The organism is Ensifer sp., from assembly GCF_035999185.1.
In the GTDB taxonomy this organism is placed as follows: domain Bacteria; phylum Pseudomonadota; class Alphaproteobacteria; order Rhizobiales; family Rhizobiaceae; genus Ensifer.
The window spans coordinates 1-114692 of record NZ_DASYHB010000170.1 but is presented as its reverse complement, the minus strand read 5'-3'; the positions used below and the strand labels follow the sequence as shown (position 1 = coordinate 114692).

The window sequence follows — 114692 nt, the reverse complement described above, 5'->3', positions numbered from 1 at the left end:
CGCGTTCTACCGCCCCTACCGTGGGCTGTTCATCCTCGACTTTTCCTGCGCCGTTCTGTCAGGCCTGCTCGAGCTCGGCTTCCCTATCGCGGTCAAGCTGTTCGTCGACCAGTTGCTGCCGAGCCAGGAATGGACGCTGATCCTGCTGTCGTCCGTCGGGCTGCTCTTCGTCTACCTGCTCAACACCGGTCTGATGGCGACGGTTACCTATTGGGGCCACATGCTCGGCATCAACATCGAGACGGACATGCGGCGCATGGCCTTCGACCACATGCAGAAGCTCTCGTTCTCATTCTTCGACAACCAGAAGACCGGCCATCTCGTGGGGCGTCTGACCAAGGATCTCGAAGAGATCGGCGAGGTCGCGCATCACGGGCCGGAAGACCTGTTTATCGCCGTCATGACCTTCATTGGCGCGCTGGCGCTGATGCTGATGGTGCATTGGCAACTGGCGCTGATCACGGCCGCCGTCGTGCCGCTGACCGCCTGGGTCACCAGCCGCTATGGCGGACGGATGACGAGGAACTTCCGCAACCTCTATGGCCGGGTCGGCGACTTCAACGCCCGGATCGAGGAGAATGTCGGCGGCATGCGCGTCGTCCAGGCCTTTGCCAACGAAGAGCACGAGCGCAGCCTGTTTGAAACCGACAACCAGAACTATCGCCGCACCAAGCTCGAGGCCTACCGCATCATGGCCGCCAGCACGTCGCTCAGCTACATGAGCATGCGGCTGACCCAGCTGATCGTGATGATCACCGGATGCTATTTCGTCCTCACCGGCGAGCTCACCAACGGCGGCTTCGTCGGCTTCCTGCTTTTGGTCGGCGTCTTCTTCCGGCCGGTCGAGAAGATCAACTCGGTCATCGAGACCTATCCGAAGGGAATTGCCGGCTTCAAACGCTTCCTGGAGCTGATGGAAACCGAGCCCGACATCGAGGATCGCCCCGGTGCAACCGCCGTCGCCGGGCTCAAGGGCGATATCACCTACAGCAACGTCTCTTTCGGCTACAGCGCCGAAAAGCCGATCATCCAGAACATCGATCTGACGATCCACGCCGGCGAGACGATCGCCTTCGTCGGCCCGTCGGGGGCCGGCAAGACGACGATCTGCTCGCTGCTACCGCGCTTCTACGAGGTGAGCGCGGGGTCGATCACCGTCGACGGCACCGATATCCGCGACATCACGCTGTCGTCGCTGCGTGGCCAGATCGGCATCGTGCAGCAGGACGTGTTCCTCTTTGCCGGCACCATTCGCGACAACATCGCCTATGGACGCCTCGGCGCAAGTGAAGCCGACATTCTGGATGCGGCCCGGCGCGCCAAGCTCGACGGCATGATCGCCGCCCTGCCCGAGGGCATGGACACCGTGATCGGCGAACGCGGCGTCAAGCTTTCCGGTGGGCAGAAGCAGAGGCTGGCGATCGCCCGCATGTTCCTGAAGAACCCGGCGATCCTCATCCTCGACGAGGCGACCTCAGCACTCGATACGGAAACCGAACGGGCTATTCAGCAATCGCTTGCCGAACTGTCCAAGGGACGCACGACGCTGATCATCGCGCACCGGCTGGCAACGATCCGCGACGCCGACCGCATCGTCGTCGTCGATGGCAGCGGCATTCGTGAGCAGGGGCCGCATGCAACGCTGCTGGCCGCCAAAGGCGCCTACAGCCGGCTTTACCACGCGCAGGCCGCCGCCGTCTGATCCGGGCCCAAGTTGCGGCATTGCAAGTGAACGGAGGGGGCGATACGAACGAAACGTATTCGCCCCTGCCCTTCGCTCGATTGATCAATCCGCGCCATGAACACATTGGACCTTTCCGCGCTTGAGCGCGCCGTTACAGCCCTCCCGCAGCACTATCCGGGGCCCGGCGGCGTCGTGGGTGTCGTGAAGGATGGCGAGGTCCTCTTCCGTCACGCCTGGGGCTATGCCGACCTGACCGCGCGCAAGCCGTTGACGGCCGCGACCCGGATACCGATCTGCTCGATCACCAAGCAGCTCACCTGCGCCGTCCTGCTGGATACGGTCGGTGACCCGGCGAAGCTCGATGGCGCTGTCCGCGCCTACCTGCCACATCTGGAAGGCCCGCACCCGACGGCCGCCCAGCTGTGCCACAATCAGTCCGGGCTTCGGGATTACTGGGCATTGACGGTGCTACAGGGTGCCAAACACGATGGCATCTTCCGCCGCGAGGATGCGCTGCCACTTCTGTCGCAGGCGCGCTCGACGCATTTCGAGCCGGGCACCCGCTACTCCTATTCCAACGGTAATTTTCGCATTCTTGCGGATCTCCTCGAAGAGCATACGGGCCGCTCGATGGCAGAGCTCTATCAGCGCCTCGTCTTTGATCCCTCAGGCATGCAGACTGCGGCGCTGACGGCCGATACCAGCCATCCGCCCGACGGCATCGTCGGCTACGAAGGCAACGAGGCGGTTGGTTACTTCGAAGCGGTCAACCGCATTTATTGGGCCGGCGACGCCGGTGTCTCCGCTTCGCTCGACGACATGCTGTCCTGGGAGCGTTTCATCGACCGAACGCGCGAGGAGGCGGACGGCCTTTACCGCCGCCTTTCGGCACCGCAGTCCTATGTGGACGGCCACCCGGCAAATTACGGCTTCGGGCTAGCGCATGAATTGATCGGCGATGTGTCAATCACCGGCCACGGCGGCGCCTTGCGCGGATTTCGCAGCCGCAGGCTTTATGCGCCGTCCGAACGCCTTTCGGTGGTGGTGATGTTCAATCACGAGGCGGACGCACATGCCGCAGCAACGGCGCTGATGAAGGTTGCGCTCGGCCACCAGGATGCCCAAGTCACAACGGGCACCTGGGACCCGCAAAACTTCGGCAGCTATCTGGACGCGGAGACGGGACTGGCACTTGTCGCGAGCCCACTTGGCCCCTCCCGCGTCGCCCTGCAGTTTGCCACGTCGCCCGAGACCCTGGCCATCGACGCGGCCGGCGTTGCACGTTCGGCTGCCGTCACGCTGTCGCACGACGGTGCCAAGCTTCGCATGGAACGCACAAGGGAGAACCTGGCGGTGTCCGCCGTGCGCATCTCCGGAACGCCGCTGGCCGATATCACCGGCCGGTACCATTCGCCCGAACTCAACGCCCAGGTCGACATCACCACGACCCAGGGCGTCCTTTATGCCGGCTTCGACGGTTCGCTCGGCACCGGCGCCATGCACGCGATGCGGCCACTTGCCGAGGATGTCTGGCTTCTGCGCTGCAAACGGTCGATGGATGCACCGGCCCCCGGTGACTGGACCGTGCGCGTCCGGCGCGATGGACAAGGCAAAGTGAGTGGGCTGATGATCGGCTGCTGGCTCGCGCGCCGGATCGAATATGCCAAGATCGGCTGATGCGCGCCGGTGGCTTTTGCGCGGAAAACGGACCGAGCAGACGCGTCTGTGAACTGAAAGAGACCGACGTGAGACAAAAGCGATCAACAACCACACGCGATATGGCCAGCCGCAAGAAGGAAGGCGACGCCGGCAAGCGCGTGACGATTGCCCGCGCGCTTTCCAAGCTCGGCTACTGTTCACGCACGCAAGCCGAAAAGCTGGTGCTTGAAGGACGCGTGAGCGTTGCCGGACGCAAGACGACGGACCTGACGCTCTGGGTCGATATCGACAAGGATCGTATCGCCGTCGACGGTAAGGCTGTGCTTGCCGAGGAGAAGGTCTACCTGATGCTGAACAAGCCACGTGGCCTCGTCACCACCCGGCACGACCCGGAGGGCCGCCCAACGGTTTTCGAATGCCTTGACGGCATCGACACAACGCATCTTTCGCCCGTCGGACGCCTCGACAAGGCAAGCGAAGGGCTGCTGCTCTTTACCAACGACACAGTTCTTGCCCAGCGCCTGCTCGACCCCGAAAGCCACCTCGGCAAGATCTACCACGTACAAGTCGCCGGGCAGATCGAAGACGGCCAGTTGGCGCGAATGGTCTCGGGCATCGATGAAGGCGGCGAGACGCTCCGGGCGGTCCGCGCCACCCATTTGAGGGGCGGTGACAAGAACAGCTGGATCGAGGTCGAGCTTGACGAGGGGCGCAACCGCCAGATCCGCCGCATGCTCGACGCGCTCGGATTCGACGTGCTGCGGCTGCTGCGGGTCTCGATCGGGACGATCGCTCTCGGCGATTTGCCGAAAGGCGCGACCCGCGCCCTTACCGCCGAGGAAATCGCCTACCTGAGGAACCGTACTGGCATAGAGCCATAAGCGCCCGGATCCAGTCTTGGGCTGACCCACAGTTGCCACCGCTGCCGATTGTCAGGCGGGCTACCTCAAACTTTCAGCGCCAGATTGGTTCTCGATGCGCGCCCTTGTCGCCCGCATCGTCTCGGCAAACCGCGGCAGCGGCCGCAGCCCATCGAGGTCGTTGTCGTTTTCCATCCATACCAGCAACTCCCGGCTCATCTTCGGCGCGATGCGCTCGAGTGCTTCGAGTGCTGCTTCAGCGTCTCCGCTGATTGCCCAGGCGCAGACGAGGTTTGCCTGGAGCTGGATGTTGTCGGGCTCCAGCAGGCTCGCACGGGATGCCCATTCATGGGCACGCTCGCGGTCGCCGAGCAGCGCAAGAATGCCGGCACCATGCCCGATCGCGCCGCTATGGTCCGGCTCCGACGCCACGATGCGCTCGATCCTTCGAAGCGCACGGCGACAGGCCTCGAGCGCGCCCGGCTCGTCGCCCTTGCCCTGATAACACTGGATGACCATGGCGGCCGCATTGTAGTCGGCAGGGATCAGCCATGCCGCCCTTTCGAAGTGGCGGATGGCGTCATCGAAGCGACGCTGCACGAGGAACGTCCGGCCGGCGGCGAGATTGCTCGCATAGTCGTCCGGGTCGAGTTCAAGCGCGGTCGCGCATTGCCGCTCGGCTGCGTCGAAATTTCCGGCGTATAGAAACATCAGCGCCTTTCCGGCATGGGCACTGGCAAGTGTCGGATCGAGTTGAAGGGCGCGATCGATCTCGGCCTCGCCCGTTTCCACTCCGCCGCCGCTGCGCCGGAGGCGATTGAGCGCCTCCCCGAGAAGAGCCCAAGCGCGGGCGTTTCCTGGCTCCAGCTCCGTCACCCGGCGACAAAGACGGATGATCAGCGGCAGGTGCCGCTCGGATCCGGTGACGTTGTACTGCCGGGCGAGCAGAAACAACTTGTAGGCTTCCGGGTCGGTCGGCGCCTTTCTATCGAGCGCCTGGCGTTCCGAAGGCAGAAGCTGCAGCCGGAGTGCGTCGACGACGGCTTTCGCAAGCTCCGCCTGCAGCACAAGCACGTCCTCGATATCCCGATCGAAACGTTCGGCCCAGACGGTCGCCTCGTTCGCCCCGTCGATCAGCTGCGCCGCCATACGTATACGGTCACCGGCCCTGCGCACGCTGCCTTGAAGCACATAGGGCACCTCAAGCTGCTGGGCGACAGACCGCACGCCCTCCGTTTTCAGGCCGAAGGATGTGGCGCGTGAGATGACGGTAAGCGCTGAAACTTTGCTGAGGTCTATAATGATGTCTTCGGTCACGCCGGCGCTGAAGTAGTCCTGCTCCGGATCACCGCTCATGTTGGCGAAAGGCAGGACGCAGATGCCGATCCGCTCGCGTTTGCCTCCGGTCTCGGGTCTGATGTCGCTGCGCAAGGCAAAGACATGGACGGGTTGCTCGATGTTCTTGAGCGACACCAGCCCGAGATCGTCGAGCGCAACGTTCAGTTTTCCGGCGACATGTTCACGCACCGTGTCGGAGAGGATGATGCCGCCCGGCTCGGCAAGGGCCTGTAGCCGGGCCGCGATGTTGACACCCTCGCCGTAGAGGTCGCCCTCATCAATGATCACGTCGCCGAGGTTGAGGCCCATGCGAAAGCGAAGCCGGGGGTCGTTTCCTGCGCTCACCTTCTGGAGCGCGATCGCGCATTCGGTCGCGTCGACAGCACTTGCAAACTCGATCAGCGCGCCGTCGCCCATGAGCTTCACGATACGGCCATGATGCCGCGCCAAGGTCGGTTCGAAGCCCGCAAAGGCAGCCTTGACGCGGGCGAGCGTGCCGGCCTCGTCGCGCCCCATCAGCTTGCTGTAACCGGCGACATCCATGCAGAGAACAGCGGCCAGTTTGCGCATGACCATTTCCGTGGGGGTGAGTGTCTGTTTGCGGACGCGTATATCCCCCTTGGCGCAGTGCATCACATTCATGGACCTGAAACAAGCAACAGACGCTGCAGCACCGTCCCCGGGCGGATGGGTGGAAACCCACCCACTCGTGGAGGCATATGTTTCCAGATCCACCCAAATCGTTCGGCCGCATCTGACAAAACCCGGTCTTCGGTCGCGGAAACCGTTGTCTCAGTCGGGCTTGCACCCGCAAATGGGGCATCCAGATCCGGCGTGGGAGGAAACCTTGCCGGCTGGCCGATATTTCATCCGGGAGGACAAAGATGAAAACCCTCAATCTATTGCTCGGCGCTGTCGCCACTCTTTCCGTTTTCGCCACTTCGGCCAACGCACAGGGCTATCCCGAGCGCTCGATCACCATGGTGGTGCCCTTCTCCGCCGGCGGCCCGACGGACACGGTTGCCCGCCTCGTCGCTGAATCCATGTCCAAGGATCTCGGGCAGCAGATCATCGTCGAAAACGTCGGCGGTGCCGGCGGTACGCTCGGCGCCGGTCGCGTCGCCCAGGCCGATCCGGATGGCTACACAGTGCTGCTGCACCACATCGGCATGGCAACCAGCGCGACGCTCTACCGGAAGCTTGCCTATGACACCTTGAACGCGTTCGAATATGTCGGCCTCGTTACCGAAGTGCCGATGACCATCGTCGCCCGCAAGGACCTCGAGCCGGCCGACCTCAAGGGTCTCGTCGAATACGTCAAGGCAAACAAGGACACGGTCACCGTCGCCAATGCCGGCATCGGTGCTGCCTCGCATCTTTGCGGCATGATGTTCATGAGCGCGATCGAAACGCCGCTGACGACCGTGCCCTACAAGGGCACCGGCCCGGCGATGACCGATCTTCTCGGCGGCCAGGTCGACATCATGTGCGACCAGACGACCAACACCACGAAGCAGATCCAGGGCGGAACGATCAAGGCCTACGCCGTCACCTCGCCCGAGCGTCTGAAGGTCTTCCCGGACCTGCCGACGACGGCCGAAGGCGGCCTGTCGAACCTGCAGGTCGGCATCTGGCACGGCGTCTACACGCCGAAGGGTACGCCTGCCGAAGTGAATGAGCGCCTGTCGAAGTCGCTCCAGGCAGCACTCAAGGATCCGAATGTCGTTGCCCGTTTTGGCGAACTCGGCACCGAACCCTCGTCGGACGCCGACGCGACACCAGCGGCGCTGAAGGCCAAGCTCGAAAGCGAGATCGCCCGCTGGAAGCCGGTGATCGAAGCGGCCGGCCAGTACGCCGACTGATATTCGCTACGTTGTGCCGCGCTCTGACCACGTCGGGGCGCGGCCATCGCGGCTTTGGGTGATGCCTGGACGATGCCCCAACGACATTGAACCCGTCACCATTTGTTGACAGCTGTCAACGACACTCTGCCCAATGAGCGAATCCGGCCTCCGGTCGGCAATGCCAATGCGGGAGGCCGTTCGTCGCTCCTCGGCCGGCTACCCCGCCAGACACACATGGGGATACGATGAAATCACTCTCCTTCGACACCACCAATGCGCTCTGCGGCGGCATCCTGACGGCAGTCGGGCTGTTTTTTGCCTGGCAGGCCTTCAATCTCGAGCTCGGCACGGCCTTTCGCATGGGCCCGGGGTATTTCCCGCTGGTGCTGGCGATCATTCTGACGCTGCTCGGCATCGTCATCCTCGTGCAATCCACCCGCGTTGAGGGCGAGCCGATCGGCGCGATTGCGTTGCGCGGTATGGCTTTCATTCTGCCGGCGCCAGTCTTCTTCGGCCTGACGGTTCGCGGCCTCGGCTTCGTGCCCGCGCTCTTCTTCACGGCCCTGATCGCCTGCTTCGCCTCGGGTCGGATGACACCGCTCATGGCGCTCGCGCTTTCGGCCGGGCTGACCGCTTTCTCGGTGGCGGTGTTCAGCTACGGCCTCGGCCTGCCCTTCCAACGCTTCGGCCCCTGGGTCCAATTCTAGGAGACGCGCAATGGAACTCTTCAACAATCTTGCACTCGGCTTTGCCACAGCCGGCTCTCCCGCCAATCTGCTCTTCTGCCTCATCGGTGTCTTGCTCGGTACCCTGATCGGCGTGCTTCCCGGCATCGGTGCGACGGCGACCATCGCCATGCTGTTGCCGATCACCTTCCAGCTTGAGCCGGTTTCCTCGCTGATCATGCTCGCCGGCATCTACTATGGCGCGCAATATGGCGGCTCAACCACGGCGATCCTGATCAACATGCCGGGCGAATCCTCGTCCGCCGTCACCGCGATTGACGGCTACCAGATGGCCCGCAAGGGCCGCGCCGGTGCGGCGCTCGCGATCGCCGCCCTCGGCTCATTTTTCGCCGGCACCGTCTCGACCTTCCTTGTCGCCGTGTTTGCACCGCCACTGACGGCGATCGCGCTGCAGTTTGGTGCGGCCGAGTATTTCTCGCTGATGATCGTCGGCCTCGTCTCCTCGATTGCGCTTGCCCACGGATCGATCGTCAAGGCACTTGCGATGGTGGCGCTCGGCCTGTTGCTTGGCCTTGTCGGCACCGACATCTATTCGGGCACGCCGCGCTTCACGCTCGGCATTCGTGAATATGCAGACGGACTGAATTTCGTGGCACTCGCGGTCGGCGTCTTCGGCATCGCCGAAATCCTGCGCAACCTTGAAAACGAACGCACCCGCGAAGTTCTGATGGCGAAGGTCACCGACCTGATGCCGACCCGCGACGACTTCAAGCGCATGTTTGCACCGGTTGTTCGTGGCACCATCATCGGTTCGGCACTCGGTATCTTGCCGGGTGGCGGCGCCATCCTTGCAGCCTTTGCCTCCTACACGGTGGAGAAGCGGGTGTCGGCTCATCCCGAAGAGTTCGGCCACGGCGCCATCGCCGGCGTGGCGGGCCCGGAAAGCGCCAACAACGCCGGTGCGCAAACGTCGTTCATTCCGCTGCTCACCCTCGGCATTCCTGCCAATCCGGTGATGGCGCTGATGATCGGCGCGATGATCATCCAGGGCATCGTGCCCGGACCGAACGTTGCCACCGAACAGCCCGCCCTCTTCTGGGGCATCATCGCCTCGATGTGGATCGGCAACCTGATGCTGGTGGTCTTGAACCTGCCCCTCATCGGGCTTTGGGTAAAGCTGCTCAAGATCCCCTATTACGTGCTGTTCCCGATCATCATGGCCTTCTGCTCGATCGGGGTCTACAGCGTCAATTCCAACGTCTACGACCTCTATGCCGTCGCCTTCTTCGGCCTGGTCGGCTACCTGCTGTTGAAACTGCGCTGCGAACCGGCGCCGCTTCTGCTGGGCTTCGTGCTCGGGCCTCTGCTCGAGGAAAACCTTCGCCGTGCCATGATCCTGTCGCGTGGCGATCCGACAACCTTCGTCACCCGCCCGATCAGCGCCATCCTGCTTCTGATCGCCGCCTTGGTGCTGGTCGTCGTCTTCCTGCCAAGCGTGAAGGCCAAGCGCCAGGAGGTTTTTGTCGAGGAAGATTGAGCCTTGCCCGCCATTTCTGCGATAATAATGATATAAATCAATATTTTAATACGCCGCGCGCCCGACCGGACGCGCGGCGTTTTCGCGCCTGCGGCATTCTGCCCCTGCGCGGTTTGCCACATTGAGCTTTGTCAAGCCGCTCGCCTATCTCTGCGCTATCGAAATAGGCAGATCGGGACGGACCAAAGGCGATGACGCGCCGCGCGAGAACGAGATGGGACAGAGCCTTGCGCATTCTTTGCGCCATGGCGCTCTTTCTGCTCGGCTTCGCCCATCTCGGGCCAGCACTTGCCGCTGCTCCGTCGCCTGCAGACTTAGCCCTCTACGCCCTGCCCGATGGTTCGCTTCCAGACTTCTGTCGGACGACAACTGGCGATGACGGTGGGCAACAGCCTGTTCACAAGCATGTCTGCAGCGCCTGCCGCTTCTTCTGGGCGCTGTTGCCCCTTCCCGACGATACAGTCGGGGAACGGTTAGAGCCAAGCCTCCCATCCATCGTCAAGGTGGTGATCGCTCGATCGACGCCGCAGATTCACTCGCCAAACGCCAGTCCGCGCGGACCGCCACAGGCCGTTACACGGCCTTGAACCTCTGTTGACAGCTGTCAACAGTCTCCCTGACGGCGGAAATCACAGGGGCGACGCGCCTCCGTGCATCCGTAACGCGGACCCATTCCATGCCTGAAAGTCAGCTTACAGCCGCCACACCCGTGGCTCCCCCTCGCACGCCCCTGATAAGGACACCTCGCCAGCCAGCGCGCAGCCGCGTTGTCGGCGAGAACCATACTTTGCTTTATGAAGGTGGCCGCAACCGCTCGCTCTACCGCGTGGTCGATGGTTGCGTCGTCCTCTCGCAACTCCTCGGCGACGGCAGACGACAGATCACCGATGTGCTCGGCCCAGGTCGGCTGTTCGGTTTTACGGTCGACGGCCGCAACATCGCCACCGCCGAGACGCTGAGCATCGCGCGCATCGAGCCGCTGGGTGATGCCGATTTCAACGGCACCGATCCAACCGTTGCCTGCGAACTGAGAGCGACCGTACACCGAATGCAGGCGCATGCCACCTTGCTCGGACGCAAGACTGCCAGCGAAAAGGTCGCCAGTGCGCTGGTGGAGCTCTCCCGCCTGTTTAACCGTGCCGGCCGTCATGGTGCCCCTGCCCGGCTGAGTTTCCACCTTCACCTTACGCGCGCTGACCTGGCAGATTGGCTGGGCCTCACCGTCGAAACCGTCAGCCGCTGTCTCAACCGTTTCAAGCGCGATGGCCTGATTGACTTCAACCACCCGAAAACCATGCGCGTGCTTGACCCCGAACGCCTCGACGCGACCGCTGGCTTCAGCCGCCCGCGCACCACGGATGCAACACGATCCTAACACCAAGGGCGGCCCAGTCTCACCCCCCACCCCACGGGATCGCGCAAGAAAAGGAAAACCAATGATCGCAAGACTTGTCTACCATGTGCCGGTATTCGGCTGGATGCTGAAGGAAGCTGTGCAAGGATCGCAAACGGCGAAAGTGCTGTTTCTGGTTAACTGCGCCTTGATCTGGCTTCTTGCCATCATCGCCTTCGGCTATCCGGCAATCATCATCCCGGCGCTGGCGCTTGTACCGACAATCTTCGTGCTGCTGATCTTGATCACCACGGGCTGACGGAACACCTCGGCCCGCATACCGCTTGGGCGCGGGCTCCTTCGCCTTTTACAGTACCCCCCAGCCGCGGTAGCGCCCGCGGCCGGTCATCTCGCGGATGCCGAGCTCATTGACCAGATTAAGGGCACCGCGCGGCGTGACGCCGACGTGGCGAGCAACCAGCGCTGCAGATACGATTGGTCGCGACAGAACAAGTTCGATCAATGCCGGCAGACTGCTGTTGGAGCGGCGGTCGCGAACGCGCATCTCCATCTGGGTCTTTGCAAGTGACAGCCGGTCGAGCTCCTTGAGGCCCAGCTCCGCCGTCGCCGTTATTGCCTCCAGAAAGGCGCTCCACCGGGTGAGTGCGTCCGGCGATCGCCGCCGTTCATACCGGATCGTCTTCAGACCGGTGTTGAAGGCGAGCAGGTGCGACGTGACTTTGCCCCTCGTCCGCAAGTATGCGCTGACCATCAGCGCGCCCAGCCAGTGCTGGCGGCGCAGCGGTTCCTTCCTGTCCCAAGCGTCGTAAAGCAGGACCGCGCCAAGGCAAGGCGGCAGCTGATCCGCTTCGGCGATCACCTGACGCCAGTCATCAAGACGCGCTTCTTCGTCCCATTCTTCGTCAAACAGCAGGCCCAACTGGCCGAGCGGTTCCTGAGCCGTTACAAGGGCCGCTCGTTCGGCGACATCGAGAGCATCCTGTTTGTGCGCATCAAGCAATTGCTGCGAGCGGGCAATCGCGGCGTCGATAGCCGCAAACTCAGCGGCCATTGGATTTTCGTCCGGACGCCCGTCGTTTTCCAGGTCCTGTCGATGACGTTCATCATCGCTACCCCGATGCACGCCTGACTGCGTCCCGGGCGCAGCGCGGGGATCCGCCACGGCGACCTGTTCACCGCGTAGCGTGGCGAGGCCCTGGCTTGAGAGGGCCCATCCAGGCTCCGCCAACCAGATTCGCCGACGAGCCCGCAGCACGGAATGCGCGATCGTCAGTTCATGCGTCGGCGCGCGGGCATCCATATGGGCATCATGCAGAACCAAGTCCTCGACATGGACAAGCTCGCCTGCGACCCAGATTGCGGCCGTGGCATCGAAAAAATGGCCGCGTTCGCGATAACCCTCTTCAACCACGTGACGGCTCGCGCGCTCGTCAAGGCGCGCTAGCGTGTCCTCGGCGGCAATCATCAAGGGGATCAGAGCTGGGTGGAAGGGATCAGGGGTCTGGTATCGCATTTCGAACGATGGGGTTGCTGCGGATATGGAACCTAACACGATAATCAGTTCGGTCACAGATCGAAGGTGTCATGTTCCCCCGTTGAGAAGGGTTCAGGAGGGAAGGGGAGGCGGAACAGATACCTGTCCGCCAGCTGGCCATGCACTGTTGCCAGCTGCTTTCGCCAACCGTTGACAGCTGTCAACCACGCGCTGAGGCAACGCTGTCCAGAAAACTGCCAGTTCACAGTCGGTGGATGTCTATTCGACCGGTTGGTCCGCACCTCTTCTCATGAGCGGGGAGGGTGCTTTCCCCGAATCCGACGTCGTTGACAGCTGTCAACCGTGCCCATATCTCAAACGCAAGCTTAAGCAGATGAAACATGGCCCCCAAGCTCCGCAATGCAGAGCTTCTTTGCCCCCTCATAGGCGTCCGACGCGTCAACAACGCGGTACATCAAACGCGACCGATTTCATTCCAGTCTGTCAGACGGAATCAAAGTCCCCCTTTCTTTCCAAAAGGGACGGAAACACTAATGTTTTCTGAGGAGTGACTTCGTCGAGAACGAACCATCTGGCATCAAGATAGCGCAAGGATGTCAACGAATCCCTTCTCGGCAGTGTCCCTCATTTCCCCGCTGCAAACAAGCGCTTGGCAACCTCCACAAGGCGATGGTTTGTTTTCCGAGGCGGTGCGTTGAACTTCGTTCAAGTCCCCATCGCGATACCTCCAGCCTGGGCGCGCAGCCGTGCAGACAGCATCCCAGAGACCGTGAACGATTGGCCCTTTGCCCTGCGCGTCAGATCACGCAGATAGCCGCCGGCGGAGTGAATGTGTTCCGATCGTTCGAGAAGGCATGCAAGCACGGTCGCCGTCGTTTCCGGACCGAGCGTGGCGCAGGCATCGTCGTAGGCATCAGGGCTGATCCCGAGCATGGTTCTGACGACGATTGCCGCCGAGAGCAGGTCGCGCCAGGTTTCGATGCGGCCGGAGGGGCCGTAATCGCGGATCTGCGGGCAGGCTTTAAGAACAACCGGCAGCGCGGTTGCATGATGCGGTGTTTGTGGCTGGCGCACTGCTACAGACTGGCTCGTGGCTTGCCGATCGTTCAACGGCGGTTCTACCGATCGGTTTCCACTCGAGCATAGTTCTTCAGCCGGAACCGAATTTTCAATGCCAACCTTCTCACAAGCAATTTCAGATTCAGGAAGATAATCGGATTCTGAACTCTGTATGTGCCGCTCATCTTGGCGTGCATTGGCAGCCGTATTTTGCGTTTTCAGAAGCTTTTCCAGATGATTAGTCAAATCGTCACGCAGTGCGGAGAGAACGTCCAATGTCCGAACCACGTCGACGATCAAGGGCTTGCGTGAAAGCGCGTCATAGACGCTCTGGCAGGCCGTCTCAGCCTCGTTCGCACGGTGCTGGTCGGACTGACGTAAGAGCTCGACGAGTTTGACCACGTCACGTCGGCAGAGGCTCAACCGCTCGCGCATGAGCTGCAGATAGCGACGGTCAGCTTCCAGGCGCGCGGCTTCAGCCTCAAACTCGGCTGCCCGCACCAGCATCGGCGAAAGGTCGAATCCGAAGGCCTGGCCGATCGCGCCTTTGCGATCGCGTCGGGCGTAACGTTTGCCATTGGGGCTGTCACGCCTGAGGATGAGGCCGGCTTCGATAAGCGCGGTGAGGTGTCGCCTGAGCGTCGTCTCGGCCATGCCGTGCGTCCGCAAGGAAAGCTGCGCATTGGATGGAAACACGACGAGGCCGCTGGCCGTATCCAGCTCGGTCTTCGGGTAAAATGACAATAGTGCGTTGAGCACGGCGAGCGAACGATCGGAAACCCCAAGGCTCGTCTTGGCGGCACAAACCGTTCGAAATAATTTCCATTTGTCGACGCTCCCATCGTCGACGGCCGGAGCGCTTGAAAGTTGGTGTGCCAACATCCCAAGCGTCATCGACCGCCGCCCGAAGGGCGTCGTGACAATCCCACGATCCATTTTTCTTCACCTTTTCCAAGGCAAAAGAAGTCCGTTCGCCGAAACGACGTTGAAAACTCTTGACACCGATTCGCGGAAATGGGATTCTCTAGTTGCTACACGAGAGAAGGGTTTCCGCAGCGCTAGTCGTTCGGAAGCCTTTTTCTTTTGCTCTGTTTAGTCTCCTGTTTCCTCTTGATATTCGAGGTACAGAGACTTGAGCCTCTGCCTCACGAAATCTGCAAAGCCCGGCGCCGACTTCCGGCTGAATGTTAACGTCGTTCCGCTTTCCGTTTCGCGGATACGGATCGGGCTTGTCTCGTCGGGCGCCACCCAAGGAATAGCCTTGGCACGGGCCCTGGACGTGCTCAGAAACGTGCACAGCGCATCAAAGCGCTGGTCGCTCGAAGCCTCCTGAAATTCTTGGCCTTGCATGAAGGCGCTTGCTGCTTCGGCCTTCTCGTCCGGAGAGAGCAACTCGGCGAGCTCGAACCAACGGCGCCGACCGATCGATGGCGCCGGGCCAATGGCCTCTATTGCGACAATCGGTAGCCGGCGAACAACCGACACCATCTTCGACAAAGCGGCCTTGTCGACGCCCAGCGCTGCCATGATGATCTCGCGCGAAAACCCGCGATCCTCAAGTCGTGTGGCAAACAGCGCGCGCTCTATGAACGAGAGGTCGGCGCGGGCGTTGTTTTCCTGACCCTGCGAGACGACCAGTTGCTCATCGTTAAGCTCGCGGACAACGGCGCGGACCTTGCCGCCAATCTCGCGCGCGGCTGCGAGCCGGCGGTGGCCGTAGGCAACCTGATAACGCCCCTCGGCGGTCGGGTGCGGGCGCACCAGGATCGGCACCTGCTGCCCGTGCTCCCTGATTTGGGCGGCCAGGCTCTGTTGCTCATGCGCGGCGACACCAAGGCGATCGGCGACGAACGACGCATCGACATGCGCGGGGTCAAGCTCCACGACCGCAAGGCCTTCGGCCAGTTGTCGCTCGAGCTCCTGGGCGCGCTCGACCTTCTGTGTGATGTTCGACAAGGACCGCGTGATGCCGCCGACGGCAGCGGCTGGACGCGGAGCCGGATTCAGCCCGGCAATCGGCCGGTCGGCGGCTGCGCGCTCGGCGTCCGCATCGATGGGGTCGTCGGAAATCCCGATCAGGTTCTTGCGGGCCATGGATTACTTCCTCCCCCAGACCTTGCGGACCAGATCCTCGATCTCGCCGTTGACAAGGTTGAGCGAATCCATGGCGCGGTCGTAGGTGCCGCGGACAAACTGCGAGCGTTCCACTTCGTAGAGTGTCTGTTTGGTCACGCCGGCGTCGGAAATCGCTGTCGACTTCACCATGGCATTCTGCAGCATGCGATTGCCGAAAATGGCGCGCATGAAGCCGGTCATCTGGCTTTGAGGGCCATCATTCGGCTCGAAACGGGTTCCGAGATAACGCATCCAGTCGTAACTGGTGCGACCACCGGCCTTTTCGACGACGCTCATCAGTTCGCTGGTCATCGACAGGAATTGCGACATCGACATCACGTCGAGCATCTGCGGGTGCACGGTGATCAGCACCGAGGTGGCGGCGCAAAGCGCCGACATGGTGAGAAAGCCAAGCTGCGGCGGGCAATCGATGACGACAATGTCATAGAAGCTCTCGACATCGGCCAACACATCTCCGATGCGGGCGAAGAAGAGGGTTTCGGCGGCTCCGCCCGTCATCATCGCCTTCGGCGTCTCGTGCTCGAATTCCATGAGCTCGAGATTGCCGGGAATGAGATGCAGATTGGCGGTATAAGTCGAACGAACGATATCGGTGATCGGCCTCGGCGCCTCATAGCGGATCGCTCCATAGAGCGTCTCGCCTTCGCCGACGTCCAGCTCCGGCTGATGGCCGAAGAGGGCGGAAAGCGAGGCCTGCGGATCGAGGTCGATCGCCAGCGTCCGATAGCCGCGAAGCGCCAGATACTGTGCAAGATGGGCGGATGTCGTCGTCTTTGCCGACCCGCCTTTGAAGTTCATGACGGAAAGCACCTGCAGCTTTTCACCGCCGCGCCGGTGCGGCACGTATTTGCCGGACTTCCCGCCTTCATCGAGAACGCGGCGGATGCGCTCGATATCGTCGACGGCGTACATGCGCCGGCCGTTTGACAACGGTGCGGGGCCATGGCCCTCTGAGGCCACCTGCCTGAGGTAACCTTCGCCGATTCCGATGAATGCGGCAGCTTCGGCAGGACTGAAAAGGCGCATCGCCTTTTGTGCCTGCGGGGGGAAGATTTTCTTTTGATGCTGCTGCAACTGATGCGCAAGTTCCAAAGCGTCGGCTGCCAGGAGCGTCGGTAGATGCTCCTGTACGTCCTCGCTCTGAATTTTTTGCTGCAACATCGATATCCCCGAAAACTGCGCAAAAACCGTCATATCCGGACAATATGCGCAGATGCACTATGCTCCGATTCGGCGCGGTTTTACAAATGCATAGCGATTTGCGCCGATGCTCGGCGGGTGCGCCTGAGAGGAGAGCCCGCGCGGTCAAGAGTTGTCCGCGGACAACTCCACCGGCTGGTGTGTGCTACCGTCTTGCGCCTGTGCATGTGGAGAGACAACCTCGTCCTAACATTTCCAATTAAAGCATAGAATTTATAGACTATTGACAGCGAGCGGGATTGTGTCAGGATTGTGTCCATCGAAGACGCGAGAAGGTTCGACATGTTCTATCTTGGTGGAATGACCCTCGGTTATCTTGCCCCGCCACCGCCAAAGGCGATGAAGCCGGTTCGGCAGACGCGAACGGACGTCGACACAAAGGCGTCCGACAGCAGCACCGGCGAAGAGTGTGATCGCAATCAGGAGTGGGCGCGCGCATTTCTCACGCCCTGGCACCTGCTTTACTGATCATCTTTCTTGTCTGACCACGCAAGGTGCGGCGTACGGCCGTTGACAGCTGTCAACATCGGCTTCGGTGCCCGCCGTGGAAAAGCGCAAATCGGAGAGGGAAGGGCTGTTTCGGGCCCGCGAATTGATTAAGTTCGCTGTCATGGACAGCAAGCAAGATCAAACCGCTTCGAATGAGACCCAAGGCGTCGCCGACCAGGGGCAGTCATTGTCATTGCACCAGCGTATTCTGGGCGAAGTCGAAGGGCGGATCCTTTCAGGCGAATGGCCCCCGGGGCACCGAATCCCTTTCGAACACGAGCTGACCGAGCAGTATGATTGCTCACGCATGACGGTAAACAAGGCGTTGACGGAACTCGTCAAGCGCGGCCTGATCGAGCGCCGGCGCAAGTCCGGAAGCTACGTCACGTTTCCTCAGGTTCAGTCTGCCGTCATGGAAATCCACGACGTCAAACTCGAAGTTCAGTCATTGGGGCTCGACTACAGCTTCCGGCTGGACGAGCGAAGGGTACGAAAGGTGGAGGGCAGGGACGTCGAACGACTGGACCTTCCCGCATCGGCAAGGCTGCTGGAACTGACATGCCGGCATTTTGCCGGCACCCGTCCTTTCTGTTTCGAAGAACGGTTAATCAGCCTTGCGGCCGTGCCCGAGGCGGAGGCGGAACTGTTCGAGGCGTCAGCGCCCGGTTCGTGGCTGCTCGGTAAGGTTCCGTGGAGCACGGCCGAGCACCGTATCCGCGCCGTTGCCGCCAACAAGATGGCAGCGCAGGCACTGGATATCGCCACCGGCACCGCCTGCCTGGTGATCGAGCGGCGCACCTGGAGCGGGCGCGCGCCGGTTACGCATGTGCGCCTCACCTATCCCGGAGATCGCCACGAACTGGTCGCGCAGTTTGCTCCGAGCCCAATCGGGTAGGCCGCGGCGCCACGTTTCGCGATAGTTGTCCGCGGACAACTTTGGTCCATGCCAGAGGCTTTCCCCGGATAGGCTAGCCTATCGATGATGCGCGGCTGCGAAGATTACCCGGCAACCATCCGCAAGGTTGGTGCCGGACCGTTGCCCGAGAAGGCGTAGACTTCGATGGGCTCGCCAATGCCCCTCACGGGATAGGCGCCTAAATGCTCCATACGGGAGCCACAACCGGCCAGTTCGACGAAGGCCCGCGACAAGAGTACCGGACGCTTCGTCTCTTTCGTCAGGCTCTCCAGCCGCGAAGCGATATTGACTGCGGGGCCGATCACGGTGAAATCCAGCCGCCGACGCGAGCCGATGTTGCCGTACATAACGTCACCGACATGCACGCCAATACCGTATCCAAGCCGCTCGCGGCCCTTGGCAAGGTTGTCCTCGTTGAGCAGGGCAATGGCCGCTTCGGCCTCGCGGATGGCCTCGAGCAGGTTTTCCGCTGCGTCCGCGTTGCTCAGCGGGAAGATCGCTAGCAGCCCATCTCCCATGAACTTGAGGATCTCGCCGCCATGGCGTTCGATCGGTTCCGACATGGCGTCGAAATAGGAATTGAGCAGATCGATCACGTCGTCGCGTGGCCAGAGATCGGACAGCTGGGTGAAGTTTCTAAGGTCACAGATCAGGATCGCGGCGCTCACCGTTACGCCGCTGCCGCGCGTCGTGGCGCCGGCCAGGATCTGTTCGCTTGCATGCGGGCCGACATAGGTTTCAAGCAGCGTTCGCACGAACCGGTTCTTGAGCCGGATTTCACTCACCAGCGCCAGGGCGGGCAGGAGATCTTGAAGAAATGCGATGTGCTCTTCTTCGAAGCCGCCTTTGCGATCTGTGGCAAACGTCACGACGTGGCGTTTGCCGAGCGTATGTTCGAGCGGCCAGGCGATGTACTCCGTCAGACCGTCCGCCTGTAAGTCGACATAGAGTGAGTTCTGGGCGTGTTCGTCTGAAAGAATTTCCAGATTGGTACGGACTTCCGGCGCGCCTTCGTGGATGAGATAAAGCGGGCTCTTGAGGTACACGGCGGTGTTTTGAGTGCCGTAGTCATAAAGGTCGATCTCGCCTTCGGTGAGGCCCTTGCTCCACAGGATACGGGCACCAAGCCATTGCGGGTGGTTGATGCGGAAATGCAGCGTCGCACGGGCGACCGGCACCCCGGCCGCCACCAGCCGTTCGCACATCTCGACAAGGATGTTGTCGATGAAGCGTTGGTCGCGCGTTTCGATGATCAGCCAGTCGAGTACGCTCCGGCGTCGGACGGGCCAGCTGCCATCTTCAAGTGAAGGGGTAGGGGCCTCAGATGGGGTTTGCATTGCTGTTCTCCATGACGGTCGAACGGATGTGCTCTGCGTGAACCGAGCGGTCACGATGTGTCGCAGCAAATGTGGAGCATCCGTCACGCCTTGATAAGGGGGGAACCACAAAGCTTTTGAGAAAATCGGGGTTGGTGTTCTCGCCCGTTTCTGTCAGGCCGTGGAACGGGCCGGACCGCTCACTGGGCGAGCGTCGCTGACGAGCGGCAGTTGCAGCCGGATCCGCGTGCCTTGCCATGGGCCAGCGAGGATATCAATGCGGCCGCCATGCAGGCGGGCGATCTCGCGGGCGAGGTTAAGCCCGAGCCCGGCACCGGTGGAGCGCGGACGCAGCCGATAGAAGGGTTCGAAGACCCGCTCCCTTTCGGCCGCGGGAATGCCGGGGCCGTCGTCGTGAATTTCGAGGCCACCCTCCGCGTTGACAAGGACAGTGATCGTCCCGGCACCGCCGCCATGTTCTATGGCGTTGCGCAACAGGTTGGCCGCAGCCTGTTCGATCTGGCGCGGCCGCGCGTTGACCTTCGCCACCGGCACCTTCGCTTCGAACGCCAATTCGTAGCCGGCTTCAAATGCGAGCGGCGCGAAATCCGCTGCCGTGTTTTTCGCAAGCCCGACAAGGTCCACCACCTCTGGCGCATCGCTGGCATGTTCAAGCACTTGCCGGTCGAGAAGCTGCTGAGCGAGATGGGAGAGACGCTCGATATCGAGCCTCAGCCGGGCGCTTTCGACATCTTCCTGCAAAAGCTCGGCGCGGGTGCGAAGAATGGCGATGGGTGTGCGCAGTTCGTGGGCGGCGTCCGTCAGAAAACGGTTGCGTTGATCGTACCCTTCGCCAAGCCGCGCCAGTGCCTTGTTGAAGGCCTGCACCAAAGGAGCGACTTCCGACGGCACCTTTTCCGTTTCAAGCTGCACTGCGCGGTTATCGATGTCGATGCGGCCCGCTTGGTCGGCGGTCGAAACGAGACTGGCGAGCGAGCGGCGAACAACGGCAGGCGTTGTCATCAGCGTGGTCACGCCCATTACAAGAACAATCGGCAGCAGGAATCCAAGAGCAAGCAGCACGAGCACCGGCACGACCTCGGTCCAGGTGGTTGTGCCGTCGATGTCACGCGCGACGTCGACGTTCACATGGATCTGCACATCCAGCGGGCCATTGTCGCGACGAGACGAAACGGTCGACGTGATGATCTGGACCCGTCCGGCGTCGGTTTCCGCATTGCGCAGGACAGCGTCCGGAAGCTTTCCGCCTTCGGTGAAAAGCAATGTCGCTCCTTCGACCCGCTGAAGCAGGTCGCCGCCGCTTGCGAAATAGGGCGCGGGAACGTCTCCTTGGCGCAGGATCTGGCCGCCTACGTCGCGAATGACGTACCAGAGATTGGGGTAGGACTGGCGTAGGTCGGCGAGTTCCTCCGTCTGGCGCACCATCAGCCCGCCGTTCGCGTCGCGTCCGACGGCGCGATTCAGGATATCGAGTGCAGCCTCGTTTTCGAGCACAAGCCGCGGCTGGGCGATGAAGAGCGCACCGACGAGCAGACCGATGAACACGAAAAGGGTCGCCGCCTGCAGAAGGATCAGCCGGCGTACGAGCACCCATTGTAACGAGCGCGGACGGATCTCGGTCATGTTGTCGCGCGCAGGAGATAGCCGAGATTGCGGATGGCCCTGATTTCGACGCCGGCGCTGACGTCGTCGAGCTTTCGGCGCAGGCGGGAGAGATGGGAGTCGAGCGCGTTGGATTCGATTTCATCTTCCATGGCGTAGACCGATTCCTCCAACGTTGCCCGCAGCACAGTCCGGCCGGGGCGGCGCATCAAGGCCTCGAGTGCGAGCCGTTCCCGCCGCAGGAGGTCGAGCGGCTTGTCGTCGACGGCCGCCTCGCGGTGGCGAAAATCGTAGATGAGCCGGCCGACCTTCGTCTGCTCCGCTTTAAGCGAGACTGGCCGGCGGGCAAGAGCCCGCAACCGGGCCATCAGTTCTTCCACGGCAAAGGGCTTGGAAAGATAGTCGTCGGCACCGGCGTCGAGGCCGCTCACCCGATCGTTGATCGATCCGAGCGCCGTCAGCATCAGGACCGGTGCTTCAACGCCAAGGGTCCGCAGCTTCGGGATAAGGGTGAGGCCTTCGCCATCGGGCAGCCGTCGATCGAGCACGACGACATCATAGGGCCAGAGTTCGGCGACGGCCTCGGCATCAGCAAGCGTTGCGACGTGGTCGACGATCACCTGGCGCCGTGCCAGGGCCGTCTTCAGGGCCGATGCCATCTCGGGTTCGTCTTCCAGCAGCAGAATGCGCATTCAATGCTCCCTCCTTGGCCGACACCGGCAGGGCGGCCAACCTGTCATTGCGTCTGTCTGGTCCTCGGCATCATTCGCATTCAAGTTTTGGCTGGCGGAAGTTGGTGATGTACCAGCGGCCATGCTGCATGCGCGCGTAGAAGGTGTAGAAGCATTCCTGCTCTTCGACGTAACCGGGTGTCGAGTATTCCTCGTAGCGCATTCCGCGCCGGGTGTCTCTGATTTCGCCGCTCGACGTGCCGGCGACGACATTCGTCGAGATCTTGCGCCACTGATAGGCTCGCTCGTTCCAATTCAGATCGAGAACGTTGGTCGGTGGGCCGTAGTCGATGATGACGGATTCAACCGGCTGGCCGATATAGTTTTTCATCGTATCGGACGCACAACCGGCAATGAAGAGGGTTGCGGCGGCAATGCATGCTAGGGCGCGAAGGCTTTTGCTGAAGAACATGATGGATCCCGGTCTCTTCCACGGCGTGTCGCGAACGGCCAGAGCCGCCGTGGTGGTGATTGCCTGCATCGCAGGATCCGGTGCGGATCCACGACGTCCGAGCGATTAACCGGCAGCTAAAGCGTCAAGATTACAGGGACATTGCGCGTGAGCCGCAGCCAAGTCCCTCCGTGCGCAGCCGATCGCCGGTGCACGGCTCGAAAAGACCTGGTGTGAAGAGAGCAGGGGAGTGCGCCGCAAATCATCGCGGCGGAAATCAAGCGACGAGCGGAGAGATTGAGCCGTAGCCATTCGCTCTCATCAGGCTCAACTCTGCGAGACAAGCTGGAAGCCATAAAGGCGCGATGGTCTGAAGGCGGTCGAGGCCGTCAGGCGGCGCGATCCGTGTTTCTCGCTGACATGGTTTCCTTCGGAGCCGCCGCATAGACCAGTCCTGGCTGAACGATCCACTCGCCGGGCCGCAGTGCCTGGACGTCGAGGCCGCCATCCGGACGCCGCGGCGCCACCCCGACGAAGCGGTAGGGCTGGCCGTCCTGATCCGTCACGGTCTCGCGTATCGCCTGGTCGCCCAGCGAGCCAATCACGGCACCCTCGGGTTGGGCATTCGCCAGCACGAAGTACTCGGTGGGAAGACGTCGGCTGGTCCTGGCGCTGAGTTTGAACCCATGCTTGAATTTCATTGTCTTGCTCGTTGCGGCGAAACCCTGGATCCGGGATAGCCGGCGCCGGTTGCTTCGCACTCTTGTGTGTCGTCGTCGTCGCTCAGCCGGCGATGGAAATCCCGCTGGCGCACATCAGGTCGATAGCTGTGTATCGGTGAACCGTGCCGCAACGCCGGGCGTTCAGGCGGCAAGGCGCGTCTCAAGCCACCGAAAAGCGGCGTCATGAAGGCAAAACGGAAAGAGGTTATCCTCGCGCCAAGCTGTCCATGTCGGCGCCGCCTTCGGTCTCACCATGGAGCCACGGATCGACATCTGAAATCGCTTGGGAAAGCGGGGTCGCGGTATAAGGAAAACATCAGGCGAGGGGTATCGTCCGTCGTCAGCACAGCATCGCATTTCGAGCGTGGTGGGCCACACCCCCAAACAGCGGGCTAAGGGTCGGCTCCGACAGCAGGAACCCTTGAACGTGGCTTGCGCCCGCTGCCTGCGCGGTTTCGAACTGGGCGTAGGTTTCGACGCCTTCGACAATCACGACCGGGGCGACGCAAGAAGCAAGGCCGACCATGTGCTGGAGGAACCGTCTGGCCTCACTGCGTCCAAGCCGCAAAAAGAAGCCGTCGATCTTTACGATGTCGACGGGCAAGGACAACAGCGCCTCCGGCGTGGAAAAACCCGTTCCAAAATCGTCGACGGCAATCCGGTAGCCGAGATCGCGCAGGCTTTGCAGAAACTTTCCGGCCGCGGGATGGGCCGAAATCGGCAGGCTTTCGGTCAATTCGAGAACGAGGCGCGGCGCGAGCGAGGCGTTCGCAACGAGCAGGTCGAAGAGAAGCGCGCGGTTGCGCTCGTTCGAAATGTTATCTGCGGATATGTTGCAGCCGAGGTCACCGCACGGATGGCACGCCAGCCAATCGAAGGCGAGGGTGAGCATGTGCCGGTCGAGGGCCGCGACACGGCCAGCCGCCTCGAGATAGCCGATGAATTCGCCGGCGGTCATGATCACGCCATCCGGCTTGACCAGCCTTCCGAGACATTCCGAGTAAAGGATCTGGCCGACATCGGCGACAGAATTGACGTGCTGCAATGAAAAGCCGACCCGGCCGTGCGTGGCTGCCTCATTGAAAACGTCGAGAACGCGATCGTACATCTGGAGATCCAAGAAAGTGGCCGGACTCGGTTTCGCCGCCGGCAGCCGCACGTCGCGGCTGCCGGCGGCTCGTTGTTATTGCACGGGTTCGACTTCGGGGTCGGTCTCGTCCGAATTCGGTGGCGGGAGCGTGTCGCGGATCTCGTCGATCTTGCCTACGGCTGGTCCGACGCCAAGAATTCCCTTGGCTTCATCAACCATGTCGTCGCTTACCACGCCGTCCTTGGTGAAGCTCGCCAGCGCCTCGCGCAACGCTTCATCGCTCAAAGCCGGATCAGCGGGAATGGCGTCCGTGCCGTTCTCGGCCTCGAACTCTGCATAGGCGATCGCGTAGGCGGAAACCGCGGCCATCTTCGGATCGTTCGAGTTCAGGTAAGCGTGGTAATTGCGATTGAGCGAGCGGAACCCTGGGGTGGATCCCGGCGTGGCGACGGGCTCAAGCACCGGGTCCGTGACAAGTGTTGCCGATTTTGCCGGCTTCTCGGCCTTTGCGGCCTTCGACGCTTTCACGCCGTTGTTGGACCTCTGCGACTTGTGGTGCGATCGTCCTCCGTTGTCGTCGTTCTTCACGCCCTTGGTTTCGCGCCCACCGCCCGATTTTCCGTGACCGGAACGGCTTTCGTGGCCGCTGCCACCGTTGCCGCCACTATGGTCGCTGCCGCCACGGTCGCTGCCGCCACCCCCTCCGCCATTGCCACCCTTGGCATAGGCCGCGTCGACGAGCCAAGCGGTGCCGCCGGCAAGCGGCGCGACCGCCAGCGTCAGGGCCAACATGCTCCGGGCGACGATGTTTTTGATAGCCATCAGGACCTCCATAACGTCTGTATAGGCCTCCCTTCGCGAACGAAGGCAGCCGGTTTTGATTTGGCGAGGATATCTGTGTGCCCCGGGCGGTGCCATCTGCCCCCGACCATTGCCGCGCCACCTAGGACTTAGGTCCGAGCGGGCCGCCTCAAAGGTCCGACCGGAAGGGCGCCGGGGACGATACGGTTGACGACCGCATGAGAGTGGCTAGGGTGCCGCGGCCTTGCTACAATCGTCGCGCCGCAAGTGAGCCGGCGGCCCGATCCGAGAGACCTGGTGCGCGTCAATCAACTCATCACCCGCTGGAATTCACAATCTCTCGCCAGGCAGTTCCTGCTCATCGGGGGCGTGGTGGCGGCTTTTGCCATGTTGCTGGTCGGTGCTTTCGTTTCCAACCGCATCGAGGATGCGGTGACGCAAAACTCGGCCGCGACAACCGCACTTTATGTCGACAGCGTCATCGCGCCGCTGTTGCCGGATATGCAAAGGAACGAGGTGCTCGACGAGACCGTCGCGCGCGCGCTCGACGAGACGCTCGGCCAGGGAGCGCTCGGCGATCGGTTGCTGTCGTTCCGGCTCTGGCGGGCGGACGGCACCGTGCTTTACGCGAGCGATCAGGCGACGGTTGGGACGAAGGCCGAGCTTGGCGACGAATTGCGGATGGCCTTTTCGGGCCGGATGGTCGCGCGTTTCGATCAGGGCGGTGATACCGGGGAGGGGCAGGCCAGCGTTCCAGCGCTTGCGATCTACAATCCTGTGCTGCAGCCCTGGTCCGGGCAAGTGGTCGCCGTTTCGGAGTTTCACGAAGTCGCCAACGACTTTCAGCAAAGTCTCAACCGGGTTCGTCTTCACACCTGGCTTGCTGTTGCCGCCTTCACGCTTGCCTTTTTCATTGTCCTGTCGGCCATCGTCCTGCGGGGAAGCAAGACGATCGAGAGCCAGCGCCATGCGCTCAAGCAGCGTGTCGATGAGCTTTCGACATTGCTTGCGCAGAACGAGACCTTGCGCGGTCGCCTCCAGCGGGCATCGCAACGTGCGACCGCGCTGAACGAAAGTTACCTCAGACGGATCGGCGCCGACCTGCACGACGGTCCCGCTCAACTGGTGGCCTATGCCTCCTTGAGACTGGACAGCGAGACCCTGAAGAACGACAGGACGCCGGCCACCGCGCGCCAGCGCGAAATCGGCGCGATCAGGGCAAGCCTGGATGAAGCGATGCAGGAGATCAGAACGATCTGTGGCGGCCTTGTCCTGCCGCAGATCGAAACGGCCGGGCTTACGGAAATCCTGCAGCGCAGCGTCAAGGCGCACCAGCAGCGTACGGGCGTGACGGTCGAACTCTCCATGACCAATCCTCCAGACCGTTTGTCGCAGGCCGCAAAGATCTGCATATACCGGTTCGTGCAGGAAACGCTCAACAACGGGTTTCGTCATGCCGGTGGTGTTGGCCAGCGCGTCACGCAGTGGGTGGATGGCGACCGCGTCACGATCGAGGTCGCTGACGCCGGACCCGGTTTCGACCCGGACAAGGTTCAGCCCGTGAGCCTCGGGCTTGCCGGATTGCGGGAACGGATCGAAAGTCTCGGCGGAACATTTGAACTTATTGTCGATGCAGGCGGGACGACCGTTCGCATGACGACCAGCATCAAGGAGATGTGACGAGCATGGTGGCAGAGATACGCGTTGCCGTCGTTGATGATCACCCCCTGTTTCGCGAAGGGGTCACCCGCAGCCTGTCGGAGATCGCCGGGTTCGAGATCGTTGCGGAGGGCAGCTCGAAGGATGATGCGATCAGCATTGCCGGGGCCCTCGCGCCGGACGTGATGCTCATGGATATCTCGATGCCCGGTGGCGGGCTCGATGCCATCTTGGCCATTTTGGACATTGCACCGTCGCAGAAGATCATCATGCTCACGGTTTCCGAAGACGGTGACGATGTAACGGCCGCACTCGATCGCGGTGCCACCGGCTACGTGCTCAAGGGCGTCGGCGCGACGGCGCTCGCCGACATCATCCGCACGGTCGCTGGCGGTGAGCGTTACGTGGCGCCCAACCTGTCGGCCAAGCTTCTTTCCAGCCGAAGTTCGCCGGCGGCGGCATCCGGCAAATCCAGCCTCGTCGCCAGCCTGACGCCGCGTGAAAAGGAAGTTCTGCAGCTGGTGGCCGCGGGCATGAGCAACAAGCACGTCGCCATCGAGCTCGATCTGCAGGAAAAGACCGTCAAGCACCACATGACCCAGATCATGACAAAACTGGGTGTCGGCAATCGCACCGAAGCGGCCATGGTGCTGCGCGATGCCCGCGAAGCGTAGACGTCCGTTGTCGCAAATCGCCACGCACCACGGCGCGGCAGGTGTTAGTGCGCGAGCGCCTGCAGGCGCTGCTTGTCGGCTGCCGTCGCACGGCGATTGACGATGGTGCGACCGCGCGCATCTTTCATGATGTAGCGCCCCTTCGTGATCACCTCGCTGATGCCGCCCTTGTGGCGGACACCTACGCCACTATCGTCGTCGGGCTCCTTCGTGGAACGCGATGCTTTGGAGTTGCTGCCGGAACTGTTGCTGTTGGAACTGCTGTTCCCCTTCCCTCCACTGTTCCCACCGCCGCCATTGCCACCACTATTGCCGCCGCCATTGCTGCTGCCGCCGCCGTTGCCGCCACCATTGCCCCCTCCGCCTCCGTTTTCGTTTTTGGCAAGCGCAACGGTTTCCGTGATAGCGACGCCGGCGGCCGTGACGGTGATCTTGTAAGGCAAAATGGTGGCCAGGAGAAAAACCGTCGCCCAGAAGAGCGCGGCAAAAAACGTTCGGGGCATGGCGACGATCAAACCTCTGGAATCCCTTTTGCGCGCCCGGCTGGTGCGGCCCATCGCCGGTCCGGCGGCAGAAAGACTAGACTTTGCCCACGGCCGGCGCGACCAGTCAACGCGTGTCTTTGGCGAACGGCCGAGACCGGACCTTTCCCCGCGCATGGCCGGACATTCGTCGGAGTTCGATAGGACCAAGGTCCGTGGTTTCGGACCCCGTTGCGCCGCGCGATGGGCGCACAGCTACGCATAGAGCAGAGCAGGCCGCCGGTGCCGCAAATTTACGGTATGCGGAGTGTATCGTTTCATTTGGCCATATTCTCGACACCGAGATCGGTGACGTCTCCGGCAGGCTGGGAACACCCGGCGCTCATCGAGCGCCCGCTCTTGCGTCTTGTTCGGGATGCGGGGGCGGGCGTTTTGCGCCTATTGAAAGATTACTCGCTTGCCGCACGACATATCGCCCGGGCACGTCAAGAAACGCATTGTGCTGCACTTTCCAGGCTTCGAACCTCTGGATGCGGTCAAGCATCAGGCCCGCTACAACCGGTCGGCGTTGAAGACGGCCGAGCTTCAGGATTTCGAGGTCCAGGTCGGACCGGTCCAGATCGACGGACCTAGCCGCTACTTCGACGTGGACAGCCAAGGCGACGATTGGCGCACGTTGAGCCGCGTCTATGTCTTCGACCACGACGATATCGTCAGGAACCTGAACAGCCGGCCGACGCTGCAACGGATCGCGGGTGGATTTCTAAGCGCTGCCCGCGTCGTCTGGGAGGGCGCCGCCTTGTCCTATTTCAGGCATGCGTGGCGTTTCGGCTTGTTTTTCGTTTTCCCGTTCCTGCTTGTGGCGATCGGGATTGCCCTGAGCCTGCTGATCGGTACCGCGCCCTATTGGCTTGCGCTGGAGTCTTCGCTTCTGGTCTTGAGCGCAATCGTGGCTTACGTCTTCTTCTTCAAGCTATTTCTTCCCTGGTCTGACAGATGGCATACCTTGCATCTCTTTTCCGATTGGGAACTGGCCGTTGCCGTTGCCCGCATGGAAAAACCGTATTTGGCGCAATGGGTTGAGTATAACCTGGCGTCCGCGCGGGCTGCTCTCAGCGAGCCGGCCGACGAATACGTCATCAGTTCCCACAGCATGGGCTCGAGCATCGCCACGCAGGTAATCGGCGCCCTGGTTGAGAGAGAGCCGGACCTGTTTGCAGGAAAGCGCGTCGTCTTCGTCACGCTCGGTGGCGCGATCCTGCAATGCGCGCTGCTTCGCTCCGCTGAGGTCTTGCGGGCCCGGGTCGGCGCGATCGCCCGGGTGAAGGAGATCTTCTGGTTCGATGTCCAGTGCCTGACCGATGCGATCAATTTCTACCGATGTCCGGTCGTCGCTCTTGCCGGGCATCGCGACGCGCCGCAGCCGCCGATCGTCTACATAAGGCTGAAGCACCTGCTTTCAGCCGACCGCTATCGCCGGATCAAGCGCGACTTTCTGCGGGTGCACCGGCAATATGTTCTGGATGCCGATGTTCCCGCGTCCTTCGATTTCACGCTGATGACAGCCGGACCGCAGCCAGCCGCGTCCTTCGCCAGCGCGGCTTAACGATCAGCCTGCTACGGACTGATCGTCCGGCTCACGACGTCAGCAACGAGAGGCCGCTCTCCCGATCGAAGAGATGCAGGCACTCCGGTTCGATCCCGAAGGATACGACATCGCCTGGCTTCGGGCAGGCGTTGGCCTTGACCAGCGCGCCGATTTCCTTGCCGCCAAAGAGGAAGGTCACGAGCGCGTCGTTGCCGTGAAACTCGACAAGGTCGGCGGTGCCGGAGATGCGGTTGATCCCCTCTGCTGCGGCCCGGAGATCAGCCGGGCGTACTCCGAGTACCAATTTCTGCTCGTGACGAAGGGAAAATCTCTCAAGCGGGATCGAAAAGTTGCCGCCGTCGCTGCGCAGTAGCCATCCGCCCTCCGTCTTTTCCGCGGTAGCGTCAATGAAGTTCATGTTGGGCGTGCCGATGAAGCCGGCGACGAAGAGCGTGCGTGGGCGTTCGTAGATTTCAGCGGGTGTGCCGACCTGCTCGATCGCACCGCCTTTCATCAAGACGATCCGGTCGGCAAGCGTCATCGCCTCCAACTGGTCGTGGGTCACATAGATGGTCGTGGTCTTCAGTTTCTGATGCAGCCGCGCAATCTCGACGCGCATGTGGTTGCGGAGTTTCGCATCGAGGTTCGAAAGCGGCTCGTCGAAGAGGAAGACGCGCGGCGTCTTGATCATGGCGCGGGCGATGGCGACGCGCTGCTGCTGACCGCCCGATAATTCGGTGGGCTTGCGGGTTAGGTAAGGATCAAGCCCCAGCGTCGCAGCCACGGCGCGGATGCGCGTGTCGATCTCCGCCTTCGGCACCTTCATGCGCTTGAGCCCGAAGGCGATGTTGTCGTAGATCGTCATGTGCGGGTAGAGCGCGTAGTTCTGGAACACCATGGCGACGCCGCGGTCGCGTGGCGGCAGGTCGTTGACCGTGCGGCCGCCGATCGACACCGTGCCGCCGGATATGTCTTCAAGACCGGCGATCATGCGCAAAAGCGTGGATTTTCCGCAGCCGGACGGACCGAGAAACACGATGAATTCGTGGTCGGCGACATCGAGGTTGAAGTCGCTGATGACGTTGACGGCGCCATACTGCTTGTCGACGCTGGAGCAGATGATGTTTGCCATGGCTCAATCCTTTCCGCTGTCCACGAGGATTTGCAGCTTGATGTCCGTCGGCCGGGCCGAGGCGGCTCGCTCGAACGCCTTTATGCTGTCTGCAAACCGGAAGGTTTCGGTGATCAGCGGCTTCAGATCGACCTTGCCCGAAGCGATCAATTGCAGCGCCCGATCGAAGATGTTGGCGTAGCGGAACACCGTCTCGATGCGGACCTCCTTGGAGATTGCACCCGGTACGTCGAACTGGACGGCTTCGACCGGCAGCCCGACCAGCACCACGGCACCGCCGGGGCGCACAAGATCGAAGATCCCGGCAAAGGCCTTGGCGCTGCCGCTCGCCTCGAAGATGACATCGGCGCCCCAGCCGCCGGTTTCCGCGGCGATGACATCGGCGAACGCGCGTTCGGCAATGTTGACCGGGGTGATGCCGGGATATTGCGCGGCGATCGCCAGTTTTTCGGCGCTGAAGTCGGAGATGAAGACACGGCTGCAGCCGCCGGCAAGCGCCGCCAACGCCACCATGATGCCGATCGGCCCGCAGCCGATGACCGCGGCGACGTCGCCCGGTGCAATCTTCGCACGGGCGGCAGCCTGCATGCCGATGGCGAAGGGCTCGACCATGGCGCCCTCGGCAAAGGAGACATTGTCGGGCAGCTTATAGGTGAAGGCGGCCGGATGGACCGTGAAAGGCGCCAGCACGCCGTGCACCGGCGGCGTCGCCCAGAAGCGCACCTTGGGATCGACATTGTAGATGCCGAGCTTGGAGGCGCGGGACGAGAGGTCGGGAACGCCCGGCTCCATGCAAACGCGGTCGCCGACTTCAAGCGTTTCGACATTGCTGCCGACGGCGACGACCGTGCCGGCCGCCTCATGCCCGAGCACCATCGGTTCGCGCACCAAATAGGGGCCGATCGCGCCGTGGGTGTAGTAGTGCACGTCGCTGCCACAGACGCCGACCGTGTGGATGGCGATCTTGACGTCATCGGGGCCGAGTTCCAGCGGGAGATCGATCTCCCGGAGCGCGAGCTTGCCTTTTTGCTCGAGGACCAATGCTTGCATGAAGGAATTCCTTGTTTTTCCAGTCTCGGGTTTCACGGTCTTGGGTTTCATTGCGTCTTGCGCTTGAAGGCGCTGTTGAGCATGCCGCTCAAGACCCCGATGAAGAGCAGCGGCGGGATCGACAGCAGCACGACAGAGGCGTTGAGAATGCCCCAGGGCACGTCACGGCCGAGCTGGGTCAGTTCGGAGGCGACGATCGGCAGCGTCTTGGCGTCCGACGTCGTCAGCATCAGCGCGATCAGGAACTCGTTCCAGACGAGCACGAAGGCAAAGGCGACGGCACCGATCAGCGAACGAAGCGCAATCGGCAGCGCGATCAGGAAGAAGATCGCATAGGGGCCGTAACCATCGACGCGGGCAGCCTCTTCGACTTCCTTCGGCACCCGGGCAAAGGCCGGGACGCTCAGCCAGATGATGGTTGCAAGCGTCAGCAACAAATAGGTGACGATCATCGACAGGCGCGTGTCGTAGAACCCGAAGTCGAGCCAGATCACCATCAGCGGAATGGCGATCGCGACCGGCGGCAGGAAGCGCAGCGACAGCACGAAAAACTGGATGTCGCGGGACCAGCGGTTGGGATAACGCGCGATCGCGTAAGCTGCGGGCAGGCCGAGCACCGCGCCGATGAGGACCGCAGCACCGGATATCAAGAGCGAATTGACAAGACCGGCAAAGACGCTTTCACGGCCAAGCACATAGGCAAAGTTGTCGAGCGTCGGCTCGAAAAGGAAGAGCGGTGTCGGCGTGACGATGTCGACGCGATTCTTGAAGGCGTTGAGCGCGGTCCAGAACATCGGAAAGACGGCGGAGAAGGCGGCAAGGCCAAGGATCAGCCGGCCGACGAGGCGGCCAAGGGTATGGGCGGTCATCACTGAACCCTCTTCCAGATGAAGGTGAAGGCGATCGAGGTGGCGATCATCATCAGAACGGCCATGCTGGAGGCGTAGGAGATACGGCCGGACTCAATGAAGCCTTGCGAGAAGGCGTACATGTCGAGCGTTTCCGTCGCGATGCCGGGGCCGCCGCGGGTCATGACGTAGATCAGGTCGAAGGCGCGCAGCGACTCGATCATCTTGACGAAGGCGAGCGAGATCAGCGGCGCCTTCAGCATCGGCAGCGCGATGAAGGCATAGATCTCCCAGGTGCGCGCATGGTCGAGCTTTGCTGCCTCGAAGGGTTGTGGCGGCAATGTCTCTAGCAGCTTCAGCACGATGACGGCGAAGAACAGGCCCCATTGCCACACGTCCACCAGGGCCACGGTCGCAAGTGCCGTTGCCGGATTGGAAAGCAGGTCGAGCGGCTGGCCGGTGATCGCCTTGTAGGGGTAGGTGGCGATGCCATAAAGCGGATGGAACGCGAACTTCCAGACGAAGGCAGCCGAAACGCGTGGCAGGATGACCGGCACCAGAAACAGGAGCGCGAGCAGGTTGCGCGTGCGCGGTGAGACGCATTCGAACAGCAGTATGCCGAGGCCGACAGCGATCAGCAGCGTCATGCCGACCGTGACCGCTTCCCATGTCAACGAAACGCCGATCGCGTTGATGAAGCGCCGGTCCGAGAACAGGTCGATGTAGTTGGCGAAACCGACGAGGCTGCCGTCGGGACGGCTGAGCTCCCGGTTCTGGAAAGAGATGTAGATCGCATAGGCCGTCGGCACGAGGGCGAGAACGGCGAGGATGCCCATGGCCGGGGTAAGGAACACCGCCGGCAGGCTGTTTTTTTGGCTCATGTCATGACGTCCTGCGGCTTGTCACGCCGATGGTGCGGCGGTCCACCGGCGCGGCTATTCGCCGGCCGATGGACCTCGGGAGGAAAGGCGTTACTGGCTGCGGGCAACCAGGTCCTTGGCAAAGCCGTCAAGCTCGTCGAGGCCTTCCTTGATGTCGCTGCGCGTTCCCGTGATCAGCTCTTCCAGGATGATGCCCCAGCGGTCGCCGAGATCGGGCCATTGCGGGCTCTGCCAGAAGTTGACGGCGGTGACTTTGCCGGTGTCGGCAAGCGCCTGGCCGAGATCCGGACCGTAGAGCTCGGCGAATTTTGGGCTGGTCATGATACTGGTGCGGTTGAGCTCGCTGAACTGTCCGGCTTCAAGCCGCCGGGCCTCGTTCTCCTTCGATGTCGCCCAGGCAACGAACAGACCGGCGCAGGCCTTGGAAGCCTCATCCTTGTTGGCCTTCATCCCGATCGCGAGACCATGGCCATAGCCACCGCCCGTCAGCGGTGCCGGCGGCGGCAGGTAGCCGACCTTGCCGGCGACCTTGGAGGATTTCGGATCGATCGCCATGCCGACCAGCGGGGTGGATTCGATCAGCATCGCCACCTGGCCGGAAGTGAAGGCGCCGACCGCCTCGTCCCAACCACCGGTCTGGCTGCCCGGTGCCGAGTACTTGAACAGTTCGAGATAGGTTTCGGTCGCCTTGACCGCCTGTTCGCCGTCAAAGACCGGCGTCTTGCCGTCGAACCAGTTGCCGCCAAACCCCTTGAAGAAGGGCATCCAGCGCCAGACATTGGCGCCGGAACCGCGCTGGCCGCGAAGGGCCGTGCCGTAGATGCCCTGGTCGGGCTGGTTGAGCTTCTTCACCGCGGCGACGTATTCGTCGAGCGTCTTCGGCGGAGCAATACCGGCGGCTTCCAGCAAGTCCTTGCGGTAGACCATCAGGTCGCCGCCGCCGGTGACCGGCGCAAACCAGACCTTGCCGTCATAGGTCGCGACCTTCTGCCGGCCGGGATCGAAGTCGGCATAGTCGTAGTCCGCAGGATAATAGTCCATCAGCGGCGCGACCCAACCGGCGGACGCAAACAGCGCCACATTGGCCTCGTCGATGTAATAGACGTTGTACTTGCCGATCGTCGAGGCGTCGGCCTTGGTCTTGGCGCGCCGGTCGTTTTCATTGAGGTAATCGATCTCGAAGGATGCGCCGCCCGAGAGCTTCTCGAATTCGGACTTGTAGTCCTCGAGCAGCGTCAGCCCGTCGCGCGGCTGGGCGAGCACCTTGATCGTGCCGGAGCATTCGGCCGCGACCGCGACAGTCGTCAGGCCGGTGGAAAGAAGGCATGCGAAGGCAATGCTCGAAACGAGCGTCTTGGCTTTTGTCATTGTGAAAAGACCTCCCCAGGTCTGCGATGCGCGCCGGATACTCCTCAGATCCAGTGCGCTTTCCTCATAGCGAACCGTTTCGCTGAGTTCGATGATAGGCCTTACGGTCGGCCGAACTAGCGTGCGTGATGCGGTGAATCTGTACTTTCTTGCGCGTATCCGCTCGCAAAGGACTATTTGCAGCGCAGCAAATGCAAGGATTCATCGCTGACGCCTGAGCGTGGCGCCTTAAGAGCGGGAGGTTCGGCGTTGGCTGGTTAGCCGCCTATAGGCCGATGGCGTCATCTTGTGCTGGCGCAGGAAGGTGCGGTTGAAGTTGGAGATGTTGAGGTAACCGACCTCGAAACAGATGTCGGTAATCGGCATGTCGGTTTCGGCAAGCAGCTTGCAGGCCTGCCAGATGCGCAGCTTGTTGACGTGGTCGGTAAAGGTATTGCCGGTGTTCTTCTTGAAGAAACGGGAAAAGGCCGTTTCGCTCATGCCGGCCTGCCTGGCAAGATCGGCCAGATGAATGTCGGTCGCGATGTTTTCGTAGATGAAGGCCAGAGCGCCGCGCAGCACGTCAAGCGATTGCTGGTCGAGCTCTGGCGCGAATTCCGGCGAGGAGAGCAACTCGTATTCCTCGGTGTTGACCAGAAGGTCGAGCAACTGGATGAACAGCGAGAAGCGCGAGAGCCCCTTAAGGCTGCCCATGCGTTCGATCAGATCGGCGCCTTTGGCGCGGGCATCGCCATGAAACACCAGGCCGCGTTCGGCGCGGGCGAAGAAGGCTTCGAGCTCGGCAAATTCCGGCAAGGCGTCGGTGATCTCGCGCATGCGGTCCGGATGGAACTGCATGACGATGTCGCGGCCTTCGATGATTTCGTCGGGCGCGGTGACCGTCACCCAGTCATGCGGCAGGTTGCTGCCGATGACCGTGAGGTAGCCCGGGCCAAACTGGCCGATATGGTCACCGACGAAGGCAAGGCCCGAGGCTTTCCGGATCAAGTGGATCTCGATCTCCGGGTGGAAGTTCCAGACGTTCCGTTCCCAGGGATAGTTGTCGAGACGCCAGAGGAATGTCTCGTTGACGCCGGTGACGATGTGCTCGAAGGTCGGCGGGTTGGTCGCAAGCGAAGCGGCCTTGGCCGGCGCCCGCCTGGAGCTTCGCGCCGTGCTCATAGCCAGATCTCTCCCAGCGAAATGCCGATTGCCGCCTCCCTTGGCAGACCTTTGCCTCAGGCGCGCTCCGCCCAGATCTTCGCCAGTTCGACCAGGGTCCTGACGCTGCGCTCCATGTCCTGGCGGCTGACCCATTCGAGCGGCGAGTGGAAAGCATGTCCGCCGGCGAACAGATTGGCCGAGGGCAGGCCCATGAAGGAAAGCCGCGACCCGTCGGTGCCGCCGCGAATGCTGCCGCGCACCGGCTGCATGCCGGCGCGGCGGATCGCTTCGATCGCATTCTCGACGATCTCTGGATGCTGGTCGAGCACCGCTTTCATGTTGCGATACTGCTCTTTGACCTCAAAGCTGTAGGTGGAGCCCGGGTAGGCGGTCATCACGTCCTTGACGATCGCCTCGAGCATGGCCTCCTTCTTGGTGAGGCCCGCCTCGTCGAAATCGCGCACGATGAAGCCGAGCTGTGCCTTGTCCATCGAGCCGGTTACCCCGGTCGGATGCACGAAGCCGTTGCGTCCCTCGGTGCCCTCGGGCGATACGTCGCGCGGTAGCCGGCTAATGATTGCGCCGGCGATCTTAATGGCGTTTTCCATCTTGTCCTTGGCAAAGCCCGGATGGATGGCAACGCCGTGAATGACGATCTCGACGCCATCGGCGGAAAAGGTCTCGTCCTCGATATGGCCGGCTGTCTCGCCGTCGACGGTGTAGGCAAATTCTGCACCGAGCTTCTTCAGATCCACCTTGTCGACACCGCGGCCGATCTCCTCATCTGTGGTGAAGAGCAGCTTGATCGTGCCGTGCTTGATTTCGGGATTGTCGACGAGGATCTGCGCCGCCGTGACGATTTCGGCGAGGCCGGCCTTGTCGTCGGCGCCGAGCAGCGTGGTGCCGTCGGTTGTGACGATGTCGTTGCCGATCTGGTCGCTGAGAACAGGATGGTCGGCGACCCTGATGACCTGCTGCGGATCGCCCTTCAGCTGGATGTCGCCGCCCTGGTAGTTCGATAGGATCTGCGGCTTGACGTTCGTTCCGGTGAAATCGGGTGCAGTGTCCATGTGCGAGCACCAGCAGATGACCGGCACCGGCTTGTCCACATTCGAGGGAATGGTCGCGTAGACATATCCGTTCTCGTCAAGATGCGCGTCGGCAAGACCGATCTCAAGCAGTTCCTCGACGAGGACGCGACCGAGGTTCTTCTGCTTTTCCGTGGAAGGCTGTGTCTTCGACTTCGGGTCGGACTGGGTGTCGATGACGACATAACGGAGGAAGCGGTCGAGGACGGTATCGGTCATGAGCGGGATCCAATGCTGGTGGGCGTGGAACCGCTATACTCCCGCGTCACGATTCCTCAAACCGGATTCGGTGGAGGGAATGTCGAGGCTATCGGCCCACGCCTGTACCATCTGGTGGTCGACAAGGCGGCCCGCGTCGACATCTGAAAGCGCCTCGAGCGCCAAACGGCGTCGGCTCTCTCGGTTCCATCTGCATCTCCTCTAGTTAGATTGCATCATGGCGATTGATCCCGATTAAGTCGATTGACCGAGCGCGCTTCAGTAAGTTCCGCCCGACCGCCCCGTCGTTCCGGCATCGCCACTGCCACCTTTGAATTCCGCGGCCAGCTTCGAAGTCGCGCCGACCAGCAGGCTGACGTCGTTGCCGACGGCGACGAAGATGGCGCCGAGTTCGAGGTAGCGGCGCGCGAGGGCCTGGTCGGACGTTAGAATGCCGGCCGCCTTTCCATGCGACTGAATGCGAAGCAGCGCCGCCTCGACCGCTTCCTGCACTTGCGGCGCACCAGGCTTGCCGAGGAAACCCATGTCGGCGGCAAGGTCGGCCGGGCCGATGAAGACGCCATCGACGCCGTCGGTGGTGGCGATTTCGTCGAGGGCGGCAAGACCAGCGCGGCTTTCGATCTGCACGAGCAGGCAGATCTCGTCATTGGCCGTCTGCAGGTAGTCGGGGATGCGGTTGAATACAGACGCCCGGGCAAGGGCGGCGCCGACGCCGCGTACGCCGTGCGGCGGATAGCGCACCGCTCGTACCAGGGCCCGGGCCTGTTCGGCGCTTTCGACCATCGGCACCAGCAGCGTCTGCGCGCCGATATCAAGGATCTGCTTGATCATCCAGGTTTCGCCGATGGGGGGGCGCACGATGGCGTGGCTCGGCGACGCCGAGAGCGCCTGAAGCTGGGCTGCCAAAAGTGGGACGTCGTTCGGCGCGTGCTCGGCGTCCAAGAGCAGCCAGTCGAAGCCGGCACCGCCGCAGACCTCGGCGGTGTAGGGATTGGCAAGCGCCAGCCAGAGCCCGATCTGCGGGCGTCTGTCGATGAGGGCTTGTTTGAACAGGTTGCGGGGAGCGGGCATGATCTGTCCTATTCGAAGAAGCAGCTGACGGTGCCGGAAGGACCGAAGTCGGCGACGATCGTGTCGCCATGGCGGGCCTCGACCGGGCGGATGAAGGAACCGGCCAGCACGATCTGTCCGGCCTCTATCCTATCGCCGTAGAGTGCCAGACGATTGGTAAGCCAGGCGATGCCGCGGGCCGGATGATTGAGCACGCCGGCGCCAAGCCCGGTCTCCTCCACCTCGGCATTGCGCGAGACGATCGCGCCCATCCAGCGCATGTCGATCGCATCGGGCCGCATCTGCCGGCCACCGAGAACGATGCCGGCATTGGCGGCGTTGTCGGAGATGGTGTCAACGATGGTGCGCGCCTTCTTCGTTTCGGGATCGACCCTGAGAATACGTGTATCGAGGATTTCGAGCGCCGGTGTCACGTAGTCCGTCGCGTTCAGCACATCGAAGACGGTGACGTTGGGACCTGCAAGCGGCGCCTTCATTACGAAGGCGATCTCGGCCTCGATGCGCGGCTGGATGAAGCGGTCGCTGGGGATGCGCGCGCCGTCCTCGAACTGCATGTCGTCGAAGAGCACGCCGGAATCGGGGATGTCGATGTTGAGCGCATATTGCATCGCCTTGGAGGTCAGCCCGATCTTCCAGCCGATCACCCGACGCCCCCGGGCAATCTTCTGCTTCACCCAGGCGGCTTGCACCGCATAGGCGTCGTCCATGGTCATTTCAGGATGTTTGAGTGACAGCAGCCCGGTCTGGACACGCTCGCGTTCGGCGGTGTCGAGGGCGATGGCCGCCGCCTCGATCTGGGACTTTTCGAGCATGACGTCAGGCCTCGTCGGCAATTGGGTTGATGAGCGTGCCGATGCCTTCGGCCTCGACCTCGACGACATCGCCAGGCTTCAGCCAGATCGGTGGATCGAAGCGGGCACCAGCGCCGGTCGGCGTGCCGGTGACGATGACGTCGCCAGGAACCAGCGTCGTAAAAGTCGAGACGTAATTGATGATCTTGCGGAAGGAGAAGATCATCCGGCTGGTGCTGTCCCGCTGACGTATCTCGCCGTTTACTCGGGTTTCGAGCCTGATGTCGGCAAGTTGCGCTTCGTCAGTGAAAGGCACCAGCCACGGGCCGATCGAACCGGTGCGATCAAAATTTTTGCCCTGGGTGACGTTGAACTTGGCGTGTCGCACCCAGTCGCGGATCGTACCCTCGTTGCAGAGTGAGAGAGCCGCGATATGGTCGAGCGCGCTAGACTCGGGAATGCGGCGGCCGCCCTTGCCGATGATGATGACGATCTCGCCTTCGTAGTCGAGCTGCGGGCTCTCGGGCGGACGGATCAACGGCTGTCCGTGGCCGGTAAACGAGCGCGGAAAACGGATGAACAGCGAAGGGTTGGAAGGGGCTGCCTGACCGTCCTTGTACTCTTCGTTGCGGTCGGGGAAGTTGACGCCGACGCAAATGATCTTTTCCGGTGCCGGCACCGGGATCTCGTAGCGGATGTCGTCGAGCGAGATGTCCGGCGACATTCCCGCCGCCTCGTCGGCAAGCTGGCCAAGGGCGCCGGCCTCGATCACTTCGCGCAGCGTCGGGAAGGTCGATCCGTATCGCTTGGAGAGGTCGATTAGACCGCTGCCGGAGACGAGGCCGTATCCCTGCCTGCCTCCAGCTGAAAAGGTGACGAAACGGGGAGGGGTCATTGGGAAGCCTTCTCTTTCTCGGAATGCCCGCCGAGCGTTGCGGCGACTTCGACGATCACGTCGAAGGCCGTATTTGCATCCTCTTCCGTCATGTCGAACTGGCCGGCCTGGAAGCGGATCGCGACGCGACCGTCGACGCGGGTCTGGGTAAGGTAGATGCGGCCGTCGTCATTGATCGCATTAACGAGTGCGATGGTGTGGGCGTCCGAATCCCCTTCGCTCACATGCCGGAACGAGAACAGCGACAGCATTGGCTCGGTAACGATCTCGAAATCCGCGTGGTCCGCCAGCCGTCGGGCAAGCCTCTCCGACCAGCGCACGTGGTTGCGGATCATCGTCTGCAGACCAATAAGGCCGTGGAAACGCAGCAGGAACCAGAGTTTCAGCGCGCGGAACCGCCGCCCGAGCGGGATCGTCCATTCGGAATAGTTGATGATGCCGTCGCGGCCGTGGGTCTTCAGGTATTCCGGCTGGATCGCCAGTGTCTTTACCAGATCATCCGGGCTGCGGATGAAGTGCGCCGAGCAATCGAATTGCGCGCCCAGCCACTTGTGCGGATTGAAGACGACGGAGTCGGCATCCTCGACGCCGGACCAGAGCTCGCGGAACTCTTCGCAGATCATCGCGGCCCCGGCCCAGGCGGCATCAACATGGACATAGAGACCATGGGCGTGGGCGACCCGCACCACCTCGGCGATGTCGTCGCAGGCACCCGTGCTGGTGCCGCCGGTGCAGGCAATCACGCCGGCCGGCAACAAGCCCGCAGCTTTGTCCCGGACGATAGCCGCTTCCAGTGCGCCGGTATCCATCGCCCTGCGCGGCCCCTTCGCCGGGATGCGCACGAGGTTCTCCTCGCCAATGCCCGAGACCCAGATCGCCCGGTCGATCGAGGTGTGGACCTGGTCGGAGGAGTAGATGCGCAGTTGCTGCTGGCCGGAAAGCCCCTTCTTGTTGCCCTGCCAGCCGAGCGCCTTTTCGCGCATCACCAGCACGGCCGACAGCGTCGCCGAAGAGGCGGAATCCTGGATGACGCCGGAAAAGCCTTCGGGCAGGCCGATCGCCTGCCGCAGCCAGTCGATGACCTTTGTTTCGAGTTCGGTCGCTGCCGGCGAGGTCTGCCAGAGCATGCATTGCGCGGCCATCGCGGTCACGAGGTACTCGGCGACGACCGAGACCGGCGCCGCGTTCGCTGGGAAATAGGCGAAGAAACGCGGATGCTGCCAATGGGTCATGCCCGGCAGGATGATCTTCTCGAAATCCTCGAAGATCGCTTCCATATCCTCGCCCGTCCGCGGCGGTTGCGCCGGTATCTGGGCGGCAATCGCGCCCGGTGCCGTCTGGGCCCGAACCGGCCGGTCGCGCAGCGACGCCCGATAGTCCGCACCCCACTTCGCCGCCTTCAGCGACCACTCGCCAAAACTCTTCTGATCCATATGCGTCCTCCCGCCTGCTCTCTGGCTCTACCCGATCCCTATCTCCAAACCGTCAAGGCGCGACGATCGGTTGGGCCTTCAGGATCGAGTCCCGGATCTCGGCGCCGGCAAAGACGCTGCCTTCCTCGAACCAGGATTTTGGTGCCGGCGCACCCCAGAGTGTCTGGCGCTGCGGGTCCTTCAGGTCCCACTTGATCGGCTCGAGATCCGGATCGACGGTCTGGTAGTCGGAGCAATAGATCTCGATGCGGTGTCCGTCCGGGTCGCGCACATAGAGGAAGAAGGCGTTGGAAATGCCGTGGCGGCCGGGGCCGCGCTCGATGTTGGCAAGCCAGCCGGAGGTCGACATCAGGTCGAGCAGGTCGATGATGTTGAGCGGTGTCGGCACCCAGAAGGCGGTGTGGTGCAGGCGCGGCCCGCGACCGTTGGTAAAGGCGATGTCGTGCACGCCGCCCTTGCGATGGGTCCAGGCGGCCCAGAGGCGTCCGGTCTCTTCGTCGGCGGTGTATTCCGTCACCCGGAAGCCGATCTCGTTGTAGAAGGCGACGGCTTCGTCGACATTGGGCGAGAAGCAGTTGAAGTGGTCGATGCGCAGCGGCTTGACGCCGCGGTAGAGCGCGTACTTCTGATGGATTGGCGGCAGGCGGTCCATCTTCGAATAGAATTCGAGCGGGATGCCCTGCGGATCCCGGGTGCGGAAGGTGCGTGACTGGTAGGGGCGCTCGATCCACTCGACCGGCAAGTCTTTGCCTTTAAAGAAATGCGCGGCCTTTTCCAGATCCTCGTCGCCATAGACCTTGAAACCGAGGTCGCGGGCTTCTGCGCTCGCCGCCTTTTTCAGGATGATGCAGTGGTGGCCGCGCTCCTCCATGGCCCGCAGGTAAATCGTGTCCGCCGTCTCGTCGGTAACCTGCAGGCCGAGCACGTCGACATAGAAGGCGCGGGACTTGGCAAGATCGGTGACGGCGAGCTCCACATGGCTCAGCCGCACGATGTTGAAGGGCGGATAGAGGTTCGGTTTCGGCAAGGGCATTGATGTCTCCTCCAGATTTTCCGCCAGCGCGCTCAGCCGCCGAGCTTGGCGATCGCATGCGCCGAGCTGGCAAAGGCGATGTTCTTGGTTTCCATGTAAAAATCGAACGACCAGTCGCCGCCGTCGCGGCCGATGCCTGAGCTCTTGACCCCACCGAAGGGGGTCGGCAGGTGGCGCACGTTCTCTGAGTTTACCCAGATCATCCCTGCTTCGAGGTGATCGGTGAAACGGAAGGCGCGGGTGACGTCCGATGTCCAGAGATAGCCGGTCAGGCCGTATTGCGTGTCGTTGGCAAGCGAAAGCGCTTCCGCTTCGTCCTTGAAGGAAATGGCGGTCAGCACCGGTCCGAAGATCTCCTCCTGGGCGATGCGCATGCCGTTGTTGGCGCCGGTAAAAAGCGTCGGGCTGACGTAGCAGCCGCCGCCCGGGCCGGCGAACGTCTCGCCGCCGGCCGCAACGGTGGCACCCTCCTCGCGGCCGATGCGGATATAGTCGAGCACCTTCTTTTCGTGCACCGGATGGATGAGCGGACCGACGACGGTTTCCGGATCAAGCGGGTGGCCGACCTTGATGCGCTTCGCCTTCTCGGCGACGAGCGCCGTGAAGCGATCATAGATGCTGTCTTCGACGAGCAGGCGCGAGGACGAGGTGCAGCGTTCGCCGTTCAGCGAATAGATCATGAAGACGGCGGCGTCCGCGGCGCGCTCGAGATCGGCGTCGGCAAAGACGATGACAGGGTTCTTGCCGCCAAGTTCGAAATGGACGCGTTTCAGCGTGTCGGCGCCCTGCTTCATGATCATCGAGCCGGTGCGGCTTTCGCCGACAAAGCCGATCGCCTTGATGGCGGGATGTTCGGTGAGCGCCCGGCCGGCTTCTTCGCCGAAGCCGTTGACGAGGTTCCAGACACCCTTCGGCAGCCCGGCTTCCTCGGCGATCTCGACCAGCAGCCGCGCGGTCAGCGGCGAGAATTCCGCCGGCTTGTGCACGACCGTGCAGCCGGCGGCAAGTGCGGGCGCAATCTTCCAGGTCGACAGCATGAAGGGCGTGTTCCATGGCGTGATGATGCCGACCGGGCCGATCGGCACCCGCGTCGTCATGTTGATCTGGTTATCGCCGCGCAGCACCTTGCCGTCGCGCGCTTCCGGCGCCCGGTCGGCAAAGAAGCGAAAGTTTTCCGCGCCCCGCAGCGCCGCCTTCGCCATGAACTTTAGCGACTGTCCGGTATCCATGCACTCGACGAAGGCAATCTCTTCGGCCCGCGCAACGATCGCGTCGGCTATTTTATGCAGCAGCTTCTTGCGCGCCTCGCCCGGCATTGCGGCCCATTCGGCGAAAGCGGTCTTGGCGGCCTTTGCCGCCCGGTCGATATCGGCAGCCTTGCCGCGGGCGACCCTTGCGAGCGGCTTCAGGTCAACGGGCGAGATCGTCTCGAAGGTCTCGCCGTCAAGCGCCGGCACCGCCTCGCCGTTGATGTGGTTGAGCACGCCTTCGCTCTTGAAGCGGGCGAGGTAGCGTTCCGCCTTGGCGAGGTTTTCGTCGAGCTTGGACATGATGTTCTCCGATGCCGGCGCGAACTCGTTTCGCGCGCTGCTGTCGTTGGGGTGCGGCGGCGGCTAGCCTTTGGTGGCGCGCAACCGGGGGTGAATGGCGTTTTTCTTCCAGCTCAGTTCCGGATCGATCTCGCGGATCTCGAGGCTGAGGGCAAAATGCGGCGTCTCGAAAAGCGTCGCGAGTTCATCGCTGACGGCCTTGAAGATGGCGTCGCCCGTGGCCTTCTTTTCGGCATCGCTACGGCCGCGACCGATGCGAAAGGACATGTCGATGAAGCCATTCTCCGGCAAAAGGTCGGCGATCGCATAGTCGGCGCTGCGGATCGTGCGCACCCTGACGGCGCCGAGTTCGAACAGGCCGGTGCCGAGAATGGTCGCGTGCACCGTGCGGCACAGCTTGGCAAAGTCGATGCGGCGGTCGAGATTGCCGGAATATTCGATTGTCAGATGCGGCATCTTTCCTCCCGATGCGCTCTCATATATTTAACATGTTAACAAGATTGCCGATGGTGTCAAGCTGTTGGATGCCGGCACCTGTGTTCGCCAATTGCAGAACGAGCGAAAATGTCCGATAGAACGCCCATGAGCAGCGACAAATATTCTGATGATCTTGGCCACGACGCCCTTCTGCCGCACAACACGCGCCGATCGCTGCCGATCGCCCTGTTGCGGGCACGTGAAGCGGTCATGGCCCATTTCCGTCCGATGCTGGCGCGCCACGACATTACCGAGCAGCAATGGCGGGTGATCCGCATCCTCGCCGAGGCCGGCCGGGTCGATGCATCCGAAATGGCCGACAAGGCCTTCATCCTGGCGCCGAGCCTGACGCGCATCATTCGATCGCTCGAGGAGCGTGGACTTATCACCAAGCACAAGGACGCCGATGACGGCCGGCGCGTGCTGCTCGAGATCGCGCCCGAGGGCATGCGGGTGATCGCCGATGTCAGTCCGGAGAGCCGGGCGATCTATAAGCAGCTTGAAACGCGGTACGGTCGCGACCGCGTCGAAGTGCTGCTCGATATGCTCGACGAGCTTGCAACCCTCAACGACTGACCTGTTCGGCCCCAGGCTCGTCATCTCAGGCCCAGCTCCGCAGCAAGCGCCAGCGTCTCGTCGGCGTAGCGCAGGACGCGCTCACCCGCGCCGGGTAGTTCGGGGCGCGCCGCGAACCAGCCGATGTAAGTCAGACTGCGTAGCACGAGAAACAGCGGCAGAGCGGAGTGCGCCGCGTCCGAGAAATCCCGGCCAGTGCGATAGCCCGATATCAGCGCTGCCTCGATCGTGTCGTAGGCCGGTTCGCGCCTGTTCTTCAAAAGCGCGGTCGCCAGATCGAACAGCCGGTAGCCGTAGCCCGCATCGTCGAAGTCGATGAATTTAACCCTCATGTCGCCGGCCTTGTGGTCGACCAGCACGTTCTCGCGCACGAGATCGGCGTGGATCAATCCGAAGTCCCGGGCCGGGGCGGGCAGGGCCGCCAGGCATTGCGAGAGTTCGAGGCGCAGCGTCGACAGCGCCGATGCCTGCACTGCGGACAGGCCTTCGCAATCCCAGAACCGGCCCCAGAGCGGGCGGTCTCCAAGCAGGCCTTCTTCATCCCAGGTCGCGCGCCAGAAGCCTTCGGGCGGCGTCCAGCGATCGGCAAGATTGTGCATCGCGGCCATCGCGGCGCCGAGCGCCGAGAAAATCTCGACAAGCCGCTCGGGCGATTGGGCCAAGGGTTTCCCGCTTTCACCCAACGGCTCCCCGTCCACCCAGTCGATGACATCGGCATGCTGCGCGGCAAACGCTTGCCTTGGGGGCAGGGGAACGAGCAGTTGTCCGTTCCTCGAAGCGATCGGTTGCGGCACCGCGAGCCCGCCGTCGGCGAGCGCCGCCATCCATTGCAGTTCCGAGCGCAGCGCCGCTTCGGCGTGGTAGCCGGCGCGATGCAGCCGAAGTGCTGCCGGGCGACCGTCGGCGAGGCGAACGCGAAATACCGCGTTTTCGCGGTACTTCAGCAAATCCGGCTTTTGCTCAGCGACGCCCCAATGGGCGAGCGCCTGACGCGCCCGGTCGTCGAGCGCATCCCGAAAGGGCTTGGGCAGGTCCGCCGACATCCGCCGCTCACAGACCCGAAAGCACGTCGTCGAGTGTCGACAGCATGAGATCGGCATTGTCGCGCGTAAATGGCATCGGCGGCCGGATCTTCGTCGTGCACTGGTGGATGCCGAGCTTGCCCATCAGCACGCCGCGCTCGCGCATGTCGTTGATGACTTTGGTCGCAAGCGTGCTGGCCGGAGTCTTTTGGTTCCGGTCGGTCACCAGTTCGGCACCGAAGAATAGGCCGCTGCCCCTGATATCGCCGATCACACCATGCTTGTCGGCAAGCCGGGTAAGGCCTGCCTTGGCATAGGCACCGACATTGTCGGCATTCTCGATCAGTTTCTCGTCCTCGATCACATCGAGCACGGCCATGGCCGCCGCACAGGAGACCGGATTGCCGCCAAACGTGTTGAAGTAGCGAAACGCATTGCGGAAGGCGTTGAGGATGTAGGCGCCCGCGACCACGCCGCCGATCGGGTGACCGTTGCCCATCGGCTTTCCGAGCGTGACGACATCAGGGACGATGCCCGCTTTCTGGTGTCCCCACATGTGCCCGCCGGTACGGCCGAAACCCGGCTGGACCTCATCGGCAATCACAAGGCCGCCGGCCTTCTTGACGGCGGCGACCGCTCCGTCGAGGAAGGCCGTGGGCAATTCCGGAAAGCCTTCATTGGCGAAGAAGGGATCGATGATCAGCGCCGAGAAGCCGTGCGGGCTTTGCTCAAGCGAGGTGATCGCCTCTTCCACCTTGGCGGTAAACGCCGCGGCAAAGGCGGCGCCCGGCTCGCCGCCGAGCGGCCGGTAGCTGTCGGGTGCCGGCACGTGACGGACATGGCCACCGAAGCCGCCGACCGGCGGCATGCGGGTCGAAAGCTGCGACACCGCCGCGGTGTTGCCGTGATAGGTATGGTCTGTGGCGATCACCCCGGTCTTGCCGGTTACGGCTTGAGCCATGCGCAGCGCCACGTCGTTCGCCTCGCTGCCCGTACAGGTCAGGATCGCCGTGTCGAGGCTTTCGTCGAAGGTGGCGGTCAGCCGCTCGACATAGTCGAGAATGCCTTCGTGCAGATAGCGGGTGTGGGTGTTCAGCATCGATGCCTGCCGGGCGATCGCCTCGGTCACCCGCGGATGGCAATGGCCGACATGCGGCACGTTGTTGTAGCCGTCGAGATAGCGGCGACCGTCGGCGTCAAAAAGCCAGACGCCTTCGCCGCGCACCAGATGCACCGGCTCCTCATAGAACAGCGACATGTTGCGCCCGAGCAGCCGCTCGCGGCGCGCGATCAGGTCCCGATTGTCCATCCCGCTATCCCCGCGCTGCCGTGAGGCCGGCGTCGAGCGCGGTCAGAATGCGCGTGACATCGTTTGCCGTGATGATCAGCGGCGGCGACAGGATGACGTTTGCGCCGGAGGTCCTGACCATGACGCCGGCATCATAGGTCACGTCCTGAACCTTCTGGACGATATCCTTCGCCGCCCCCGTTTTCTTCTCGCGGTCGGAAACGAGCTCGATCGCGCACATCAGCCCCTTGCCGCGCACGTCGCCGATGAGTTCGTGTCGAGCCTTCAGCGCTTCGAGGCCGGCGATCAGCTCTTCACCGCGCGCTCCGGCATTGGCTGCCACGTTGTGCTTGCGCGTTTCCTTCAGCGTTGCGAGTGCTGCCGCAGCACCGACCGGGTGGCCGGAATAGGTGTAGCCGTGGCCGATCGAGCCGGCTGCCGTCTTGTTGCTTTCGAAAGCCTCGGCGACCTTGTCGGCGATCATCACGGCGCCGAAGGGATAGTAGCCGTTGGTGATCGCCTTGGCCGTCGACATGAAGTCCGGCTTCACGCCCCAAAGACGCGACCCGGTCCAGGCGCCGGTTCGGCCGAAGGCGGTGATCACTTCGTCGGCGATCAAGAGGATGCCGTGCCGGTCGCAGATCTCGCGCATCAGCGGCATGAAGGTTTCGTGCGGCACGATCACGCCGCCGGCGCCAAGCACCGGCTCCATGATCAGCGCTGCGATCGTGTCGGCCCCCTGGAAGGCGATCTCGTCCTCGAAGAGCCGCGCGATCCCCTTGGCGATAACGGCGCCATCGGTCGTGTCGAACGGGTTGCGATAGGTATAGGGCGCCGGCAGATGGTAGACGCCGGGCAGCAGCGGTTCGTAGTTGCGACGGAAATTGGCGTTGCCGTTGACCGAGGCGCCGCCGAAATGGGTGCCGTGATAGCCCTTCTTCAGCGCGACGAACTTGGTGCGCTCCGGCTGGCCGTTGAGCTTGTGATACTGGCGGGCGAGTCTGAGGCAGGTTTCGACGGAATCCGAGCCGCCAGACGTGAAGAACGAGCGCGTGAGCCCATCCTCGCGGAACCACTCGGCGAGCTCATAGGAAAGTTCGATCAGCGGTGAATTGGTGGTGCCGCGAAAGGTCGAATAATAGGGCAGGTCGTCGAGCTGGCGGCGGATCGCCTCCTTCACCGGTTCGCAGGAATAGCCGAGATTGACGTTCCAGAGGCCGCCGACCGCATCGAGCACCTTTTTGCCGTGGATGTCGACGATCTCGACGCCCTCGCCGGCATTGATGATCCGAGGCGGTGTTGCCTGCATCTCGGCCGGGTGCGCCATCGGATGCCAGAGGTGGCGGGCGTTGTTCTCGATGAGGAAGTTGGTTTCGCGCATGATCATGCTCCTGTCAGTTCAAGGCCGAGCATCTGAAGCGCTCTGGCATAGCTTTCTGCGGGTCGGGTGACGTCGAAATGGACGTGAGGCAGGCCGACGGCCTGCGCACCCTCGATGTTCTTCAATTGGTCATCCACGAAGACACAGGCTTCGCGCGGCAAATTGAGCTGGCTCAGCACCAGTTCGTAGGTGCGCGGGTCCGGTTTCAGGATGTTGGTGTAGGTGGCGTCGACGATCGTCTCGAAAAGCTCGATCAGGGGAAAACGCTCGCGGAACGCGACGCCATAGAAGAGGTCGAGTTCGTTGGAGAGGATCGCAAGGCGGATTCCGGCCCTCTCGGCAGCGAGGATCGCCTCACGTGCTTCGGGGCGGAGCACGAGTTCCGGCTCTGCGCCGCGTGCCCGCTGCACGAAGGTCTTCATGTCGCTCCAGTCTTCACCGAGCAATTGCCCGACCTCGCGGGTGCGTTCCGTCCAGTAGTCGCGCTCGGTGATTTCGCGCCGTTGCATGGCAGCCCAGAGCGGATCGCTGGCGGGATCGAAGGGACCGCGCCAGGTGAGCGTACCCGGCGAAAGGCCGAGAGCACGTTCGGTGATGTCGTGGGTCTCGAACAGCGTACGGGTGACGACGCCGCCGAAATCGAGGATCAGGGCCCTGCCACCCTTGGAGCCCGTTATGGTGTTCTTCATGGCCGGCCCTCCGGCACGATGCCGCGGACAACCCAGTCGTCGAAGATCGCAAGTGCTGCCTTCGAGAATTCCGGGGCATTGATGTGGCTGTCGACCTCATGCAGCACGACGCCCGAAGGAACCTGCCGGCGCATCTCGTCGATAAAGGCGTCGAGTGCGTCCGGCTCGTAAAGCGGCTCGTCCGGCTGGTCCCATTCCTGGATACCGCGAAGCGGCAGGATGAAGGCGACCTCCGCGCTGGTATCGGCAAGTTTACCGCCGATGACGCGGGCGATCTCGCGTCGTCCTTCGGAGGATGTGGTGACGGAGCCGAGCAGCCGGTTGTGGGCGTGGTAGGGGCGGTCGGCAAAGGCTGCCGGGACGGGCTGCCAGGCCGGCAGGTCGACCATGTCGACGGCGCCGGGGGCAACGATCTGCGGGATGCCGGCGCGCCCGGCATTCTCCAGCCGATCGGGGCCGGAGGTAACCACGGTGCCATGGTGATGGTTGCTGACCTCCTGGATGCAGAAGTCGAAGACGGCGGTGAAGCCCTTCTGTGCGGCGATCGCCTCGAAGGCGCGTCCGCCCATGCCGGTCGCGTGGAAGACGGCGACGTCATAACCCCGGCGCTCCAGCTCAGGCTTCAGATATTTCATGTATCTGAGGCAGCTTGAGCCCAGCGAGGTCATGCCGATCAACGGACGCGATCCGTCCGGCTTCGTTCCGAAGCGCGCGGCGCCGACGACGGCGCCGCAGGCCTGTGAGAGGACCGAGCGGCAGATGCCGTTGAGACCATAGAGGCCACCGGCCCAGAGGATCATCATCAGGTCCGGGGCGATACGCTCCGGCGGCAGCAGATGGGAATAGGCGATGGTCGATACGATGAATTTCGGCACGCCGAGCGGTAGCGCCGCGGCAACGTCGAGTGCCAGATCTGTGCCCATCGAGCCGCCGAGAACGATGACGCCATCGGCCTGGCCGGCCTCGTAGAGCGAGCGGGTGAGGGCGGCGGCACCCTCTGCCATCAGCGCCATGGCACTGTGCTCGTCGCCGCTGGCCGCAATCGCTTCGATGGTGACGCCGGCGGCGACCGCAATGTCATGGCGAGAATATTCAGGCTGATAGGGCGGGTCGCCGAGAATGCTGACGTCCATCATCACAGGCAGGCCGCCGGCTTCGCGGATGACGGACGCCATGAACTGGAGTTCGTCGCATTTGGTGTCACCCGTACCCACCACGAGGATGTTGGGGAGACGGTTCATTGCATTCATCAGCCGGCCCTCCTTGCCAGCGGATCGGCAGCAACCTGCTCCAACCCGAAAAGTCTTTCGGAAATGCGTCTGGCCGTGGCCATCGCCGCGCGGCCCATCTGCTCCACCGTCTCCTTTTCCGCGCGCGTCGACGGCGCTGCGACGGCGATGGCTCCAACCGGCGGGCTGCCCGGCGCGCGGATCGGGGCGGCGACGCTGACGACACCGGTTTCCAGCCCGTGATGGCAGATCGAATAGCCACGCCGGAGCGTCTCGCCCAAGGTCTGGCGCAGTGCTGCCGGGTCGGTCAGTGTGTGGTCCGTGAAGGCTTGAAGCGGTGCCGAGATGGCCGCGTCGATGTCCTTCTGCGGGCAGAAGGCCAGAAAGCCGAGGCCGGATGCGGTCGCGTGGTAGGGCAGGATGCTGCCGACATCGACGATGACCCGGTGTGCCCGCTGCGAATCCTCGACATGTATGGTCGAAAGGCGACCGGCCGCGTGTTCGGAAAGATGGACGGTTTCGCCGGTGAGGTTTGCGAGTTCCCGCGCGAAGGGCGTTGCCACGCTCAGATAGGGAAAGCGTGTCTCGCGGATGCGGGCAAGCCGCACCGGTGCACCGCCGAGGCGATAGCGCCGCGTTTCCGGGTCCTGCTCGACAAAACCGTGTTTTTCCAGTTCGACGAGAAACCGCCGGGTGGTCGCCTTGTCGAGCGCGCAGTGCCTGGCGATGTCGCTCAAGCCCGCTTCCCTTTCCAGGCGCGAGATCGTGTCGAGCAAAGTCAGGGCCTTACTGATGGTGCTCATCCATTCCTCCTCGTTGAGCGCCGTCGCAAGTCATCTCCGCCTGTTCCCGTTCACGGGGCGGTGCGTCCGCCCTCGTGTCTCAGGTCGAGATACTTAACATGCGAAATAACTTGACAGGGCCAAACGCAATTTGCAAGTCTATATTTGAAGCTAAGGTTCATATATTGAACCGAAAGACTTGCGCGGCCAAGATAAAAAGCAAAACCCCGTGCCTTAGTCCCGCTTCAGGGAGCTTGCCGCTGGAGAGAAGGACCAGAGGCAACAAAAGGCGTCATCGCCAACAAGGGGAGCTTAAGGACTATGGACAATTCATCTGCGCCCGTGACCGGCGCGAACCAGCTGCGCAAGAACGCCCTTGGCGTCGGCGCGGTCACCTTTCTCGTCGTATCCGCTGCCGCACCGCTGACCGCGGTCGCCGGTGGCGTCCCGCTGTCGATGCTGCTTGGAAACGGCGCCGGCATTCCCGGCACCTTCCTCATCGTCACGTTGATCCTGCTGTTGTTTTCGGTCGGCTATGTCGCCATGGCCCGGCACATCCGCAACGCCGGCGCCTTTTACGCCTACACGGCTCAAGGCCTCGGTGGACTGATGGGTGGCGCTGCCGCGATGATCGCCATCCTCGCCTATAACGCGATGCAGATCGGCGTTTTCGGTCTCTTCGGCGCCGCGACCGCCGGGCTCTTTGCCGGCTTCGGGATCGATCTGCCCTGGTGGGTGTGGACCTTCATCGGCATCGCCATCGTGGGGGTACTCGGTTATCGCCGTGTCGACCTGTCCGCCAAGGTGCTGACGGTTCTCGTCATCCTTGAGTATCTCGTCGTGCTGGTCATCGACGTGGCGATCCTCGCCAAGGGCGGCGACAGCGGGCTGACAACGGTCTCGTTCACGCCGTCGGCTATCCTTTCCGGCTCGCCGTCGATCGGCATTCTCTTCTGCTTTGCCGCCTTCATCGGTTTCGAGGCGACGACGATCTACAGCGAGGAAGCCCGCGAGCCACACAAGACGGTGCCGCGCGCGACCTATATCTCGGTGCTGATCATCGGCATCTTCTACATGTTCACCTCCTGGCTGATGGTGAACGCCGCCGGTGCCGACAAGCTCGTGCCGGAACTGCAGGGGCTTGCCGATCCGACCACCTTCCTCTTTGGCCTTGCCGAACGCTATGCAGGCGGCTGGCTGCCGCCGCTGATGAACGTACTCTTCGTCACCAGCCTCTTTGCCGGCGTCCTGGCCTTCCACAATGGTGTCGCCCGTTATCTCTATGTCGCTGGTCGCGAACGGCTGCTTCCGGCCTCGATCGGAGTGACCCATCCGGTCTACCATAGCCCGCATGTCGGCTCGCTGATCCAGACTGTCATCGCCGTGCTGGTTGTGGCGCTCTTTGCCGCCACCGGTCAGGACCCGGTGCTGGCGCTCTTCTCGTGGCTCACCAATGTCGGTACGCTCGCCGTCATGACGCTGATGGCGTTTACCGCCTTTGCGATCGTCGCCTTCTTCGGCCGCAATCCGGGCCTTGAACGCAACCCGCTGGTCACCAAGGTCATTCCTGTCGTCACCGGCCTGATCCTTGTTGCTGTCATCATCGCCATTGCGGTCAATTTTGGCGACCTCGCCGGCGCCACCGGCATGCTCGCCGTGTTGCTGCCGGGGCTGGTGGTGATCTTCGGTCTGATCGGTCTGGCGCTTGCAGCATCGCTGAAGTCGGGCAATCCGCTCGAATTCGCGCGCCTCGGCGCCGGCCAGGAGATCTGACAGCGGCCTTGCGGTTCCCGGAAGCGGAATTCCGGGAACCGCGTAATCTCGAACAACCGGGACGGCGGAATTTCTGCCCTCCCCACACGTCAAACGGGACCAGACATCATGCAGGACAAGATCGACCAGTTGCGAAGCCTTCCCGTCGCCGGGCAGAAGCTGTTCATCGGTGGCCGCTGGTTGGAAAGCCTGTCCGGCGAAACGCTCGATGTCGTCTCGCCGATCGACGGCAGCCGCCTGACGACGATTGCCGACGCGGGTGCCGCCGATGTCGATGCGGCCGTTCGTGCGGCCCGCAGTGCCTTTGAAAAAGGAAGCTGGTCGAAGGCGGCACCGGCTGTGCGCAAAAAGGTGCTGACGCGCATTGCCGAGATCATCGAAGCGCAGGCGCTGGAGCTTGCCGTGCTCGGCGTGCGCGACAACGGGACGGAAATCTCGATGGCGCTCAAAGCGGAGCCCGGCAGCGCCGCGGGCACCTTCCGCTACTATGCCGAGGCGCTCGACAAGGTCTATGGCGAGATCGCGCCGACGGCCGACAACATCCTCGGCCTCATTCACCGCGAACCGATCGGTGTGGTCGCGGCGATCGTTCCCTGGAATTTCCCGCTGATGATCGGCGCCTGGAAGATCGCGCCGGCGCTTGCCGCCGGAAACTCGGTCGTGCTGAAACCGGCCGAAGGGGCGTCGCTCAGCCTGCTCAGGCTTGCCGAAATCTGCGCCGACGCCGGCCTGCCCGAGGGCGTCTTGAACGTCGTCACCGGCCGGGGGGCGACGACAGGCGAGGCGATCGGACTGCATGGCGATATCGATGTGCTCGCCTTCACTGGCTCCGGCGGCGTCGGCCGGCGACTGCTCGAATACTCGGCGCGCTCCAACCTGAAGCGCGTCTATCTCGAACTCGGCGGCAAGTCGCCGAACGTCGTCTTTGCCGATGCCCCGGATCTCGACCAGGCCGCCCGCATTTCGGCCTACGGCATCTTCCGCAATTCCGGCCAAGTCTGCGTTGCCGGCTCAAGGCTGCTGGTCGAGCGCTCCATCCACGAAGCCTTCGCTGAGAAAGTGGCCGCGATCGCGGCGTCGATGAAGGTCGGCGATCCGCTGCTTCTTGCGACCGAAGCCGGCGCGATTTCCAGCGAAGCCCAGCTCGCCAAGAACCTGGAATTCGTCGGAGAGGCGCAGGCCGAAGGCGCAAGGCTTCGCTCCGGCGGCACGCGTATCCTTGAAGAGAGCGGCGGCTATTACATGCAGCCGACTGTTTTCGATGTCGAGCCTGATATGAAGCTGGCGAAGGAAGAGGTTTTTGGTCCTGTGCTGGCGATCATTCCGTTCGACGACGAGGCAGAGGCCCTGAAGATCGCCAATGCGACCGACTACGGTCTGGCGTCCGCCGTCTGGACCGCGAACCTCTCGCGGGCCCATCGCATGGTGCGGGGCATCCGTGCCGGTGTCGTGCACGTCAACACCTATGGCGGCGCTGACAACACGGTGCCGCTCGGCGGTGTCAGGCAGTCCGGCAACGGTCACGACAAGTCGCTTCATGCGCTCGACAAGTACACCGATTTGAAGACCGCCTGGATCCAGCTCTAAGTTCGCAAAGGCGAGCTGGCGCCGGGGTCGGGCGGATGACGGGCAAGATCGGCTCCGCGCGAAGGTTCAGTCCATCGCGCTTCGCAATGACCGCATGATTTCCTCGGCAAACATCGATGCCGCAAGGCCATGGCTGCGCTTCTCGCGCTGGACGAGGGAGAGCACGTTCTTGCCGAATGTCCGGTCGCGGATTTGCAGATAGGTGAGCATGCCGTTGCGCTGTTCTTCGGTTATGTCGAACTTGCTGAGAAAGGCGATACCGTCGCCGGCAGCCGCAAGACACTTCATCGCCTCGATCGAGTTGGTGAGATAGGTCGGCTCGACCTCGACCCCGGCCTGCGCGAATGCGCCGGCGACGATGCCGTGGATCTGCATCGACTTGTCGGCAAAGATCAGGGGGTACGGCTGGCAAGAGGCCAGCGGCAGCGTCTCCATGCCGACGAGCGGATGTTCGGGCGCCACTACCGCGCCGAGGCGGGTGTCCATCTTCCAGAGGGTTTCGAGCTGCTGCGAGGACGGCAGGTTGAAGGCGAAGCCGAGATCGGCCTCGCCATCGGAAACCGCCTGGGCGATATCGCGGGCAAACATCACCCGGATGGTGATCTTCAGCCGCGGATGGCGCGCCCCGAAGGTCGCGACAGCCTTGGGCACGATGCCGCCGGCAAGTCCGTTCATGGTGGCGATAATGACTTCGCCGCTCTGCAGCGCCTTGATGTCGCGGATCTCGGCCTCGACCTGGTTGTATTCCTTCATCGTGCGGCGCACATGCGCGACCAGGATTTCGCCGGCTGGCGTCAGGCGCAAGCCACGCGGCAAGCGCTCGAACAGCGGTTCGCCGATTGTCTCCTCCAACTGCAGCACATGCTTGTTGATGGCAGACGCAGCAACGTTCAGCCGTTCGCTGGCGCCACGGATCGAGCCGCATCGCGCCACTTCGTCAAGGTAGCGCAGCACGCGCGAATGCAGCATGAGGGTTTCCCATTTCCAGTGTTCTCGAAAAGAGAACGATGCGCGCATTTAATACTGCTTTTCGGAAGCGGTGCAATGGCCTCTTATGGTTGGCGAGGGGCGCGCTGCCAGCGCCTGCGGGAGCTTAAACGATCATCGCCGATCCATGCGTGTTCGCAGGGGACGATGACAAGGAATGTGGAGGACTATTCGTGAACAGCACTGAAGCCGCGCACTATGACAAGGTGCGTGCCATCTTCGATATCCTGAACGGCGAGAAGGAAGCCGACCTTCTCCTGAAGAACCTGAACATCCTCGATGTTCACGGCGAGACCGTCTATCAGGGTTCCATCCTCGTCTACGACAAGCGCATCATCGCGCTGAACCCGGACGAGGCGGTCCTGAAGGTGAAGGACGTGTTCGACGGCAAGGGGCTCTATGCCATCCCCGGCCTGATCGACGCCCATATCCATTTCGAGTCGCAGCTCGCCCACCCGACCGCGCTCGCCGAAGCGATGGTGCCCTGCGGCACGACGACGATCTATGCCGAATGCCTGGATCTGCTGAGTGCCGCCGGCAAGGAGGGTGTTGAGGCGGCCGAGGCACTGTTCAAGGATTACGAGCAACTGCCGTACCGCCTCTATGCCTTCGCACCCGGGAAGAAGACCTCGGCATCGGTGACCGAGGCCGTGCTCAAGATGGAGCCAGTCATCGGCCTCGGCGAGTTCGAGCACTTCACCTACAGCTCCGGCAATGACGACGACTTCCGCAAGGCGGCGTGGGTGCGGGCCAAAGGCGGCTTCATGAACGGTCACTGGGGCGTCACCGCCCTTTCCGACATGATCCTCAACTACCTGCCGGCCATCGGCGTTTCCAACAACCACGATGTCTGGAACGAGAAGGACATCGAAAAGAGCATCCGCTACGGCTTCCCGACGCACATCAAGTTCGGCGTCGGCAGCAGCGAGGTGATCAAGGTGCTGTTGCGCGCCATCGTCGACCGCAAATGGCCGACCGACAACTTCATGCTGTGCACCGACAACATCTCGATCGAGCGGCTCCTCACAATGGGGCACATGGACTGGATCATCTCGCTCTGCGCCGAGATGGGTATCAATCCGATCCACGCGATCAAGATGGCGACCTACAACACCGCCCGCTCGTTCCACATGGAAGACAAGGTCGGCTCGCTGACCCCCGGTCGCTTTGCCGACATCGTGCTGACCGACAGCCTGTCGCGCATCAATCCGCTCTACGTCTTCAAGGATGGAGAACTGGTCGCCAAGGACCGCAAGCTCTTGAAGAATGCAGAGATCGACTACTCCGGCATGTGCAAGGACGGAGTGACGGGCCTTGCCGATCTGACGCCGGAGCAGCTCGACATCGTGCCATTGGAGGTGTCGGAAGACGGGACCCGTGCGAAGGTTTATCTCTTCGACGTCTATGGTCGCGGCCACGCCAAGTTCTACCAGGAGGTCTGGGCTCCGCTCACGGACGGCAAGGTCGTCGCGGAACATGACGGCGTGAAGCTGAGCCGGCTGTCGGTCGTGCAGCGTTATGCCGACGGCAAGCGTCACATCGTCAACGGTCTGTTCAAGGGTGTTTCCTTGGATCGTGGCGCGGTCGCCACCTTCTGGCCGGCGCCGAAGCCTTATTTCGTCGTCGTCGGTGAGGACAGCGCCGAAATGTGCCACTGCCTGAAGCGCGTGGACAGCTATGCCGGCGCCTGCGTCGTGACCGAGGGCAAGGTCGACAGGGCGGTCATGCCGCTCGAGATCTACGGCGTCATGGCCAACATGACCGTGAAAGAGCTGACGGCGAGCGCCGGCGCGATCGACGCGGCGCTCGAGGCATTGGGCAACCGCAACGAAGGCGAACCGGTGGTCAACAAGCTGCTCAGCCTGTTCATTTCGTTGCATCGCTTCCGCTTCATGGCCTAGGAGCCAATGCAGAAAAAGCCGACGGGGTGCTTCGGTATTCGTCGGCCCAAGGGAATGGCTTGGCCGCCGCAATGGGCGGACAAGCCAACCATTCAAAAGCTCATCGCTGAGGGGGGATGAGCAGACGGGCGAAGGAAGCCCGGACAAATTTCGAGGGAGGAAACCATGGACCACAATACGGCGGAAGCCGAGATCGTCGATACCGGCAGCCTGACGCGGCGCTGGATCATGTATGTCGTCGGCATCTATGTGCTGACTTTCGGCGTCAGTCTGGCAATCAGGGCGGGGATCGGCATCTCGCCCCAGAGCAGCCTGACCAGAACGATGACGCTGGTCTACCCGCCGTTCAGCCAGGGCACCTACAACTTCATGCTCGAACTGATCATGTTGTTTCTGACCTATCTGGTGCTGCCGAAAGACTTCAAGCTCAAGAACTTCGCGTCGTTGATCCCGGCTTTCGTGCTGGCGGTCTTCCTCGATTTCAACCTGGGTCTCACCGAGTTCATCAAGCTCGATGCCTATCCGCTCCGGGTGGCGCTCCTGGTCTTTGCTGATGCGGCGCTCGCCTTCGGCCTGTTCCTGATGATCCGCGCCAATCTGGTGCTGATGCCGATCGACATGTTCGTCAACACGATCTTCAAGCGCACCGGCTGGAAGTGGGGCAACATCAAGACCGGCTTCGATTGCACCCTGCTTGTGCTTTCGGCCTGCATCGGTCTGGCGTTCCTCGCCGAAGTCAAGTTCATCCGCGAAGGTACGATCCTGAACGCCATTCTCGTCGGGCAGTACATCAAGCTCTACTTCTTCCTTTTCAAGAAGATGCAGGCCCGCAAGGCATCGACCTCGCCGAAGGGGCTGGAAGCTGCTGCGGAGTAACGCATTGTTATGTGATTGAGGAGGGCGGCCGAGCTGGCGGCCCTCCTTTACGCTCTGCCCGGCAGCCCAAGCGGTGCCGTCCGGTAAACGGCCTATCCGAAGGCGAGTTCGAGATTTTGCCGGTCGCGCGCCACCACATGGCACTCGGTCTCAAAATCGTCGCCGGCGACGACCAGCACGAATTCCGGTGGGATGCCGGCGGAGTTGGAAACCGTCACGGCCGCACCTTCAGCGCCCAGGGACCTGATCGTGCAGTCGATGCTCGTGTGGCGGTCGTCATAGAGGATGGTGCCGGCCTTGAGGACCGATTGACGGGGCCCTGCTTCATATCTGGCGTCGAGGCCGTTCCAATCGACACAACGGTTTCGTCCTGAGGCCTTGGCGAGATACATCGCGGCGTCGGCCTGTGCGAGCAAAGTGCCGCTATCTCTGCCCTTGGCCGACAGCGCCGACGTGCCGAAACTTGCGGTGACGGTAAGCGAGCCAAAGTCACCATGCATCGTTTGGGCGGCAATCGCGGCCCTTAGCTTTTCCGCCGCCGTCAGCGCGCCGTTTGCGTCCACGTGCGGCAACACGACGGCGAATTCCTCGCCACCAAGCCGCCCGAACAGGTCACTGGCCCGAAGATTGGATTGGCAGACAGAGGCGACAGCCTTCAGAACCTCGTCGCCTGCCGCGTGCCCATGCGTATCGTTGACCCGCTTGAAGTGATCGACGTCAAGGATGATGCAAGAGAGGTCGTGCTCGTGCCGGATGGCAAGCGAGATCAGCTTGTCCGCCTCCTCGCGGAAGGCGCGTCGGGTGAGTGCGCCGGTGAGCCCGTCGGTTGCTGCCGACTGCAGCAACTCGATCCGATCCATCGCCACCCCAGCCAGTTCAGCCAGAATTGCCAGGTCCCTCTCAACGAAAGCTCTTGGGGAGCGATCGATGGCACACACGGTGCCGATTGTGTGGCCGTCCCGTGTTTTCAAGGGGACACCGGCATAGAAGCGAATATGGTCCGCACTCGTCACGGCCGGATGCTGCGCAAAGCGCGGATCTTTTGTGGCATCCTCGACAACGAGAGGCTCATCACAGGCGAGCACGTATCGGCAGAACGTGTCTTTCAGGGGAACCTCTTCGGCCGCGAGCCCCGAGCAGGCCTTGTACCATTGCCGATGGGCATCGATCAGGGAGACGATGCCGATCTCGATGGCAAAGATCTGCTTTATCAACCGCACGACGCGGTCCATGCCGTCGTCTCTTGGTGTGTCGAGGATGTCGAGCAGTCCAAGCGCAGCCAGGCGATCGGTCTCCCTGTTTTTCCCATCCGCCATCGATCGTCCGCTCGGCTCGGCAACCACCATCCCGATTCCTTTCTCGCTCCGCGCCAAGCAGATAGACGCGTTTCGACAAAAAACAAATGGCGTTGATCAGTATCTGGGTGCCGATTGCGTCGGCCCCGCGACAAGTGGGGCCGGATACGGTGCAACGAACACGTGCCTCTCCATCGCTGTGCTCGGGAAAATGGGTTGCTCCGGCGAAGTGCCGAGGCGCCGCCTAGCCGCCGAAGCTGCCAAGTTGCGTCGGCACGTGCACATAGTTGCGGTCGAAATAGAGCAGTGCGTTGCCGTCGCTGCGCGAACGAATGCCGACGACCCGTCCGATCAGGATATGGTGCGTTCCAAGCAGCCGCGCTTCCGCCAGTTCGCAATCGAGCGAGACGATCGCATCCTTGACCGCGAAGCTTCCGGACGTCATCTCGACCCAGTCGGCCGCCGCATAACGGGCGGCCATGTCCTGCGTCGCCCCGGCGAAATGGCCGGCAAGATCGCGGTGGTCGTGACTGAGCACGTTGACGCAGAAACGGCGGTTTTCGATGAACAGGCCGCATTGGGCGGAGTTGCGGTTCATGCAGACGAGCAGCGTCGGCGGCTCGTCGGTCACCGAGCACATGGCGGTGGCGGTGAACCCGCCGCGTCCGGCGGGTCCGTTTGTCGTGATGACGTTGACCGGCGCGCAGACCCGCGCCATGGCGTTGCGAAACTCGGTCTTCGAGACGAGCGGTTTCATGGCCGACCTCATTCGGCTGCGTTGCGCAGAGATTGACCGTCATCGAGCGGCGGCAGCCAGGTTTTGCCCGTCCAGCCGTTCTCGTCGTAGTCGGCCATGCACTGGTCGACGAGCGCTTCCATTTCCTTCAGCCGTCCGCCGCGCTCCGCGCCCTTCAGCACCTGCAGCCTTACCTCCTCGGGAGCTCCGGCATAGTTGAGTTCATAGAGCGCATGGCGCCCGCCAAACTCCGTTCCCGTCGCATCCCACAGCAGCTTCATGATCTTGATGCGTTCGATGTGCCCCATGTCGTTGGAGCCGCGCACATATTGCGCCAGGTAACGATCGATCTCGGGATTGCCGAAGTCGCGCGCGGAAGACGGCAGGTAGATGAGGCCCGAGGCAATGACCCTGCGGATGGTTTCGACCACACGCGGATAGGCCTCGGACATGAAGGTGCGATAGGAAAGGGCGGCTTCGAGATTGGGAAGCACGGCGCCATCGGCCCAGGGAATGGGATTGTGCGCCATGGCGTTGGAGAAGCTCCAGAACATGTGGCGGAGCGCGATGACTTCGCCGAGCGCTGCCTGGTTGCCGCGAAACGCATCGCCGCCGGTCGCCCTCAAGGCCTTGGCAAGCAGGCCGGCGAGGAAATCGAGCTTCACCGCGAAACGGGTGCAGCCCTGGAAGCAATAGCCGTGCATGAAGCCGGAGGCGGGGTGGAAGGAGAGGATCTTGGCGGCGTCCCGGAGGACCAGCACGTCTTCCCAGGGCACGAAGACATTGTCGAGCACCAGGATCGCGTCGTTCTCGTCGAAGCGCGACGACAGCGGATAGTCGAAGGGGTGGCCGACGGTGTTGGCGGTCTGCTCGTAGGAAACCCGGCAGAACATCTTGATACCAGGCGCATTCATCGGAACGATGAACATCACGGAGAGCGACGGATCCTCGGTCACCGTCGCCGAGCTCTGCGCCAGGAAATTATAGTGCGTCAGCGCCGAGGAGGTGGCGACGACTTTGGCGCCCGAGACATAGATGCCGGCGTCGGTTTCCTTGGTGATGTGAACGAAGACGTCTTTCACCGCATCGGCCGGTTTGTGCCTGTCGATCGGCGGATTGACGATCGCGTGGTTCATGAAGAGCGCCGCTTCCTGGGCGCGTTTGTGCCAGGCGAGCGCATTGTCCTTGAAGGGGCCGTACCAATTGGCATTGGCGCCGAGCGTGTTCATCAACGCCGCCTTGTAATCGGCGGTGCGGCCCATCCAGCCATAGGACATGCGCGCCCACTCGGCGATCGCGCCCTGCTGTGCCGCAAGATCGGCGGAGGAGCGGGCGACACGGAAATATTTGTGGGTGTATCCGCCGGAGCCGGTATCCGTCGGTGAGGTCAGGATGTCTTTCTTCGCGGGGTCGTGCAGCGCGTCATAGAGCCTTGCGAGCGACCGGGCGGAGTTGCGCATCGCCGGATGGCTGGTGACATCGTGCACGCGCTCGCCGTTGATATAGACCTCGCGGCCGTCGCGCAGGCTTTCCAGGTATTCGGCGCCAGTGAAGGGCCGCGTCCTGTCGGCGCGGAAATCCTCTGCTCTCATTTTCTCCTCCTTGAGTTTCGTCAAGGCTAGGCGTTGAAATCGTCCGCCGCCATGGACAGAATGGCAAAATGACTTGGACTTTTTCCGGTGAACGATGACCGACGCCATTCCCAGTTTCTTCGTATACGGCGAACCGGAGCAACAGCTCGAACCGGGTTTCTTCCATGTCGAGACTGTCATGGCCCGCAAAGGCCTACATCAGGGGCAGGTCAGTGCGCACAAGCACGACCAGATGGGACAGGTCACCTTCTGGCTGAGCGGTGGCGGCACCTATTTCATCGATGACAAGCCATTGGACTTTTCAGCGCCGGCCGCGAGCTTCGTGCCGAGCGGCGTCGTGCACGGCTTTTCCGTCGATCCGGAAACGAGCGATGCCATCGTCGTCTCGGTCGCCGACGGTGCGCTGCTCTCCATCCGGGAGCACACAACGCTCCCGCTCGATCGGTCCACGATGATCCGGGGCGAAAGCGGCGACCGGGGCTGGCGCCGCCTTGCCGAACTGCTCGATATCATCGCCGACGAATATGCCGGTGGCGCCGCAGGCAGCCAACAAATGCTCGCTTCTCTGGTCGCCGCCGTGCTCACCCAGATCGCTCGTCTGGCATCGGCCGCTCCGGCTGGGCAGCCGACACAGGCTCTGTTGGCAACGCAATTGCGCCGGCTTGTCGACCGGCATTTCCGCGAGAAATGGAGCGTCGGGCACTACACCGACGCGCTGGCGACGACGCCGCATCTGATCGCCAAGGCGAGCAGGGAGGCCTTCGGCATGCAGGTCAAGGAACTGATCAACGAGCGGAGATTGCTCGAGGCCAAACGCCTGCTGCTCTTCACCGTGCGGCCGCTCGAAGACATCGCCTATGAGATCGGTTTTGCCGATGCCGCCTATTTCTCGCGCTTTTTCCGATTGCGCGTTGGTGAGGCGCCCAGCGACTGGCGACGGGCGCGCGTGAGCGCGTCCGGAGCCGGCTAAGTGTTCGGCCACCGGGCCGGGTCGTTTCCGGCGACGCCTGGCTACCGGCCGTAGCTGCGCATCACTTCCAACAGCGGCTCGTGCCGGATCGCTTGGATCTTGAAACGGTCATGGGCCGTGCCGCCGGAATCCTCCGCCGCGATCATCGCGTTGACCACCGCTTCCTCGACGCTGTCGACGGTGGCGAGATAAACAGGGTCGAGCAGTTCGTCGTTGACGATTTCCAGCGACAGGCGCGGCGGCGCCTTGTGCGCCATCGGCTGGGTGTTGGCGGTGGAGAAGGCGAGGAAGATGTCGCCGGAATTGTTGCCGCCGGGGGTGCCGTTGCGGCCAATGCCGATCGCTGCCCGCCGCGCCAGGCGCTTGAGCTGATGTGGCGCCATCGGCAGGTCGGTGGCGATGACGACGATGATCGAGCCGCGCTCCTGCATCTGGCTTTGCGGCGTGCCGTCGCGCATGTGCTCGCCGACCGGAACGCCGCGGATCGTCAGCCAGTCGCGCTGGCCGTGATTGGCCTGCACCAGCGTGCCGACCGTGTAGTCGCGGCCACCGAATTCCACGACCCGCGAGGCGGTGCCGGTACCGCCCTTGAAGCCATAGGCGATCATGCCGGTGCCGCCGCCGCAATTGCCTTCCTCGACCGGACCGGATGTGGCGCTGTCGAGTGCGGCGCGCACATCGGCTTCGGTGATTGGCTGGCCGTTGATGTCGTTGAGCACGCCGTCATAGGTCTCGGCCACCACCGGCATCAGCCAGAGAAAGTCGTCGGTGTCATAGGTCGATTTGTAGCGCTCCAGCATCCACTGGATGGTGGCGTGGTGCGTCATGCCGACCGCATGGGTGTTGGTAATCATCACCGGCCCCAGGAAGAAGCCCCCGTCCTCGATCCAGTGAGTGCCGGTCATTTCGCCATTGCCGTTGAAGCGGTGCACGCCGGCATAGACGGGGACAGGGGTTGCCGAGCCGGCATGCGGCAGGATGGCGGTGACGCCGGTGCGGACCGGACGCTTGCGGCCGGGGCGCGGGGTCTCTTCCTCGATCGTGCGGAAGCCGACGGCGATGCCTTCGACATCGGTGATGGCGTTGAAGCGGCCGGTGCGGCCGGAAAACGGCAGGCCAATATCGCGGGCGCGAGCGGAGGAGGGCGTAGAGGTCTTGTCGTTCATGATCATTTCTGCCGGGAGCGAAGGTAAAGGCCGAGCGAGGCGACGACGAAGGAGAAGGAGAGCATCATCACCGCAATGGCGTTGATCTCCGGTTTGATGCCGCGTCGAAGCATGGAGAAGATGAACATCGGCAGCGTGGTGACGTCGACGCCGGCGATGAAGTAGGTGATGACGAGGTCGTCCATCGAGATGATGAAGGCGAGCAGCGCGCCGCCGACGATCGCCGGAAAGAGTTGCGGCAGCACCACCCGGCGAAAGGTCATCCACTCGTTGGCGCCAAGATCGGCCGAAGCGTGTTCGAGTGTCCTGTCCATGCCGGCGAGCCGTGCCGAAACGACGATGAAGACATAGGAAATCAGGAAGGTGCACTGGCCGATGATGATCGTCGTCAGCCCCAGCCTGATGCCGGAATTGACGAAGAAGATCAGAAGCGCGATGCCGAGCACGATGTCAGGCATCAGCATCGGCATGAACATCACCACCCGGTAAAAACGCTGGCCGACGAATTCGAAACGATAGAGGGCAATCGCGATTGCGGTTCCGAAGACGGTCGCGATGGCCGTCGTGGAGGCCGCGATGACCAGGCTGTTCCACACCGCCTGCAGCAGCTGGCCGGTTGATTCGATATAGAGCGCGCTTTCGGAGACCTTGGTCTTGAAGCCGAGCACCTGCGCGTACCATTCGGTGGTGAAGCCCGTCCAGGTCATCATGTTCACCGGATTGGCGTTGAACGAATAGACGGCGATGACGACGAGCGGAATGTAGATGAAGGCGAAGAACAGGCCGGTGTAGGCGATGAGGCCGCCGTTGAAGAGGGATCGAGCGATCTTCATGGATGACCTCACCGTGCCAGGGCCGCGGCGGCGTTGCGCCGGCCGGAAAGCACCACCTGGGCGACCATCATGATCAGCATGACGCTCATCACCATCATCGCCAGCGCCGCCCCGAAGGGCCAGTTGCGGGCAGCCAGGAACTGCTGCTCGATCAGGTTGCCGAACATCATCACCTTGGCGCCGCCAAGCACGGCCGGCACGACGAAATTGCCGAGTGCCGGGATGAACACGATGACGGCGCCGCCGGCGATGCCTGGGGCCGTCAGCGGCAGGATGATGCGCAGAAACGTGCGCACCGGGCCGGCGCCGAGATCGAGCGAGGCGCGCACCAGCGTCCAGTCGAGCTTCTCGACGCTCGCATAGACGGGCATGAACATGAAGGGAATGAACACATAGGTCATGCCGAGGATGATCGCGCCCTGGGTGTAGATCAGGTCGAGCGGCCGCTCGATCAGCCCGGTGGAGAGGAGCACTTCATTGACCAGGCCGGTCTGGCGCAGGATCAGCACCCAGACGAAGAGCCGCACGATCAGGCTGGTGAAGAAGGGCAGCGTGATCAGGAACAGGCAGAAGTTCTTCCAGCGCTCGGAAAGCCGGGCAATGCAGAAGGCGGCGGGATAACAGACGAGCAGGGTCGCAAGCACCGTCAGCGCGGCAATCTCGACCGAGCGCAGGAAGATCGCGATGTAGATCGGATCGAACTCCTCGAACATCGGATCGGCAAAACCGAGGATCCGGCCGAAATTATGCGGATAGAAGGTCCATTCCACCCCGCCGTAAAGGCCGGGCGCGAGAAAGCTGGTCACGACCATGATAGCGAGCGGGCCGAGGAAGAAGACGGCGAGAAAAGCCGAGACGGGTCCGAGCAGGAGGCCAAGTTGAAGGCGGCGGCGGCTGGCGATCGACATCAGGCACCTCGCCTTTCGCCGATCAGGTGCACGGCCGAAGGGTCATAGGCAAGCCGCGCCTTGCGGGACTGTTCGATCGCGCCGACGAGGCTGCGGCGGTTGGCCGGAACTTCGGCCACGACCTTGCGCCCCTCTGCTGTGCGGCCGAACAGCTCGAAGGTCGAGCCGACGAAGACGATCTGGTCGAGATCGACGTCGATCGTCGGGAAGGGCGCGTTGTCCTCGGCAAGGAAGAACTGTTCCGGACGGATCAGTGCCGTCGCCTTCGTCGAGATTTTCCTGTCGCAGGGCTGGTGGCGGATCGACATGCCATCTGCAGTCATCAGCCGGTCGCCGTCGAGCGTGCCCTCGAACAGGTTGCTGGCGCCGATGAAGGTCGCGACGAAGGTGTTGACGGGATGGTCGTAGATGGCGCGGGGCGTATCGAGCTGCTGGATCCGGCCGCCAGAAAGCACGGCGACGCGATCCGACATCGTCAGCGCTTCCTGCTGGTCATGGGTGACGAAGATGAAGGAGATGCCGAGCTCGTTCTGCAGCGTCTTCAACTCGATCTGCATCGCCTGGCGCAGGTTCTTGTCGAGCGCCGACAACGGCTCGTCGAGCAACAGCAATTTCGGCCTGGCGATGATCGCGCGGGCAAGCGCCACGCGCTGCTGCTGGCCGCCCGAGAGCTGGCGCGGGCGCCGCGCCTCCATGCCTTCGAGCCCGACCATCTTCAGGGCGTTCGCGACTTTTTCCCGGCGCTCCTGTTTGGCGACGCCCGCGACCTCCAGCGAATAGGCGACGTTTTCGCCGACCGTCATATGCGGAAACAGCGCGTAGTTCTGGAAGACGGTGTTGACCGGGCGGCGGTAGGGCGGCCGGTCGGTCATGTCCTCGCCGTCGATGAGGATCGAACCGTCGTCGAGTTCGACGAAGCCGCTGATTGCCTGCAGCAGCGTGGTCTTGCCGCAGCCGGACGGCCCGAGCAGGGTCAGGAATTCGTTGCGGCGGACATCGAGATCGATGCGGTCGAGCGCGGTTACGCTGCCGCCTTCCGGAGTGGTGAAGGCCTTGCTCGCCTCCACCAGCCGGACGATGGAATTCTGCATACTTCTGTTCCCCAAAATGTTATGCAAATAACGCTTGTGCGTTTTGGATATATGGATACCATTTGCTGATCGGTGTCAACGGCCACGAGAAGCCGTGATCCGGAGGCGGCCGACAAGGCCGTGTCAGGCCATTCGGCCGTGAACCTTCAGAGGAGACCTATAGATGACAATGACACATGGGGTGGCGCGTCAAGACAAGAAGCCCTTCGTGGCCCGCGCGCGTTTTGCAGCCCTTTCGCTGGCGACGCTGGCAGCCCTCTTTGGCACGGCAGAAGCGGCCGAGCTCAACATCTACAACTGGGGCGAATACATCAATCCGGCCGTCCTGAAGAAATTCGAGGAGGAGACCCAGATCAAGGTCAACCTTTCGACCTACTCGTCGAACGAAGAGATGCTGGCGAAGATCCAGGGTGGCGCCACGGGCTATGACATCGTCTTCCCGTCGGTGCACATGCAGGACATCATGGCCAAGCTGGACCTGCTCGAGAAGACCGACATCAACGCCTACGAGGGGTTCAAGAACATCGATCCGACCTTCCTGCGCGCGAAGAGCGACCCGAAGGGCGAATATTGCCTGCCTTACGCCTTCGGCTCGGTCGGCATCCTCTATAACCGCACGCTGCTCGGCAAGGACGTGACCGGCTGGCGCGATCTGATCGAGACGGTGAAGGCCAAGGGGCTGAAATTCACGCTGCTCGACGACATGCGCGAAGTGCTCTCGGTCGGCCTCATCCTCAACGGCCACAAGGTCAATTCGACCGACCCGGCCGAACTGCAGCAGGCGGCCGACACGATCATCGCGATGAAGCCCGAGGTTGCCGCCTTTACATATGACACTCGCCCGATGGTCGCCGCCGGCGATGTGGCGGCCGGTCACTTCTTCGTCGGCTCGATGGTCGACGTCTTCGCCAACCCCAAGGATCTCGGCTACGTGATCCCGGAGGAAGGCGCGACGATGTACCAGGAGGATATCTGCGTGCTGAAGTCGGCCCCGAACAAGGACAACGCCATCAAGTTCCTGCAGTTCTATACCCGCCCGGAAGTGGCGGCGCTCAACATCGAGCAGCAGACGAATGGCACGGCAAACGTGCCGGCCCGACAATTGACCCCCGAGCAGATCAAGAACAGCAAGGAAATCAACCCACCGCCGGAAACCATGCAGAAGCTGCAGATCTTCGAAGATCTCGGCCCCGGTGTGCGCCAGCTCGACAGGGTCTGGACGAAGGTCAAGACCGCGCAATAAGCAGGCGATGCGATTACGGGAGCGGATGCCGCGATTTGTATCCGGCATCCGCTTTCACAACGCTGCGTATTTCCTTAGCTCCCGGCTGGGGATAGACATGCAACAATTCGAAGGGTCAGTGGCCTTTGTCCGTCTGGCAAGACGGTTGGCGCTCAAGAATGGGAGGGGACGTGGCACCGCGCATCCTGAAGCTGCTGCGCAGCGACGAGATGAGACGCTCGAAGTCGGACAAGCTCATCGCCAACTATCTCGAGCGCAATCTCGCCGACATCCCGTTCGAGACGGCGCGCTCGATTGCGACCCGGCTTGAAGTCTCGCCGATGACCGTCGGGCGCTATCTCAGGCGGATGGGCTTTGATGGCCTGGACGAGTTGAAGCATGCGCTGAGGCGCGACGGTTCCAACAATCCGGCCTGGCAGGTCAAGGGTTCGGTCGGCCGGCTGCGGGAGGATAACCGCGAGGGCAAGCTGCTGGCCGGTCTGATCCAGCAGCAGGTCGACAATCTCGGCATGATCTACGAGCTGACGACGGCGCCGGAGTGGCAGCAGACGATCGATGCGCTGATTTCGGCGAGCGAAGTCTATGTCGCGGCCTATCAGAACGTTCGCGGCATCGCGCAATATTTCGCCAGCCAGCTCTCCTACACGCGGCCGCGGGTGCAATTCGTCGATGGCCTCAACGGCACCTACGCCGAGTTGCTCGACGGTTCAGTCGAGGGCCGGGTGCTGTTCCTGCACGATGTGCGCCGCTTTGCCGCCAAGGCGCGGCCGCTCGCCGAGGAGGCTCGTCGCGCCGGCGTCAAGGTCATCCTCTATACCGACGAGTTCTGCCCCTGGGCGCCGGAGGTCTCCGACATCTGCCTCGTCGTTCCGGGCTCGCACGGTCCGCTCTGGGATGGCGCCGCCACCACGGTCGCCGTCATGGATCTGCTCTTGAGCAATATCATCGTCGTGCTCGGCGACGAGGTCGGCGAGCGCGTTGCCCAGCTCACCCGACTGCAGAACGTCTTCGGCGATTTCGAAGACTGACGCCGCTCGGGTCAGGGCGCCGGCGTCTTCGGTATGTAGTCCAGCGCGATGTCGATCCAGGCGGGCCGCCCGTCGAGGAAGAGTTCGCCGATGCGCGGTGCCGTGCGGGCGATGACCTTGCCGGCCTTGATGACAAAGAGCCGGTTCGGCTTCAGCCGCAACGCTTCGCTGACATCGGCTGCCTGCAACAGGATGAGATCGGCCTTGCAGCCAACATCCAGCCCATAGCCTTCAAGGCCCATGGTTTTCGCCGAATTCACGGTGATCGCGTCGAAGATCTTCCGCTTGTCCTCGATGCCGCCCATTTGCGTCACGTGGATGGCCATATGAGCGACTTCCAGCATGTCGCCCGAACCCATCGAATACCAGGGATCCATCACGCAGTCGTGCCCGAAGGAGACGTTGAGGCCGGCTGCCATCAATTCCCTGACCCGCGTCATGCCGCGGCGCTTCGGGTAGGTGTCGTGACGACCCTGAAGCATGATGTTGATCAGCGGATTGGGGATGACGTTGATTTCGGCTTCGGCCATCAGCGGGATGAGCTTGGAGACATAGTAGTTGTCCATCGAGTGCATCGAGGTCAGATGCGAACCGGCGACGCGGCCCTGAAGCCCGAAGCGCACGGTCTCGGCCGCAAGCGTCTCGATGTGGCGCGACAGAGGATCGTCGGTCTCGTCGCAGTGCATGTCGACCGGCAGCCCGCGCTCGGCGGCGATCCGGCAGAGCGCCTCGACCGAGCGCGCGCCCTCTTCCATCGTGCGCTCGAAATGTGGGATTCCGCCAACGATGTCGACCCCCATGTCAAGCGCGCGGTTCAGTGACGCCACGCCGTCGGCTGAGCGATAATAGCCGTCCTGCGGGAAGGCGACGAGCTGCAGGTCGATATAGGGCGCGACTTTCTCTTTGACCTCGAGCAGCGCCTCCGCCGTGACGAGGCGTGGGTCGGAGGTGTCCACATGGCTGCGAATGGCAAGAAGGCCCTGGCTGACGGCGAGATCGCAGTAGCGCAACGCCCGCTCGACCAGCGCCTCCTTGGTCAGGCTCGGGCGCAACTCGCCCCAGAGCGCGATGCCTTCGAGCAGCGTGCCGGAGACGTTCATGCGCGGCAGGCCGAGCGACAGCGTCGCGTCCATGTGGAAATGCGGATCGCAGAAGGGCGGGCTGAGCAACCGGCCGCTGGCGTCGATCTCTTCGCCCGATGTCGCGGCAAGGGCCTTTTCGATTGTCGCGATCGTTCCGCCGCGAATTCCGACGTCGAACCCCTGACGTCCGTCCGGAAAGTTGGCGTTGCGGATGATCAGATCGAACATGGTTGGCCCCTTCAGATGTCTGCGCCGCTCGCGGATCTGGCTCCCACCGCCTACGACCCGAAGCTCTTTCGGTAGGCGGCCGGCGAGGTGCCGAATCGACGCGCGAACGAACGGCGGAAGGCGATATCGTCGTGGAAGCCGATATCCGTGGCAATCTTTTTGAGTGGTATGCCGGTGTCTTCGGCAAGCCTGCGCCCGGCCTCAAGCCGCATGCTCTCGACATAGTCGGCCGGCGTCATGCCCACCTCCTGCTTGAACTGCCTGGAGAAGTTCCGCTCGCTCATGCCGGTGCGCCTGGCGATTGCCGCGACGCTGAGGTTGGCAGCGAGATTATCGGCAATAAAATCCTGCGCCGCGCGAATGGGTGTCTTCTGCGCCAGCTGGCCGGCGAGGAGGGTGCTGAACTGCGTCTGGCCGCCCGGCCTTTTGAGGAAGACCACGAGTTCACGCGCGACTTTCAAGGCGATGTCGAGGCCGAGATCCTTCTCGACGATGGCAAGTGCCAGATCGATGCCGGCGGTCACGCCGGCCGAGGTCCAGACATTCCCGTCCTTGGTGAAAATGCGGTTGGGCTCGAGTTTCACCTCCGGGAAGCGCTTGCCGAATTCCACAGCTTGGGTCCAATGCGTCGTCGCCCGTCTTCCGTTCAGGAGGCCCGCCTCGCCGAGCACGAAGGCGCCGGAGCACACCGATCCGAAACGGCTGGCGCGCGCCGATGCTTGTCTCACCCAGCTCAGAAACGATGCCGGAATCGGCCGCTCGTGAATGAGCGGATCCCCGGCAACCAGCAACGTATCGATGTCGGAAATGCCGTCGTCCATCGCGCGGTCGGGAAGGAGGGTCAGTCCCGAAGATCCGCGCACCGGGTCGGTGGAGGTGCCGACAACCTCCACCGAATAGTAGTCGGTGCCGCTCTGACGGTTCGCCTCCGCGAACACATCCGAGGGTCCGATGACGTCGAGAAGCTGCACGCCCTGCATGGCGACGATGGCGACCTTGTGAACGGCCATTAGCGAACCTCGAACAACCTGCCGGTGAGGATGATGCTGATCGTACGATAAAAGACCACCGCGATGGCGCCGGCAAGAAACAGGAAGAACAGTCCAGCCAGCCCGGTGAGGACGGCGCTATGGGTGGACGCGGCATACCGGAAGAAGGCGATCGACAGGGCGGCAAGCGGAAAGCTGATGGCCCACCAGGCGACGCTGAAGGGAACATGGGAACGGAAGACCATCGGCGACAGGACGAGCATCAAGAACAGCGCGAAGTAGAACAGGACCGTGGCGAAGAGATCGACCGAACCCGTGACATTGGTGTAGGCGAGGAAGCCGACGGCGAAGGGAGCGACCAGAACCATCAGGGACGGCCGAGCCGGTGCCGGGAGCGGATCTTCATGGCGCAGCCGCGAGAAGATCAGAGCAATGAAGACCGCGGCGATGACGCTGCCGATCGAAAAGGCAAGCATGTTGACTTCATGCGCCCAGGAGAACGGCATGGCGTGGCCGGTGACGGCGATATCCAGTGTGGCGACACCGGGAATGAGCAGCGGCGGCAAAGTGGTGTCGCGCGACTGCTGCCGGCCGAGGAAGCCTCTGGCGACGACATAGGCCAGGGCGAAGGTCAGTGCCGACGCAACCGTCCAGACGATTTCCGACAGCAGCGGACTATATCGGTTGAGAAAGGCCGACTGCAGAAGCAGGCCGATCGCGACGGTTGCAAAGAAGTTGCTTTGAACCGGATGGGCGAATTCGGCAGCGACCGAGGCCGGATGGCGGCGCCATTTGATGGCGTAGCCGGCGGCAAGGCTCAGAAAGATCGAGGTCCCGAGCCAGCCGACATATTCGCCGGGCATGGCCGGAAGGGCGATCGCGCTTTCGGCTTCACGCCACGCCAGGCTAAGGCCCGTAACGCCCATTACCGAGGCGAACAGGTTGATCGGCAGCTGCGAGATCGAACGCCGGGTCAGCGGCATGCTGTTTGAGAGGTCTATGGATTGAACGGTCATTGGCTTGTTCCTGTCCGAAATGGGCTGACAGGATTAGAACACGCGACGCCTCTGTCTTAAATAATGCAAATAGTACGATATCGGACAGCCTGCGTATGTTTCCGGCCAATGGCCGTGCCCAGTTGCCGTCAGGTGGGATCACGCCGCGCCGTAGCTGCGCCAGAGAACGTAGAGGCTGACGGAAAAGATGATGGCGCGGAAAATCTGCGTCAGGATATCGCGCTGCGTCGAAAGGCGGGTGGAGACGACGGTGCCGATGATCCCGCCCAGGATGCCTCCGGCGATGAAGTAACCGGCGACGCGCCAGTCCACCAGCCCCGAGGCAGCGTAGTTGATCGCCGTCGTCAGGCCGAAGGTGCCGACCGCCAGAAGCGACGTGCCGACCGCATTGATCAGCGGCATGCCGGTCGCAAGCAACAGGCCGGGCACGATCAGGAAGCCGCCGCCGATACCGAAAAAGCCGGAACAGGTGCCGGTCACGAGCGCCGTCAGGCCCGTCTTGCCATGAGTCCCCATCGAGAGCGATTGTGGAGTCGCTGACGTGTCGCACTTTACCTTCTTCATGGCGAAGCTGACAAACATCATGACGAGGCCGAACAGGAACAGCAGCCGCTGGCCGTCGATCAGCTTGCCGAGGCTGGATCCGAAAAAGGCGCCGAGCGAGCCTGCGACGGTGAAGATCAGGGCGCAGCGCCACCAGAGATGGCCACGCAGCGCGTGGCTGATGAGATTGAGGTAGGCGTTGACGGACACCGCGAGCGCCCCGGTGCCGAGCGCCGTATGCACGTCGCGAATGCCGACCACATAGATGAGCAGCGGCGTTGCGAGGATCGAGCCGCCACCGCCGATCAGCCCGAGCGTGAAGCCGGTGAGGGAGCCGGAGCCGATCGCGAGCAGCATTTGCTGGAAAGGGTCCGCCATGGCGCCGTTATCCCCAGACCGAGCCGGGGAGAGCGTCGAGCGGTATCTTCAGGTAGCGTTTGCCGTTGTCTTCGGCAGGCGGAAGCTCGCCGCCGCGAACGTTCACCTGCAGCGCATGCAAAATGAGCTTGGGCATCGGCAGTGTCCGGTCGCGGGCTTCGCGCAGGCTGACGAAGTCGGCTTCGGTCTTGCCGGCGACATGCGGGTTCGTGGCCCTCTGTTCGGCGACCGTGCTTTCCCAACGCGCCTCGCGGCCGCCTGCACAATAGTCGTGACCGGTAAAGAGCCGGGTCTCGTCCGGCAATGCCAGGATCGTCTGGATCGATCGCCAGAGGTCGGCAGCGCTGCCGCCGGGGAAATCGGCGCGGGCCGAGCCGCTGTCAGGCGTGAACAGCGTATCGTGGATGAAGGCGGCGTCGCCAATCACGTAAGAGATCGAGGCGAGGGTGTGCCCAGGCGAATGGATGACACGGGCCTTGAGCTCGCCGATCTGGAATGTCTCGCCGTCGGCAAACAAGCGGTCCCATTGCGATCCGTCGCAGGCGAAGTCCGGCCAGTTGTAGATCGCCTTCCAGATCCGTTGGACGCCCTTCACATGTTCGCCGATCGCTGTCGGTGCGCCGGTCTTGCCCTTGAGATAGCGCGCGGCCGAGAAATGGTCGGCGTGGGGATGGGTGTCGAGGATCCATTCGACCGTGAGGTCCTTGGCGGTGATATGATCAAGGATCGCATCGGCATTGCGGGTGGCCGTCGAACCCGATTTCTCGTCGAAATCGAGCACCGGGTCGATGATGGCGCATTTTCTCGTTGCCGGGTCGGCGACGACATATTGGATGCTGCCGGTACGCGGATCGTAAAAGCCGGTCACATCTGGCTTATGCATAGGCACGAGCCTCTTCAGCCGTCGTGCACGGAAAGAAAATCGCGCGGGCCGGATCGAAATCGTAGTCGGCTTCGAATGCCGGTGCGTCTGCCGCCAGCTGCGTGACGCAGTCGATGATGAACTTCACCTTCTCATCCGAAAGCAGGACGCTGAAATTCAGCCGCGTGAAGCCTGGCTTCTCGATTTCCTCGCCCGCGAGGATCGCTTGGCGGATCTGTTCGGAATGCTCCGCATCAATCGACAGGAGCCTGTGAACATAGGGACCGGCACAGGCGCAGCCGCCGCGTGCCTGGATGCCGAAGCGGTCGCTGAGCATGCGGGTGACAAGCTGCTGGTGGACGTAGCCGCCCCTGCCATTCTTGATGCGGAAGGAAAAGATCGGCAGGCGGTCCGGTTCCTGAAGGCCGAGAAGCTCCAGTTGCGGCACGGCTTTCCATGCGGCGAAGGCCTGCTTCGTCAGCGCGCGGTTACGCTTGTCCATCTCTTCAACGCCGATCGCGTCCTTGACGATGAAGGCGAGCGCGGCGCGAATATCGCCGACCACGTTGGGCGTGCCTGCCTCTTCGCGCGCCTCGAGGTTACCGCTGTAGTCGTGCGCCTCGGGCGAGACGAACTTCACCGTGCCGCCGCCCGGCCAGGTCGGCTTGTCGGTCACAACGCTGTCGCGGCGAACGATCAGGATGCCGGACGCGCCCGGTCCACCGATGAACTTGTGCGGCGAGACGACGATCGCGTCGATCTCGCAGTCGGCCTTCGGCGTCATCGAGATCGCAACATAAGGGCCGGCGCCGGCATAGTCCCAGATCATCTTCGCGCCTTTGGCTTTCACCATGCGGGTGATCGTCGCAACATCGCTGGTAATGCCGGTGATGTTCGAGCCGGCAGAGAGTGTGCAGATGGTCAGGTCCCGCGAACCGTCGAGCGCTTGGGCCAGTTGGACAAGGTCTGGACCGCCTGCCGGGCACTCCGCGATCTCGATGATCTCCGCGCCGCTTTCGCGCCAGGGCAGAATGTTGGAATGATGCTCGTAGGGGCCAATGATGACGCGGACGCTCTTGCCCGCGGCGACGGTCTCGTTGACGCCGAACAGCTTGACCAGCCGGTTGATGCCCGAGGTCGCGCCGGAGCCGGTGAAGATCACGGCATGGTCGGAGGTCGCGCCGCAGCAGTCGGCGACGAGCGCACGCGCTTCCCGACGCATCCGCGTCATGAAGCCCCCGCAATAGGAGGCCTCCGTGTGACTGTTGGCGTAATAGGGCAGAACCTCCTCGAGTACGAAATCCTCGATCACGCGCAGCGCGCGGCCTGAGGCGACGTAGTCGGCGTAGACGAGGTCCTTCACGCCGTAGGGGCCGACGATCTTCGCCTTGGCGCCCACGAGGTTATCGCGCAGATCGGCAATCACGCCCGGGCGTTGCAGCGCCTGGCGAAACTGGCCAAGCGGCGTCAGCACATTGGTGGCCTGGCGTTGGATTGCTGGCGCGATCATCTCGCTGACCTCCCTGGAAGCGAACATTGACAGCAATTGTATTCTCGTCCAGGGTCGATAAGTTCACCTATTTTCTGCGATTTACGCCTCGGATTGTGTCAAATGATCGAAGACGCCTTCAAGATCGATGCTTTCGATCTGAATATCCTTGCCGCACTGCAAAAAGATTCGTCGCTGTCGCAGCGGGACCTCGCCGAAAAGGTCGGCCTGTCGCAAAACGCCTGCTGGAGACGCCTCCAGCGCCTGCAGTCCGTCGGACTGATCAAGGGCTCGCACGCTGATATTGATCTTGCAGCACTCGGGCTGGATCTGACGGTGTTCGTGATGATCCGCACCCGCCACCATTCCAAGGAGTGGAGCGACGGTTTTCGCCAGCATGTCGAGCGGCTACCGGAGGTGATCGATTTCTACCGCATCGGCGGCGACTGGGACTACCTGATCAAGGTGGTGACCCGGGGCATGCGCGGCTACGACGCCTTCTACCAGAAGCTCATCACCAACTTCGACCTGGCGACGGTCACCGGTTTCTTTTCGATGGAAGCGATCATCAACAACCGGCCGGTGGATTTGAGCCGGCTGAAGTGACGAACCTCTCGCACCATCGCGTTTCTGCAATCTAGCCTACATTGGTGAATTGACGGGGTTCCGGCGCCGTTGAGATAGTCGAGGGCACGATGACGTGCCGGTCGCAGACAGCGCCGCGCACTTTCTTCAAATTCACCTCGATGAAGCTGACGCTACCGTTGGCACCCGGATCTCACGCGTAGGCCGCGTGGGGGAACCAGGAGGGGCAGATGAGCGTGATCCTGTTGCGTCGGTTCCTTTTCTGCCTGCTTTTGGCCTTGCCGCTCGAGGCGGCGGCGTCCACCCGGCATGCGCTCCTGATCGGCAACAGTCGCTACGAGGTGGCGACGCCGCTGCGCAATCCTGAAAATGACATCGAGATCGTCGGCGCGGCGCTGGAGCAGAGCGGTTTTGCCATCACCAAGGTCGCCAACGCCAAGGCTTCCGACACGCTTGCGGCGATCGATGCCTTCGTGGCGCGCCTTGCCGCCGTCGAGAACCCGGTGGTGATGGTCTACTTCGCCGGTCACGGGGTTCAGCTCGCCGGCGAAAATTACCTGCTTCCGGTCGACGCCAAGCTGGGTTCAGAAGAGGAATTGCGCACGGTCGCGCTCTCGCTCGGCGACCTCACCCGCCGACTTGACGAGGTAAGGAGCAGCCTGCAGATCGTCGTGCTCGATTCTTGCAGGAACAATCCGTTCGAACAGACGCGCGGGCTGCAGCGGGGTCTTGCGACGGCGCCGGAACGGCTCGGCCGGATCGTTGCCTACTCGACGTCTCCCGGCAATGTGGCAACCGACGGCGACACCGGGGCGAGCCCCTATGCAACGGCCCTTGCCGAATCCGTGACGATCCCCGGGCTTTCGATCGAAGGCGTGTTCAAGCGCGTGCGGGCAACCGTGCAGGAGCGCACCGGCGGCAAGCAGGAACCCTGGGAAAACAGCGCCGTCTACGGCGACTTCACATTCGTCGATGGAAAGCCGGCCGAGGCAGGTGGCGACGAGGTCGCCTTCTTCGAGTTTGCAGCGCTCGCCGATAGCCAGGAAGCCTACCAGAAATACCTGTCGCGCTATCCCAAGGGCATGTTTGCGAGCCTCGCGCGGCAGAAGATCACCTTCATGGACAAGGATTTCAGCTTCCGCCGCCAGAACGAAACGTTCCGCAAATTCGCCTTCAGGCGCGACGAGGAGGATTTCTGCAAACGCGTCCACTTTACCAACAGCTTTGCCGAGGGGGAGAAGTTTCCCGACGACAACGAGATCATTTTCCTCGATCTCTATTACGAGTTCCACACCAAGGTTTGCCCTGATGTCGGCTATCTCGGTTATGACCAGGAGCCGGATAGCGGACGCTTCTTTCCAACCGCGTCCGCGCTTAGCGCATACGGACAGACCTATTCGAACTTTCCGAACCTCGGCACGGTCGATCCCGCCATCCTCAAGCAGCATTTCCAGGATTCGCAGTCGAACATGTTCTACTACAAGATTTTCGACGACTCGCAGTTCACCGTGACCGTTGCGCAGTTCGATCGCAGCCTGTCGGCGTTCTACTCCTATGACACCTGCATTTCCTCCTGCATCAGCTTGAGGGCGCTCGTTCGCACGCGCATCAAGGCCGACGAGGAATCGACGACCTATCGCTTCGAGGTCGTGGACGCGGCCGAACTGGGCATGAGCTGGAAGTATCAAAACACGCTCAACCGGGCGGATGCGCCCGAGCCGGAACAGCTGGTCGCATCCTATGTCTGGCCGATCCCGAAGCCCCCGGCCCGAATTATCGATGAAATCGCCGCAGCGCCGTTCCGCAAGGCGCGCGACATTTCCGGCTGGAACCTCGTCGCGGTCGTTTCCAGTGACGGTGCGCTCTCCAACTGCCGCGCCATGCGGACCCAGCGCGGCGAGAAGATGGCGATGTTCCGCATGTATCCGGGCGGCGCGCTCTCCTTCGGCTACTTCGATCCGGCCGCCAGTCTCGACCCGGCCTATAGCGGCTTTGCCGGCTATCTGGTCGATGGACAGACCGGCGGCATCGTCCCGATCAAGGCCTATTCGAAACAGGAGCTCGCCTATTCGATCGGCAGCGAAACGCGCGTGCTCGACCAGCTAAGGGCCGGCCGCCAGATCGAGCTTGCCAACGAAAAGACCGATCTCAGCGGATCGCGTGCCGTGCTTGAAGCGTTGAGACAATGCGTCGTGGCGTTTGGCGGGTAGGTCCTCCGGGCCGGACAGAGGATGGCGCCCATCACCACGCGCAGCCCTCGCCGCATCCTTCAGTCACATCACGCCGAAGCGCTCGAAAGCCTCGACGGTGCTCATGCCCGCCTCGATCGCAAGGCGCACCTTGTTTTCGGTTTCGGCCTTTTCAAACGCCAGCGCGATTGCTTCCCGTTCCGCCTCGCGTGGAATAACAAGCACGCCGTCGCGGTCGCCGAAGAGGATGTCGCCCGGACGGATGCGGATGCCGCCGATCTCGATCGGGATATGGTAGTCGACGACCTTGCCGCGTGGTCCCTGGTCCTGCGCATAGGATCCGTAGCAGAAGGTCGGGAAATCAAGCGCAAGGATGCCGGCGCTGTCGCGGCAATAGCCGTCGCAGATGGCGCCCGCTGCCTTCAGTTTCATCGCCCTTGTCGACATCAGTTCTCCCCAGACCGCGTATCGCGGCGATGAGCCTGAGCAAACATAGATCTCGTTTTCCTTCAGGCTGTCGAGCGCGTGGAACATCAGGCCGAAAGGCTTGCTGCTGAATTCTGAATGGCCGCTTGCCTCGGCGGTCGCAAAGAAATCGGCCTCGAGCACTGGCATCGCCCGGCCGACGGCAACCATGTCGTCGCGAAGCGCCTTGATCTCAGGCGGCAGGAATTGGTGTTGCAGGCCCATCGTGTCGAGGATGTCGCCGACCACGGCCGTGAACAGCCGGCTGCGCATGGCGGCGAACAGTTCGGTGTCGTTCTCAAAATGCGTCATGTTTCGTCCCTCAAGCCTTGTGGGCAACGGCAGTTGCGATGCCCTGCATCACGCCTCGGATTTCCGCGAGCCCCTTCAGCCGGCCGATCAGCGAATAGCCGGGATTGATCCGCACCTTGCCGATATCGTCGGCAAGCAGATGCCCGTGATCCGGTCGAAGCGGGATCTGCCAGTCGGCCCGACCTTCCAGTACTCGCCGCTCCTGCTCCTGCATCAGCGTGAGGATCACAGCGGGCATGTCGCTCGACCCGCCGAGATGATCGGCCTCGTAGAACGAGCCGTCGTCCTCGCGCTGGACATTGCGCAGGTGGGCAAAGTGGATGCGCGGGCCGAACTCCCGCACCATGGCGGGCAGGTCGTTGTCCGTGCGCGTGCCATAGGAGCCGGTGCAGAAGGTGATGCCGTTCGCCGGGCTGTCGACAGCGGCAAGGATGCGCCTGACGTCCGCCGCGGTCGAAACGATGCGCGGCAGGCCGTAGAGCGAAAAGGCGGGATCGTCGGGATGGATGCAGAGCCGGATGCCGACCTCTTCGGCGACCGGTACGATTTCTTTGAGAAAGCGGGCCAGGTTGGCGTGCAGGTGATCGGCCGTCACGCCGTCGTATTCGGCAAGGGCGGCGAGAAAGCTCGACCGGTCGTACTGGCGTTCGGTCGCCGGCAGGCCGGCGATGAGGTTGCGCTCGATCCGGTCGATCTTCGCCGCGTCCATCGCGTCGAAGCGCTGGCGGGCGACGAAAATCTGGCGCTCGGAATAGCTTTCCTCGACGCGTGGGCGCTTGAGCACGAAGAGATCGTAGGCGGCAAAGTCGACGGCATCGTAGCGCAGCGCGTAGCCGCCATGGGCGAGCGGCTGCATCAGTTCGGTGCGCGTCCAGTCGACCACCGGCATGAAGTTGTAGCAGACGGTGGTGATGCCGGCGCGCGCCAGTGCGCGCAGCGTATCCTTGTACCAGCCGATGTAGCGGGCGCTCTCCGGTGTCGCGAGCTTGATGGAATTGTGGACCGGAATGCTCTCGACGACGCTCCAGCGCATGCCGGCTGCCTCGATCAGCGCCTTGTGGGCGAGGATCGCCTCATCCGGCCAGGGGGAACCATCATAGATATGGTGCAGCGCCGAGACGATCCCCGTAGCCCCGGCCTGCCGGATATGGCTGAGCGGTACAGGGTCGTTCGGGCCGTACCAGCGAAAGCACTCTTCCATCAGTCTCATGCAGATCTCCTCGCCGCGTTGGGCCCTATTGTTGGACCACGCATGTCATTAATGTCCGTCTGGCCCAACAATTCAAGTCCGAAATGAACGAAAATGGATTGATTCGACCGACGTGAATCGAAAATTCGGACATATCCGTATTTTCCTCTTGACGCATCAGGCAATCTGGACCAACAAATAAGTCATCGCAGGGAGGATCGCGGTGAGCAGTTCAGTACGGGAAGATGCATTGTCAGGCGTGGAAGCCGTCGAGCCGGGCAAGACCTCGGCCGTCGACCGGCTGGTCGAGCAGATCCGCGACATGATTTCCGAGCGCGGTCTCGGCATCGGCGATGCGCTGCCGACAGAGCGCGATCTCGGCGAACAGTTCCAGGCGGGTCGCAACACCGTGCGCGAGGCGCTGCAGGTGCTGCGCGCCTATGGCATGGTCGAGACCCGTCCGAAGGTCGGCGCCGTCATCAGCGGCGGCCATGGCGAGGCGATCCGCCGGCTTTTCGCCTTTCACAACGGCATCTCGCCGGACTCCTTCCATGACCTGCAGGGTTTCCGCCGCATCATCGAGACTGGCGTCGGCGAGCACATTATCCTGACCGCGAGCGATGCCGATTTCGATCGGCTGGACGCGATCAACGCGCGGATCCTCGAAGCCGGCAGCGTCGAGGAAGCGGCGCAGTGCGATTTTGAATTCCATTCGGCGATCGTCGAGCTGTCGGGCAACCGCACGACGCTTGCGGCCTATCACATGCTGCGCTCGGTGATCGAAGAGGTCATGCGGCTCGGGAAGGCCGAGCGCCCGGTGCATGCGGCGACCTTCGAGGCGCATGCCGAGATCATCCGGGCGCTGAGGGCCCGCGACCGCATCGCCTACGTCTACCTGATGAGCCGTCACCTGGAGTTCGGCATCCGCTTCGTCGATGCCGCACCCGGCGGCCAGCCGATGCGATGAACACATAGAAGATTTGGCCTGGACCGCCTCCGATCAGGGAGGCGGTGTGGGTAGCCGTTTGCCGGATCCTCTCGCCCGTCGATCCGGCGGCACTGACAGGGCTTTTGGGAGGAGAACCAACATGAGCAATATGAAACGTCTGGCGCTTGCCGCACTGCTTGCAACCGTCAGCTTTGCACCCGGCGCGGCGTTCGCGGGCGGCAAGGCGATCGCCGGCATCGTCTTTCAGCAGGACCAGTATTTCCGCGGCATCCAGATCGGCATGGAAAAGGCGGCGGAAGCCGCCGGCGACGAGCTGCTGGCCGGCAACAGCGACAGCAAGCTGGAGAAGGAAGCCCAGCTGATCGACACCTACATCGCCCGCGGCGTCAATTCGATCGTCGTCGCGCCGCTTTCGGCCGACGCCTCGGTGCCGGCCTTGAAGAAGGCGCGTGATGCCGGCATCACGGTCGTCACCTACGGCACCTCTGCCAATGGCGACGTCGCCCAGGCAACGGTGACGAGCTCGGACCGCGATATCGGCATCGGCACCGGCAAGGCGGCGACCGATTTCCTGAAGACGCTCGGCAATGGTGGGAAGGTCAAGATCGGCACGCTCGCCTTCAAGGCGCTCTTGCCCGAACAGTCGAACGCCCGCGTCGACGGATTCTTGAGCGTCGTCAAGGACCAGGTCGACATCGTCGCGCAGCAAGACGCCTGGCTTGCCGAAAAGGCGCTTGCGGTCGCCAGCGACATGCTGACGGCCAATCCCGACATCCAGGTGATCTACGCCGCCAACGAAGGTGGTACGATCGGCGCCGTGCAGGCGGTGAAAAAGGCCGGGCTCGAAGGCAAGGTCTTCGTCTTCGGCACCGACGGCTCCGAGCAGCTCGCCAACATGCTTCTGAACTCCGACAACGTCCTGCAGGCAACGACCGCGCAGCAGCCGCTCGAGGTTGGCAAGCAGGCGATCGAAGCGGCGCAGAACCTGCTCGACGGCAAGAAGATCGAGACCAAGGTCAACGTGCCGGTGCTGCCTTTGACCCGCGCCAATGCCGACCAGGTCGCCGCCTACAAGGAAGGCCTGAAGGCCCTGAAATAGGGGCAGGATCCGTGAACCGGGCGGCGGGCATCGTCCGCCGCTCCTTCGCCGCCGACAGCAGGACATCCGCATGAGCAATCCGCAACCAAGGTCAGCCGTGTTGCAAGGGGTGCAGGGACGGCTGGACTTTCGGGCCGTGACCAAGCGTTACGGCCCGACTGTCGCCCTCTCGGAATTCACCCACAGCTTCGCGCCCGGTCAGGTCCACGCCCTGATGGGCAAGAACGGCTCGGGCAAGTCGACGCTCGTCAAGCTGCTTGCCGGCGTGACCGGGCCGACGTCCGGCGTCATCAGCGTCAACGGCGAGGACCGCCATTTCACCTCGCCGCACGATGCTTTCGAGGCGGGCATCGTCACCGTGCACCAGGAACTCTCGCTGGTGCCGGAGCTTTCCGTCGGCGAAAACATCTTTCTCGGCCGGCTGCCGCATCGTCGCCGCGCCGGCTTCAGCGTCGTCGACTGGGCGGGCCTGCACAAGCGTGCCGGCGAACTGCTCGCCGACATGGGTCTTTCGATCGATTCTCGCCAGCCGGTCTCCGCCCTCAGCGTCGGCCAGCAGCAGGTGGTCGAGATCGTCAAGGCGATGTCCTTCAACCCGTCGATCCTGCTCTTGGACGAGCCGACCTCGGCGCTTGCTTCCCGTGAAGTCAAGCAGCTCTTCGCGCTGATCGAGCGCCTGCGCGCCCGCGGCGTGACGATGATCTACATCACCCACCGCATGAGCGAACTCTTCGAGATCGCCGACACCTGCACGGTGATCCGCGACGGTCACTATATCGGCTCGGTCGCGATGAAGGAGACGACGCCGTCGGCCATCGTCGGCATGATGTTCGGCGATGCCGCCCGCGCCACGCGTCCGCCGCGGCGAGCGCTCGACCCCGCCAGGCCGGTGCTCGAGGTGCGCAATCTCAGCCGCTCGGGACATTTTCAGGACGTGTCCTTCGATCTCTATCCAGGCGAGATCCTCGGCATTGCCGGCCTGCTCGGCGCGGGTCGCACCGAGCTGATGCGGGCGATCTTCGGCGCCGACCGGATCGACGGTGGCACTGTCACCTTCGACGGTCGCGACATGACGGGCGCCAGCCCGCGCGACATGCGCAAGGCCGGCCTCGGCTACACGCCGGAGAACCGCAAGGAAGTCGGCCTTGTGCAGTCGCTCTCGACCGCCGACAATCTCTGCATGGCGAGCCTCGGTCCGATCGCAAACAAGGGCCTCATCTCGCGCCGGCGCGAGCAGCCGTTTATCCGCCGCCAGATCGCTGACCTGCACATCAAGTGCGGCGACCCGGAACTGCCGGTCTCGTCGCTGTCGGGCGGCAACCAGCAGAAGGTGGTGATCGGCAAATGGCTGAACCGGCAGCCGTCGGTGATGTTCTTCGACGAGCCGAGCCGCGGCGTCGACGTGCAGGCGAAAAGCCAGATCTTCGACATCATCTGGCAGCAGGCCGCCGATGGTCTTGCCAGCCTCTTCGTCTCGACCGAACTCGAGGAGGTCCTCGAAGTCGCCGACCGCATCCTCGTCATGCACCACGGCGCTGTCGTTGCCGAGGTGGACCCGACGAAAATCGACCTTACCGAACTTTACGGCCTGTGCATGGAAGGGGCCAGACAATGACACTTGTGAGCCAGACGACGGAAGAAGGCGGCCAGAACACGCCGCTCAAGTTCCTGAAAACCTACCCGATGGAGATCATCCTTGCGGCACTCGTGATCTTTTTGATCCTCGTCGCGCCGGGCTTCGCCTCGACTGCCAACGTGCTCAACGTGCTGCGCACGGTCTCCATGCTCGGCATCATCGCCTTCGGTATGACGGCTGTCATCATCAGTGGCGAGATCGACCTGTCCGTCGGCGCCGGTGCCGCGCTCGCCGGCTGTATCGTCGCCTGGTTCGCCGACCGTTTTTCGGGCGTCTTCGGTGACTGGGGTGCGGTCACCGTCGGTTTTGCCGTGGCACTGCTGCTCGGTTTCATGCTCGGTTATCTCACCGGCCGGTTTAGGCAATGGTTCAACGTGCCGACCTTCATCACCACGCTGGCGCTGTTTGCAGCGCTGCGCGGCGTCGCCAACCTGATCACCGGCGGCTTTCCGATGTCGTCCTTCCCGATCGGCTTCGATTTCCTCGGCGGCGGTTACCTCTTCGGCATCCCGTTCCCGGTCTATATCTTCGCGCTCACCTTTGCCGGCATGCACTTCCTGATGAAGTACACGAGCTTCGGCCGCGAGGTTTACGCCGTCGGCGGCAACATGGAGGCGGCCCGCCTTTCGGGCATCGACATCTGGAAGGTGAAGGCGCTGACGCTTGGACTGACCGGTGCGCTCACCGCCGTCTCCGGCACGCTGATCGCCTCGCAGATCGGCGCGGGCACCGGCACGACCGCGACCGGCATGGAGCTCGACGTGATCGCAGCCGTGATCATCGGCGGCACGTCGCTCTTCGGTGGCAAGGGCCGCATCTGGGGCACGTTGATCGGGGTACTTTTCCTCGGCTGCATCTCCAACGGCATGACGCTGATGAACGTCAGCGAGTACTGGCAATACGTGGTGCGTGGCGGGATCATCCTCGGCGCCGTGCTCTTGAACCAGGTTCTCGAACGGGTGCGCTGAGATCGGTGCGGGGTGTCCGGCATCCCGCCCCCCTTCAAGAGTTTCGCGGAGACAATCATGACTGAATTCAAGGGAAAAATCGCGCTCGTCACCGGCACCTCCGGTATAGGCCTTGCCTCGGCGATCCGGCTGGCTTCAACCGGTGCGACGGTGCTTGCCTGCGGCAACGACATCGATACCAACGCGATCTTCGACCGCATCGCCAAAGAGCGCGACCTGCCGATGTCCACCCGGCTGACCGATGTTTCGGTGGAAGCCGAGGTGGAGGCGGCCGTGCGCGAGGCGGTGCTGCGCCATGGCGGGCTGGACATCGTCGTCAATGCCGCCGCCGTCCACCCCTATGGCACCGTCGTCGACACCAGCGCCGAAACCTTCGCCCGCTGCCTCGCCGTCAATGTCGGCTCGATTTACCTGACCGGACGCTTCGGCATCCCGGAAATGGAAAAGCGCGGCGGCGGCGCCATCGTCAACATCTCTTCGGTGCAGGGCCATGCCTGCCAGCAGAACGTCGCGGCCTATGTCGCCTCCAAGGGGGCGATCCATGCGTTGACCCGGGCCATGGCGCTCGACCATGCGGCAGTGAAAGTCCGGGTGAACTCGGTCAGCCCCGGCTCGGTGCGCACGCCGTTGCTGGCGCTCGCGGCACGCACCTATGGCGGCGAGGGCGTGAGCGAGGCGGAAGCCTTTGCCCGCTTCGGTGCCGCGCATCCGATCGGCCGCATCGGCGAGCCGGAAGAGGTGGCAGAACTCGTCGCCTATCTCGCCTCCGACCGTGCCGCCTTCGTTACAGGCTCGGACTTCCGTATCGACGGCGGCCTCACCGCCGGCATCGGCGTCAAGTAATCAGACAGGAAAAGATGAAGATGAAGATCGGCCTTGGGCTCTACCGGGAACAACTCACCCCGGACAATTTTCAGTTTGCGCAGCAGGCGGGTGCGACCCATGTCGTTGCGCATCTCACCAACTATTTTGCCGGCAAGGACCCGAAGATCGACAGCGGTGACCAGGGCGGCTGGGGCGATTGCTCTGGCGATCGGCTCTGGACCTACGAAGAACTGTCGGCGCTGGTGAAGGACGTGCGCGCTGGCGGCCTTGAAGTCGCGGCGATCGAGAATTTTTCGCCGCGCTTCTGGCATGACGTGCTTCTGGATGGGCCGGAGCGCGCGCATCAGATCGAGGGGCTGAAGCAGCTCATCCGCGATGCCGGCCGGGCCGGCATCCCCTGCATCGGCTACAATTTCTCGCTTGCCGGCGTCTATGGCTGGACGCGCGGTCCCTATGCGCGCGGCGGTGCGGAATCCGTCGGCTTCGGCGTCGAGAAAACCATTGCACCGAGCCCGGATGCGCCGATCCCCGACGGCATGGTCTGGAACATGCGCTATCGCCGCGGCGTCGCGGGTGCTGCCTCGGTCTCCGTCAGCTCGGCGGAGCTCTGGGATCGCCTGACCCACTTCCTGAAGGAGGTTGTGCCGGTCGCCGAGGAGGCGGGTGTCGTGCTTGGCGCCCACCCGGACGATCCGCCGGCCGAGGAACTGCGTGGCACGGCACGGCTCGTCAACCGGCCGGAGAAATACGACCGGCTGATGGCGATCGTCGATTCCCCTTCGAACGGTCTGGAACTCTGCCTCGGCTCGCTGCAGGAGATGCCCGGCGGCGATATCTACGAGCATGTCCGCCGCTTCGCCCGCTCCGGCCGCATCGGCTACATTCATTTCCGCAACGTGCGCGGAAAGATGCCGCGTTATGTCGAGACCTTCGTCGACGAAGGCGACATCGACATGGCCGAGATCATCCGCATCCTGCGCGACGAGAACTACCAGGGCGTGCTGATCCCCGACCATACGCCGGCCATGACCTGCGGTGCCTCCTGGCATGCGGGCAAGGCCTTCGCGCTCGGCTACATGAAGGCGCTGGTGCAGAACGCCGACGCGCTCGGGCCGTCGCGTTCCATACCAACGAGCATTGCGGCAGAATAGGAGGCGGGGATGGCTCGCGAGATCGTCTGCGTCGCGCCCGTCGGCGACCGCTGCGGCGAGGGCGCCGTCTGGTCGGCGGCGGAAGCAGCACTCTACTGGACCGACATCAACCGTTTTCTCGTCCATCGCTACGACGAGGCGACGCGTGCGGTCCGGACCTGGCTTTTCGACGAGCCGGTGGTGGCGATCTCGCTGACTGAGATAGACGGCCGGCTACTCGTCGCCCTCGGCTCGAAGCTGATCTGGTGGTGGCCTGAGACCGATCGGCGCGAGGATCATGGCTTTGTGCTCCCCGGTGCGCCGCGCGTCCGGCTCAATGACGGTCGTGCCGATCCGGCCGGAAACTTCTGGGTCGGTTCGATGAAGAACAACGTCCTTCCCGATGGCCAGCTCGGCGACGTCGCTCCGGGGGAGGGCATCCTCTTCCGGATTGCACCGGATGGGTCCGTTACCGAATGGCGGGCCGGCCTCGGGATTTCGAACACGCTCTGCTGGAGCCCGGATCGACGTACCTTCTATTTCGGCGATACGCTGGCCAACGAGATCTACGCCTTCGACTACGACGACGTTGAGGGCGCGATATCCGGTGAACGAAACTTCTTCACCGGCTTTGACCGCGGCTCGCCCGATGGCTCGGCGATCGACAGCGAGGGCTTTCTCTGGAATTGCCGCTATGGTGGCCGTTGCATCGCCCGCATCGCGCCCGACGGCAACTTGGCGGAAGTGATCGACATGCCGGTCAGCAACATCACCACCTGCACCTTCGGCGGGGCGGACCTGAAGACGCTCTACGTCACCACGGCGGGCGGAGGACCGGCTGAGCGCCTCGCCGGCAGCCTCTACGCCATGCGCGTCGAGGTCGCAGGACTTCCGGAAAACCGCTACGGGATCGCGACAAAGTGAGCGCCGGGACGACGCGACGCGCGCTTGCTTGGGCGCACGGTAGCCTCGCAGTGCAATCGCTCGGCGGCATGCTCGGCCCGGTACTGTTCCTGCTGCCGGACGGGCGACAGGTCAGCCCCTTGCACGTGGCACCCTGGAGCAATGACCCCGAGCGCGAGACGCTGCCGGATATCCTCCAGGAGCTTCGCGGCGAATGGCCCTGTGTTCCCTTCGGCAGTGATGCCAGCCGAAAGCTCCCCCCAGGCTGGTCGGCAACCGGCGAAAGTTTCGAAGGGGCGGGTGTGCCGCATGGTCATGGCTCCAACATTCATTGGGCGTGGGGTGCCTGCGACGATCGTCAGATCACCCTGGAATGCCACTATCCGGATACCCATCCGATCCGCCTGCTTCGCCGAGAAATCGTTCCGGATCCGAGCGCGGCCGCCATCGACATTACGCTCGAAATCGAGGCGCGACGGTCCTGCCGCCTGCCGATCGGCCTGCATCCGACGTTCCGGCTTTCGCCGCGACCGGGTTCCGTCGTCATTGAGCCGGGCAGCTACTCTCGCGTCTGGAGCTTTCCAGGCGACGTCGAGCCGGGTGCCGCGCTTTTTGCGCCCGACCGGCAATGGCCGTCGCTCGGCGCGGTCGCGACACGCGGCGGCTTGATCGTCGATGCGGCGCACGTGCCGCTTTCCGCCGAGACCGAGGACCTGCTGCAGCTCTCGGGCGTCGATGGCAGCCTCGCGCTCCACTACGGAGACGAGGGATTTCGCGCGCGGCTTAGCTGGCAAAAGGAACATTTTCCGAGCCTGCTCCTCTGGTACAGCAACCGCGGCCGCAAGGCCTATCCCTGGAACGGGCGCCATGTGGCGCTTGGCGTCGAGCCGATCGCTTCCGCGTTCGATTTGGGACCAGCGATTTCCGCCGGCGTCAATCCGCTGGTGTCCTCGGGCGTTGCGACTGCAATCGCATTCGAGCCCGGACAAACCTTTATCACACGCTACCGGCTTTCCGCCGAAGCCGCGCCCGCAGGCTGAGCCGAGCGCTCGCCCCGTTCATTCCAAACGAAAGGCCAACCGATGAAATTGTTGCGTTTGACCGTCGACGGCTCTGCCGTGCCCTGCATCCTCGATGGCGACGGTCAGGCACGAAATGTGTCGTCGCTCGTTCAGGACTTTACGGCGGAGACCTTGCCGGATGTCGCGGCCGCCCTGTCGGGCGTGGATCTGTCGGCTTTGCCCGTGGTGCCGGTCATCGATGCGGATATCCTGCCGCCGGTCGCAAGGCCCGGCACCATCTGGTGCGTCGGGCTCAACTACTCCGACCACGCCGAAGAAGCGGGGCTGCCGGTGCCGTCGGAGCCGATCCTCTTCAACAAGTCCGCGGGCACCTATTGCGGCCCGAACGCGTCGCTTCTCCATTCCGAGAAAATGTCGAAGCTCGACTGGGAGGTCGAACTCGGCATAGTCATCGGCAAGCGCGCCTTGAACGTCTCCCGTGACGCAGCCATGGATCATGTCTTCGGCTACACGGTGGTCAACGATGTTTCCGAGCGCGCCTGGCAGATGGAGCGCGGTGGGCAATGGGTGAAGGGCAAGAGCTTCCCGAATTTCTGCCCGACGGGGCCGTGGCTCGTCACCCGCGACGAAGTACCGGATCCGCAGGCCCTATCGATGTGGCTCGACGTCAACGGCGAGCGAATGCAGGCGGGCACGACCGCGCGCATGATCTTCGACGTCGCAACCATCGTCTCCTACATGAGCGAGTTCTGCGTGCTGGAACCGGGCGACCTCATCTGCACCGGCACACCGCCCGGCGTCGGCATGGGCAAGAAGCCGCCGCGCTATCTGAAACCCGGAGACGTGGTGGAACTCGGCATCGACGGCCTCGGCCGCCAGCGCCAGACCGTTGAGGCCATCTAAGCTGATCGTAGAAGGACGTTGATCATGAGTGGAAAGACAGGGCGATTGGCGGGGCGTGTTGCGGTTGTCACAGCCGCCGGCCAGGGCATCGGCCGCGCCGTGGCCGAACGACTGATGGGCGAGGGTGCTGCCGTTTACGCCAGCGACATCAACGATGGCCTGCTCGCCAATCTTGAAGATGCGGCGACAACGCGGTTGGACGCAACGGATTATGCTGCCGTGGCCGCCTATTTCGCCGGCTTTCAGCGGGTCGACATTCTCGTCCATGCGGTCGGCTATGTGCACCAAGGCACGATCGAGGAATGCTCGGCCGAGGACTGGCGCCGCTCGGTGAACATCACGCTCGACAGCGCCTATAACGTGATTGGCGGCGCGATCCCTAAGATGAAGGTCCACGGCGGCAGCATCATCACCATCGGCTCGGTCGCCTCGTCGATCAAAGGTTTTCCAAGACGCGCGGCTTACGGTGCCGCCAAGGGCGGCGTCATCGGTCTCACCAAGGCAGTTGCTGCCGACTACGTCTCCCTAGGCATTCGTTGCAATTCGGTCTGCCCCGGCACGGTCGCCTCTCCATCGCTGGAAGAGCGTATCGGCGAACTCGGCGAAAAGCTCGGAAGCCGCGACGAGGCCTATCGGTCTTTCATCAGCCGGCAACCGGCCGGGCGGTTCGGCACGGTCGAAGAAGTCGCCGCCATCTGCGCCTTCCTGGCTTCCGACGAAGCGGCCTTCATCACGGGGCAGGCAATCAACATCGACGGTGGGATTACGATCTAGGGCCGCGACCGCTGGCTGGCTGGCGGTGCAACATCATCGGAGCCTCTGCTCAACCTGGAAGTTTTCGATTTTTCGAGAGAAGCCACCCCAATCGCCCTCATCCTCGCCCTTGTGGCGGGGATCCAGCTACCCGACGTCTGTCGGGTCAAAAGACTCTTTTTGGCCCAAAGACTTGGGCCCGCTGGATTTCTGTGACAGGCACAGAAATGAGGGGAGGGTTAGGTTGCCTCCTTTCCCTTCCTGCGACCCCGCGGTAGCAGCTCGCAATCTGTTTGCACGAGGCCATCAAACGCAAAAAACCCCCGGATGGGCTCCGGAGGTGTTTTTGTCGCATGCGTGAAGACGCCAGCGCCGCGCCTGATTGTCGTCGCTTAAGCCGACAGCGCCTTGAACTCGGCAAGAATGGCGTCGCCCATCTCGGTCGTTCCGACCTGGCGGGCACCTTCGGCCATGATGTCGCCGGTGCGGATGCCCTGGTCGAGCACGTTGGCGATCGCCTTTTCCAGATTGTCGGCTTCCTTCACGAGGTTGAAGGAATAACGCAGGCACATGGCAAAGGAGGCGATCATCGCAATCGGGTTGGCAATGCCCTTGCCGGCGATGTCGGGTGCCGAGCCATGCACCGGCTCGTAGAGCGCCTTGCGCTTGCCGGTGACACCGTCGGGCGCACCGAGCGAGGCCGAGGGCAGCATGCCGAGCGAACCGGTGAGCATCGCCGCCACATCCGACAGCATGTCGCCGAACAGGTTGTCGGTGACGATGACGTCGAACTGCTTGGGCTGGCGCACCAGCTGCATGCCGCCGGCGTCGGCCAGCATGTGCTCGAGTTGGACGTCGGAATATTTTGCCTTGTGCGTCTCGGTCACCACCTGGTTCCAGAGCACGCCCGACTTCATGACGTTGCGCTTTTCCATCGAGCAGACGCGGTTCTGCCTCGTGCGGGCAAGCTCGAAGGCAACGCCTGAGATGCGCTCGATCTCGTAGGTGTCGTAGACCTGGGTGTCGATGCCGCGCTTCTGGCCGTTGCCGAGGTCGATGATTTCCTTCGGTTCGCCGAAATAGACGCCGCCGGTCAGTTCGCGCACGATCAGGATGTCCAGGCCTTCGACCAGCTCGGGCTTGAGCGACGAGGCGGCGGCCAGCGCCGGATAGCAGATCGCCGGACGCAGGTTGGCGAAGAGCTCGAGATCCTTGCGCAGGCGAAGCAGGCCGGCTTCCGGGCGGACCTCATAGGGCACCGCATCCCACTTCGGACCACCGACGGCGCCAAACAGCACCGCGTCGGCGGAAAGCGCCTTTGCCATGTCCCCTTCCGAGATCGCCTGGCCGTGGGCGTCATAGGCCGAACCGCCGACCAGGCCCTCGTCGGTCACGAAGCCGGCCGAAAGCTCGGCGTTCATGTAGGCGATGATTTTGCGGACTTCCGCCATGGCTTCCGGGCCGATGCCGTCGCCGGGAAGGATGAAAAGTTTGCGGGCCATTGTCGGCACTCCTGTGTCTGGTCTGATGAAAAAGCGGCGCGGCCGCGTTGATGATAATGATGCGGGCGGGGCTAAGCCGCAGGCTTTGCGCCTTCGATCTGGCCGATGCGCTCGCGAAGCGTGTTGGCGATGCTCTGCGAGGTCGCGGCGACGGCGATCTCGAGGATCGCCTTGCCGCCATCGACCTCGACGGCAAGCTTTGACACGCTGACGCCGAGCCGGCGAACGATGTCGAGCAGCCGCGAGACGATGTTTTCCAGATCGCCGCTTTCGACGGTGTAACGCATCGTGTCGGTCATGCGGTTACCTTCGGCCAGGGCCGCTGCTCGGGGCGCATGGTCTCATAGGAGCGTGCCAGGCGAAGCACGCCGATATCGTCGAACTGTTGGCCGATGATCTGCAATCCGATCGGCAGTCCGCCGGCGGTGTAGCCGCAGTTGATCGAGATCGCCGGCTGTCCACCCATGTTGACGGCGACGGTAAAGGCGATGTGTTCGAACGGCTTCTGCGGATCGTTGACCGGCGAGGCCCATTCGGCCGGATAGGATGCCGTCGGCGCGGTCGGCGAGAGGATGAAGTCATAGCCGGAAAGTGCCGCATGCAGCGCGTTGCGCATGGCTTCGATCTGGGCGAAGCCGGTATAGACCTCGCGGCCGGAGAAGTTTTCGGCCGTTTTGATCCAGTCGAAGATGTAGGGCAGGATCTGCGCCTGTTTCTCCGGCGAAAGGCGCGACACGTCTTCCCAGCCGCGCGCCCGCCAGAAGCGGTCGAGACCGTCGATCATCTCGCGTGTCAGGAACGGGCCGATCGGCTCGACGGTCGCGCCGGCGTCGGCAAAGAGCCTTGCTGCCCGCTTGACCGCCTGTTCCGTTTCCTCGGTGACCGCCTGGCCGAAGCCGGCGTCGAGCCAGAGGCCGATCTTCAGGCCTTTCACGTCGCGATCGAGATCGAGCCAGGGAATGTCAGCATAGGGCAGGGCCATGGTGTCCCGGGCGTCGGGCTTCGACAGGACCGACATGTAGAGCGCGGTGTCGGCGACGGTGCGCGTCATCGGCCCGGCGACACGGCCGATGAACGGCGGGTTGATCGGGACGCGGCCTGCCGAAGGCTTGAGGCCGACGACGCCACACCAGCCGGCCGGCAGGCGAACGGAGCCGCCGATATCGGTGCCGATATGAAGGGGGCCATAACCGGCGGCGGCTGCCGCACCGGCACCGGCGCTCGAACCGCCCGGATTGGCCGAAATGTCCCACGGATTGCGGGCGAGCTTGTGGAAGCTGGAAAGACCGGAAGAAAGCATGCCGTAGTCGGGCATGGTGGTCTTGGCGAGAAGAATGCCGCCAGCCTCGCGGGTGCGCGCCGCCGGCGGTGCGTCGGCTGTGGCCAGTGTCAGCGACACGGCGGCGCAGCCGAGCGGGACGGCGGTGCCCTTGGTGGCGATGTTCTCCTTGATCGTCACCGGCACGCCGTCGATCGCGCCGAGCGGCTCGCCCTTTGCCCAGCGCGCTTCCGATGCCTTGGCGGCCCTACGGGCTTCGGCCGGGTCATAGGCCCAGAGCGCGTTCAGCTTCGGCTCGGAAGCATCGATGCGGGCGATGACGGCTTCGGTGACTTCGACGGGCGAGAGCCTTTTCGAGCGATAGGCCTCGACAAGATCGACGGCGGAGAGATCGGCGAGTTCGGACATGGGGCACTTCCTAGGCAAAATGGCAGCGGGCGGACCAGGCCGGCGTCACCGGCTTGGCCTCAGGCGTTCGCGTCAGACAGATCTCCTGCCTGCGGGGACAGACGGCAGCATAGGCGCAGCCGGCTGCGGTTGTTGCTGTATGGACAGGCGTTTGCGGCGGCCCATCGGAACGTACGCGCTTGCGCCGCCCGGAGAAGGGCTTCGGCACGGCGGCAACGAGCGCCTGGGTATAGGGGTGGCGCGGATTGTCGAAGACCTCGTTCGTTGGCCCTTCCTCGACGATCCGGCCGAGATGCATGACGGCGACCCGGTCGGTGATGGCGCGCACCACGCCGAGATCGTGGCTGATGAACAGATAGGAAAGACCAAGTTTTTCCTGCAGGTCCATCATCAGGTTCAGCACCTGCGCCTGGATCGACACGTCAAGCGCCGAGACCGGCTCGTCGGCAACGATCAAGGAAGGCCGGGTAACCAGCGCGCGGGCAATGGCGATGCGCTGGCGCTGGCCGCCGGAAAATTCGTGCGGGTACTTGTCGGCCGACGCCAGCGGCAGGCCGACGGCTTCCAGCACTTCGGCGATCCGCCGTTCACGCTCGGCCGTACTGGTGCCGCGCTCCAGCGATACGATCGGCTCGGAGATGATTGTCCGGACCGTGTGGCGCGGATCGAGCGAGCCGTAGGGGTCCTGGAAGATCGCCTGAAAGCCTTTGCGGGCTTCGCGCAGTCCAGACCGGTCGAGCGCGTAGATATCCTTTCCGGCGATATTGACCTCGCCCGATTGCGGCCGTTCCAGCCCCATGACGGCGCGCGCCAGCGTCGACTTGCCGGAGCCGCTTTCGCCGACGATCCCAAGGCTCTGGCCCGCCGCCAGCTCGATGCTGACGCCGTGCAGCACGCGCAGGCGGCTTTGTTTCGAGAAGATCGACGGCCGCGGCAGGTCGTACTCGCGCACGAGATCGGTGGTCTTCAGAATGGTCTTGGTCACGGTGCCACCATCCTTTCGCGCGGATGAAAGCAGGCGGCGCGATGCGGCACATGTTCATCTGTGTTGATCAGGTCCAGCGCCGGGATCGCCTGGCGGCAATCGGCTTCAGCGAAGGAACAGCGTTCGGCAAAGGAACAGTGGGGCGGACGACCGAAGGGATCGGGAACGATGCCGGGGATGGCATTCAACCGTGGCCGACCTTCGCCCGTCGGGCGTGGCGCCAGGGCGGCGGCGTGTGGCGAGGCGGCGAAGAGGCCGCGGGCATACGGGTGTGCCATGTGGGCAAAGACATCGTCCGTACGCCCGGTCTCGATGATGCGCCCGGCATACATCACGGCGATGCGGTCGGTCATTTCCGAGACAACGCCGAGATCGTGGGTGATCAGCATCAGCGCCGTGCCGGTGTCCTCGATCAGTTCGTCGAGCAGGTCGAGGATCTGCGCCTGCACTGTCACGTCAAGCGCCGTTGTCGGCTCGTCGGCGATCAGAAGGTCCGGTTCGCAGGCAATTGCCATGGCGATCATCACGCGCTGCCTTTGGCCGCCCGAAAGCTGGTGCGGATAGAGATCGAGATCAAAGCGCGGCGCCGGCAGGCCGACCCGGTCGAGAAGGGCGCGCGCTTTCTTCTCGGCATCCGTCTTGGTTTCGCCGAGATGCAGCCGCCGACCCTCAGCGATCTGCGCGCCGATCGATTTCACCGGATTGAGCGCGGTCATCGGCTCCTGGAAGATCATCGCGACACGCCGGCCGCGGTAGCCGCAATAATCGGCTTCCGGCAGCCCCGCGAGATTGCGGCCGTCGAACAGGAGTTCGCCGCGCACGCGCATGCGCTGCGGCAACAGCCCCATGACGGCGAGGGCCGTCATCGACTTGCCGCTGCCGGATTCGCCGACGATGCCGAGGCGTTCGCCGCGGTTGAGCTCCAGATCGATGTCGCAGACGATATCGACCTGGCTTTTGCCTGCCGAGAGTTCGACCGACATGCCGGCCATGTGGAGCAAGGGGTTCGTCATCGTTGCCGCCTCACGCGCGGATCGAGAATGTCGCGCAGGCCGTCGCCAAGCAGATTGAGGCCGAGCACGGCGAAGGTGATCGCCAGCCCCGGGAAGATCGCGAGCCACGGCGCCTGGTAGATGAAAGTCTGGGCGTCGTTCAGCATCTTGCCCCAGCTCGGCATCGGCGGCTGGGTGCCGAGACCGACATAGGAGAGGCCGGCTTCAGCGACGATCGCGAGCGCGAACTGGATCGTCACCTGGACGAGCAGCACATGGTTGATGTTCGGAAGAATGTGCAGAAGGGTGATCGCAACGTCGCCGCGACCGGCACAGCGAGCGGCCTGCACATATTCGCGCTTCCAGAGGCCCATCGAGGCGCCGCGGGTGACGCGGGCAAAGACCGGGATGTTGAAGATGCCGATCGCGATCATCGCGTTGGTCGCACCGGGACCGAAGATGGCGGTGATGATGACGGCGGTCAGAAGTGCGGGGAAGGCAAAGGCAAGGTCGCTCATGCGCATGACGAGGCCGTCAACCCAGCCGCCGCGGGCAGCCGCCCAGGCACCAAGCGGCACACCTATGCCGGCGCCGACGAGCACCGCGACGATCGAGACCGAGATCGAGTTGCGGGCGCCGACCATGATCATCGACAGGATGTCGCGGCCGAAATTGTCGGTGCCGAACCAGTGGCCAAGGCTCGGCCCCTGCAGCTTGTCGCGAAAATTCATCGCGGTCGGCGAATAGGGCGTCCAGACGAAGGAGACGAGCGCCATCGCCACGAGGATGAGGGTGACCGCGGCGCCGATCGTCAGGCTGCGGCTGCCGACGAGCTTGGAGAGGAGGCCGGGTTCGGAGGCAGATGCTTGAGCGGACATCAGTGGCCTCCCCGCGACAACCGCGGATCCAGGTAGCCATAGACCAGATCGACGAGGAAGTTGATGGTGATGACGGAGGCGGCAAGCAGCGTCACCAGCGTCTGCACGGTGACGAGATCGCGCTGGGCGATCGCCTGGAACACCAGGCGGCCGATGCCCGGCAGGTTGAAGACGTTTTCGATGATGATCGTGCCGGCAAGCAGAAAGGAAAACTGCAGGCCGACGATGGTGACAACCGGGATCAGCGCATTCGGTACGGCATGCTTCCACAGTGCGCCCGAGTGGGAAAGCCCTTTGGCGCGGGCGGTGCGGATGAAATCCTCGCCGAGCGTTTCGATGACGGCGGAGCGGGTCACACGTGCAAGAATGGCGGCAAGCGGCAGGCCGAGGGCGAAGGCGGGCAGGATCAGCGACTGCAGCCCGTTCCAGATGCCGCCTTCCCAGCCGGCAAAGCCTGACGCCGGGAACCAGGCGAGCTTCAGCGCGAACAGCAGGATGAACAGCAGCGCCAGCCAGAAGTTCGGGATGGCGACGCCGACCTGGGCGATGCCCATGACGACGGTGTCGCCGGCCTTGCCGCGGTTGGCGGCGGCATAGACGCCGATGGTTATGGCGACGACGACGGAGATCGCCATCGAAAGCAGAGCGAGCGGCAGCGTCACCAGAATACGGGGGCCAAGCAGTTCGCGGATCGGCACCGAATAGGTGAGGCTCGTGCCGAAATCGCCGACGACAAAGCCGCCGATCCAGTGGAGGTAACGTATCCAGATCGGCTGATCGAGGCCGAGCTGCCGGTGCAGCGCCGCGATCGCATCGGCGTCGGCATTCATGCCGAGCATAAGCACGGCGGGGTCGCCGGGCAGCACCTGCATCAGCAGAAAGACGATGACTGAGGCGGCGAGCGTCGTCAGAACGAGCGACACGAGGCGACCGCCGATAAAGGAAACCACATCAACCTCCCGGAAAGAGCGCGCGTTGGCCGGCGCCGGGTGTGCCGGCCAACGCCTGGTCTATATCCGCCCTCCGTCAACGGGCGGATAGAGCGGGAAGGGGAAGCATAAGCGGTTTTCCGCCCGCATCCCCCTCCAACGAAGGGTCAGTTTTCCCAATAGGTCTGGGTCTGGTCGTCAGCCGGAACCGGCATGTTCTTCCAGAGGCCCTTTACCTTCTTGTTCCACACGCCGATCTTCGGCAGCGCGTAGAGGAAGACGTTCGGCTCGTCGGCGGCGAGCTTGCGCTGCAGCTGGCCTGCGAGATCCAACTGCTCGGCTTCGGTCGAGGCCTGCGTGAAGGACTTGTAGAGCGCCTTGTATTCCGGGTTCTGGTAGTTGAAGTAGTACTTGTCGCGGGCATAGATATCGAGGTCGCGGGCCTCGGCATGGGCGATGATCGTCGCGTCGAAGTCCGAGTTCTTGAACACCTGGTCGAGCCATTGCGCGAACTCGATCGGAACGAGGTTTACCTTGACGCCGACTTCGGCAAGCATTGCCGCGATGATCTCGCCGCCACGCCGTGCATAGGCCGGCGGCGGCAGCATGATGGTGATCTCGAGGTTCTGAACGCCGGCCTCCTGCAGCAGTTGCTGCGCCTTGCCCGGGTCGTAGGCGTAGGTGTCGTTCAGGTCGACATAACCGGGCTCGACCGGCGAGTAGTGCGAGCCGATCGTCGTGCCGAAGCCCGAGTAAGTGCCTTCGACCAGCGATTTGCGGTCGATCGCGTAGGCCAGCGCCTGACGGACGCGGACGTCATCAAACGGCTTCCTCGCATTGTTGAGCGCAAGCACCACCTTGCCGGATGTGCTGCCGACCTCGACCTGCAGGTTCGGATCGCTCTGAAACTGGCTGACGAGTTCGGCCGCCTGGAACATCGGGAAGGCGTCGACGTCGCCGGCGAGAACGGCGGCAGCGGCAGCCGACGGATCGCTGATGAACTTGAAGGTCACTTCGCTGAGCTTGGCCGGTTCGCCCCAATAGTCGGCGTTCTTCTCCAAAACCACCTTGTCGCCCTTCGCCCATTCCTTGAACTTGAACGGGCCGGTGCCGACCGGCTTGGTCTTGTTCTCGGCGGCAGACGAAGGCGCGATCATCACGGCATCGCCCCAGGCCATGTTGAACAGGAAGTTGGACGCCGGGCGCTTCAGTGTCACGACGGCGGTTGCCGGATCCGGGCACTCGGTCTTTTCGATCGGCTCGAACAGGCCTTTCTGTGCATTGGTGGAATCCGCCGAGACGGCGCGCTCATAGGAGAATTTCACGATCGAGCAGTCGAACGCGGTGCCATCGTGGAACTTGACGCCCTGGCGAAGCTTGAAGCTGTAGGTCTTCTGGTCGTCGGAGACCGTCCAGCTCTCGGCGAGCAGCGGCTTGACGCTGCCATCCTCGACCACGCGCACCAGACCCTCGAAGAGGTTGCCGTAGGTGATGTAGCGGATCGGTGCTGCGGCACCCGCGGTCGGGTCGAGGCCCGGCGGCTCCAGCACCTGGCCGACGGTGATCGTGTCCTTGGCCATCGCCGTCGTCAGCGACGCGGCGATGAAGCACGAGGCAAGTGCCCATTTCGTCAAGTTCATCATGGTTCCCCCGCTTTGCGGTTTGGTTGTTTGTGGTCCCAGTTGCTTAGATCGACCGACCGCCGTCGACGTCGAGCGCGACGCCAGTGATCATCGACGCCTGCGGCGAGGCGACGAAATAGGCGGCCTCAGCGAGATCTTCCGGCTTCAGCAGGCGCCCGAGCGGAATGGAGTCGCGGAACTTCTTGCGGATTTCTTCGCTGTCCTCGCCCATGAACGTGGTGAGAAGCGGCGTTTCCCCGGCGACCGGATTGAGCGCGACGACACGGATGTTGAAGGGCGCAAGCTCGATCGCCAGCGCCTTGGTGGCAGACACCACCCAGCCCTTGGTCGCATTGTACCAGGCAAGGTTCGGTCGCGGCCGGTTGGCGCCGGTCGAAGCGATGTTGACGATCACGCCGGCCTTGCTGTCCTTCATGTGCGGCAACAGCGCTCGCGTCATCAGGTAGACGCCGCGTACATTGACGCCGAGGATGCGATCGAATTCGTCCGGTTCGACCAGTTCGGCGTTCTGCGGCTTGTGGCCGATGCCGGCATTGTTGATCAGGATATCGACGCGCCCGAATTTTTCGAGGCCGGCCGCAACGGCGGCTTCGACGTCTGCTTCCTTGGCGATGTCTGCAACAACCGCGAACGCGTTGCCGCCGAGCGCCTTGGCAACACGTTCGGCGCCTGCAGCATCGCGATCGACGACGATGACCTTGGCGCCGCCCTCGACGAAGCGTTTGGCAATGCCCTCGCCGAAGCCGGAACCCGCGCCGGTGATGAGAGCGACTTTACCTTCTAGTGACACGGTATTTCTCCTCAGGCATTCATAGCTGGAGCAGGATGGGGCGGACGCCGCCCACATTCACCCCGTTCTAGCCGTGGTAGACAGAAATGGTTTTCATGCTTGCAAAGCCGTAGAGGGCCTCAAAACCCTTCTCACGGCCATGGCCGGATTTCTTGACGCCGCCGAAGGGCAGCTCGACGCCGCCGCCAGCGCCGTAATTGTTGATGAAGACCTGGCCGGCGTGCACGGCGCGCGCCATGCGCAACTGCCTTCCCCCGTCATTGGTCCACACACCGCAGACGAGACCGTAGGCGGTGCCGTTGGCAAGGCGGATCGCTTCTTCTTCGCCGTCGAACGGCATGATCACCTGTACCGGGCCGAAGATCTCTTCCTGCACCGTGCGGTGCGCATGAGGCACATCCCGCAAAAGAGTGGGCGCGACATAGGCGCCTTGCGAGGGCGCGTCGGCGACGATCTCGCCCTGGGCCGCGATCTTGAGGCCGTCCTTCGCGGCATCGGCGAGGAAGCTTTCGATGATGGCCTTCTGCCTTTGCGAGACGACCGGGCCGACGGAGAGATCGGCGCTGGCCGGGCCGACCTTCAGCGCGCGGTAACGTTCGCTCATGCGCGCGACCACCTCTTCGTAGACGGCGCGCTCGACGAGGATACGCGACGAGGCCGAGCAGGTCTGGCCGGCATTCTGGATGCCGGCATTGACGAGGAACGGAACGGCGCGGTCGAGGTCAGCATCGGCAAAGACGATCTGCGCCGATTTGCCGCCAAGTTCCAGCGTCACCGGCACCGCGTTCTTCGCGGCAGTCGCCTGCACCATCTCGCCTGTTCGAACCGAACCGGTAAAGGAGATGTGATTGACGTCGGGGTGTTCAGAAAGGGCAGCGCCCGCTTCCGAGCCGAAGCCCGTAACAACGTTGAGTGCGCCGGAAGGCAAGCCTTCTTCTTCGGCAATCCGTGCGAATTCGAGGATCGTCAGGCAGGCCTCTTCCGCCGGCTTGACCACGGCGGCATTGCCCATGGCAAGGGCGGCACCGAGGCTGCGGCCGAGGATCTGCATCGGGTAGTTCCAGGGGATGATATGGCCCGTGACGCCATGTGGCTCATAGACGGTCAGCACGGTGAAGCCGTTCTGATAGGGGATGGTGTCGCCATGCACCTTGTCGGCGGCGCCGCCATAGAATTCGAGATAGCGGGCAAGTGCCACGACGTCGGCGCGTGCTTGCGTCACGGGCTTGCCGACATCGCGCGCTTCGAGTTCCGTCAGAAGGTCGATGTTGCGCAGCACCGCTGCTGAAATGCGCGTGAGCACCCGGCCGCGCTCGGTCGGCGTCATCTGGCCCCAGTCGCCGGAGAGCGCCGCGCGTGCGGAGCGCACCGCGAGATCCACGTCGTCCCGGGTTCCCCGGGCGATGCGCGCGAATTGCTCGCCGCTGGAAGGATCGCGGACAGGAATGAACTCGCCGCCTGTTGCGTCCTGCCAGGTGTTCGCGATGAAATTGCCGTAGGTCTTCACAGTCATGCCTCTTCGTCAGTCTCGCGCCCCTCAAGGAGCGCCTTCAATCTCATGGCCGTCGCGTTGATATGGGCGCGCGCCAGTTTCTCAGCTTCGTCAAGGTTGCGCGCAGCGATCGCCTCGACGATCAACCCGTGTTCGGCGACCGCGGTGTTCGCCCGTTCGCTTGAGAGCGAAAAGGCGGGCGCAAAGACTTGCGAGGTCATGCGCAAAAGCGGCCCGAGCGGCGCCAGCGAGGCATTGCGCGACGCACTGACGATCGCCTCGTGAAAGACGACGTTGGACTGGGTGTAGGCGGCGGGATCCCAGCGCTCGACGATCTTGCGCTGGCGTTCGACCTGTTTTGCCAGGTCCTTGATCTCTGCGGCGGTGGCCCGCTCGGCGGCGTTGCGGGCAGCCACGCCATCCATCGCCTCACGCACCGCATAGGCGTCGAGCAGCTTCGGCAGGTCGGCGGTCGCGACCCTGACCCCGCTCCCCGGCTTGTTGACCACGAGCCCGTCGCGCTCGAGCACCCGCAATGCTTCGCGAAGCGGTGTGCGGCTGATGCCGAACTCGGCGGCGATCTTTTCCTGGCGCAGCGTCGCACCCGGCGCATAGACCCCGGCATAGATGCGTTCGCGAAGGGCCTGGGCCACTTCGTCGAGAAGGCGTGACTGGCTTCGCCATTCAAAGGATTGGTTCATCGATCCCTCCCAAGATCGAGGCAAATTGTATCCAGGATACAGGCGTTGTCAATCGCTCAAGGTGCGCGTGGTCGACAGGAAAGGGCGGGTCATCGAACAAGTCCGCACGCTTGTGCCGCGCCAGGCAGAAACGCACGGGCAAAATTCGGTCGTTGGCAGGTCGCGCCGCCGTCGCTGCTTATGATCGAGGCTCGAAGTAGCGGATGACGTGCGATGGGGTCGACCCGTCGATCAACGACGGCTCCGCATGCGTCCGTCGGAGGGTACGAAGGGCGGCGCACTTCGAACCTGTTGGCGTTCGCGCCGCGTTGACGAGACCCGTTCACCTGCCTCTATTAGGAGCGGGTAATGGTGGGAGGTCAGCCGTGCAGTTGCTCGATTGGATTGCGATTGTCTTTTTTCTGGTGACCTGGGCGGCGTTGGAGCCGATGATGGCGCTCGGCTGGCCGCGCCGGAAGGACAGCCTAATGCTCGACATGGTGAGCGTCCGGAAAGCCTGGATGCGCGAGGTCCTGACGCGGGATACGAACTTCATCGGCGATGCCGCCATTCTCGGTCACACGATCAACTCGGCCTCGTTCTTCGGTTCGGCCAACCTGATTGTCATCGTTGCCATCAGCGGTGCGCTCTTCGTGCAGCCGATACCCACGCTCAATGCCGGGATCATCGGGATGTTCGCACCCATCGAGCCGCTATGGCTGTTCCAGATGAAAGTGCTGCTCATCATGGCGACCCTGTTGCGCGGGCTTTCCGATTTCATCTGGGCGGTGCGGCAGATCAACTACTGCCTTGCGGCGATAGGAGCCAGCCCATCGAGGGAGGAAGTGCGCGATATCGCGGCGTGGGCGCACGCACTTTCGCTGATGATCAATCCCGCCCTTCGTTCCTTCAGCCAGGGCGTCCGCTCCTATTATTTCACCGTCGCAGCGGCGGTCTGGTTTTTCGGCCCGGTCATGTTCATGGTTGCCACGATCTGTTCCGTTGGGCTGCTCGTCTGGAGGCACAGCTGGTCAGATACGGCCAAGGGCGTGATGGCCGTGCGCAGGTTGCTCGACGAAAGCACCCAACCGGCGACCGAGGCCGGCGAGAAGCCGAACGCAGCGCTCCGCACTGCGGCGGAAAAAAACTGACAGTCGCCAGCGTCGAGAATGTCGCTGACGCCATCGATATCTGGCTGCATCGGGGCCTGGCCCTGCTGATTGGAAATCGGTCACTCGATTACCATCTAGAGAACGACAACGTTTCAGAGGTGATCGCCCATGCCCGAAAAACCGATGAAGATCCCTGGTCCTGATCATCCAATCAGCATAGCTCGAAACCCGGGACGCGTCGTCGTCAAGGTCGGCGGACGCGTGATTGCTGACACACGCGATGCGTTGACTTTGCAAGAGGCGTCCTATCCGCCGGTGCAGTACATCCCGCGCAAGGATGTCGACATGTCTTTGCTCGCGCGCACGGATCATACATCGCACTGCCCGTATAAGGGCGAGGCGTCCTATTATAGCGTCCCATCCGGCGGCGAGCGGTCGAACAATGCTGTCTGGACCTACGAGAACCCGCATCCGGCGGTCGCCGGAATCAAGGATTTTCTGGCGTTCTACCCCGATCGGGTGGATTCGATCGCGTAGGTTTAGCCGCCGTCGCAACGGCTCCGCCCACGTCTGATCAATCCGATGGCTGGCGCCCCATGGGCTAGGAAATGACATTGCGGACGAAGCGCACAACGGTGTCGCCTTCGTTGATGTAGGAATGGGCCTGGGCCGAGCTGTAGACGGCAAAGCTGCCGCTCACGCAATGCTTGCGCTGACCGGAGAGAGCGCCATGGACATGGAGGGCTATTTCAGGATCGGCTACGCCAACAATGAAGGCATCCTGCGCGAAGGGTTGAGGCGCGTCTCCGAGTTCCTGCGTGAGCAGCGGGCCGCCGCTGCGTGATGCCGGCGGCCCTGTTGCTCAGGGCTCGATGTCGAGTTCGGGATAGCGGCGAAAGATGCCGTTTTCGTTGAATGCCAGCCGTCGGGGAGACGCGAGGTACGCGGCGATGTTCGGCCGCGCTTTCACGGAGCCATGCAGCTTCAGAAGCGCGGGGTATTGCGGCTCATAGTGACGCATGGCTTTTGGAAACGCATAGCGGAGCCCTTCGATTACCTGGAAGAGCGACAGGTCGACATAGGTGGTGTCGCTGCCGACCGCGTGGCCGCTGCCCTCAGGGTTTTGCGCGAGCACGCGCTCGAAGTAACCGAGAAATTTCGGGATGCGGTTGGTGACGAATTCGAACGCCCGGTCCTTCGCCTCCTCCTTCTGCTCCTCGTAGTATTTCGACGTTGCGATCGGATGGTGGGTGTCGTGCACCTCGGCGACGAAGTCCGTGATCGTGAGCTGCAGGCCGTTGGCGAACCAGCGCGACGCTTCGTCCTTCGCCGCCAGTCCGAGCTTGGGACCGAGATAAAGGAGAATGTTCGCCACGTGCGAAACGATCTGGTCGCCGTCCCTTAGAAATGGTGGAGCGAAGGGGACGTGCGCCTCATCGGTGCTGTCCATCAGCTTTAGCATTTCGCCGGTGCCGCGGCCCGGCACGCGCGTGACGTCGACATAGTCAGCCCCGGCGTCTTCGAGCGCCAGCCGCACAAATTCGCCGCGGCCCTGGATGCCGTCCCAGTAATACAACTCGTAGGTCATGGATGCCTCGTGCAGTTCCGAATACGGGCTTGATATAGGTGGGGATTGGACGGCGGCGAGGTCGATGCCGAACATCGGTCAGCTCTCTGTCGAAGACGACATGTTCCATGTTAAGTCGCTAAGATCCTGTCGTGCCGGCCCGTGCCTAGGAAACCTTTGTGAGCAAACCGAACTATCGCGATATCGCCGAGTTGGCGGGCGTCGGGACCGCCACGGTCGAGCGCGTGCTCAACGGACGCGGCGGCGTTCGACCGGAACTGGTCGAAAAAGTGGTCGTTGCCGCGCGGAGCCTGAACTACCCGCGCACGCTTCCCGATGCCCATCGCGGGCTTTTGCGCATCGACGTGCTGATGGTGCGCCCGGAGACGACGTTTTATCGCCGCCTGTCGCAGGCGTTCCAGCGGATCGCCGAGACGCTCGATCCGCTCGTGGTCGTCCATCGAAGCTTTACCGAGGAGATGAAACCGGAGGAGATCGCCAGGCGCATCTTATCAACCGACGTGCCGCGCGCCGGATTGATTCTTGCCGTACCCAACCATCCCTTGATCAGCGCCGCCGTCGAGGCCGTGGTTGCGCGTGGCGTGCCAGTTGTCCATGTCGTGACAAGGTCTTCCGACAAGCTGGGAGAATTCGTCGGCATCGACAACTACGCCGCAGGGCGGACAGCTGCGCTCTACATCGGCCGCATGGGGACGCGCGCCGGCCCGGTCGTTGCGCTCTGTCACCCGATCTATCAGGTCCATCGCGACCGTCTGAGTGGCTTTTCGGACTACTTCCATGATCACCCAGGAGAACGCCGGTTCGAATGGCTGGGTTTTACCCGTGACGAGGAGCACTACGGCGCCGAAGCGCTGCGATCGGCGCTCGAGATGTATCCTGATTTGGCCGGCATCTATAACGCCGGCGGCGCCAACGCAGCGTTGATCGACGTGCTTCGCCGGCATCCTCGCGGGCGTGAGATCTTCTTCGTCGGCCACGAGCTGACCGACTATACCCGCAAGGCGCTTGCCGACGGCATCATGGATGTCGTTCTCGACCAGGCGCCCGAGGCCCAGGCCCGCCGTACCCTTGATCTCCTGCTGCGACGCATCGGCCTTTCCGAGATGGAGCCGGACAAGGCACCCATTCGCTTCATCACCATCACCGCCGAGAGCCTTTGATCTGATTTGATCAAGGAAGCCTTCGGTTATCAGAGAACCTCCTGTTAGATTTTGATCAGCAAGGAGGCCGGCATTTCAAGTGCCGAAAATCAGCGCCCAGAGGCGCTCTCCTTCGCCAGTGATTTTGCGGAACCCACGCGTTCCGCCGGGAGGAGAGCGTCATGGATGATCTGAAATATGGGACGCGCAACAAGCGCGGCGACTGGGCGCCGAACGAGCCGATCGAGACGGCGCCGCTGTTTGCCTTTCCGCCGAAGCTGATGGCGCTCGTCAAGTGGCTGCCACACTACTTCTTTCCGTGGAACGCGATCTTCGCCGCCTCGGCGGTTGCCTATTGGGCCTGGGTGATCCCACCTGTTGAGACGATGCAGAGCTTGAGCTTCGGCTGGATCGCCTGGCTTTATGTGGTCAATACCGTCTGCGTCTTCCTGTTCTATGGCGCATTCGAACTGCACCTCTACGTGCTGAAGCGGCAGGAAAACCGCTTCAAGTATAACGGCAAGTTTCCGGCCGAGCAGAAGAGCAAGGCCTTCTGGTTCGAGAGCCAGAACCTCGACAATGTCCTGCGCACGTTCCTGTCGGGCGTGACGATCTGGACCGCCGTCGAGGTCGCCATGCTCTGGGCTTACGCCAACGGCTATGCGCCCTGGCTCACCTTCGCGGAAAACCCCTGGACGCTTGCCCTTGTCGCGCTCGTGGTCCCCGTTATCCACGAGTTCCACTTCTTCTGCATCCACCGGCTCATCCACACGCCGCTGCTCTACAAGTGGGTGCATTCGGTCCACCACAATTCGGTGAACCCGTCGCCCTGGTCGTCGCTGTCGATGCATCCGGTCGAACACTTGCTTTATTTCGGTACCGCCTTCTACCACCTGGTCCTGCCGTCCAACCCGATCCTGATGCTCTACCAGCTGCACTATGCGGGCTTCGGCGCCATTCCCGGCCATGTCGGCTTTGACAAGGTCGAGGTCGGAGAAGAGACCCTCGTCGATAGCCACGCCTATGCGCATTACCTGCACCACAAGTATTTCGAGGTGAACTACGGCGACGCCCTGATCCCGCTCGATCGCTGGTTCGGCACCTGGCACGACGGCTCCAAGGAGGGCGAGGCGCGCATGCAGGAGCGCTACCGCAAGCGCAAGGAAAAACTCGCAGCCCGCAAGGCGCGCAACACCATCGGGGAGGCAGCAGAATGAGCAACGTCATAACCTGGGTACCAGCCTGCAAACTGGACGACATCGAACAGGAAGGCGCGATCCGCTTCGACCATGCCGGCCGCACCTATGCGATCTATCGCGGCCCAGACGACAGTGTCTATTGCACCGCCGGCCTCTGCACCCATGAGGCCATTCATCTCGCCGATGGGCTGGTCATGGACTACGAGGTGGAGTGTCCCAAGCATTCCGGCGCGTTCGACTACCGCACCGGTGAAGCCATCAGGCTTCCGGCCTGTGAGAACCTCAAGACCTACCCCGCCGAGATCGTCGACGGCGAGGTCCGCGTGGCACTCGGCTAAGGCCAGCCACGTCAGCATTGGCCGGGCCCGCCGGGCCCCCGGAATGCACTCGGGTGATCCGGCACCCCTCGGGAGGAAATCATGAAATCCATGTGCCTGGCGGCAGCGCTTGCCGCCTTGATGGGAAGTGCTGCTTCGGCGGAGACGATCGGTGTCTCGATGCAAAGTTTTGACAACAACTTCCAGACGCTGCTGCGCGAGGGCATCAACGCTCGTGTCACGGAGGTCAACGGCGCCACTGTCCAGATCGAGGACGCCCAGACCGATATCTCCAAGCAGCTCAACCAGGTGAACAACTTCATCGCCGCCGGCGTCGATGCGATCATCATGACGCTGACCGATACTTCGGCTGCCCCAGGCATCAGCGAGGCGGCGGAGAAGGCCGGCATTCCGCTCGTCTACCTCAATCTCGAACCGGAAAACCTCGGCAAATTGCCGGCAAAACAGGCCTATGTCGGCTCGAAGGAAACCGACTCCGGCCGGCTGGGGGCGGAGGCCGCCTGTTCGCTGCTGAAGGAAAAGGGCAAGGCCGGAGACGCGCAGGTCTATATCCTGATGGGCGACCTCGCCCACCAGGCCTCGCGTGACCGGACCTCGTCGTTCAAGGAGACGCTGGCCGCCGGCGACTGCAAGGGCGCCACCATCGCCGACGAACAGTCAGCCGCCTGGACACGCACCAACGCGATGGACCTGACGACGAACTGGATCACGGCGGGACGGCCGATCGACGTGGTCTTTGCCAACAATGACGAGATGGCGATCGGTGCCATCCAGGCGCTCAAAGCCGCTGGTGTCTCGATGGACGACGTGATCGTCGTCGGTATCGACGCGACGCAGGATGGCCTTGCCGCCATGGCCGCCGGCGACCTCGACGCGACCGTGTTCCAGAACGCCAAGGGGCAATCGGCAAGCGCCGTGGACGCGGCCGTCTCGCTCGTGCGCGGCGAAGCCGTCGACAAGAATGTCTGGGTTCCGTTCGAACTCGTCACGCCGAAGAACATGGCGGACTACGCGACCCGCAACTGATCCTCCCCGGCCGGCGCATTTCTCCTGCCTGCGCCGGCCACCCTTTTTCTTGAGGTGAACAGGTTGAGGCGTGGTTCTCCGCCTGTTCCCGTTCCACCTTACTGATCTACGGAGCCAGTCCATGGACCGCATCGTCATCATCGGCGCCGGCGAAGCCGGTACCCGCGCCGCTTTCGCACTGCGCGAAGCGGGCTTTGCCGGCAGTGTTACGCTGGTCGGTACAGAGCCGCATTTGCCCTACGAGCGGCCGCCGCTGTCGAAACCGCTCAACGGTACAGTCCACATGAAGCCGATCTGCGGTGCCGAGGTGCTTCAGGCTGCCGGCATCGACTATCTTCAGGGTGTATCGGCTCTGAAGCTTGATGCGGATGCCCGGTCCGTTGCCTTGAGCGACGATCAGACGCTCGCCTACGACAAGCTGCTGCTTGCGACCGGTGCCCGGCCGAGGCGGTTGGCATGCCCGGGCTCGCAGCGCGCGCTCGATTTCCGCACCTTTTCGGACGCAGAGGTCATCTTCTCCCGGGCCCAGACGGGAAAAAGCGTCGCCATTATCGGCGGCGGCCTGATCGGCATGGAACTCGCCGCCGTGCTGCGCGGCAAGGGCCTCGCCGTCAGCGTGATCGAAATGGCCCCGAAGCCGCTCGGGCGCGCGGTGCCGCCGCGCTTTGCCGCCAGGCTCCATGCCCGGCATGAGGAAGAAGGCGTCGCGTTCCACTTGGGGCAGGGCATCGGCGAAATCACTGACGACGCCGTTGTTCTTGCCGATGGCACGACGGTGCCGGCCGATATCGTCGTTGCCGCGATCGGCGTGTCTCCGGACACCGCGCTGGCCGAGATGACGGGGCTCGCGATCGGAAACGGCATCCTGACGGACAACTGCCTGCGAACCAGCGATCCGAACATCTTCGCCGCGGGCGATTGCGCTGCGGTGGCGCAGCCGGGCGGCGGGCACATGCGGTTTGAGAGCTGGCGCAATGCCCGCACTCAGGCAGAAATCGTCGCCCGCAACATGGCCGGCGGCAAGGAGGCCTTCGCCTCCATCCCCTGGTTCTGGACCGATCAATACGACCTCGGCCTGCAGGTGGCGGGTCTGCCGCAGCCGGAACATCAAAGCGTAATTCGCCAACTCGACGGCGGCGAACTGGAGTTTTATCTCGATGCCGGGCGTCTCGTCGCGGCGGCGGGTCTCGGAGCCGGCAATAGTGTCGCCAAGGATATCAAGCTTTCGGAGATGCTGATCGCCGCGGGCGTCAGCCCGGATCCTGCCGCGCTTGCCGATCCCGGCGTGAACCTCAAGGCGCTCTTGAAGAGCGCGCGGGCGGCATGATGCAGACACTGCTTGTCTTTCAGTCGCTCTGGGCGATGGAGCGCCGGCACCCGGATGGCCGGGAGCGCAGCCTTGAGGAAAACATCGCTGATATCGTCGAAGCCGGGTTCGACGGCGTCAGTGCGCATTATACCAATCGTCATGACGTTCTCCGCCTCAACGAGGCGATCCGCGGGACCGGCTTGAAGGTCGAGGGCGTCTGTTTCCCTCGAACTGTTGAAGACCTCACGCTCACACTGGAACTGGCCGCGGAGTTTCCGGTCAGCCATATCGACCTGCAGGCGGATGTCCGCCCGCGTCGGGTGGACGATTGCCTGCCGCTTCTCGACGGCTGGATGCGGCTCGCCGAGAAGGCCGGCGTACCCGTCTATATCGAAACCCACCGCCACCGGATCACCAGTGACCTCTTGTTCACGTTGGATCTGCTCGACAGGCGGCCGGACCTGCCGCTGCTTGCCGATCTCTCGCACTATCTCGTCGGCCGCGAGTTCGCCCTGCCGGTCGAGGTGGAAAGCCACGCGCAGATCCAGCGCATCCTCGATAACGCCTGGGCCTTCCACGGACGCATCGGCTCCTGCCAGCAGATCCAGATCGAAATCTCCTTTCCGCAGCATCGGCCCTGGGTCGACCTTTTCCTGGGGTGGTGGGGCTACGGCTTTCGCAGCTGGCGGTCGCGTGCCCCTGCAGACGCGCAACTGGTCATGACTTGCGAACTCGGCCCCCGACCCTATGCGATCACGGATCGGGACGGCAACGATACGACGGACCGGTGGGCCGAGGCGCTCCTGCTTCGGCGGATCGTGCGGGATGTTTGGGCTAAGAGCGCGGACGTCTGCAGCGACGAAGTCCTGGGCGGGCGCGTGCCCGATCTCGTCACTTAACGAACGAAGGCCGAAACGGCAGATTGTGCTCCAGGCCAAGCCAGGGTGGGTTCTCCGCATACATCTCGACGATCAGGTCCTTGATCAGCTCGATATAGCGCGAGCTGTCGCCGACCCGGTGATTGAGAATGACCGGCGAGGTCGCGCGTTCGCCCTCGATCATGCGGTAGTGGACGTCCGAGCGCACCTGACGGGCCGAGGAGGGCACGACGCAGAGCCCGGCCTCCGAGGCGACGAGGCCAAGCGCACTCTGGATTTCGCGCACCTCATGCACCTCGGCCGGACGCACATCGTTGCTGTGGAGCAGGCTGAGCACGTGATCGGCATAGCTCGGACGTGGTTCCTTCGGGTAGACGATCAGCTTCTGGCCGGCGAGCGCCTCCAGCGGAAGGGGGGATGCTTCTTCCGCAAGCGGCGTGCCCTGCGGTATCGCGATGGCGAGGCGTTCCTCGCGCATCAGGATGCCGACGACATTGGGGTCGCTGTGGTGAAGGCGACCGAAGCCGACATCGATGCGACCCTCCTTCAGCGCCGCGATCTGCTGCACAGACACCATTTCGAGCAGGCGGATGTCGAGCTCGGGCGCGTTCTGGCGCAGCTTGCGCACCAGCGTCGGCAGCCCGCCATAAAGCGTGGAGGCGACGAAGCCGATGGAGAATATCCTGTTCTGGTTCAGTCCGATCCGGCGCGTTGCCTCCACCATCTGCTCGACCCTGCCGAGAACCTGCAGCGACTGTTCGTAGAAGAGCCGCCCGGCCTCCGTCAGCCGCACGGGACGGCTCGCACGGATGATCAATGGTACGCCTAGCTCTTCCTCCAGAAGCTGGATCTGCCGGCTGAGCGGCGGCTGGGCGATGTGCAGTTGCTCGGCGGCACGGGTGAAATTGCGCTCGCGAGCGACGGCGACGAAGTAGCGAAGCTGGCGCAGGTCCATGTTCAAGCTCTCATTTTCCTACCATTGCGGTATGTTGCAGTGCGGTAACCGCATGTATCCGTGGATATTCTGTCATACTATACCATAAAGGTATCGTAGCGAACCTATTTGGTGTTGGACGCCGCCAAAGACGCGGCGCACAGTTCAGCCATGAACACGACCCTTGCACCCATCGCCCCGTCAGTATCCTTGGCCCCCGTCGTCGAACGGGTCGAGACGATGCTGGTCGATCTGCCGACCATCCGGCCGCACAAGCTGTCGGTCGCGACCATGACCGGGCAGACGCTGATGCTGGTGAAAGTCCATTGCAGCGACGGCACGGTCGGCATCGGCGAAGGCACGACGATCGGCGGGCTGGCCTATGGTGGCGAGAGCCCGGAAAGCATGAAGCTTGCGATCGATACCTATTTCGCGCCGGCTATGCTCGGTGAGGACGCGACCCGCGTGAAGGCGCTGATGGCGCGCATCGGCAAGGCGGTGAAGGAAAACCGCTTCGCCAAGTGTGCCGTGGAGACGGCACTGCTCGACGCACACGGCAAACGTCATGGCCTGTCGGTCGGCGAACTGCTCGGAGGTGCGCTGCGCAGACGCCTGCCGGTCGCCTGGACGCTCGCTTCGGGCGATACCGCCAAGGATATTGCCGAAGCAGAGAGAATGCTCGACCTTCGCCGTCATCGGATCTTCAAGCTGAAGATCGGCGCCAGGCCGCTGAAGGACGACATCGCCCATGTGGCGGCGATCAAAAAGGCGCTCGGCGACCGAGGTGCTGTGCGCGTCGACGTCAACATGGCCTGGAGCGAATTCGAGGCGGCCTATGGCATGGCGGCGCTCGCGGACGCCGGTTGCGAACTGGTCGAACAGCCGGTCGCCTCGACCGCAGCGCTCGGCCGTCTGGTCCGCCGCTTCCCGGTGGCACTGATGGCGGACGAGTCGTTGACCGGACCTGAATCGGCCTTCGAGATTGCCAAGACCAAGGGCGCCGACGTCTTTGCCGTCAAGATCGAACAGAGCGGCGGGCTTTTTAACTCGCAGCGCGTTGCCGCGATCGCCGACGCCGCCGGCATCGAGCTTTATGGCGGCACGATGCTCGAAGGTGGCATCGGCACGGTGGCGTCAGCCCATGTCTTTTCGACCTTCGCCAATCTGCAATGGGGCACGGAACTCTTCGGCCCACTGCTTTTGACCGAGGAAATCCTGGCGACGCCGCTCGACTACAGCGACTTCGAGCTGACGGTGCCGGATGGGCCAGGTCTGGGGATTGAACTCGACGATGACCGGCTGAAATTCTTCGCGCGCGACGGGCTGCGCAAGACCATCAGCGTTGCGAAGTGAGGAGATGGCGATGCTGTTTCACGTAAGAATGGATGTGCGCCTTCCTCATGACCTGCCCGCCGAAGAGGCGGCCGAAATTCTCGCTCGCGAGAAGGCCTATTCTCAAGCGCTGCAGCAGAGCGGCAAGTGGCGTCATATCTGGCGGATCGCCGGCCAGTACGCGAATTTCAGCGTCTTCGACGTCAGGGACAATGCCGAGCTGCACGAGATCCTCTCGGGCCTGCCGTTGTTCAAATTCATGCAGATCCAGGTGACGCCGCTGCTGCGTCATCCCTCGGCGATCCGTGAGGACGACACCTGAGATTTCGTTCGGCCGCCGCCGGGAGGTTGGCAGGCGGCTTAGCTTTCAATCTATCCAAGTGGAGGAATTATCATGAGCGTGAAGATTTTCGACAAGCCGGAGACGCAAGCTTTCCTGAAGACCCTGAGTGGTCTCGACAAGGACGGCGGCAATCCGCGCGTCAAACAGATCGTGCACCGGCTGATGTCGGACCTGTTCAAGGCGATCGACGACCTCGACATCACTCCCGACGAATACTGGACCGGCATTGCCTGGGTGAACGAGATCGGTGCGAGCGGTCAGGCCGGCCTGATCTCGCCCGGCCTTGGCCTCGACCACTTCCTCGACGAACGCCTCGACGCGATCGACGAAGAACTTGGCATCAAGAACCCGACGCCGCGCACCATCGAAGGCCCGCTCTATGTCGCCGGCGCGCCGTCCTCGGAAGGTTTTGCCCGTCTCGACGACGGCCGCGACACCAACGGCCAGCCGCTCATCATGCACGGCACCGTCTATGACGCCGACGGCCAGCCGCTGAAAGGCGCGACCGTCGAGGTCTGGCACTGCGACACCCGCGGCTTCTACTCGCATTTCGACCCGACCGGCGTGCAGGCGCCGTTCAACATGCGCCGCACGATCGTCACCGACGCCAAGGGCTGTTACAAGTTTCGGAGCATCGTGCCGCATGGCTACGGCGTGCCTCCGGGCAGCCCGACCGAGCAGCTGCTTTCGGCGCTTGGCCGCCACGGTCAGCGTCCGGCGCATATCCACTTCTTCATCAGCGCCGACGGCCATCGCAAGCTGACCACCCAGATCAACATTGCCGGCGACCCGCTGGTCAACGACGATTTCGCCTATGCGACCCGTGACGGCCTGGTGCCCGATGTCACCGAGCGCACCGACGAGGCGAGCATCAAGGCGAACGGTCTTTCCGGTCCCTTCGCAGAGATCGAATTCGACATCCATCTGACCTCATTGGTGAATGGTCTCGACAACCAGATCAACGAGCAGCGCAAGCGCGCCGCCGCCTGATAAGTGTTGCGGCGGCCGACCGAGCCGCCGCCCCTTGCCACCGACATTGTTGCAATCGCTAGAGCCGAGCACGGATCAGCCGTTTGCGGGAGAAGAACCATGTCCGCAGTTATCGACAAAGCCCAAGCCCTCGACGACCTGCTCG

The 114692-nt window shown here is 63.0% G+C and carries 105 protein-coding genes and 1 pseudogene (1 of these 106 running past the window's edge); 44 read left to right on the top strand and 62 right to left on the bottom strand.

Features of this window, described 5'->3' with window-relative positions:
• The 3 genes from VGO04_RS21990 to VGO04_RS21980 form a co-directional block, all read left to right on the top strand.
• Nucleotides 1–1702: the 3' portion of an ABC transporter ATP-binding protein gene (locus VGO04_RS21990; RefSeq protein WP_327498075.1), read on the top strand. Its footprint begins 17 nt before the window's first position; 1702 of the gene's 1719 nt are visible here — the last part of the coding sequence; its start codon lies beyond the left edge, outside the window; its stop codon occupies nt 1700–1702.
• 96 nt (nt 1703–1798) lie between these two features.
• The gene (locus VGO04_RS21985) at nt 1799–3361 is read left to right on the top strand and encodes a D-aminopeptidase (protein ID WP_327498074.1); all 1563 of its coding nucleotides are present in this window, start codon (nt 1799–1801) and stop codon (nt 3359–3361) included.
• Nucleotides 3362–3429: 68 nt separating this feature from the next.
• On the top strand, nt 3430–4224 hold the full coding sequence (locus tag VGO04_RS21980; RefSeq protein WP_414650582.1) for a pseudouridine synthase: 795 nt from the start codon (nt 3430–3432) through the stop codon (nt 4222–4224).
• Between the two features lie 60 nt (nt 4225–4284).
• Here VGO04_RS21980 and VGO04_RS21975 read toward each other — a convergent pair whose 3' ends face one another.
• Nucleotides 4285–6111, bottom strand: coding sequence for an adenylate/guanylate cyclase domain-containing protein (locus VGO04_RS21975; protein ID WP_327498073.1), 1827 nt, complete (start codon nt 6109–6111; stop codon nt 4285–4287).
• A 314-nt stretch (nt 6112–6425) separates the two neighbouring features.
• On the opposite strand from VGO04_RS21975, the gene VGO04_RS21970 reads away from it, so the two are divergent.
• From VGO04_RS21970 to VGO04_RS21950, 5 genes are all read left to right on the top strand, one after another.
• On the top strand, nt 6426–7403 hold the full coding sequence (locus VGO04_RS21970; protein WP_327498072.1) for a tripartite tricarboxylate transporter substrate-binding protein: 978 nt from the start codon (nt 6426–6428) through the stop codon (nt 7401–7403).
• A gap of 227 nt (nt 7404–7630) precedes the next feature.
• Nucleotides 7631–8092: a tripartite tricarboxylate transporter TctB family protein gene (locus VGO04_RS21965; RefSeq protein WP_327498071.1), complete on the top strand. Its 462-nt coding sequence runs from the start codon at nt 7631–7633 to the stop codon at nt 8090–8092.
• Between the two features lie 10 nt (nt 8093–8102).
• Complete coding sequence (locus tag VGO04_RS21960) at nt 8103–9608, top strand: tripartite tricarboxylate transporter permease (RefSeq protein WP_327498070.1); 1506 nt, start codon at nt 8103–8105, stop codon at nt 9606–9608.
• A 676-nt stretch (nt 9609–10284) separates the two neighbouring features.
• Nucleotides 10285–10983 carry a helix-turn-helix domain-containing protein gene (locus tag VGO04_RS21955; RefSeq protein ID WP_327498069.1) on the top strand — a complete coding sequence of 233 codons (699 nt, stop codon included), beginning with the start codon at nt 10285–10287 and terminating at the stop codon, nt 10981–10983.
• Between the two features lie 61 nt (nt 10984–11044).
• A complete protein-coding gene (locus VGO04_RS21950) occupies nt 11045–11260 on the top strand; it encodes a hypothetical protein (protein WP_327498068.1) in 216 nt (71 codons plus the stop codon).
• A gap of 48 nt (nt 11261–11308) precedes the next feature.
• Here the strand turns inward: VGO04_RS21950 and VGO04_RS21945 are convergent, their stop codons facing one another.
• From VGO04_RS21945 to repA, 4 genes are all read right to left on the bottom strand, one after another.
• Complete coding sequence (locus VGO04_RS21945) at nt 11309–12475, bottom strand: RHE_PE00001 family protein (protein WP_327498285.1); 1167 nt, start codon at nt 12473–12475, stop codon at nt 11309–11311.
• Nucleotides 12476–13162: 687 nt separating this feature from the next.
• Complete coding sequence (gene repC, locus VGO04_RS21940; protein ID WP_327498067.1) at nt 13163–14452, bottom strand: plasmid replication protein RepC; 1290 nt, start codon at nt 14450–14452, stop codon at nt 13163–13165.
• Nucleotides 14453–14608: 156 nt separating this feature from the next.
• A complete protein-coding gene (repB, locus tag VGO04_RS21935) occupies nt 14609–15610 on the bottom strand; it encodes a plasmid partitioning protein RepB (RefSeq protein WP_327498066.1) in 1002 nt (333 codons plus the stop codon).
• A gap of 3 nt (nt 15611–15613) precedes the next feature.
• On the bottom strand, nt 15614–16810 hold the full coding sequence (gene repA, locus VGO04_RS21930; RefSeq protein ID WP_414650587.1) for a plasmid partitioning protein RepA: 1197 nt from the start codon (nt 16808–16810) through the stop codon (nt 15614–15616).
• A gap of 324 nt (nt 16811–17134) precedes the next feature.
• On the opposite strand from repA, the gene VGO04_RS21925 reads away from it, so the two are divergent.
• The gene (locus VGO04_RS21925) at nt 17135–17320 is read left to right on the top strand and encodes a hypothetical protein (protein ID WP_327498064.1); all 186 of its coding nucleotides are present in this window, start codon (nt 17135–17137) and stop codon (nt 17318–17320) included.
• A gap of 142 nt (nt 17321–17462) precedes the next feature.
• The gene (hutC, locus tag VGO04_RS21920; RefSeq protein WP_327498284.1) at nt 17463–18236 is read left to right on the top strand and encodes a histidine utilization repressor; all 774 of its coding nucleotides are present in this window, start codon (nt 17463–17465) and stop codon (nt 18234–18236) included.
• Between the two features lie 104 nt (nt 18237–18340).
• Here hutC and VGO04_RS21915 read toward each other — a convergent pair whose 3' ends face one another.
• From VGO04_RS21915 to VGO04_RS21885, 7 genes are all read right to left on the bottom strand, one after another.
• Nucleotides 18341–19594 (bottom strand): adenylate/guanylate cyclase domain-containing protein, encoded by a 1254-nt coding sequence (locus tag VGO04_RS21915; protein ID WP_327498063.1) that lies wholly within the window; start codon nt 19592–19594, stop codon nt 18341–18343.
• A 153-nt stretch (nt 19595–19747) separates the two neighbouring features.
• Nucleotides 19748–21217 (bottom strand): HAMP domain-containing sensor histidine kinase, encoded by a 1470-nt coding sequence (locus VGO04_RS21910; RefSeq protein WP_327498062.1) that lies wholly within the window; start codon nt 21215–21217, stop codon nt 19748–19750.
• Nucleotides 21214–21888 carry a response regulator transcription factor gene (locus VGO04_RS21905; protein WP_327498061.1) on the bottom strand — a complete coding sequence of 225 codons (675 nt, stop codon included), beginning with the start codon at nt 21886–21888 and terminating at the stop codon, nt 21214–21216. Before VGO04_RS21905 ends, VGO04_RS21910 begins: the two co-directional genes overlap by 4 nt.
• Nucleotides 21889–21958: 70 nt before the next feature.
• Nucleotides 21959–22339 carry a hypothetical protein gene (locus tag VGO04_RS21900; RefSeq protein WP_327498283.1) on the bottom strand — a complete coding sequence of 127 codons (381 nt, stop codon included), beginning with the start codon at nt 22337–22339 and terminating at the stop codon, nt 21959–21961.
• 368 nt (nt 22340–22707) lie between these two features.
• Complete coding sequence (locus VGO04_RS21895; RefSeq protein WP_327498060.1) at nt 22708–23019, bottom strand: hypothetical protein; 312 nt, start codon at nt 23017–23019, stop codon at nt 22708–22710.
• A gap of 361 nt (nt 23020–23380) precedes the next feature.
• Entirely contained in the window at nt 23381–24148 is a 768-nt protein-coding gene (locus VGO04_RS21890) for an EAL domain-containing protein (protein ID WP_327498059.1), read from the bottom strand.
• 75 nt (nt 24149–24223) lie between these two features.
• A complete protein-coding gene (locus tag VGO04_RS21885) occupies nt 24224–24952 on the bottom strand; it encodes a hypothetical protein (RefSeq protein ID WP_327498058.1) in 729 nt (242 codons plus the stop codon).
• Between the two features lie 276 nt (nt 24953–25228).
• On the opposite strand from VGO04_RS21885, the gene VGO04_RS21880 reads away from it, so the two are divergent.
• Both VGO04_RS21880 and VGO04_RS21875 read left to right on the top strand, forming a co-directional pair.
• Nucleotides 25229–26611 (top strand): sensor histidine kinase, encoded by a 1383-nt coding sequence (locus tag VGO04_RS21880; protein ID WP_327498057.1) that lies wholly within the window; start codon nt 25229–25231, stop codon nt 26609–26611.
• A gap of 5 nt (nt 26612–26616) precedes the next feature.
• On the top strand, nt 26617–27264 hold the full coding sequence (locus VGO04_RS21875; protein ID WP_327498056.1) for a response regulator transcription factor: 648 nt from the start codon (nt 26617–26619) through the stop codon (nt 27262–27264).
• Between the two features lie 44 nt (nt 27265–27308).
• Here VGO04_RS21875 and VGO04_RS21870 read toward each other — a convergent pair whose 3' ends face one another.
• Complete coding sequence (locus VGO04_RS21870; protein WP_327498055.1) at nt 27309–27821, bottom strand: hypothetical protein; 513 nt, start codon at nt 27819–27821, stop codon at nt 27309–27311.
• Nucleotides 27822–28245: 424 nt separating this feature from the next.
• On the opposite strand from VGO04_RS21870, the gene VGO04_RS21865 reads away from it, so the two are divergent.
• Entirely contained in the window at nt 28246–29352 is a 1107-nt protein-coding gene (locus VGO04_RS21865; protein ID WP_327498054.1) for a hypothetical protein, read from the top strand.
• A gap of 31 nt (nt 29353–29383) precedes the next feature.
• On the opposite strand, the gene VGO04_RS21860 is transcribed toward VGO04_RS21865, so the two are convergent.
• The 14 genes from VGO04_RS21860 to VGO04_RS21795 form a co-directional block, all read right to left on the bottom strand.
• Nucleotides 29384–30466, bottom strand: coding sequence for a sn-glycerol-3-phosphate ABC transporter ATP-binding protein UgpC (locus VGO04_RS21860; RefSeq protein ID WP_327498053.1), 1083 nt, complete (start codon nt 30464–30466; stop codon nt 29384–29386).
• Between the two features lie 3 nt (nt 30467–30469).
• Nucleotides 30470–31516, bottom strand: coding sequence for an NAD(P)-dependent alcohol dehydrogenase (locus VGO04_RS21855; protein WP_327498052.1), 1047 nt, complete (start codon nt 31514–31516; stop codon nt 30470–30472).
• Nucleotides 31517–31563: 47 nt separating this feature from the next.
• Nucleotides 31564–32385: a carbohydrate ABC transporter permease gene (locus VGO04_RS21850; RefSeq protein WP_327498051.1), complete on the bottom strand. Its 822-nt coding sequence runs from the start codon at nt 32383–32385 to the stop codon at nt 31564–31566.
• Nucleotides 32385–33245, bottom strand: coding sequence for a sugar ABC transporter permease (locus VGO04_RS21845; RefSeq protein WP_327498050.1), 861 nt, complete (start codon nt 33243–33245; stop codon nt 32385–32387). The genes VGO04_RS21850 and VGO04_RS21845 overlap by 1 nt, the downstream gene beginning before the upstream one ends.
• A gap of 90 nt (nt 33246–33335) precedes the next feature.
• Nucleotides 33336–34613 (bottom strand): sugar ABC transporter substrate-binding protein, encoded by a 1278-nt coding sequence (locus VGO04_RS21840; RefSeq protein ID WP_327498049.1) that lies wholly within the window; start codon nt 34611–34613, stop codon nt 33336–33338.
• Between the two features lie 228 nt (nt 34614–34841).
• Nucleotides 34842–35774 (bottom strand): AraC family transcriptional regulator, encoded by a 933-nt coding sequence (locus tag VGO04_RS21835; RefSeq protein WP_327498048.1) that lies wholly within the window; start codon nt 35772–35774, stop codon nt 34842–34844.
• 56 nt (nt 35775–35830) lie between these two features.
• Complete coding sequence (pepT, locus tag VGO04_RS21830; RefSeq protein ID WP_327498047.1) at nt 35831–37063, bottom strand: peptidase T; 1233 nt, start codon at nt 37061–37063, stop codon at nt 35831–35833.
• Between the two features lie 258 nt (nt 37064–37321).
• Nucleotides 37322–38134 carry a 4-hydroxy-2-oxoheptanedioate aldolase gene (gene hpaI, locus VGO04_RS21825; protein ID WP_327498046.1) on the bottom strand — a complete coding sequence of 271 codons (813 nt, stop codon included), beginning with the start codon at nt 38132–38134 and terminating at the stop codon, nt 37322–37324.
• Between the two features lie 8 nt (nt 38135–38142).
• A complete protein-coding gene (gene hpaH / locus VGO04_RS21820; protein ID WP_327498045.1) occupies nt 38143–38946 on the bottom strand; it encodes a 2-oxo-hept-4-ene-1,7-dioate hydratase in 804 nt (267 codons plus the stop codon).
• Nucleotides 38947–38950: 4 nt separating this feature from the next.
• The gene (locus tag VGO04_RS21815; protein ID WP_327498044.1) at nt 38951–39820 is read right to left on the bottom strand and encodes a fumarylacetoacetate hydrolase family protein; all 870 of its coding nucleotides are present in this window, start codon (nt 39818–39820) and stop codon (nt 38951–38953) included.
• Nucleotides 39817–41253, bottom strand: a complete 1437-nt coding sequence (locus VGO04_RS21810) for a pyridoxal phosphate-dependent decarboxylase family protein (RefSeq protein WP_327498043.1) — start codon at nt 41251–41253, stop codon at nt 39817–39819. Before VGO04_RS21810 ends, VGO04_RS21815 begins: the two co-directional genes overlap by 4 nt.
• 52 nt (nt 41254–41305) lie before the next feature.
• Nucleotides 41306–42286: a 3,4-dihydroxyphenylacetate 2,3-dioxygenase gene (hpaD, locus tag VGO04_RS21805; RefSeq protein WP_327498042.1), complete on the bottom strand. Its 981-nt coding sequence runs from the start codon at nt 42284–42286 to the stop codon at nt 41306–41308.
• Between the two features lie 32 nt (nt 42287–42318).
• On the bottom strand, nt 42319–43836 hold the full coding sequence (gene hpaE / locus VGO04_RS21800) for a 5-carboxymethyl-2-hydroxymuconate semialdehyde dehydrogenase (protein WP_327498041.1): 1518 nt from the start codon (nt 43834–43836) through the stop codon (nt 42319–42321).
• Between the two features lie 63 nt (nt 43837–43899).
• Nucleotides 43900–44292: a 5-carboxymethyl-2-hydroxymuconate Delta-isomerase gene (locus VGO04_RS21795; protein ID WP_327498040.1), complete on the bottom strand. Its 393-nt coding sequence runs from the start codon at nt 44290–44292 to the stop codon at nt 43900–43902.
• 108 nt (nt 44293–44400) lie between these two features.
• Here VGO04_RS21795 and hpaR point away from each other — a divergent pair, with 108 nt between their 5' ends.
• Nucleotides 44401–44889 (top strand): homoprotocatechuate degradation operon regulator HpaR, encoded by a 489-nt coding sequence (gene hpaR, locus VGO04_RS21790; protein WP_414650581.1) that lies wholly within the window; start codon nt 44401–44403, stop codon nt 44887–44889.
• A 20-nt stretch (nt 44890–44909) separates the two neighbouring features.
• Here the strand turns inward: hpaR and VGO04_RS21785 are convergent, their stop codons facing one another.
• From VGO04_RS21785 to VGO04_RS21760, 6 genes are read right to left on the bottom strand one after another with little or no spacing between them, the layout of a single operon-like run.
• Nucleotides 44910–45932, bottom strand: a complete 1023-nt coding sequence (locus VGO04_RS21785; RefSeq protein WP_327498038.1) for a phosphotransferase enzyme family protein — start codon at nt 45930–45932, stop codon at nt 44910–44912.
• A gap of 7 nt (nt 45933–45939) precedes the next feature.
• Complete coding sequence (locus VGO04_RS21780; protein WP_327498037.1) at nt 45940–47220, bottom strand: aspartate aminotransferase family protein; 1281 nt, start codon at nt 47218–47220, stop codon at nt 45940–45942.
• Nucleotides 47221–47224: 4 nt separating this feature from the next.
• Complete coding sequence (locus VGO04_RS21775) at nt 47225–48580, bottom strand: aspartate aminotransferase family protein (RefSeq protein WP_327498036.1); 1356 nt, start codon at nt 48578–48580, stop codon at nt 47225–47227.
• 2 nt (nt 48581–48582) lie between these two features.
• Nucleotides 48583–49269, bottom strand: a complete 687-nt coding sequence (locus VGO04_RS21770; protein WP_327498035.1) for an HAD-IA family hydrolase — start codon at nt 49267–49269, stop codon at nt 48583–48585.
• The gene (locus VGO04_RS21765) at nt 49266–50519 is read right to left on the bottom strand and encodes a Tm-1-like ATP-binding domain-containing protein (protein WP_327498034.1); all 1254 of its coding nucleotides are present in this window, start codon (nt 50517–50519) and stop codon (nt 49266–49268) included. Before VGO04_RS21765 ends, VGO04_RS21770 begins: the two co-directional genes overlap by 4 nt.
• On the bottom strand, nt 50519–51301 hold the full coding sequence (locus VGO04_RS21760; protein ID WP_327498033.1) for an IclR family transcriptional regulator: 783 nt from the start codon (nt 51299–51301) through the stop codon (nt 50519–50521). The genes VGO04_RS21765 and VGO04_RS21760 overlap by 1 nt, the downstream gene beginning before the upstream one ends.
• 300 nt (nt 51302–51601) lie before the next feature.
• On the opposite strand from VGO04_RS21760, the gene VGO04_RS21755 reads away from it, so the two are divergent.
• Nucleotides 51602–53053 carry an APC family permease gene (locus tag VGO04_RS21755; protein WP_327498032.1) on the top strand — a complete coding sequence of 484 codons (1452 nt, stop codon included), beginning with the start codon at nt 51602–51604 and terminating at the stop codon, nt 53051–53053.
• A gap of 108 nt (nt 53054–53161) precedes the next feature.
• Nucleotides 53162–54640: an aldehyde dehydrogenase gene (locus VGO04_RS21750; RefSeq protein WP_327498031.1), complete on the top strand. Its 1479-nt coding sequence runs from the start codon at nt 53162–53164 to the stop codon at nt 54638–54640.
• A gap of 66 nt (nt 54641–54706) precedes the next feature.
• Here the strand turns inward: VGO04_RS21750 and VGO04_RS21745 are convergent, their stop codons facing one another.
• Nucleotides 54707–55609 carry a LysR family transcriptional regulator gene (locus VGO04_RS21745; RefSeq protein ID WP_327498030.1) on the bottom strand — a complete coding sequence of 301 codons (903 nt, stop codon included), beginning with the start codon at nt 55607–55609 and terminating at the stop codon, nt 54707–54709.
• A 191-nt stretch (nt 55610–55800) separates the two neighbouring features.
• Here VGO04_RS21745 and VGO04_RS21740 point away from each other — a divergent pair, with 191 nt between their 5' ends.
• A complete protein-coding gene (locus VGO04_RS21740; RefSeq protein ID WP_327498029.1) occupies nt 55801–57528 on the top strand; it encodes an amidohydrolase family protein in 1728 nt (575 codons plus the stop codon).
• A 165-nt stretch (nt 57529–57693) separates the two neighbouring features.
• Nucleotides 57694–58404 carry a YczE/YyaS/YitT family protein gene (locus VGO04_RS21735; RefSeq protein ID WP_327498028.1) on the top strand — a complete coding sequence of 237 codons (711 nt, stop codon included), beginning with the start codon at nt 57694–57696 and terminating at the stop codon, nt 58402–58404.
• A 92-nt stretch (nt 58405–58496) separates the two neighbouring features.
• Here the strand turns inward: VGO04_RS21735 and VGO04_RS21730 are convergent, their stop codons facing one another.
• From VGO04_RS21730 to VGO04_RS21720, 3 genes are all read right to left on the bottom strand, one after another.
• Complete coding sequence (locus VGO04_RS21730; protein ID WP_327498027.1) at nt 58497–59750, bottom strand: sensor domain-containing diguanylate cyclase; 1254 nt, start codon at nt 59748–59750, stop codon at nt 58497–58499.
• Nucleotides 59751–59943: 193 nt separating this feature from the next.
• Nucleotides 59944–60456, bottom strand: coding sequence for a flavin reductase (locus VGO04_RS21725; protein ID WP_327498026.1), 513 nt, complete (start codon nt 60454–60456; stop codon nt 59944–59946).
• Between the two features lie 8 nt (nt 60457–60464).
• Nucleotides 60465–62027, bottom strand: coding sequence for a 4-hydroxyphenylacetate 3-hydroxylase N-terminal domain-containing protein (locus tag VGO04_RS21720; RefSeq protein WP_327498025.1), 1563 nt, complete (start codon nt 62025–62027; stop codon nt 60465–60467).
• Nucleotides 62028–62121: 94 nt separating this feature from the next.
• Here VGO04_RS21720 and VGO04_RS21715 point away from each other — a divergent pair, with 94 nt between their 5' ends.
• A complete protein-coding gene (locus tag VGO04_RS21715; protein WP_327498024.1) occupies nt 62122–62997 on the top strand; it encodes a helix-turn-helix domain-containing protein in 876 nt (291 codons plus the stop codon).
• A gap of 41 nt (nt 62998–63038) precedes the next feature.
• Here the strand turns inward: VGO04_RS21715 and VGO04_RS21710 are convergent, their stop codons facing one another.
• From VGO04_RS21710 to VGO04_RS21695, 4 genes are read right to left on the bottom strand one after another with little or no spacing between them, the layout of a single operon-like run.
• Nucleotides 63039–64163 carry a P1 family peptidase gene (locus VGO04_RS21710; RefSeq protein ID WP_327498023.1) on the bottom strand — a complete coding sequence of 375 codons (1125 nt, stop codon included), beginning with the start codon at nt 64161–64163 and terminating at the stop codon, nt 63039–63041.
• Between the two features lie 2 nt (nt 64164–64165).
• On the bottom strand, nt 64166–64996 hold the full coding sequence (locus tag VGO04_RS21705; RefSeq protein WP_327498022.1) for an ABC transporter permease: 831 nt from the start codon (nt 64994–64996) through the stop codon (nt 64166–64168).
• Nucleotides 64997–65004: 8 nt separating this feature from the next.
• Nucleotides 65005–65904, bottom strand: coding sequence for an ABC transporter permease (locus VGO04_RS21700; RefSeq protein WP_327498021.1), 900 nt, complete (start codon nt 65902–65904; stop codon nt 65005–65007).
• Nucleotides 65904–66995, bottom strand: a complete 1092-nt coding sequence (locus VGO04_RS21695; protein WP_327498020.1) for an ABC transporter ATP-binding protein — start codon at nt 66993–66995, stop codon at nt 65904–65906. The genes VGO04_RS21700 and VGO04_RS21695 overlap by 1 nt, the downstream gene beginning before the upstream one ends.
• 163 nt (nt 66996–67158) lie before the next feature.
• Between VGO04_RS21695 and VGO04_RS21690 the strand changes: the two genes are divergently transcribed.
• Both VGO04_RS21690 and VGO04_RS21685 read left to right on the top strand, forming a co-directional pair.
• Nucleotides 67159–68238 carry a spermidine/putrescine ABC transporter substrate-binding protein gene (locus tag VGO04_RS21690; RefSeq protein WP_327498019.1) on the top strand — a complete coding sequence of 360 codons (1080 nt, stop codon included), beginning with the start codon at nt 67159–67161 and terminating at the stop codon, nt 68236–68238.
• A gap of 170 nt (nt 68239–68408) precedes the next feature.
• Nucleotides 68409–69266 carry a MurR/RpiR family transcriptional regulator gene (locus VGO04_RS21685; RefSeq protein ID WP_327498018.1) on the top strand — a complete coding sequence of 286 codons (858 nt, stop codon included), beginning with the start codon at nt 68409–68411 and terminating at the stop codon, nt 69264–69266.
• 11 nt (nt 69267–69277) lie between these two features.
• Here the strand turns inward: VGO04_RS21685 and VGO04_RS21680 are convergent, their stop codons facing one another.
• From VGO04_RS21680 to VGO04_RS21655, 6 genes are all read right to left on the bottom strand, one after another.
• Nucleotides 69278–70576, bottom strand: a complete 1299-nt coding sequence (locus tag VGO04_RS21680; RefSeq protein ID WP_327498017.1) for an amidohydrolase family protein — start codon at nt 70574–70576, stop codon at nt 69278–69280.
• Between the two features lie 50 nt (nt 70577–70626).
• Nucleotides 70627–71586, bottom strand: coding sequence for a GlxA family transcriptional regulator (locus tag VGO04_RS21675; protein WP_327498016.1), 960 nt, complete (start codon nt 71584–71586; stop codon nt 70627–70629).
• Nucleotides 71586–72581 (bottom strand): SLAC1 anion channel family protein, encoded by a 996-nt coding sequence (locus VGO04_RS21670; RefSeq protein ID WP_327498015.1) that lies wholly within the window; start codon nt 72579–72581, stop codon nt 71586–71588. Before VGO04_RS21670 ends, VGO04_RS21675 begins: the two co-directional genes overlap by 1 nt.
• Before the next feature lie 138 nt (nt 72582–72719).
• Nucleotides 72720–73502, bottom strand: a complete 783-nt coding sequence (locus VGO04_RS21665) for a sulfite exporter TauE/SafE family protein (protein WP_327498014.1) — start codon at nt 73500–73502, stop codon at nt 72720–72722.
• A 7-nt stretch (nt 73503–73509) separates the two neighbouring features.
• Entirely contained in the window at nt 73510–74385 is an 876-nt protein-coding gene (locus VGO04_RS21660; RefSeq protein ID WP_327498013.1) for an MBL fold metallo-hydrolase, read from the bottom strand.
• A complete protein-coding gene (locus VGO04_RS21655) occupies nt 74378–75874 on the bottom strand; it encodes an aminotransferase class V-fold PLP-dependent enzyme (protein ID WP_327498012.1) in 1497 nt (498 codons plus the stop codon). Before VGO04_RS21655 ends, VGO04_RS21660 begins: the two co-directional genes overlap by 8 nt.
• A 102-nt stretch (nt 75875–75976) precedes the next feature.
• Between VGO04_RS21655 and VGO04_RS21650 the strand changes: the two genes are divergently transcribed.
• Both VGO04_RS21650 and VGO04_RS21645 read left to right on the top strand, forming a co-directional pair.
• The gene (locus VGO04_RS21650) at nt 75977–76459 is read left to right on the top strand and encodes an Lrp/AsnC family transcriptional regulator (protein WP_327498011.1); all 483 of its coding nucleotides are present in this window, start codon (nt 75977–75979) and stop codon (nt 76457–76459) included.
• 209 nt (nt 76460–76668) lie between these two features.
• Complete coding sequence (locus VGO04_RS21645; RefSeq protein ID WP_327498010.1) at nt 76669–78648, top strand: caspase family protein; 1980 nt, start codon at nt 76669–76671, stop codon at nt 78646–78648.
• 63 nt (nt 78649–78711) lie between these two features.
• Here VGO04_RS21645 and VGO04_RS21640 read toward each other — a convergent pair whose 3' ends face one another.
• Nucleotides 78712–79404, bottom strand: coding sequence for an RraA family protein (locus tag VGO04_RS21640; RefSeq protein WP_327498009.1), 693 nt, complete (start codon nt 79402–79404; stop codon nt 78712–78714).
• 10 nt (nt 79405–79414) lie between these two features.
• Complete coding sequence (uxuA, locus tag VGO04_RS21635; RefSeq protein WP_327498282.1) at nt 79415–80605, bottom strand: mannonate dehydratase; 1191 nt, start codon at nt 80603–80605, stop codon at nt 79415–79417.
• Nucleotides 80606–80816: 211 nt separating this feature from the next.
• Between uxuA and VGO04_RS21630 the strand changes: the two genes are divergently transcribed.
• The 10 genes from VGO04_RS21630 (at nt 80817) to VGO04_RS21585 (ending at nt 90802) form a co-directional block, all read left to right on the top strand.
• Nucleotides 80817–81560, top strand: coding sequence for a FadR/GntR family transcriptional regulator (locus VGO04_RS21630; RefSeq protein WP_327498008.1), 744 nt, complete (start codon nt 80817–80819; stop codon nt 81558–81560).
• A 121-nt stretch (nt 81561–81681) separates the two neighbouring features.
• Nucleotides 81682–82641, top strand: a complete 960-nt coding sequence (locus VGO04_RS21625) for a substrate-binding domain-containing protein (RefSeq protein WP_327498007.1) — start codon at nt 81682–81684, stop codon at nt 82639–82641.
• A 70-nt stretch (nt 82642–82711) separates the two neighbouring features.
• Nucleotides 82712–84256, top strand: a complete 1545-nt coding sequence (locus tag VGO04_RS21620; RefSeq protein WP_327498006.1) for a sugar ABC transporter ATP-binding protein — start codon at nt 82712–82714, stop codon at nt 84254–84256.
• A complete protein-coding gene (locus VGO04_RS21615; protein ID WP_327498005.1) occupies nt 84253–85245 on the top strand; it encodes an ABC transporter permease in 993 nt (330 codons plus the stop codon). Before VGO04_RS21620 ends, VGO04_RS21615 begins: the two co-directional genes overlap by 4 nt.
• Before the next feature lie 57 nt (nt 85246–85302).
• Nucleotides 85303–86088 carry an SDR family NAD(P)-dependent oxidoreductase gene (locus VGO04_RS21610; protein ID WP_327498004.1) on the top strand — a complete coding sequence of 262 codons (786 nt, stop codon included), beginning with the start codon at nt 85303–85305 and terminating at the stop codon, nt 86086–86088.
• Between the two features lie 20 nt (nt 86089–86108).
• Entirely contained in the window at nt 86109–87221 is a 1113-nt protein-coding gene (locus VGO04_RS21605) for a mannonate dehydratase (RefSeq protein ID WP_327498003.1), read from the top strand.
• 9 nt (nt 87222–87230) lie between these two features.
• The gene (locus VGO04_RS21600) at nt 87231–88124 is read left to right on the top strand and encodes an SMP-30/gluconolactonase/LRE family protein (RefSeq protein ID WP_327498002.1); all 894 of its coding nucleotides are present in this window, start codon (nt 87231–87233) and stop codon (nt 88122–88124) included.
• Nucleotides 88121–89143 (top strand): hypothetical protein, encoded by a 1023-nt coding sequence (locus tag VGO04_RS21595; RefSeq protein ID WP_327498001.1) that lies wholly within the window; start codon nt 88121–88123, stop codon nt 89141–89143. The genes VGO04_RS21600 and VGO04_RS21595 overlap by 4 nt, the downstream gene beginning before the upstream one ends.
• A gap of 42 nt (nt 89144–89185) precedes the next feature.
• A complete protein-coding gene (locus VGO04_RS21590) occupies nt 89186–90028 on the top strand; it encodes a fumarylacetoacetate hydrolase family protein (protein WP_327498000.1) in 843 nt (280 codons plus the stop codon).
• Between the two features lie 24 nt (nt 90029–90052).
• Entirely contained in the window at nt 90053–90802 is a 750-nt protein-coding gene (locus tag VGO04_RS21585; RefSeq protein WP_327497999.1) for an SDR family oxidoreductase, read from the top strand.
• 371 nt (nt 90803–91173) lie between these two features.
• Here VGO04_RS21585 and leuB read toward each other — a convergent pair whose 3' ends face one another.
• The 11 genes from leuB to VGO04_RS21530 form a co-directional block, all read right to left on the bottom strand.
• Nucleotides 91174–92283, bottom strand: coding sequence for a 3-isopropylmalate dehydrogenase (gene leuB, locus VGO04_RS21580; protein WP_327497998.1), 1110 nt, complete (start codon nt 92281–92283; stop codon nt 91174–91176).
• A gap of 71 nt (nt 92284–92354) precedes the next feature.
• A complete protein-coding gene (locus tag VGO04_RS21575) occupies nt 92355–92582 on the bottom strand; it encodes a hypothetical protein (RefSeq protein WP_327497997.1) in 228 nt (75 codons plus the stop codon).
• Nucleotides 92579–93970, bottom strand: coding sequence for an amidase (locus VGO04_RS21570; protein WP_327497996.1), 1392 nt, complete (start codon nt 93968–93970; stop codon nt 92579–92581). Before VGO04_RS21570 ends, VGO04_RS21575 begins: the two co-directional genes overlap by 4 nt.
• A gap of 10 nt (nt 93971–93980) precedes the next feature.
• Entirely contained in the window at nt 93981–94955 is a 975-nt protein-coding gene (locus VGO04_RS21565; RefSeq protein WP_327497995.1) for an oligopeptide/dipeptide ABC transporter ATP-binding protein, read from the bottom strand.
• Nucleotides 94952–95968 carry an ABC transporter ATP-binding protein gene (locus tag VGO04_RS21560; RefSeq protein ID WP_327497994.1) on the bottom strand — a complete coding sequence of 339 codons (1017 nt, stop codon included), beginning with the start codon at nt 95966–95968 and terminating at the stop codon, nt 94952–94954. The genes VGO04_RS21565 and VGO04_RS21560 overlap by 4 nt, the downstream gene beginning before the upstream one ends.
• Nucleotides 95965–96825, bottom strand: coding sequence for an ABC transporter permease (locus tag VGO04_RS21555; protein ID WP_327497993.1), 861 nt, complete (start codon nt 96823–96825; stop codon nt 95965–95967). The genes VGO04_RS21560 and VGO04_RS21555 overlap by 4 nt, the downstream gene beginning before the upstream one ends.
• The gene (locus tag VGO04_RS21550; protein WP_327497992.1) at nt 96825–97775 is read right to left on the bottom strand and encodes an ABC transporter permease; all 951 of its coding nucleotides are present in this window, start codon (nt 97773–97775) and stop codon (nt 96825–96827) included. The genes VGO04_RS21555 and VGO04_RS21550 overlap by 1 nt, the downstream gene beginning before the upstream one ends.
• Before the next feature lie 146 nt (nt 97776–97921).
• Nucleotides 97922–99397, bottom strand: a complete 1476-nt coding sequence (locus tag VGO04_RS21545) for an ABC transporter substrate-binding protein (RefSeq protein WP_327497991.1) — start codon at nt 99395–99397, stop codon at nt 97922–97924.
• A gap of 43 nt (nt 99398–99440) precedes the next feature.
• On the bottom strand, nt 99441–100187 hold the full coding sequence (locus VGO04_RS21540; RefSeq protein WP_327497990.1) for a glucose 1-dehydrogenase: 747 nt from the start codon (nt 100185–100187) through the stop codon (nt 99441–99443).
• Between the two features lie 67 nt (nt 100188–100254).
• Nucleotides 100255–101700 carry an aldehyde dehydrogenase family protein gene (locus VGO04_RS21535; protein WP_327497989.1) on the bottom strand — a complete coding sequence of 482 codons (1446 nt, stop codon included), beginning with the start codon at nt 101698–101700 and terminating at the stop codon, nt 100255–100257.
• Nucleotides 101697–102380 (bottom strand): GntR family transcriptional regulator, encoded by a 684-nt coding sequence (locus VGO04_RS21530; RefSeq protein WP_327497988.1) that lies wholly within the window; start codon nt 102378–102380, stop codon nt 101697–101699. Before VGO04_RS21530 ends, VGO04_RS21535 begins: the two co-directional genes overlap by 4 nt.
• Nucleotides 102381–102745: 365 nt before the next feature.
• Between VGO04_RS21530 and VGO04_RS21525 the strand changes: the two are divergent.
• Both VGO04_RS21525 and VGO04_RS21520 read left to right on the top strand, forming a co-directional pair.
• Nucleotides 102746–103435 (top strand): annotated as a pseudogene (locus VGO04_RS21525) (DUF599 domain-containing protein); the annotation flags it as partial.
• 204 nt (nt 103436–103639) lie between these two features.
• Nucleotides 103640–104008, top strand: coding sequence for a DUF427 domain-containing protein (locus VGO04_RS21520; RefSeq protein ID WP_327497986.1), 369 nt, complete (start codon nt 103640–103642; stop codon nt 104006–104008).
• Nucleotides 104009–104333: 325 nt separating this feature from the next.
• Here the strand turns inward: VGO04_RS21520 and VGO04_RS21515 are convergent, their stop codons facing one another.
• Nucleotides 104334–105059, bottom strand: a complete 726-nt coding sequence (locus VGO04_RS21515; RefSeq protein WP_327497985.1) for a glutathione S-transferase — start codon at nt 105057–105059, stop codon at nt 104334–104336.
• Nucleotides 105060–105217: 158 nt separating this feature from the next.
• Here VGO04_RS21515 and VGO04_RS21510 point away from each other — a divergent pair, with 158 nt between their 5' ends.
• The 6 genes from VGO04_RS21510 (at nt 105218) to VGO04_RS21485 (ending at nt 110969) form a co-directional block, all read left to right on the top strand.
• Entirely contained in the window at nt 105218–106219 is a 1002-nt protein-coding gene (locus VGO04_RS21510; protein WP_327497984.1) for a LacI family DNA-binding transcriptional regulator, read from the top strand.
• 161 nt (nt 106220–106380) lie between these two features.
• The gene (locus VGO04_RS21505; RefSeq protein ID WP_327497983.1) at nt 106381–107415 is read left to right on the top strand and encodes a sterol desaturase family protein; all 1035 of its coding nucleotides are present in this window, start codon (nt 106381–106383) and stop codon (nt 107413–107415) included.
• 8 nt (nt 107416–107423) lie between these two features.
• The gene (locus VGO04_RS21500; RefSeq protein ID WP_275027285.1) at nt 107424–107735 is read left to right on the top strand and encodes a MocE family 2Fe-2S type ferredoxin; all 312 of its coding nucleotides are present in this window, start codon (nt 107424–107426) and stop codon (nt 107733–107735) included.
• 81 nt (nt 107736–107816) lie between these two features.
• A complete protein-coding gene (locus VGO04_RS21495; protein WP_327497982.1) occupies nt 107817–108761 on the top strand; it encodes a substrate-binding domain-containing protein in 945 nt (314 codons plus the stop codon).
• A gap of 121 nt (nt 108762–108882) precedes the next feature.
• Nucleotides 108883–110088: an NAD(P)/FAD-dependent oxidoreductase gene (locus VGO04_RS21490; RefSeq protein WP_327497981.1), complete on the top strand. Its 1206-nt coding sequence runs from the start codon at nt 108883–108885 to the stop codon at nt 110086–110088.
• Complete coding sequence (locus VGO04_RS21485) at nt 110088–110969, top strand: sugar phosphate isomerase/epimerase (protein ID WP_327498281.1); 882 nt, start codon at nt 110088–110090, stop codon at nt 110967–110969. The genes VGO04_RS21490 and VGO04_RS21485 overlap by 1 nt, the downstream gene beginning before the upstream one ends.
• Here the strand turns inward: VGO04_RS21485 and VGO04_RS21480 are convergent.
• Nucleotides 110962–111903, bottom strand: coding sequence for a LysR family transcriptional regulator (locus VGO04_RS21480; protein WP_327498280.1), 942 nt, complete (start codon nt 111901–111903; stop codon nt 110962–110964). The genes VGO04_RS21485 and VGO04_RS21480 overlap by 8 nt on opposite strands.
• 150 nt (nt 111904–112053) lie before the next feature.
• Here VGO04_RS21480 and VGO04_RS21475 point away from each other — a divergent pair, with 150 nt between their 5' ends.
• The 3 genes from VGO04_RS21475 to catA all read left to right on the top strand — a co-directional run bounded on the left by VGO04_RS21475 (nt 112054) and on the right by catA (nt 114547).
• The gene (locus VGO04_RS21475; protein ID WP_327497980.1) at nt 112054–113235 is read left to right on the top strand and encodes a muconate/chloromuconate family cycloisomerase; all 1182 of its coding nucleotides are present in this window, start codon (nt 112054–112056) and stop codon (nt 113233–113235) included.
• A gap of 10 nt (nt 113236–113245) precedes the next feature.
• Complete coding sequence (gene catC, locus VGO04_RS21470) at nt 113246–113536, top strand: muconolactone Delta-isomerase (protein ID WP_327497979.1); 291 nt, start codon at nt 113246–113248, stop codon at nt 113534–113536.
• Between the two features lie 72 nt (nt 113537–113608).
• Entirely contained in the window at nt 113609–114547 is a 939-nt protein-coding gene (gene catA / locus VGO04_RS21465) for a catechol 1,2-dioxygenase (protein ID WP_327497978.1), read from the top strand.
• The last annotated feature ends 145 nt before the right edge of the window (nt 114548–114692 follow it).

Coding starts and splice junctions, on each gene's coding strand:
- VGO04_RS21985 (WP_327498074.1), top strand. CDS start 1,799: ATGAACACATTGGACCTTTCCGCGCTTGAGCGCGCCGTTACAGCCCTC.
- VGO04_RS21975 (WP_327498073.1), bottom strand. CDS start 6,111: ATGCGCAAACTGGCCGCTGTTCTCTGCATGGATGTCGCCGGTTACAGC.
- VGO04_RS21970 (WP_327498072.1), top strand. CDS start 6,426: ATGAAAACCCTCAATCTATTGCTCGGCGCTGTCGCCACTCTTTCCGTT.
- VGO04_RS21965 (WP_327498071.1), top strand. CDS start 7,631: ATGAAATCACTCTCCTTCGACACCACCAATGCGCTCTGCGGCGGCATC.
- VGO04_RS21960 (WP_327498070.1), top strand. CDS start 8,103: ATGGAACTCTTCAACAATCTTGCACTCGGCTTTGCCACAGCCGGCTCT.
- VGO04_RS21955 (WP_327498069.1), top strand. CDS start 10,285: ATGCCTGAAAGTCAGCTTACAGCCGCCACACCCGTGGCTCCCCCTCGC.
- VGO04_RS21950 (WP_327498068.1), top strand. CDS start 11,045: ATGATCGCAAGACTTGTCTACCATGTGCCGGTATTCGGCTGGATGCTG.
- VGO04_RS21945 (WP_327498285.1), bottom strand. CDS start 12,475: ATGCGATACCAGACCCCTGATCCCTTCCACCCAGCTCTGATCCCCTTG.
- repC (WP_327498067.1), bottom strand. CDS start 14,452: ATGGATCGTGGGATTGTCACGACGCCCTTCGGGCGGCGGTCGATGACG.
- repB (WP_327498066.1), bottom strand. CDS start 15,610: ATGGCCCGCAAGAACCTGATCGGGATTTCCGACGACCCCATCGATGCG.
- VGO04_RS21925 (WP_327498064.1), top strand. CDS start 17,135: ATGTTCTATCTTGGTGGAATGACCCTCGGTTATCTTGCCCCGCCACCG.
- hutC (WP_327498284.1), top strand. CDS start 17,463: ATGGACAGCAAGCAAGATCAAACCGCTTCGAATGAGACCCAAGGCGTC.
- VGO04_RS21915 (WP_327498063.1), bottom strand. CDS start 19,594: ATGCAAACCCCATCTGAGGCCCCTACCCCTTCACTTGAAGATGGCAGC.
- VGO04_RS21910 (WP_327498062.1), bottom strand. CDS start 21,217: ATGACCGAGATCCGTCCGCGCTCGTTACAATGGGTGCTCGTACGCCGG.
- VGO04_RS21905 (WP_327498061.1), bottom strand. CDS start 21,888: ATGCGCATTCTGCTGCTGGAAGACGAACCCGAGATGGCATCGGCCCTG.
- VGO04_RS21900 (WP_327498283.1), bottom strand. CDS start 22,339: ATGTTCTTCAGCAAAAGCCTTCGCGCCCTAGCATGCATTGCCGCCGCA.
- VGO04_RS21895 (WP_327498060.1), bottom strand. CDS start 23,019: ATGAAATTCAAGCATGGGTTCAAACTCAGCGCCAGGACCAGCCGACGT.
- VGO04_RS21890 (WP_327498059.1), bottom strand. CDS start 24,148: ATGTACGATCGCGTTCTCGACGTTTTCAATGAGGCAGCCACGCACGGC.
- VGO04_RS21885 (WP_327498058.1), bottom strand. CDS start 24,952: ATGGCTATCAAAAACATCGTCGCCCGGAGCATGTTGGCCCTGACGCTG.
- VGO04_RS21875 (WP_327498056.1), top strand. CDS start 26,617: ATGGTGGCAGAGATACGCGTTGCCGTCGTTGATGATCACCCCCTGTTT.
- VGO04_RS21870 (WP_327498055.1), bottom strand. CDS start 27,821: ATGGGCCGCACCAGCCGGGCGCGCAAAAGGGATTCCAGAGGTTTGATC.
- VGO04_RS21860 (WP_327498053.1), bottom strand. CDS start 30,466: ATGGCAAACATCATCTGCTCCAGCGTCGACAAGCAGTATGGCGCCGTC.
- VGO04_RS21855 (WP_327498052.1), bottom strand. CDS start 31,516: ATGCAAGCATTGGTCCTCGAGCAAAAAGGCAAGCTCGCGCTCCGGGAG.
- VGO04_RS21850 (WP_327498051.1), bottom strand. CDS start 32,385: ATGACCGCCCATACCCTTGGCCGCCTCGTCGGCCGGCTGATCCTTGGC.
- VGO04_RS21845 (WP_327498050.1), bottom strand. CDS start 33,245: ATGAGCCAAAAAAACAGCCTGCCGGCGGTGTTCCTTACCCCGGCCATG.
- VGO04_RS21840 (WP_327498049.1), bottom strand. CDS start 34,613: ATGACAAAAGCCAAGACGCTCGTTTCGAGCATTGCCTTCGCATGCCTT.
- VGO04_RS21835 (WP_327498048.1), bottom strand. CDS start 35,774: ATGAGCACGGCGCGAAGCTCCAGGCGGGCGCCGGCCAAGGCCGCTTCG.
- pepT (WP_327498047.1), bottom strand. CDS start 37,063: ATGACCGATACCGTCCTCGACCGCTTCCTCCGTTATGTCGTCATCGAC.
- hpaI (WP_327498046.1), bottom strand. CDS start 38,134: ATGCCCGCTCCCCGCAACCTGTTCAAACAAGCCCTCATCGACAGACGC.
- hpaH (WP_327498045.1), bottom strand. CDS start 38,946: ATGCTCGAAAAGTCCCAGATCGAGGCGGCGGCCATCGCCCTCGACACC.
- VGO04_RS21815 (WP_327498044.1), bottom strand. CDS start 39,820: ATGACCCCTCCCCGTTTCGTCACCTTTTCAGCTGGAGGCAGGCAGGGA.
- VGO04_RS21810 (WP_327498043.1), bottom strand. CDS start 41,253: ATGGATCAGAAGAGTTTTGGCGAGTGGTCGCTGAAGGCGGCGAAGTGG.
- hpaD (WP_327498042.1), bottom strand. CDS start 42,286: ATGCCCTTGCCGAAACCGAACCTCTATCCGCCCTTCAACATCGTGCGG.
- hpaE (WP_327498041.1), bottom strand. CDS start 43,836: ATGTCCAAGCTCGACGAAAACCTCGCCAAGGCGGAACGCTACCTCGCC.
- VGO04_RS21795 (WP_327498040.1), bottom strand. CDS start 44,292: ATGCCGCATCTGACAATCGAATATTCCGGCAATCTCGACCGCCGCATC.
- hpaR (WP_414650581.1), top strand. CDS start 44,401: ATGTCCGATAGAACGCCCATGAGCAGCGACAAATATTCTGATGATCTT.
- VGO04_RS21785 (WP_327498038.1), bottom strand. CDS start 45,932: ATGTCGGCGGACCTGCCCAAGCCCTTTCGGGATGCGCTCGACGACCGG.
- VGO04_RS21780 (WP_327498037.1), bottom strand. CDS start 47,220: ATGGACAATCGGGACCTGATCGCGCGCCGCGAGCGGCTGCTCGGGCGC.
- VGO04_RS21775 (WP_327498036.1), bottom strand. CDS start 48,580: ATGCGCGAAACCAACTTCCTCATCGAGAACAACGCCCGCCACCTCTGG.
- VGO04_RS21770 (WP_327498035.1), bottom strand. CDS start 49,269: ATGAAGAACACCATAACGGGCTCCAAGGGTGGCAGGGCCCTGATCCTC.
- VGO04_RS21765 (WP_327498034.1), bottom strand. CDS start 50,519: ATGAATGCAATGAACCGTCTCCCCAACATCCTCGTGGTGGGTACGGGT.
- VGO04_RS21760 (WP_327498033.1), bottom strand. CDS start 51,301: ATGAGCACCATCAGTAAGGCCCTGACTTTGCTCGACACGATCTCGCGC.
- VGO04_RS21755 (WP_327498032.1), top strand. CDS start 51,602: ATGGACAATTCATCTGCGCCCGTGACCGGCGCGAACCAGCTGCGCAAG.
- VGO04_RS21750 (WP_327498031.1), top strand. CDS start 53,162: ATGCAGGACAAGATCGACCAGTTGCGAAGCCTTCCCGTCGCCGGGCAG.
- VGO04_RS21745 (WP_327498030.1), bottom strand. CDS start 55,609: ATGCTGCATTCGCGCGTGCTGCGCTACCTTGACGAAGTGGCGCGATGC.
- VGO04_RS21735 (WP_327498028.1), top strand. CDS start 57,694: ATGGACCACAATACGGCGGAAGCCGAGATCGTCGATACCGGCAGCCTG.
- VGO04_RS21730 (WP_327498027.1), bottom strand. CDS start 59,750: ATGGTGGTTGCCGAGCCGAGCGGACGATCGATGGCGGATGGGAAAAAC.
- VGO04_RS21725 (WP_327498026.1), bottom strand. CDS start 60,456: ATGAAACCGCTCGTCTCGAAGACCGAGTTTCGCAACGCCATGGCGCGG.
- VGO04_RS21720 (WP_327498025.1), bottom strand. CDS start 62,027: ATGAGAGCAGAGGATTTCCGCGCCGACAGGACGCGGCCCTTCACTGGC.
- VGO04_RS21715 (WP_327498024.1), top strand. CDS start 62,122: ATGACCGACGCCATTCCCAGTTTCTTCGTATACGGCGAACCGGAGCAA.
- VGO04_RS21710 (WP_327498023.1), bottom strand. CDS start 64,163: ATGAACGACAAGACCTCTACGCCCTCCTCCGCTCGCGCCCGCGATATT.
- VGO04_RS21705 (WP_327498022.1), bottom strand. CDS start 64,996: ATGAAGATCGCTCGATCCCTCTTCAACGGCGGCCTCATCGCCTACACC.
- VGO04_RS21700 (WP_327498021.1), bottom strand. CDS start 65,904: ATGTCGATCGCCAGCCGCCGCCGCCTTCAACTTGGCCTCCTGCTCGGA.
- VGO04_RS21695 (WP_327498020.1), bottom strand. CDS start 66,995: ATGCAGAATTCCATCGTCCGGCTGGTGGAGGCGAGCAAGGCCTTCACC.
- VGO04_RS21690 (WP_327498019.1), top strand. CDS start 67,159: ATGACAATGACACATGGGGTGGCGCGTCAAGACAAGAAGCCCTTCGTG.
- VGO04_RS21680 (WP_327498017.1), bottom strand. CDS start 70,576: ATGTTCGATCTGATCATCCGCAACGCCAACTTTCCGGACGGACGTCAG.
- VGO04_RS21675 (WP_327498016.1), bottom strand. CDS start 71,586: ATGGCCGTTCACAAGGTCGCCATCGTCGCCATGCAGGGCGTGCAGCTT.
- VGO04_RS21670 (WP_327498015.1), bottom strand. CDS start 72,581: ATGACCGTTCAATCCATAGACCTCTCAAACAGCATGCCGCTGACCCGG.
- VGO04_RS21665 (WP_327498014.1), bottom strand. CDS start 73,502: ATGGCGGACCCTTTCCAGCAAATGCTGCTCGCGATCGGCTCCGGCTCC.
- VGO04_RS21660 (WP_327498013.1), bottom strand. CDS start 74,385: ATGCATAAGCCAGATGTGACCGGCTTTTACGATCCGCGTACCGGCAGC.
- VGO04_RS21655 (WP_327498012.1), bottom strand. CDS start 75,874: ATGATCGCGCCAGCAATCCAACGCCAGGCCACCAATGTGCTGACGCCG.
- VGO04_RS21650 (WP_327498011.1), top strand. CDS start 75,977: ATGATCGAAGACGCCTTCAAGATCGATGCTTTCGATCTGAATATCCTT.
- VGO04_RS21645 (WP_327498010.1), top strand. CDS start 76,669: ATGAGCGTGATCCTGTTGCGTCGGTTCCTTTTCTGCCTGCTTTTGGCC.
- VGO04_RS21640 (WP_327498009.1), bottom strand. CDS start 79,404: ATGACGCATTTTGAGAACGACACCGAACTGTTCGCCGCCATGCGCAGC.
- uxuA (WP_327498282.1), bottom strand. CDS start 80,605: ATGGAAGAGTGCTTTCGCTGGTACGGCCCGAACGACCCTGTACCGCTC.
- VGO04_RS21625 (WP_327498007.1), top strand. CDS start 81,682: ATGAGCAATATGAAACGTCTGGCGCTTGCCGCACTGCTTGCAACCGTC.
- VGO04_RS21620 (WP_327498006.1), top strand. CDS start 82,712: ATGAGCAATCCGCAACCAAGGTCAGCCGTGTTGCAAGGGGTGCAGGGA.
- VGO04_RS21615 (WP_327498005.1), top strand. CDS start 84,253: ATGACACTTGTGAGCCAGACGACGGAAGAAGGCGGCCAGAACACGCCG.
- VGO04_RS21610 (WP_327498004.1), top strand. CDS start 85,303: ATGACTGAATTCAAGGGAAAAATCGCGCTCGTCACCGGCACCTCCGGT.
- VGO04_RS21605 (WP_327498003.1), top strand. CDS start 86,109: ATGAAGATCGGCCTTGGGCTCTACCGGGAACAACTCACCCCGGACAAT.
- VGO04_RS21600 (WP_327498002.1), top strand. CDS start 87,231: ATGGCTCGCGAGATCGTCTGCGTCGCGCCCGTCGGCGACCGCTGCGGC.
- VGO04_RS21590 (WP_327498000.1), top strand. CDS start 89,186: ATGAAATTGTTGCGTTTGACCGTCGACGGCTCTGCCGTGCCCTGCATC.
- VGO04_RS21585 (WP_327497999.1), top strand. CDS start 90,053: ATGAGTGGAAAGACAGGGCGATTGGCGGGGCGTGTTGCGGTTGTCACA.
- leuB (WP_327497998.1), bottom strand. CDS start 92,283: ATGGCCCGCAAACTTTTCATCCTTCCCGGCGACGGCATCGGCCCGGAA.
- VGO04_RS21575 (WP_327497997.1), bottom strand. CDS start 92,582: ATGACCGACACGATGCGTTACACCGTCGAAAGCGGCGATCTGGAAAAC.
- VGO04_RS21570 (WP_327497996.1), bottom strand. CDS start 93,970: ATGTCCGAACTCGCCGATCTCTCCGCCGTCGATCTTGTCGAGGCCTAT.
- VGO04_RS21560 (WP_327497994.1), bottom strand. CDS start 95,968: ATGACGAACCCCTTGCTCCACATGGCCGGCATGTCGGTCGAACTCTCG.
- VGO04_RS21555 (WP_327497993.1), bottom strand. CDS start 96,825: ATGTCCGCTCAAGCATCTGCCTCCGAACCCGGCCTCCTCTCCAAGCTC.
- VGO04_RS21545 (WP_327497991.1), bottom strand. CDS start 99,397: ATGATGAACTTGACGAAATGGGCACTTGCCTCGTGCTTCATCGCCGCG.
- VGO04_RS21535 (WP_327497989.1), bottom strand. CDS start 101,700: ATGACTGTGAAGACCTACGGCAATTTCATCGCGAACACCTGGCAGGAC.
- VGO04_RS21530 (WP_327497988.1), bottom strand. CDS start 102,380: ATGAACCAATCCTTTGAATGGCGAAGCCAGTCACGCCTTCTCGACGAA.
- VGO04_RS21520 (WP_327497986.1), top strand. CDS start 103,640: ATGCCCGAAAAACCGATGAAGATCCCTGGTCCTGATCATCCAATCAGC.
- VGO04_RS21515 (WP_327497985.1), bottom strand. CDS start 105,059: ATGACCTACGAGTTGTATTACTGGGACGGCATCCAGGGCCGCGGCGAA.
- VGO04_RS21505 (WP_327497983.1), top strand. CDS start 106,381: ATGGATGATCTGAAATATGGGACGCGCAACAAGCGCGGCGACTGGGCG.
- VGO04_RS21495 (WP_327497982.1), top strand. CDS start 107,817: ATGAAATCCATGTGCCTGGCGGCAGCGCTTGCCGCCTTGATGGGAAGT.
- VGO04_RS21490 (WP_327497981.1), top strand. CDS start 108,883: ATGGACCGCATCGTCATCATCGGCGCCGGCGAAGCCGGTACCCGCGCC.
- VGO04_RS21485 (WP_327498281.1), top strand. CDS start 110,088: ATGCAGACACTGCTTGTCTTTCAGTCGCTCTGGGCGATGGAGCGCCGG.
- VGO04_RS21480 (WP_327498280.1), bottom strand. CDS start 111,903: ATGGACCTGCGCCAGCTTCGCTACTTCGTCGCCGTCGCTCGCGAGCGC.
- VGO04_RS21475 (WP_327497980.1), top strand. CDS start 112,054: ATGAACACGACCCTTGCACCCATCGCCCCGTCAGTATCCTTGGCCCCC.
- catC (WP_327497979.1), top strand. CDS start 113,246: ATGCTGTTTCACGTAAGAATGGATGTGCGCCTTCCTCATGACCTGCCC.
- catA (WP_327497978.1), top strand. CDS start 113,609: ATGAGCGTGAAGATTTTCGACAAGCCGGAGACGCAAGCTTTCCTGAAG.